The sequence below is a fragment of the Streptomyces sp. NPDC003393 genome, from assembly GCF_053589015.1.
This window is the reverse complement of record NZ_JBSFRB010000018.1, coordinates 1-115343: the sequence shown is the minus strand read 5'-3', so window position 1 is coordinate 115343 and position 115343 is coordinate 1. Positions and strand designations below refer to the sequence as shown.

Annotated in this window: 89 protein-coding genes, 1 tRNA gene, 1 rRNA gene and 1 pseudogene (1 of these 92 running past the window's edge); 31 read left to right on the top strand and 61 right to left on the bottom strand. The window is 71.3% G+C overall.

What is annotated here, in order from left to right; genetic code table 11:
* A protein-coding gene (locus ACWDUZ_RS19485; protein ID WP_451633029.1) for a M16 family metallopeptidase crosses the window boundary here: on the bottom strand, positions 1–370 show its start. Its footprint begins 1010 nt before the window's first position; 370 of the gene's 1380 nt are visible here — the first part of the coding sequence; its start codon is at positions 368–370; the stop codon falls past the left edge of the window.
* Between the two features lie 549 nt (positions 371–919).
* Between ACWDUZ_RS19485 and ACWDUZ_RS19480 the strand changes: the two genes are divergently transcribed.
* The gene (locus ACWDUZ_RS19480; protein WP_451633028.1) at positions 920–3376 is read left to right on the top strand and encodes a DNA gyrase/topoisomerase IV subunit A; all 2457 of its coding nucleotides are present in this window, start codon (positions 920–922) and stop codon (positions 3374–3376) included.
* On the opposite strand, the gene ACWDUZ_RS19475 is transcribed toward ACWDUZ_RS19480, so the two are convergent.
* On the bottom strand, positions 3373–4425 hold the full coding sequence (locus tag ACWDUZ_RS19475) for a CobW family GTP-binding protein (RefSeq protein ID WP_451633053.1): 1053 nt from the start codon (positions 4423–4425) through the stop codon (positions 3373–3375). The two genes, ACWDUZ_RS19480 and ACWDUZ_RS19475, sit on opposite strands and share 4 nt — an antisense overlap.
* 385 nt (positions 4426–4810) lie before the next feature.
* Here ACWDUZ_RS19475 and ACWDUZ_RS19470 point away from each other — a divergent pair, with 385 nt between their 5' ends.
* Both ACWDUZ_RS19470 and ACWDUZ_RS19465 read left to right on the top strand, forming a co-directional pair.
* On the top strand, positions 4811–5368 hold the full coding sequence (locus ACWDUZ_RS19470; RefSeq protein ID WP_451633027.1) for a DUF6082 family protein: 558 nt from the start codon (positions 4811–4813) through the stop codon (positions 5366–5368).
* A gap of 107 nt (positions 5369–5475) precedes the next feature.
* The gene (locus tag ACWDUZ_RS19465) at positions 5476–5712 is read left to right on the top strand and encodes a hypothetical protein (RefSeq protein ID WP_133932844.1); all 237 of its coding nucleotides are present in this window, start codon (positions 5476–5478) and stop codon (positions 5710–5712) included.
* A gap of 170 nt (positions 5713–5882) precedes the next feature.
* On the opposite strand, the gene ACWDUZ_RS19460 is transcribed toward ACWDUZ_RS19465, so the two are convergent.
* The gene (locus ACWDUZ_RS19460; protein ID WP_451633026.1) at positions 5883–7049 is read right to left on the bottom strand and encodes a citrate synthase/methylcitrate synthase; all 1167 of its coding nucleotides are present in this window, start codon (positions 7047–7049) and stop codon (positions 5883–5885) included.
* A gap of 107 nt (positions 7050–7156) precedes the next feature.
* On the opposite strand from ACWDUZ_RS19460, the gene ACWDUZ_RS19455 reads away from it, so the two are divergent.
* The 4 genes from ACWDUZ_RS19455 (at position 7157) to ACWDUZ_RS19440 (ending at position 11962) form a co-directional block, all read left to right on the top strand.
* Positions 7157–8413: a citrate synthase gene (locus ACWDUZ_RS19455; protein WP_451633025.1), complete on the top strand. Its 1257-nt coding sequence runs from the start codon at positions 7157–7159 to the stop codon at positions 8411–8413.
* 55 nt (positions 8414–8468) lie between these two features.
* A complete protein-coding gene (locus tag ACWDUZ_RS19450) occupies positions 8469–9431 on the top strand; it encodes a sucrase ferredoxin (RefSeq protein ID WP_451633024.1) in 963 nt (320 codons plus the stop codon).
* A 141-nt stretch (positions 9432–9572) separates the two neighbouring features.
* Positions 9573–11285 (top strand): ATP-binding protein, encoded by a 1713-nt coding sequence (locus tag ACWDUZ_RS19445; RefSeq protein WP_451633023.1) that lies wholly within the window; start codon positions 9573–9575, stop codon positions 11283–11285.
* The gene (locus ACWDUZ_RS19440) at positions 11282–11962 is read left to right on the top strand and encodes a response regulator (RefSeq protein WP_451633022.1); all 681 of its coding nucleotides are present in this window, start codon (positions 11282–11284) and stop codon (positions 11960–11962) included. The genes ACWDUZ_RS19445 and ACWDUZ_RS19440 overlap by 4 nt, the downstream gene beginning before the upstream one ends.
* Positions 11963–12016: 54 nt before the next feature.
* Here the strand turns inward: ACWDUZ_RS19440 and ACWDUZ_RS19435 are convergent, their stop codons facing one another.
* The 3 genes from ACWDUZ_RS19435 to ACWDUZ_RS19425 form a co-directional block, all read right to left on the bottom strand.
* Positions 12017–13069 (bottom strand): ABC transporter substrate-binding protein, encoded by a 1053-nt coding sequence (locus tag ACWDUZ_RS19435; protein ID WP_451633021.1) that lies wholly within the window; start codon positions 13067–13069, stop codon positions 12017–12019.
* Between the two features lie 113 nt (positions 13070–13182).
* The gene (locus ACWDUZ_RS19430) at positions 13183–14046 is read right to left on the bottom strand and encodes an ABC transporter permease (RefSeq protein WP_451633020.1); all 864 of its coding nucleotides are present in this window, start codon (positions 14044–14046) and stop codon (positions 13183–13185) included.
* A complete protein-coding gene (locus ACWDUZ_RS19425) occupies positions 14036–14851 on the bottom strand; it encodes an ABC transporter ATP-binding protein (protein ID WP_451633019.1) in 816 nt (271 codons plus the stop codon). The genes ACWDUZ_RS19430 and ACWDUZ_RS19425 overlap by 11 nt, the downstream gene beginning before the upstream one ends.
* 160 nt (positions 14852–15011) lie before the next feature.
* Between ACWDUZ_RS19425 and ACWDUZ_RS19420 the strand changes: the two genes are divergently transcribed.
* The gene (locus ACWDUZ_RS19420) at positions 15012–15704 is read left to right on the top strand and encodes a response regulator (protein WP_451633018.1); all 693 of its coding nucleotides are present in this window, start codon (positions 15012–15014) and stop codon (positions 15702–15704) included.
* 80 nt (positions 15705–15784) lie between these two features.
* Here the strand turns inward: ACWDUZ_RS19420 and ACWDUZ_RS19415 are convergent, their stop codons facing one another.
* From ACWDUZ_RS19415 to ACWDUZ_RS19390, 6 genes are all read right to left on the bottom strand, one after another.
* Positions 15785–17377 (bottom strand): solute symporter family protein, encoded by a 1593-nt coding sequence (locus ACWDUZ_RS19415; protein WP_451633017.1) that lies wholly within the window; start codon positions 17375–17377, stop codon positions 15785–15787.
* A complete protein-coding gene (locus tag ACWDUZ_RS19410) occupies positions 17374–17931 on the bottom strand; it encodes a DUF485 domain-containing protein (protein WP_451633016.1) in 558 nt (185 codons plus the stop codon). Before ACWDUZ_RS19410 ends, ACWDUZ_RS19415 begins: the two co-directional genes overlap by 4 nt.
* Before the next feature lie 69 nt (positions 17932–18000).
* Positions 18001–18690, bottom strand: a complete 690-nt coding sequence (locus ACWDUZ_RS19405) for a response regulator transcription factor (RefSeq protein WP_451633015.1) — start codon at positions 18688–18690, stop codon at positions 18001–18003.
* Positions 18687–19838, bottom strand: a complete 1152-nt coding sequence (locus ACWDUZ_RS19400) for a sensor histidine kinase (protein WP_451633014.1) — start codon at positions 19836–19838, stop codon at positions 18687–18689. Before ACWDUZ_RS19400 ends, ACWDUZ_RS19405 begins: the two co-directional genes overlap by 4 nt.
* The gene (locus tag ACWDUZ_RS19395) at positions 19835–20359 is read right to left on the bottom strand and encodes a DUF1453 domain-containing protein (RefSeq protein WP_451633013.1); all 525 of its coding nucleotides are present in this window, start codon (positions 20357–20359) and stop codon (positions 19835–19837) included. The genes ACWDUZ_RS19400 and ACWDUZ_RS19395 overlap by 4 nt, the downstream gene beginning before the upstream one ends.
* 563 nt (positions 20360–20922) lie before the next feature.
* Positions 20923–23046: a DNA gyrase/topoisomerase IV subunit B gene (locus ACWDUZ_RS19390; RefSeq protein WP_451633012.1), complete on the bottom strand. Its 2124-nt coding sequence runs from the start codon at positions 23044–23046 to the stop codon at positions 20923–20925.
* 439 nt (positions 23047–23485) lie between these two features.
* Between ACWDUZ_RS19390 and ACWDUZ_RS19385 the strand changes: the two genes are divergently transcribed.
* On the top strand, positions 23486–23716 hold the full coding sequence (locus ACWDUZ_RS19385) for a DUF7455 domain-containing protein (protein ID WP_451633011.1): 231 nt from the start codon (positions 23486–23488) through the stop codon (positions 23714–23716).
* Between the two features lie 128 nt (positions 23717–23844).
* Here ACWDUZ_RS19385 and ACWDUZ_RS19380 read toward each other — a convergent pair whose 3' ends face one another.
* From ACWDUZ_RS19380 to ACWDUZ_RS19345, 8 genes and pseudogenes are all read right to left on the bottom strand, one after another.
* Entirely contained in the window at positions 23845–24708 is an 864-nt protein-coding gene (locus ACWDUZ_RS19380) for a S1 family peptidase (protein WP_451633010.1), read from the bottom strand.
* A gap of 120 nt (positions 24709–24828) precedes the next feature.
* A complete protein-coding gene (locus ACWDUZ_RS19375) occupies positions 24829–26370 on the bottom strand; it encodes an RNA polymerase sigma factor (RefSeq protein ID WP_451633009.1) in 1542 nt (513 codons plus the stop codon).
* A gap of 479 nt (positions 26371–26849) precedes the next feature.
* A complete protein-coding gene (locus ACWDUZ_RS19370; protein ID WP_451633008.1) occupies positions 26850–27737 on the bottom strand; it encodes a FadR/GntR family transcriptional regulator in 888 nt (295 codons plus the stop codon).
* A 162-nt stretch (positions 27738–27899) separates the two neighbouring features.
* Entirely contained in the window at positions 27900–30665 is a 2766-nt protein-coding gene (locus tag ACWDUZ_RS19365) for an ATP-binding cassette domain-containing protein (RefSeq protein WP_451633007.1), read from the bottom strand.
* Positions 30666–30806: 141 nt separating this feature from the next.
* Positions 30807–31565, bottom strand: coding sequence for an NUDIX hydrolase (locus tag ACWDUZ_RS19360; RefSeq protein ID WP_451633006.1), 759 nt, complete (start codon positions 31563–31565; stop codon positions 30807–30809).
* A gap of 132 nt (positions 31566–31697) precedes the next feature.
* Positions 31698–32084: pseudogene (locus ACWDUZ_RS19355) on the bottom strand (glycogen debranching N-terminal domain-containing protein); the annotation flags it as partial.
* Positions 32085–32186: 102 nt separating this feature from the next.
* Entirely contained in the window at positions 32187–33848 is a 1662-nt protein-coding gene (locus ACWDUZ_RS19350; protein WP_451633005.1) for a DUF4192 domain-containing protein, read from the bottom strand.
* A gap of 114 nt (positions 33849–33962) precedes the next feature.
* Positions 33963–36122, bottom strand: coding sequence for a RecQ family ATP-dependent DNA helicase (locus ACWDUZ_RS19345; RefSeq protein ID WP_451633004.1), 2160 nt, complete (start codon positions 36120–36122; stop codon positions 33963–33965).
* 374 nt (positions 36123–36496) lie between these two features.
* Between ACWDUZ_RS19345 and ACWDUZ_RS19340 the strand changes: the two genes are divergently transcribed.
* A complete protein-coding gene (locus ACWDUZ_RS19340; RefSeq protein WP_451633003.1) occupies positions 36497–37111 on the top strand; it encodes a hypothetical protein in 615 nt (204 codons plus the stop codon).
* Positions 37112–37476: 365 nt separating this feature from the next.
* Here the strand turns inward: ACWDUZ_RS19340 and ACWDUZ_RS19335 are convergent, their stop codons facing one another.
* The 3 genes from ACWDUZ_RS19335 to ACWDUZ_RS19325 form a co-directional block, all read right to left on the bottom strand.
* Positions 37477–38103: a hypothetical protein gene (locus ACWDUZ_RS19335; RefSeq protein WP_451633002.1), complete on the bottom strand. Its 627-nt coding sequence runs from the start codon at positions 38101–38103 to the stop codon at positions 37477–37479.
* A 68-nt stretch (positions 38104–38171) separates the two neighbouring features.
* Entirely contained in the window at positions 38172–38873 is a 702-nt protein-coding gene (locus ACWDUZ_RS19330) for a ribonuclease HII (RefSeq protein ID WP_451633001.1), read from the bottom strand.
* 84 nt (positions 38874–38957) lie between these two features.
* The gene (locus ACWDUZ_RS19325) at positions 38958–39581 is read right to left on the bottom strand and encodes a TetR/AcrR family transcriptional regulator (protein ID WP_451633000.1); all 624 of its coding nucleotides are present in this window, start codon (positions 39579–39581) and stop codon (positions 38958–38960) included.
* 171 nt (positions 39582–39752) lie between these two features.
* Between ACWDUZ_RS19325 and ACWDUZ_RS19320 the strand changes: the two genes are divergently transcribed.
* A complete protein-coding gene (locus ACWDUZ_RS19320; RefSeq protein ID WP_451632999.1) occupies positions 39753–41300 on the top strand; it encodes an MFS transporter in 1548 nt (515 codons plus the stop codon).
* 312 nt (positions 41301–41612) lie between these two features.
* Here ACWDUZ_RS19320 and ACWDUZ_RS19315 read toward each other — a convergent pair whose 3' ends face one another.
* The 3 genes from ACWDUZ_RS19315 to ACWDUZ_RS19305 form a co-directional block, all read right to left on the bottom strand.
* Positions 41613–42521: an ADP-ribosylglycohydrolase family protein gene (locus ACWDUZ_RS19315; protein ID WP_451632998.1), complete on the bottom strand. Its 909-nt coding sequence runs from the start codon at positions 42519–42521 to the stop codon at positions 41613–41615.
* Between the two features lie 3 nt (positions 42522–42524).
* Positions 42525–43193: a histidine phosphatase family protein gene (locus ACWDUZ_RS19310; protein ID WP_451632997.1), complete on the bottom strand. Its 669-nt coding sequence runs from the start codon at positions 43191–43193 to the stop codon at positions 42525–42527.
* 141 nt (positions 43194–43334) lie between these two features.
* Positions 43335–43940 (bottom strand): YdbC family protein, encoded by a 606-nt coding sequence (locus ACWDUZ_RS19305; protein WP_451632996.1) that lies wholly within the window; start codon positions 43938–43940, stop codon positions 43335–43337.
* 156 nt (positions 43941–44096) lie between these two features.
* Between ACWDUZ_RS19305 and ACWDUZ_RS19300 the strand changes: the two genes are divergently transcribed.
* A complete protein-coding gene (locus tag ACWDUZ_RS19300) occupies positions 44097–44630 on the top strand; it encodes a TerD family protein (RefSeq protein ID WP_451632995.1) in 534 nt (177 codons plus the stop codon).
* 113 nt (positions 44631–44743) lie between these two features.
* Here the strand turns inward: ACWDUZ_RS19300 and ACWDUZ_RS19295 are convergent, their stop codons facing one another.
* The gene (locus ACWDUZ_RS19295; RefSeq protein WP_451632994.1) at positions 44744–47632 is read right to left on the bottom strand and encodes a vitamin B12-dependent ribonucleotide reductase; all 2889 of its coding nucleotides are present in this window, start codon (positions 47630–47632) and stop codon (positions 44744–44746) included.
* Between the two features lie 162 nt (positions 47633–47794).
* Entirely contained in the window at positions 47795–48349 is a 555-nt protein-coding gene (nrdR, locus tag ACWDUZ_RS19290; protein WP_451632993.1) for a transcriptional regulator NrdR, read from the bottom strand.
* Positions 48350–48973: 624 nt separating this feature from the next.
* On the opposite strand from nrdR, the gene lexA reads away from it, so the two are divergent.
* The gene (lexA, locus tag ACWDUZ_RS19285) at positions 48974–49753 is read left to right on the top strand and encodes a transcriptional repressor LexA (RefSeq protein WP_451632992.1); all 780 of its coding nucleotides are present in this window, start codon (positions 48974–48976) and stop codon (positions 49751–49753) included.
* An 86-nt stretch (positions 49754–49839) separates the two neighbouring features.
* Here lexA and ACWDUZ_RS19280 read toward each other — a convergent pair whose 3' ends face one another.
* The 4 genes from ACWDUZ_RS19280 to ACWDUZ_RS19265 form a co-directional block, all read right to left on the bottom strand.
* Positions 49840–51831, bottom strand: a complete 1992-nt coding sequence (locus ACWDUZ_RS19280; RefSeq protein ID WP_451632991.1) for an ATP-dependent DNA helicase — start codon at positions 51829–51831, stop codon at positions 49840–49842.
* A 146-nt stretch (positions 51832–51977) separates the two neighbouring features.
* The gene (locus ACWDUZ_RS19275; protein WP_451632990.1) at positions 51978–52793 is read right to left on the bottom strand and encodes a GNAT family N-acetyltransferase; all 816 of its coding nucleotides are present in this window, start codon (positions 52791–52793) and stop codon (positions 51978–51980) included.
* Positions 52794–52821: 28 nt separating this feature from the next.
* Positions 52822–54756 carry an IucA/IucC family protein gene (locus ACWDUZ_RS19270; RefSeq protein WP_451632989.1) on the bottom strand — a complete coding sequence of 645 codons (1935 nt, stop codon included), beginning with the start codon at positions 54754–54756 and terminating at the stop codon, positions 52822–52824.
* A 568-nt stretch (positions 54757–55324) separates the two neighbouring features.
* A complete protein-coding gene (locus ACWDUZ_RS19265; RefSeq protein WP_451632988.1) occupies positions 55325–56848 on the bottom strand; it encodes a diaminobutyrate--2-oxoglutarate transaminase family protein in 1524 nt (507 codons plus the stop codon).
* Between the two features lie 423 nt (positions 56849–57271).
* Between ACWDUZ_RS19265 and ACWDUZ_RS19260 the strand changes: the two genes are divergently transcribed.
* Positions 57272–58507, top strand: a complete 1236-nt coding sequence (locus ACWDUZ_RS19260; protein WP_451632987.1) for a trypsin-like serine peptidase — start codon at positions 57272–57274, stop codon at positions 58505–58507.
* A 270-nt stretch (positions 58508–58777) separates the two neighbouring features.
* A complete protein-coding gene (locus tag ACWDUZ_RS19255) occupies positions 58778–60001 on the top strand; it encodes a trypsin-like serine peptidase (protein WP_451632986.1) in 1224 nt (407 codons plus the stop codon).
* A gap of 105 nt (positions 60002–60106) precedes the next feature.
* Here the strand turns inward: ACWDUZ_RS19255 and hflX are convergent, their stop codons facing one another.
* The 6 genes from hflX to miaA form a co-directional block, all read right to left on the bottom strand.
* A complete protein-coding gene (hflX, locus tag ACWDUZ_RS19250) occupies positions 60107–61435 on the bottom strand; it encodes a GTPase HflX (protein WP_451633052.1) in 1329 nt (442 codons plus the stop codon).
* Positions 61436–61916: 481 nt separating this feature from the next.
* Positions 61917–63407 (bottom strand): M1 family metallopeptidase, encoded by a 1491-nt coding sequence (locus ACWDUZ_RS19245; RefSeq protein WP_451632985.1) that lies wholly within the window; start codon positions 63405–63407, stop codon positions 61917–61919.
* A gap of 149 nt (positions 63408–63556) precedes the next feature.
* Complete coding sequence (locus ACWDUZ_RS19240) at positions 63557–65797, bottom strand: RelA/SpoT family protein (RefSeq protein ID WP_451632984.1); 2241 nt, start codon at positions 65795–65797, stop codon at positions 63557–63559.
* Positions 65798–66096: 299 nt separating this feature from the next.
* Complete coding sequence (gene dapF / locus ACWDUZ_RS19235) at positions 66097–66966, bottom strand: diaminopimelate epimerase (protein WP_451632983.1); 870 nt, start codon at positions 66964–66966, stop codon at positions 66097–66099.
* A gap of 176 nt (positions 66967–67142) precedes the next feature.
* Positions 67143–67664 (bottom strand): hypothetical protein, encoded by a 522-nt coding sequence (locus ACWDUZ_RS19230; protein WP_451633051.1) that lies wholly within the window; start codon positions 67662–67664, stop codon positions 67143–67145.
* Positions 67665–67772: 108 nt separating this feature from the next.
* On the bottom strand, positions 67773–68711 hold the full coding sequence (miaA, locus tag ACWDUZ_RS19225) for a tRNA (adenosine(37)-N6)-dimethylallyltransferase MiaA (RefSeq protein WP_451632982.1): 939 nt from the start codon (positions 68709–68711) through the stop codon (positions 67773–67775).
* 268 nt (positions 68712–68979) lie between these two features.
* Here miaA and ACWDUZ_RS19220 point away from each other — a divergent pair, with 268 nt between their 5' ends.
* The gene (locus tag ACWDUZ_RS19220) at positions 68980–69204 is read left to right on the top strand and encodes a hypothetical protein (protein ID WP_451632981.1); all 225 of its coding nucleotides are present in this window, start codon (positions 68980–68982) and stop codon (positions 69202–69204) included.
* A gap of 22 nt (positions 69205–69226) precedes the next feature.
* Positions 69227–69547: an antitoxin gene (locus tag ACWDUZ_RS19215; protein ID WP_451632980.1), complete on the top strand. Its 321-nt coding sequence runs from the start codon at positions 69227–69229 to the stop codon at positions 69545–69547.
* Between the two features lie 177 nt (positions 69548–69724).
* On the opposite strand, the gene ACWDUZ_RS19210 is transcribed toward ACWDUZ_RS19215, so the two are convergent.
* Both ACWDUZ_RS19210 and miaB read right to left on the bottom strand, forming a co-directional pair.
* Positions 69725–70456 (bottom strand): class III extradiol dioxygenase subunit B-like domain-containing protein, encoded by a 732-nt coding sequence (locus ACWDUZ_RS19210; protein ID WP_451632979.1) that lies wholly within the window; start codon positions 70454–70456, stop codon positions 69725–69727.
* Positions 70457–70502: 46 nt separating this feature from the next.
* A complete protein-coding gene (miaB, locus tag ACWDUZ_RS19205) occupies positions 70503–72023 on the bottom strand; it encodes a tRNA (N6-isopentenyl adenosine(37)-C2)-methylthiotransferase MiaB (RefSeq protein WP_451632978.1) in 1521 nt (506 codons plus the stop codon).
* A gap of 220 nt (positions 72024–72243) precedes the next feature.
* Here miaB and ACWDUZ_RS19200 point away from each other — a divergent pair, with 220 nt between their 5' ends.
* Positions 72244–73485 (top strand): glycosyltransferase family 87 protein, encoded by a 1242-nt coding sequence (locus tag ACWDUZ_RS19200; RefSeq protein ID WP_451632977.1) that lies wholly within the window; start codon positions 72244–72246, stop codon positions 73483–73485.
* Here the strand turns inward: ACWDUZ_RS19200 and ACWDUZ_RS19195 are convergent.
* Positions 73422–73826: a pyrophosphohydrolase domain-containing protein gene (locus tag ACWDUZ_RS19195; RefSeq protein ID WP_451632976.1), complete on the bottom strand. Its 405-nt coding sequence runs from the start codon at positions 73824–73826 to the stop codon at positions 73422–73424. The genes ACWDUZ_RS19200 and ACWDUZ_RS19195 overlap by 64 nt on opposite strands.
* Before the next feature lie 143 nt (positions 73827–73969).
* Here ACWDUZ_RS19195 and ACWDUZ_RS19190 point away from each other — a divergent pair, with 143 nt between their 5' ends.
* Positions 73970–74968 (top strand): TAXI family TRAP transporter solute-binding subunit, encoded by a 999-nt coding sequence (locus ACWDUZ_RS19190; protein ID WP_451632975.1) that lies wholly within the window; start codon positions 73970–73972, stop codon positions 74966–74968.
* A 15-nt stretch (positions 74969–74983) separates the two neighbouring features.
* Here the strand turns inward: ACWDUZ_RS19190 and ACWDUZ_RS19185 are convergent, their stop codons facing one another.
* Positions 74984–76393: a sensor histidine kinase gene (locus ACWDUZ_RS19185; RefSeq protein WP_451632974.1), complete on the bottom strand. Its 1410-nt coding sequence runs from the start codon at positions 76391–76393 to the stop codon at positions 74984–74986.
* Between the two features lie 10 nt (positions 76394–76403).
* Complete coding sequence (locus tag ACWDUZ_RS19180; RefSeq protein ID WP_451632973.1) at positions 76404–77090, bottom strand: response regulator transcription factor; 687 nt, start codon at positions 77088–77090, stop codon at positions 76404–76406.
* A gap of 285 nt (positions 77091–77375) precedes the next feature.
* On the opposite strand from ACWDUZ_RS19180, the gene ACWDUZ_RS19175 reads away from it, so the two are divergent.
* The 8 genes from ACWDUZ_RS19175 to ACWDUZ_RS19140 all read left to right on the top strand — a co-directional run bounded on the left by ACWDUZ_RS19175 (position 77376) and on the right by ACWDUZ_RS19140 (position 83992).
* Entirely contained in the window at positions 77376–78152 is a 777-nt protein-coding gene (locus tag ACWDUZ_RS19175) for an amino acid ABC transporter ATP-binding protein (protein WP_451632972.1), read from the top strand.
* 174 nt (positions 78153–78326) lie between these two features.
* Positions 78327–79166 carry a glutamate ABC transporter substrate-binding protein gene (locus ACWDUZ_RS19170; protein ID WP_451632971.1) on the top strand — a complete coding sequence of 280 codons (840 nt, stop codon included), beginning with the start codon at positions 78327–78329 and terminating at the stop codon, positions 79164–79166.
* 119 nt (positions 79167–79285) lie between these two features.
* A complete protein-coding gene (locus ACWDUZ_RS19165) occupies positions 79286–79951 on the top strand; it encodes an amino acid ABC transporter permease (RefSeq protein WP_451632970.1) in 666 nt (221 codons plus the stop codon).
* A complete protein-coding gene (locus ACWDUZ_RS19160; protein WP_451632969.1) occupies positions 79948–80826 on the top strand; it encodes an amino acid ABC transporter permease in 879 nt (292 codons plus the stop codon). The genes ACWDUZ_RS19165 and ACWDUZ_RS19160 overlap by 4 nt, the downstream gene beginning before the upstream one ends.
* Positions 80827–81001: 175 nt before the next feature.
* Complete coding sequence (locus ACWDUZ_RS19155; protein WP_451632968.1) at positions 81002–82657, top strand: FAD-dependent monooxygenase; 1656 nt, start codon at positions 81002–81004, stop codon at positions 82655–82657.
* A gap of 113 nt (positions 82658–82770) precedes the next feature.
* On the top strand, positions 82771–82881 hold the full coding sequence (locus ACWDUZ_RS19150; RefSeq protein WP_451632967.1) for a putative leader peptide: 111 nt from the start codon (positions 82771–82773) through the stop codon (positions 82879–82881).
* 146 nt (positions 82882–83027) lie between these two features.
* Positions 83028–83561 carry a cysteine dioxygenase gene (locus ACWDUZ_RS19145; RefSeq protein WP_451633050.1) on the top strand — a complete coding sequence of 178 codons (534 nt, stop codon included), beginning with the start codon at positions 83028–83030 and terminating at the stop codon, positions 83559–83561.
* 20 nt (positions 83562–83581) lie between these two features.
* A complete protein-coding gene (locus ACWDUZ_RS19140) occupies positions 83582–83992 on the top strand; it encodes a rhodanese-like domain-containing protein (RefSeq protein ID WP_451632966.1) in 411 nt (136 codons plus the stop codon).
* Between the two features lie 8 nt (positions 83993–84000).
* On the opposite strand, the gene recX is transcribed toward ACWDUZ_RS19140, so the two are convergent.
* Both recX and recA read right to left on the bottom strand, forming a co-directional pair.
* Positions 84001–84813, bottom strand: a complete 813-nt coding sequence (recX, locus tag ACWDUZ_RS19135; RefSeq protein WP_451632965.1) for a recombination regulator RecX — start codon at positions 84811–84813, stop codon at positions 84001–84003.
* A 3-nt stretch (positions 84814–84816) separates the two neighbouring features.
* Complete coding sequence (recA, locus tag ACWDUZ_RS19130; RefSeq protein WP_451632964.1) at positions 84817–85944, bottom strand: recombinase RecA; 1128 nt, start codon at positions 85942–85944, stop codon at positions 84817–84819.
* 313 nt (positions 85945–86257) lie between these two features.
* Here recA and ACWDUZ_RS19125 point away from each other — a divergent pair, with 313 nt between their 5' ends.
* On the top strand, positions 86258–87049 hold the full coding sequence (locus ACWDUZ_RS19125) for a hypothetical protein (RefSeq protein ID WP_451632963.1): 792 nt from the start codon (positions 86258–86260) through the stop codon (positions 87047–87049).
* A 60-nt stretch (positions 87050–87109) separates the two neighbouring features.
* Here ACWDUZ_RS19125 and ACWDUZ_RS19120 read toward each other — a convergent pair whose 3' ends face one another.
* The 5 genes from ACWDUZ_RS19120 to ACWDUZ_RS19100 all read right to left on the bottom strand — a co-directional run bounded on the left by ACWDUZ_RS19120 (position 87110) and on the right by ACWDUZ_RS19100 (position 90722).
* Positions 87110–88438: an AI-2E family transporter gene (locus ACWDUZ_RS19120; RefSeq protein ID WP_451632962.1), complete on the bottom strand. Its 1329-nt coding sequence runs from the start codon at positions 88436–88438 to the stop codon at positions 87110–87112.
* A 60-nt stretch (positions 88439–88498) separates the two neighbouring features.
* A complete protein-coding gene (locus ACWDUZ_RS19115) occupies positions 88499–88693 on the bottom strand; it encodes a DUF3046 domain-containing protein (RefSeq protein WP_358868969.1) in 195 nt (64 codons plus the stop codon).
* 90 nt (positions 88694–88783) lie between these two features.
* Complete coding sequence (locus tag ACWDUZ_RS19110; RefSeq protein WP_451632961.1) at positions 88784–89092, bottom strand: AzlD domain-containing protein; 309 nt, start codon at positions 89090–89092, stop codon at positions 88784–88786.
* Entirely contained in the window at positions 89089–89853 is a 765-nt protein-coding gene (locus ACWDUZ_RS19105) for an AzlC family ABC transporter permease (RefSeq protein WP_451632960.1), read from the bottom strand. The genes ACWDUZ_RS19110 and ACWDUZ_RS19105 overlap by 4 nt, the downstream gene beginning before the upstream one ends.
* Complete coding sequence (locus ACWDUZ_RS19100; RefSeq protein ID WP_451632959.1) at positions 89739–90722, bottom strand: helix-turn-helix domain-containing protein; 984 nt, start codon at positions 90720–90722, stop codon at positions 89739–89741. Before ACWDUZ_RS19100 ends, ACWDUZ_RS19105 begins: the two co-directional genes overlap by 115 nt.
* Before the next feature lie 153 nt (positions 90723–90875).
* Between ACWDUZ_RS19100 and ACWDUZ_RS19095 the strand changes: the two genes are divergently transcribed.
* Both ACWDUZ_RS19095 and ACWDUZ_RS19090 read left to right on the top strand, forming a co-directional pair.
* Entirely contained in the window at positions 90876–95864 is a 4989-nt protein-coding gene (locus tag ACWDUZ_RS19095) for an ATP-dependent helicase (protein WP_451632958.1), read from the top strand.
* A gap of 147 nt (positions 95865–96011) precedes the next feature.
* Positions 96012–96857: an Fpg/Nei family DNA glycosylase gene (locus ACWDUZ_RS19090; RefSeq protein ID WP_451632957.1), complete on the top strand. Its 846-nt coding sequence runs from the start codon at positions 96012–96014 to the stop codon at positions 96855–96857.
* Positions 96858–96866: 9 nt separating this feature from the next.
* Here the strand turns inward: ACWDUZ_RS19090 and ACWDUZ_RS19085 are convergent, their stop codons facing one another.
* From ACWDUZ_RS19085 to ACWDUZ_RS19045, 9 genes are all read right to left on the bottom strand, one after another.
* Positions 96867–97106 carry a hypothetical protein gene (locus ACWDUZ_RS19085; protein ID WP_451633049.1) on the bottom strand — a complete coding sequence of 80 codons (240 nt, stop codon included), beginning with the start codon at positions 97104–97106 and terminating at the stop codon, positions 96867–96869.
* Positions 97107–97376: 270 nt separating this feature from the next.
* Positions 97377–97751, bottom strand: a complete 375-nt coding sequence (locus tag ACWDUZ_RS19080) for a helix-turn-helix domain-containing protein (protein ID WP_030178264.1) — start codon at positions 97749–97751, stop codon at positions 97377–97379.
* Positions 97752–97860: 109 nt separating this feature from the next.
* Positions 97861–98406, bottom strand: coding sequence for a CinA family protein (locus tag ACWDUZ_RS19075; RefSeq protein WP_451632956.1), 546 nt, complete (start codon positions 98404–98406; stop codon positions 97861–97863).
* Positions 98403–99188, bottom strand: a complete 786-nt coding sequence (gene pgsA, locus ACWDUZ_RS19070) for a CDP-diacylglycerol--glycerol-3-phosphate 3-phosphatidyltransferase (RefSeq protein ID WP_451632955.1) — start codon at positions 99186–99188, stop codon at positions 98403–98405. Before pgsA ends, ACWDUZ_RS19075 begins: the two co-directional genes overlap by 4 nt.
* Entirely contained in the window at positions 99185–100657 is a 1473-nt protein-coding gene (gene rimO, locus ACWDUZ_RS19065) for a 30S ribosomal protein S12 methylthiotransferase RimO (protein WP_451632954.1), read from the bottom strand. Before rimO ends, pgsA begins: the two co-directional genes overlap by 4 nt.
* Before the next feature lie 104 nt (positions 100658–100761).
* On the bottom strand, positions 100762–101604 hold the full coding sequence (locus ACWDUZ_RS19060; protein WP_451632953.1) for a helix-turn-helix domain-containing protein: 843 nt from the start codon (positions 101602–101604) through the stop codon (positions 100762–100764).
* A 296-nt stretch (positions 101605–101900) separates the two neighbouring features.
* A complete protein-coding gene (locus ACWDUZ_RS19055) occupies positions 101901–104750 on the bottom strand; it encodes a DNA translocase FtsK (RefSeq protein WP_451632952.1) in 2850 nt (949 codons plus the stop codon).
* Between the two features lie 292 nt (positions 104751–105042).
* Positions 105043–105723 carry a response regulator gene (locus ACWDUZ_RS19050; RefSeq protein WP_451632951.1) on the bottom strand — a complete coding sequence of 227 codons (681 nt, stop codon included), beginning with the start codon at positions 105721–105723 and terminating at the stop codon, positions 105043–105045.
* Positions 105724–106035: 312 nt separating this feature from the next.
* Positions 106036–111591: a HAMP domain-containing protein gene (locus ACWDUZ_RS19045; RefSeq protein WP_451632950.1), complete on the bottom strand. Its 5556-nt coding sequence runs from the start codon at positions 111589–111591 to the stop codon at positions 106036–106038.
* Between the two features lie 404 nt (positions 111592–111995).
* On the opposite strand from ACWDUZ_RS19045, the gene ACWDUZ_RS19040 reads away from it, so the two are divergent.
* On the top strand, positions 111996–114752 hold the full coding sequence (locus ACWDUZ_RS19040; RefSeq protein WP_451632949.1) for a SpoIIE family protein phosphatase: 2757 nt from the start codon (positions 111996–111998) through the stop codon (positions 114750–114752).
* 95 nt (positions 114753–114847) lie between these two features.
* On the opposite strand, the gene ACWDUZ_RS19035 is transcribed toward ACWDUZ_RS19040, so the two are convergent.
* Both ACWDUZ_RS19035 and rrf read right to left on the bottom strand, forming a co-directional pair.
* Positions 114848–114923: transfer RNA gene (locus ACWDUZ_RS19035), tRNA-Thr, on the bottom strand.
* A 334-nt stretch (positions 114924–115257) separates the two neighbouring features.
* Positions 115258–115343: ribosomal RNA gene (rrf, locus tag ACWDUZ_RS19030) — 5S ribosomal RNA — on the bottom strand; the annotation flags it as partial.

The following is a 115343-nucleotide window of genomic DNA, read 5'->3' as shown; positions in this document are numbered from 1 at the left end:
AGCCCATGCGGTCGGCCTCCAGCCAGAGGGCGAGCTCCAGCTGGTGGGTGGGCATGGTCTCGAAGTAGTTGGTGCGCTCGAAGCTGGTGGTGCCGTTGAGCGAGCCGCCGGCACCCTGCACCAGTTCGAAGTGGCCGTTCCCCTTCACCTGGGCGGAGCCCTGGAACATCAGGTGCTCGAAGAGGTGAGCCAGTCCGGTGCGTCCCTTGACCTCGTGGCGGGAGCCGACGTCGTACCAGAGGCACACCGCCGCGACGGGGGTCAGGTGGTCCTCGGAGAGCACCACGCGCAGACCGTTGGCCAGGCGGTGCTCGGTCGCTGTCAGGCCCCCGGAGCCTGCCTCGGCTGTGGCCGTGTGACCCATGGGCATGTGCGTCCCTTCGATCGCGGTGGCGGTCCGCGAACCGCCCTTGTCCTGCCGGTCCTGCCACTGTATGCAAGTGCACGGACCCCTGGCGAAGTTCCCGGATCCCGTACGCCGAGAGCGAGAACGGAAGAAGGCGAATACCTGGTCGACACGGCGTCCGGACGGGGCCTCCGGCGGCGTCGTGGGAGCGGGTGCGGCGAGGGCCGCGGCCGGCTCGGCGCAGGCCGGCGCGGCGCTGCGGGGCCCGCCCGGGCTCCGGGGGGCGGCCGCGTCGCGACCGTCACGGTTCCCTTCGCCGGCCGTCGCGGGTAGGCGTCCGAGGGGGCCCGCCGACGGGGTGGGGCGGGGTCTTGTCCGGGTTGTCAGTGCGGCGCGCCACAATGGTCCGCGTCAGATCCCGTCACACGCTTCAGCAAGAGTGAGCCGAAGTGGCGCGTCGGTGTCGACGGGGCGGGCGTGCACGGCCCGAGAGGGCCGGACGCGGCCGCCCCGCCGAGACCGGCAGAGGCGCCCCGTAGGCGAGCGATCAGAATTCAGGAGGAGCCGGCAGCGATGGCCCGCCGCAGCACGAAGACCCCGCCGCCCGACGAACCGTACGAGGAGAAGATCCTCGACATCGACGTCGTCGACGAGATGCAGGGCTCCTTCCTCGAGTACGCGTACTCGGTCATCTACTCCCGCGCCCTGCCGGACGCCCGGGACGGACTCAAACCGGTGCACCGCCGCATCGTCTACCAGATGAACGAGATGGGAGTGCGCCCCGACCGCGGGTACGTGAAGTGCGCCCGCGTCGTCGGCGAGGTCATGGGCAAGCTCCACCCGCACGGCGACGCGTCGATCTACGATGCCCTGGTGCGCCTGGCGCAGCCGTTCTCTATGCGTGTCCCGCTCGTCGACGGCCACGGCAACTTCGGCTCGCTGGGCAACGACGACCCGCCCGCCGCGATGCGGTACACCGAGTGCCGCATGGCCGAGGCGACGAGCCTGATGACCGAGTCCATCGACGAGGACACGGTCGACTTCGCCCCCAACTACGACGGCCAGGAGCAGGAGCCGGTGGCCCTGCCCGCCGCGTTCCCCAACCTGCTGGTGAACGGCGCCTCGGGCATCGCCGTCGGCATGGCCACGAACATGCCACCGCACAACCTCGGCGAGGTGATCGCGGCCGCCCGCCACCTGATCCGGCATCCGAACGCGGACCTGGACGCCCTGATGAAGCACGTCCCGGGCCCCGACCTGCCCACCGGCGGCCGGATCGTCGGCCTGTCCGGGATCCGCGACGCCTACGAGACCGGGCGCGGCACGTTCAGAATCCGTGCCACGGTGTCCGTGGAGACCGTCACGGCCCGCCGCAAGGGTCTGGTCGTCACCGAGCTGCCGTTCACGGTCGGCCCGGAGAAGGTGATCGCCAAGATCAAGGACCTGGTCGGCTCCAAGAAGATCCAGGGGATCGCCGACGTCAAGGACCTCACCGACCGTGAGCACGGACTGCGTCTGGTCATCGAGATCAAGAACGGCTTCGTGCCGGAGGCGGTCCTGGAACAGTTGTACAAGCTGACCCCGATGGAGGAGTCCTTCGGCATCAACAACGTCGCGCTGGTCGACGGCCAGCCCCTCACGCTGGGCCTGAAGGAGCTTCTGGAGGTCTACCTCGACCACCGCTTCGACGTGGTGCGGCGCCGCAGCGAGTACCGGCGCGGCAAGAAGCGCGACCGGCTGCACCTGGTCGAGGGCCTGCTGACGGCGCTGGTGGACATCGACGAGGTCATCCGGCTGATCCGCTCCAGCGAGAACTCCGCGCAGGCCAAGCAGCGCCTGATGGAGCGCTTCGCGCTGAGCGATGTGCAGACCCAGTACATCCTCGACACGCCGCTGCGCCGCCTGACCAAGTACGACCGCATCGAGCTGGAGGCGGAGAAGGACAGGCTCACGGCGGAGATCGAGGAGCTGACCCGGATCCTGGAGTCCGACGCGGAGCTGCGCAAGCTGGTCTCCGCCGAACTCGCGACGGTCGCCAAGAAGTTCGGCACCCCGCGGCGCACGCTGCTGCTGGAGGCCGGCGCCGTCCCGGCCGCGACGGTGCCGCTGCAGGTGGCGGACGACCCGTGCCGCGTGCTGCTGTCCTCGACGGGCCTGCTCGCCCGCACCGCGGGCGGTGAGCCGTTCCCGCGGGAGGCGGGAGGCAGACGGCAGAAGCACGACGTGATCGTCTCCGCGGTGCCGGCCACCACTCGCGGCGAGGTGGGCGTGGTGACCTCGGCCGGCCGTCTGCTCCGCCTGAACGTGGTCGACCTTCCCCAGCTGCCGGAGACGGATGCGGCGCCGAACCTGTCCGGCGGCGCGCCGCTCGCGGAGTTCGTCTCCCTGGAGGACGACGAGACGGTGGTCTGCCTGACCACGCTCGACGAGTCCTCGCCGGGCCTGGCGCTCGGCACCGAGCAGGGCGTCGTCAAGCGGGTGGTGCCCGACTACCCCTCCAACAAGGAGGAGCTGGAGGTGATCACCCTCAGGGAGGGCGACCGGATCGTCGGCGCCGTCGAGCTGCGCACCGGTGACGAGGACCTGGTCTTCATCACGGACGACGCCCAGCTTCTGCGCTACCAGGCCGGCCAGGTCCGGCCGCAGGGCCGCCCGGCCGGCGGCATGGCCGGCATCAAGCTCACGGAGGGCGCCAAGGTCATCTCCTTCACGGCCGTCGACCCGGCGGCGGACGCGGTGGTCTTCACGGTCGCCGGGTCCCGCGGGACGCTGGACGACTCCGTGCAGACGACGGCGAAGGTGACGCCGTTCGACCAGTTCCCGCGCAAGGGCCGGGCCACCGGCGGCGTGCGCTGCCAGCGCTTCCTGAAGGGCGAGGACTGCCTGTCGTTCGCCTGGGCGGGGCCCGTCCCGGCCCGTGCCGCCCAGAAGAACGGCACTCCGGCCGAGCTCCCGGACATCGACCCGCGCCGCGACGGCTCGGGCGTGTCGCTGAAGAAGACGGTGGCGGCGGTGGCCGGACCGGTCTAGACCGGCGGTTCCCCGTTCGCCCGCTCGTCCTCGGGTTCCCGGACGTAGCGCAGGACGCCCCACATGCCGTGCTCGTCGGCGTGTGGGGCGTCGTTCTCGCACGCCTGGAGTTCCTTGCGGAGGAGCGGTACGTCGATGCCGGAGCCGATGAGCACCAGCTGGGTGAGGCGGGACTGTGCGCCGGCCGGCCAGGGCTCCGGACGGAAGCGCAGGAAGCGCCCCACGGCGTGCACCGCGTAGCGGTTGCGCGGGTCGTGGGGACCGAAGTCGACATATCCCTTGATCCGGTAGAGGCCGTCGGGCCGGCTGTCGAGGAACCGCATCAGCCGGCGGGGGTCGAGCGGCACATCGGAGACGAAGGAGAGGCTGTCGTAGCCGGTGTGCAGGTGCCCGGCGTGAGGGCCGTGGAGTTCGTCCCCGTCGGCCGTTGCCAGATCGTCGAAGGACAGCTGCCCGACGCGCTCCCCGCGCGGCCTGCGGTCGAAGAGGAACGCGGGGTCGACACGGCCGTGGGTCGCCGGCAGGACGGCCGCCCCGTCGACGAGGGACCGCACGGTCCCGAGCACCCGCTCCGCGCTGTCGGCCCGGTCGATCTTGTTGACGACGACGAGGTCCGCGAGCGCCAGGTGCCGGTCGATCTCGGGATGCCTCGCGCGCGTGTCGTCGAACTCGGCGGCGTCCACGACCTCGACGAGCCCGCCGTAGACGACCCTGGGGTTCTCGCTGCCCAGCACCATGCGGACGAGTTCCTGGGGTTCGGCGAGCCCGCTGGCCTCGATGACGATCACGTCGATGCCGACCCCGGGGCGGGTGAGCCGGTCGAGATAGAGATCGAGCTCCCCCGCGTCGACGGCGCAGCACAAGCACCCGTTGCCGAGAGAGACGGTGGAGTCGCCCAGCGCGCCCGCGACCGCCATGGCGTCGATCTCGACGGCGCCGAAGTCGTTGACGATCGCGCCGATCCGGCTGCCGCCGCTGTGGTGCAGGAGGTGGTTGAGCAGGGTGGTCTTCCCGGCGCCGAGAAATCCGGCGAGCACGAGGACCGGGATCCGACCACCGGTCCCGCCCGGGCTCGGACTCGGGTTCGGTTCCGGGCTCCGGCTCGGCTGGCTCACCGCGCGACCTCTCTCACTCCGACGCGTGCACCGGCTCAAGGCCGCGGTGCACCTGGACAACTGAACGCCGAAACAGGATACGAGCCGCGCGAATCACGCCGAAGTGAACGATTGTTAGCGGCACTTGCGGGGCAGACGTTGGACATGGCGCCGGTGTGTGCGACCCTCGCTTCCCTCCGTGCGCCTCCTCTCCGCCTCCCGCCGATCAGAGCCGCTCGGCACCCTGGGAGACGGCAAGCGCCGCCCACCGCTCGCCGGTCCCCGTCACCCGCACCCAGCCCCGACGACCGGCGGACGGCCGCCTGATACGGGGGTTGACATGGTCACTCAGAAGAATGCCGCGGGGAGGTTCGGCTCCGCCGCGGCCGGTCTGCTGCTCGTCACCGCCACCCTGACGGTGGCCGCACGCCGTCGGCGCCTGGAGGCGGAGCGGCTGGAGGCACGGCGCCTGGAACGCGAGGAACTGGACTCCAGGCGCCGCGCCCTGGCGCATCAGCAGCGCATGCACTGGGACCTGCTCGCCAGGGCGATCGACGATCCGTCCCTCGCAGCGGTGATCGACACCTACGACCAGAGCATTCCCGCGGAGAAGCGACGCCAGTTCTTCTACGCCAACGCCTGGTACGTCAACCTCTACTTCCTCTACCGAGCGGGACTGTTGGACCAGAAGGAGCTGTTCGGACGCCTGCGGGAGATCTTCCAGAATCCGCTGATGCGGGACTACTGGGAGGCGTCGAGAGCCCAGCGGGCGACACTGAAGCAGTCGGCGGAGGAGGCGAGGATCGGGCAGATGGTCGACGGTCTCATCAGGGATCTCGAGGAGGCGGACACCGACGAGTGGTGGGTCATCGGGACCCTGCCGCCTCCGTGCGAGTGATGTCCGCGTATCACGGGTAGCGTTTGGGCCGATCCTGTCGCAGGGGCCCCAGCAACCCCAGTAACGTGCTGGCCACAACTGTGCCCAGAACTAAGGACCGGTACCCCTTGAAGATCGTGCGCCGCATCGGTGTGCCCCCGAGCGCCCGTGGCAGTACCTCGGGAGCCAACTGCCCCGACGTCTTCGAACTGAGCGACGGAAACTTCGCCGTCATCGGCACCGAAGCCACCGAGGCGCTGGAGCGGGAACTGCCCGCCGACGCCTCCCGCGCGGACTACGAACGCATCGTGGTCGTCAGTCGGGAAACACTGATCCGCGCCAAGGCGGACATCCCCGACGCCTGACGGCTCATACGAGACCGTATCCATCCCTCAGGCCTCCCGCCCCGCACCGGCCGCACGCACCTCCACCCGCCGAGCCGGACCGCCCCCGGCGAGCAGCCCGGCACCCCGGCCCTGCTCGACCCTCACCGATGAGGCCTGGCGCCCGAACGGCACCAGGCCGCACGTCTCCTTCAGGCCGCCGTCGGCACCTCCACCGGTGGCACCGGACCGACGTAGCGCGCCGCCGGCCTGATGATCTTCGAGTCCTCCGCCTGTTCGAGGATGTTCGCACTCCAGCCCACCACTCGAGCCGCCGCGAAGGTCGGGGTGAACATCTCCCGGGGCACACCGCAGAGTTCCATCACGACGCCGGCATGGAACTCGACGTTCGTGTGCAGTTCGCGGCCGGGTTTGAGCTCGGCGAGAATCGCCTCCACGCGGCGCTCGACCTCGACAGCGAACTCGACCCGCGGCCCGCCGAACTCCTGAGCGATCTCACGCAGCATCCGGGAACGGGGATCCTCGGTGCGGTAGACGGCATGGCCGAAGCCCATGATGCGCTCCCCGGCCAGGACGCGGTCACGGATCCAGGGGTCGATCCGGTCCGGGGTGCCGATGGCGTCCAGCGTGTCCAGCGCCCTGCTGGGCGCGCCTCCGTGGAGCGGCCCCGAGAGGGCGCCCACGGCGCCCACCAGGCAGCCGGCCACATCCGCTCCGGTGGACGCGATCACCCGCGCCGTGAAGGTTGACGCGTTGAATCCGTGATCAATGGTTGAGATCAGATACTGCTCGACGGCTCGGGCGTGCCGGGCGTCCGGTTCCGAACCCGTCAGCATGTAGAGGTAGTTCGCCGCACAGGAGAGGTCCTCTCGCGGCTCCACCGGTTCGAGTCCCCGCCCCAGCCGGTACAGCGCGGTGAGGATCGTCGGCACGGCGGCGCAGGCCACCAGCGTGTCCTCGCGCCGCCGGTCCGCGTCGATGTCGTACACCGGCCGGAAGCCCCCGGCCGCCCCGAGCAGGGACAGCGCCGTGCGCAGGCCGGAGAGCGGGCCGGAGCGGGCGCTCGCCGCCGCGACGGCCGGCAGTGCAGCGCGGACCTCCTCGGGGAGCCGGCGCAGCGCGGCGGTCCGGGCGGCGAAGGCGCCGCTGCGTCGCGCGTCGGGAAGTTCCCCGTGCAGGAACAGGTACCAGACGTCCTCGAAGCGGCGGGTGCGGGCGAGCTCGACGGCCGAGTACTGGCGGTAGTGGTAGAAGCCCTCGAGCCCGCGGACGTCACCGATCCGGGTGTCGGTGACCACGACTCCCGCAAGGCCCCGCGGCGCGTCGACGAGAGTGGCTGCGGCCCTGTTGCTGGTCATGTTTCCTCCCATGCACTTGAGCAGACTGTCCATGCTTGACTCAATCTCTGTCAACATTGATTGAATCAATGCTTTACTCGATGGCTGGGCCGGATACGGTGGGCTCCATGCGCGATCAGGAACCCGCCGTCGGCGCCGCGGAGCGAAGGCTGAGCACCAAGGAGACCGCCGAACTGCTCGGGGTGAAGCCCGAGACCGTGTACGCGTACGTGAGCCGTGGTCAGCTCAGCAGCCGTCGCGATCCGAGCGGCCGGGGCAGCTCCTTCGACGCCAAGGAGGTCGAGGCGCTCGCCCGCCGCAACCGGCGGGACGGCGGCAGCGGTACGGACGTCGGCGGGGAGTTGTCCGTGCGGACCCGCATCACGCTCATCGACAGGGACCGCTACTACTTCCGCGGTGTCGACGCGACGGAGCTGGCCGCCCGGCACACCTACGAGGAGATCGCCGAGTGGCTCTGGACCGGGCGGATGCGCCCTGCGGTCACCTTCACCGCGCCCGAGGCCTCCGTCGCCGTGGCGCGCCGGGCCGTGGAAGCCCTGCCCGAGCACGCGGGGCCCACCGACCGGCTGCGGGTCGCCGCGATCGCCGCCGCCGTCGCTGACCCCCTGCGGTTCGACCTGACGGAGGACGCCGTGCTCGGCACCGCGCGCGTGCTCATCCCGACCCTCGTCGCCGCGCTCCCACCGGTCCGGCCCACATACCGCGACCAGGGCCCGCTCGCACACCGGCTGTGGGGCCGGCTGACCGGTCGTCCCGCCGACGACGCCTCACTGCGCGTCCTGGACACCGCGCTGGGCCTGCTCGTCGACCATGATCTGGCCGCCTCGACGCTCGCGGTGCGCGTGGCCGCCTCCGCCCGCGCACACGCCTACGCCGCCGTCTCCGCCGGGCTCGGCGTGCTCGAAGGCCCGTTGCACGGCGCGGCCGGAGGACTGGCGCACCGGCTCGTCCTGGAGGTGCTGGACCGGGGCGCAGCGGGGCCCGTCATCGCGGACGAACTACGCGAGGGCCGCCGCATCCCGGGGCTCGGCCACCGTCTCTACCCCGGCGAGGATCCACGCGCGCGTGCCCTCTTCGGCCTCCTGGAGGACATCCCGCGCGCCGCCCCCGCCCTCGCCGCCGCCCGGGACATCGTCGCCACGACCGCTCGCCACGCTCCGCTGCACGCCAACGTCGACCTGGCGCTCGCCGTGTTCACCGCCTCGTCCGGCATGCCCTCCAGCGCCAGTGAGACGATCTTCGCCGTGGCCAGGACGGCGGGCTGGATCGCGCACGCTCTGGAGGAGTACGGGGAGCGCCCGCTGCGGATGCGCCCGAGCGGCCGGTACGTCGGCCCGCGGCCCCCGCGACCGCTGCCGGAGTAGATCATTCCGAGCGGCGGATGCGGCTGGTGAGGCAAGTCAGGTTAGGCTCACCTGTGTGAGTACGTGCACGACCGCCTCCCGGCAGCTCCACGAGCCGCTGTCCGCCACCGCGCCCACGGCGACGACGTGGCTGCTGCTGGAGCAGCCCGGACCGTGGGGCCCGAAGGCGCTCACGTCCAGCCACCTCGACCCCGGCCGGGGACGCCTGCTGGAGCGGGCCGCGCAGGGCACCGGCGTCCGCATCGCGCTCATCCGCCGCCCCGGACGGCATGCCGACCGCCACGCGCCGTCCGTGCGGCATGTGTACGCCGCCCACACGGTTCCCGGCGACGGATGGCTGCACAGCGCCTTGACCGTCGACCCCGAGCAACTGTTGGGACTCGACTTCGCCGCCCTGGGCAGGGGCGATCACCGCAGCTTCGACACGGTGCTGGGGGGCCGGCCGCACTCGGGCGACCCGCTCGCCCTGGTCTGCACCAACGGCAGGCGCGACCGGTGCTGCGCCCTGCTCGGCCGGCCGCTCGCGGCCGCGCTCGCCGCCACCGGGGTGCGGGAGGCCTGGGAGGTCACCCACCTCGGCGGCCACCGCTTCTCGCCGACCGTGCTCGTCCTTCCGCACGGATACGCCTACGGCAGGGCCGAGGCGCACACCGTCGTCGACGCCCTGCACGCCGCACGGGAGGGCCGCGTGGTCATGGAGGGCTGCCGGGGCCGTACCGCCTGGGAACGGCCCGCACAGGCGGCGGAACTGGCCGTGCGGGCCGCATCCGGAGAGGACCGGGCTGACGCGCTGACCGTCGCAGGCGCCGAGCCCCTGCACGCCGACGGAGCGGCGCCCCGCTGGGCCGTGACCGTCGCCCACACCGACGGACGCCGGTGGCACGTGACCGTGGAGCAGGGCGCCGCCGTACCGCCCCGTCCGGAGAGCTGCGGCGCCACGATCCTGGGGGCGCCGGCGCGCATGGACGTGACGGCCGTACGCGAACTGACGGTCGCCCGGTCGGCGCCCGCCCGCTGACACCGGACCTGGTGACCGGCCGGGACCAGGTGCACGGGCCGGCCGCCGCGGAAGCCGGCCGCGCCGGGGTCGGCATCCGGTCCCGAGATCCATGCCACACCCCCTGGGGCAGTGGCCGCGTGCCGACGTACGGTCATGGGCATGAGCCCCACTCCACCCGCCCGCCGCCTGCGCCTCGGCCTGCCACGACGGGTGTTCTCGCAGGTGCTGCTGATGCAGTGGGCGGTCGCCGCGGGAGTGGCGGTGCTGGCCACCGGGCTGTTCCTCGCCCCGCTCAGCCATCAGCTGGACGACCAGGCGGAGCGCCGTGCGCTCGTCATCGCCGAGACCACCGCGCAGAATCCCCAGATCGCACACGACCTCCAGCACACCGCGCCGACCGTCGACGGGCCGGTGCAGAGGCAGGCGGAGCGGATCCGGACGGAGACCTCCGCCGAGTACGTCGTGGTGATGGACGTGCGGGGCGTGCGCTGGTCGCACACCGATCCGAAGCGGATCGGCGATCATGTCTCGACGGACCCCGGAGAAGCCCTGGCCGGCAACAAGGTGATGCAGATCGACACCGGCACCCTGGGCCGCTCGGCCCGCGGCAAGGTGCCGCTGTACGACGACCACCACCGCATCATCGGAGCGGTCTCGGTCGGCATCGCCTACGACAGCGTCCGTGCCAGGCTGATCGCCGCCATACCGGGCCTGTTCGCGTACGCGGGCGGCGCGCTGGCGGTCGGCGCGCTGGCCGCCTGGCTGATCTCCCGGAGGGTCCAGCGGCAGACCAGGGATCTGGCCTTCTCGGACATCGCGGCCCTGCTCGCCGAGCGCGAGGCGATGCTGCACGGCATCCGGGAGGGCGTCGTGGCCCTCGACCGCGGCGGTCGTGTCCGGTTGCTCAACGACGAGGCACGCCGCCTTCTCGGCATCGGTGACGAGGCGGTCGGCCTGTCACTGGACGAGGCGCTCGGTGACGGCCGTACGACCGACGTCCTGGCCGGACGGGTCACGGGCACCGACCTGCTCACCGTGCGCGGGCAGCGCGTCCTGGTCGCCAACCGCATGCCCACGGACGACGGGGGCGCCGTCGCCACGTTGCGCGACCGCACCGAGCTGGAGCAGCTGGGCCGGGAACTGGACTCCACCCGCGGTCTGATCGACGCGCTGCGCGCGCAGGACCACGAGCACGCCAACCGCATGCACACCCTGCTCGGGCTGCTGGAGCTGGAGATGTACGACGACGCGGTGGAGTTCGTCGGGGAGGTCGTCGGCGACCACCGGGCCACCGCGGAACAGGTCACCGAGAAGATCGAGGACCCGCTGATCGCCGCCCTTCTGGTCGGCAAGGCGACCGTCGCGGCCGAGCGCGGAGTCGCGCTGTGGGTCTCGGACCGGACCCGGCTGCCGGACCGGCTGGTAGACCCCCGGGGCCTGGTGACGGTCGTCGGCAACCTGGTCGACAACGCGCTCGACGCCGTCGCGGCCACCCCGCACGCGCGCGTGGAGGTCGAACTGCGCGCCGAGGGACGTACTGCCGTGCTCAGGGTGCGCGACACCGGGCCGGGCATCCCGGCGGACCAGCGGGACCTCGTCTTCACGGAAGGCTGGTCCACCAAGCAGCCGCCGGCCCACGGCAAGCGCGGCATCGGGCTCTCGTTGGTGCGCCGGCTCGCCGAGCGACAGGGTGGCCGCGCCACGGTGGGCGAAGCGCCAGGCGGCGGCGCGGAGTTCACGGTCGTGCTCCCGGAGGCGCTCGCGGAGCCGGACCTGGCGCCGGCGGAAAAGGCGTCCACGGGCCCAGCGCCCGCCGGCCCGGAAGTCTCTCTCGCCACCGCCGTCCGGACCGCCGGGGAGGAGTCGGGGTGATCGAGGTGCTGGTCGTGGACGACGACGTCCGGGTGGCGCGGGTCAACGCGGCCTACGTCGAGAAGGTGCCGGGCTTCCGTGTCGCCGGGGTGGCGCACAGCGCCGCCGAGGCGCTGCGGCTGCTTCAGGCACTGCCGCGCACGGACCTGGTGCTCATGGACCACCACCTGCCCGACGAGACGGGTCTGGCCGTTCTGCGGGAGATGCGCCGCCGCGGGCACCACACCGACGTGATCATGGTGACCGCGGCCCGGGACCTGGCGACCGTTCAGGCCGCGATGCGGCACGGCGCGTTGCAGTACCTGGTCAAGCCGTTCGCCTTCGCGGGACTGCGGGCCAAGCTGGAGGCGTACGCGCGGCTGCGCCGCACCCTGGACGGCGGCGGCGAGGCGGAGCAGTCCGAGGTGGACCGGATCTTCGGGGCACTGTCCGCCCCGGCTGATCCCGGGCTGCCCGCGGGGCACTCCCCCACCACCGCCACCCTGGTCCGCCGGTCGTTGATGGCGGCCGAGAACCCCCTGTCGGCCCAGGAGATCGCCGACCGGACCGGAGTGAGCCGGCAGACCGCCCAGCGCTATCTGAAGCTGCTGGAGCGAACCGGGCGGGCCAGGTTGACTTTGAAATACGGCGACGCGGGCCGCCCGGAACACCGTTACGTGTGGGCGACCCGCGTCTGAGGACACGACTCGTGGGGCGGGGGAAGAGTCCGTGTCCCCCTGTGGATACGGATGTCAGCCGGTGGCCTTCTCGACGAACTCGGTGGTGAATGTCTTGCTCAGGTCCACTTCGGCGTTCTTGATGTTGGGGTTGAACGCCTTGAGGACCTTCTCGACGGTCTCCGGGCCGTTCGCCGGCATGACGCCGTCCTTGGTGAACATGGGCAGGGTGCTCTTGATCGCCTCGGCGTAGAGGGTCTTGTCGCCCTGGGAGTAGTCGGCGGGCATCTTGGCGGCGATCTCGGAGGCGCTGTGAGTGGACATCCACTTGAGCGTCTTGACGAACGCATTGACCAGCTTCTGGACGGTCTCCTTGTGGCCGTTGACCCAGTCGGTCTGCATGTACAGGCTCGACGACGGGTACGGGCCGCCGAGCGCTGCCTGCGAACCTTCGGGGGTCCGCATGTCGAGCAGGATCTTGCCGGCCTTCTTGTCCAGGATCGTCGCCACGGTCGGGTCGGTCGTCATACCGGCGTCGATCGAGCCCTTCTGGAGAGCCGAGATGAAGGTCGGTCCGGCCCCCACGGCGACCGGCGAGAACTCGTCGACATCCACACCGTTCTTGACGGCGAGGTACTTGGTGAGGAAGTCGGTCGAGGAGCCGAGGCCGGTGACACCGAGCTTTTTGCCCGTGAAGTCCTTCGGCGAACTGATCGCGCCGGCCGCCTTGCTGGAGACGACCTCCACCTCGCCGGGGGCGTGCGAGAACTGGACGACGGACTCGACCTGCTTGCCCTTGACCTGAAGGTCGAGGGTGTGGTCGTAGAAGCCGACGGCGCCCTGCACCTGGCCGGAGACGAGCGCGGTCTCGGCCTGGACACCGGCGGGCTCGCTCAGCAGTTCGACGTCGAGGCCCTCCGCGGAGAAGTAGCCGAGGCGCTGGGTCAGCATCGCGGGCAGGTAGATGACCTTGTCCAGGCCACCGACCATGATCTTGACGTGCTCGCCCTTGCCGCCGCCTCCACTGTGGGCGGTCGAGCCGGCCGCGTCGTTGGCGCAGGCGGTGAGGGAGGACAGGGCGAGCAGGCCGGCGGCGGCCGACGCGGCGAATCTGACGGACTTGCGCATGGCGGTTTCACGTCCTTGGGAGAGGGCTGTGCGGGAGAAAAGGCGTCGAGAGCACGAGAAGGAGGCTCGAACGACGGACTTCTACGGGGCGGTGGTCGCCGCGAGGGCCGGAATCAGTGCCCGGAGTCCGCGGGCTTCCAGCGGAAGATGCGCCGTTCGGCGAAGGTGAGCAGCCCCTCGGCGACGAGCGCGACCGCGGCCAGGATCACCATCGCGGCGTACACACCGGCGGCGTTGAACGTGCCCTGGGACTGCGCGACGAGCAGGCCGATGCCTCGGGTGGCGCCGATGTACTCACCGACGATGGCACCGATGAGGGCGAACCCGAAGCTGACATGGAGGCTGGTGAAGATCCACGAGGTCGCGGACGGAATGACCACCTGGAAGGTGACCCTGCGGTCGCTCGCGCCCAGGATCCGGGCGTTGGCCACCAGGTTGCGGTCGACCTCGCGGGCGCCCTGGAAGGCGTTGAAGAACACCGGGAAGAAGACGAGGACCACCGCGGAGGCGACCTTGGAGGCCGGCCCGAGCCCGAACCAGATCACGAAGATCGGGGCGAGGACGATCCTCGGGATGGAGTTCAGCACCTTGATGTAGGGGCCGAGCACATCGGCGAGGAACCTGATGCGTCCGAGCGCGATGCCGAGGACCACACCCGTGACGACACCGCACACCCAGCCGAGCAGCGCCTCGTAGAGCGTGTACCAGATCTGCTCGCCGAGCGATCCGAGCGCCGTACCGTGCGTGATCCAGGTCCAGATCTGGTCCCAGATCTGCGAGGGCATCGAGAAGTTGAACGGGTCGATGACCTTCGCGCGGGAGAGCACCTCCCACAGGCCGAGCACGGCTACCAACAGCAGCACGCGCGCGGAGCCGACGACGGCCTTGCGCCTGCGGGCGGCCCGGGCCCGGGAGTGCGCCCGGTCCGGAATCTTCGCCGTGTCGGCGACCGGTGTGCCGAGGACCTCAGGCGACATGGGCGGCACCTCTTTCGCGGGTGATCCGGACCTCTTCGCCGAGGGACTCCCAGATCTCGCGGTAGATCTCGATGAACTGCGTCTGGAGACGCACCTGCTCGACCTTGCGCGGACGAGGCAGGTCGATGTCGAAGATCTGCTTGACGGTCGCGGGACCGGCCGTCATCACGACGACCCTGTCGGCCAGCGCGATGGCCTCCTCCAGGTCATGGGTGACGAAGACGACCGAGGCGCCCGTGCCCTCCCACAGCTCCAGGAGCTCGTCCGACATCAGCGCCCGGGTCTGCACGTCGAGCGCCGAGAACGGCTCGTCCATCAGCAGGATCTCGGGGTCGTTGACGAAGGTGGCGGCGAGGGCGACCCTCTTGCGCTGTCCGCCGGAGAGCTGGTGCGGGTAGCGGTCCTCGAAGGCGGCGAGCCCGACCCGCGCCAGCCACGCGCGTGCCTTCTCCTTCGCCTCCGACTTGGGTGCGCCGCGGAAGCGCGGTCCGGCCATCACATTGGACAGCACCGTCCGCCAGGGAAACGTGGCGTCCTGCTGGAAGACGAAACCGACCTTGCCGCCGACGCCGCGGACCGGTTCACCGGCCACCAGCACCTCGCCCTGCGTGGGCTCCTCGAGGCCGCTGACGAGGGTCAGCGTGGTCGACTTTCCGCAGCCCGTGGGGCCGACCACGGCCACGAACTCGCCCCGCCGCACGGTGAGGTCGAGGTCTCTGACAGCGGTGTGCAGGCCCCCGGACGGGGTCTTGAAGGTTTTGCTCGCGCCCCGTAGCTCGATGGCGGGGCTGATGTCTGCGCTCATGGCCTGGGACGGTAGGTGTGGCTCCGGCCACAGCAGCAGTCTTGTGGGCACAAGCCGTTCTTTTGCTCGCAAGCATCTGTTGTGCTCGTTTTGCTCGCGCTAGAACAACGGAGCCGAACACGCGCTCAACGCTCGCCCGGCCTTGGGAGAAAGAGGCCCGATGATTGACGTCCTGGTGGTCGATGACGACTTCCGTGTCGCCGAGATCAACGCCAAGTACGTGGGAAAGGTTCCCGGCTTCCGGGTGACCGCCCGCGCGCACAGTGCCGCGCAGGCACTGACCAGCGTGCAGCGCGGCGGCATCGATCTGGTCCTGCTCGACCACTACCTGCCCGACCGAACGGGTCTGGAACTCGTCCACCGCATGCGGGAACAGGGTCTGGGCACCGACGTCATCATGATCACGGCGGCGGGGGACGTGGCCACCGTGCAGCAGGCGATGCGCGTCGGAGCGCTGCACTACCTGGTCAAGCCGTTCACGTTCGCGGCGCTGCGCACCCGCCTGGAGTCCTACGCCGCGCTGCGCCGCACCGTCGACCGCGTCGGTGGGCGCGGGGTGACCGGGCAGGAGCAGGTGGACCGGATCTTCGGGGCGCTGCGCACCACGCCGGCGCCCTCGGCCCCCGGGCTGCCCAGCGGCCACTCGGAGCCGACGACGGATCTGATCTGCGGTGTCCTGCACGGCGCTGACCAGCCGCTGTCGGCCCACGAGGTGGCCGTCCGCACCGGCCTGAGCCGCTCCACGGCCCAGCGCTACCTCCGCCACCTGGAACAGGCCGGCCGACTGCGCCTGTCCCTGAAGTACGGGGACACCGGACGTCCGGAACACCGTTACGCCTGGGTGGCACCGTAGGACGCGTGATGGGGTCCGCCGCGCCATGACGGCCGCGGGGCCGGCCGTTTCCGGTGCCCGTCGCTTTCTGGACGAGAGCCCTACACAGCCCCCGCTCCGGTCAGAGACCGCACCTCCGTCTCCGCGTGCTTGGCCTCGTCCGGCGTCTCCGCGGAGGTGACGGTGCCGAGCCAGCCGGCGAGGAACCCCAGCGGGACGGAGACGATGCCCGGGTTCTGCAACGGGAAGTACTGAAAGTCGGCGCCCGGGAACAGCGAGTCGGGGCTGCCGGAGACCACCGGTGAGACCACCACCAGCACCAGGGCCGGGATCAGCCCGCCGTAGACGGCCCACACCGCGCCGCGGGTCGTGAAACCGCGCCAGAAGAGCGAGTAGAGCAGCACCGGCAGGTTCGCGGAGGCGGCGACGGCGAAGGCGAGACCGACCAGGAACGCGACGTTGAGATCACGGGCGAGCAGACCGAGACCGATCGCGACCACGCCGATGCCCACGGCGGCGACCCTCGCCACGGCGACCTCACCGCGCTGCGGTGTGCTTCGGCGCCGCAGCGACGCGTACAGATCGTGGGCCACCGACGCCGAGGAGGCGAGTGTGATCCCGGCGACCACCGCGAGGATGGTGGCGAACGCGACGGCGGCCACGATCGCGAACAGAACCGTGCCGCCCGTGGAGTCCACGCCGCCGCCAAGATCCAGGGCGAGCAGCGGAATCGCCGTGTTCCCGGCCGTGTTCGACCCCCGGACCGCCTCCGGTCCGACGATCGCCGCGGCGCCGAAGCCCAGGACGATCGCCATCAGGTAGAAGGCGCCGATGAGACCGATGGACCAGATCGCCGAACGGCGGGCGGCACGCGCGGTCGGCACGGTGTAGAAGCGGGACAGGATGTGCGGCAGCCCGCCCGTGCCGAGCACCAGCGCGAGGCCGAGACTGATGAAGTCCAGGCGGGCCGTCCAGTCCCCGCCGTACTTGAGCCCAGGTGCCAGGAAGGCACTCCCGTGGCCGCTGTGCTCGGCCGCGGTGAACAGCAGCCGGTCGATGTCGCCGTGGAAGCGGACCATGACGAGCACGGTCAGCACGACGGTGCCCCCCAGCAGCAGGACCGCCTTGACGATCTGGATCCATGTGGTGGCGCGCATCCCTCCCAACGACACATAGATCACCATCAGCGCGCCGACGCCGATGACGGTCCACGCCTGCTCCGCCCCGCCCGTGCGCCCGAGGAGCAGGGCCACCAGGCTGCCCGCGCCCACCATCTGCGCCACCAGGTACAGAACGGACACGGCGACCGACGAGGTTCCCGCCGCGATCCGCACCGGCCGCTCGCTCATCCGTGCCGCCACCACGTCGGCGAGCGTGAACCGGCCGCAGTTGCGCACGAGTTCCGCGACGAGGAACAGCACCACCAGCCAGCCCACGAGGAAGCCCACCACATAGAGCACCCCGTCGTAGCCGAACAAGGCGATCAGTCCGGGCACCCCGAGGAAGGAGGCGGCCGAGGCGTAGTCACCCGCGATGGCAAAACCGTTTTCCATGGGAGAGAACAGTCGGCCGCCCGCGTAGAACTCCTCCGCCGAACCGTGCCGGTGGCGGCTCACCCAGGTGGTGATGGCCAGTGTGATCGCGACGAACACGCTGAACAGCAGCAATGCCAGAGTCTGATGGTCTCGGGTCACGACGCACCGCCCTGGGCGGCGCCCCGCGTGAGTTCCTGGGTGTCCCAGCGCAGTTCCAGCGCGGCCCGGTCCCGGCGCAGCCGGGCGTGCCGTGCGTAGGCCCAGGCGAACAGGAAGGTGGTGAGGAACTGGCCCAGCCCCGCGAGCAACGCCACGTTCACCGCGCCCGCCACCGGCCGCGCCATGAGCCCCGGCGCGGTCGTCGCGGTCACGACGTATGCCACGTACCAGACGAAGAACACCACGACCGCCGGCACCACGAACCTCCGGTAACGGCTGCGGACTTCCTGGAACGCCGCGCTGCGCTGCACCTCCAGATACACCTCGGCCGCCGCGCCGACGCCCGGCGCGGCTTGCTGCGCCCGGCGTGCCGCCGGTGCGGGTGCGACGGGAGCGCCGGTGGCGTCTCCCTCACCCCATCCGGAAGCCAGCGCGTCGTACCAGGGGTCGCGGTACCTCATGTCCTCGGCTGGCGGGTCCTGCCCGTCCTGGTGCCCTGAAGCGTTCTCGGGACCGCCCCCGTCCCCGGGGGACCGGCCATTGCTCGACTGCATGCCCAAGGATGGACAGAACGGGAAGTTCCACGACTTCCCTTCTCCCCGCTCTTCACCCCATCAGGTGACTCACCTGGTCGGCGGCCGTACCAGCCCGTTCGCGTAGGCGTACCGCACCGCTTGGGCACGGTCCTTGAGGGCTGCCTTGGCGAAGAGATTGTTGATGTGGGTCTTCACCGTCGCGGTCGAGACATGCAGCCGGCGGGCGATCTCCTGGTTGGTCAGGCCCTCCGCGATCAGCACCAGAACCTCGCACTCCCGTGCCGTGAGCCCGTCCGGTGCCTCGGCGGCGGGGTCCGGCTCGGGCTCGGGTTCCGGCTCGGACAGCCGTTCCAGCAGCCGCCGCTGGATGCCGGGCGACAGCCCGGCGTCACCGGACAGCACGCTCTGCACCGCCCGGACGATCTCGTCGCCCCCCGCGTCCTTGGTGAGATACCCGCGGGCTCCCGCTCGCAGGGCCGGGAACAAGGACTCGTCGTCGGCGTAGGTCGTCAGGACCACCACTTGTGTCCCCGGGTGCTCCGCCCGGATGCGCCGGGTGGCCTCCACACCGTCGCACCGGGGCATCCGCAGGTCCATCAGGACCACGTCGGGGGCGAGTGCCGCGACGAGTTCCACCGCCTCGTCCCCGTCTCCCGCCGAGCCCACGACCTCGATCCCGGGCAGCAGACCCAGCAGCATCACGATGCCCTCCCGGACAACCGTCTGGTCGTCCGCGACCACCACCCGTGCGGGCTTCCTGCCGGCCTCCTCGCTCACACCGGCACCTTCAACGTCACCGCGAACCCCTCCTCGTGCGGTCCCGCCTCCAGCGAACCGCCCAGCAGCTCCGCACGCTCCCGCATGCCCAGCAGACCGTACCCGCCCCCGGCCGCGGCGAGCTCGCCCGGCCTGCCCCCCGAGTCCCGTACATCGAGCATCACCTGGTGCTCGCCGTAGTCCAGCCGTACCCGCACCTTGGCGCCCGGAGCGTGCTTGCGGACGTTGGTGAGGGCTTCCTGCGCGACCCTGCGCACGGCCTGCGAGGCCTCGGCGGGCAGCGGTCTGCGTTCACCCGAGACGGTGACCTCGGCACCACCGTTCATGCCGACGAGCTCCTTGAGAAAGTCCTCCAGCGGGGTCAGGTCGCCCCGCAGGGCGGACAGAGCCTGGCGGGTCTCGGCAAGACCGTCACGGGCCATGCCCCGCGCCGCCACCACCCGCTCGAGGACCTGCTCCCGGTCCGCCCCACGCTCGATGAGCAGCCGGGCGGCCTCCAGATGCACCAGCTGCGCCGACAGGCTGTGGGCCAGCACGTCGTGGATCTCCCGGGCGATCCTGGCCCGCTCGGCCAGTGCCGCCGACTTCGCCTCCGCCGCACGCGCGGCCCGCTCCTGGGCGAGCAGCCGCTGAGCGTTTCCGCGCGCCTCGGCGTCGAGACGCAGGACATAGCCGGCGAGGACGAGGCCGACGCTCGTGACGACGGTCGTCAGCAACGTGTCGTCGTCCGCCAGGCCGTACGCGGTCAGGGAGACCACGGCCACGGGCACGGCGGCGGCGAGTGGCATTCTCTCCAGTGCGCCTACCGCGCAAGCGCACCAGATGACCAGGGCGGGCACCTTGAAGCCGGTGGCGTCGGCGGCGACCGCCATGCCCAGCTGCGCCGCGATGAAGGCCAGGGAGGGCAGGAGCCGATGCGCGAGCGTCGTTCGGTAGAAGCCCCAGGCGGCGGCAGCGACGACGAGGACACCCAGAGCGGCCGCGACTTCCCCCCAGAGGGGAATCCGTCTGCTGCTGACGGCGCCCCACAGCAGCCCGCCGATCACCAGGACCCGCACGACCCAGCTGAGCAGGCGTCGGGGCTGTGAGACGCCCAAGCGCCCCAGCGCCTCCGGTGAGGGCCAGCGCGTCCAGATGTTCTCCGTCACACGCGCTCCTTCCGCGCGGGTCGGGGCTTGCCGTCACCGTACGCCGCCACCGGGGCCGATACCGGGGTCAGGGCACGCGTCCGCCAGACGAGGACCCCGGAGCGGACCAGCAGGGTGCCGGCCAGGGCGACCATCAGGGCCCCGCTCTCCTGGCGCACGCCGAGCACGGCACCCAACGCGAAGAGGGCAACGCGCAGGGCGATACCGCCGATCCAGACGGCCGCGCTGGCCTTGGTGCTCTTGGTCCACACCGTGCCGTCCGGCTCTGCCCATATGCGGGTGGTCAAGGCCCAGCCGGCCCCCGTGCCCAGGCCTATGAGCAGTTCGGCAGCGAGCAGCGCGATGGACTCGGCCCTGTGGTGGGCATCGATGATGCCGGGTTCGCGAAGGGCGACGAACGTCAATATCGCGGGCAGGACCCACCAACGCCGATCGGCGTCGAGCCGACGTGCCGCGAACTGCCGCACGATCACCAGGGCGGCGACGGCCACGATCACCAGCACGTTGACGAGCCCGGACATCTTCAGCCTCCGTGAGCGGAAAGGAGAAGCCGACGGCGGGTGCCGTCGACGCCTTCGACGCTACGGAAAAGCGCGGCCCGGCTGATCGGAGCCGGGGTGGATCGCGGGTGGAAACCGCACCTTGCCGGTCTCCACCCCCAGGTGGAGAACCACGCTCGTCCGGGGCCGGACGAGCCTGACCGCGAGTCGTGTCGTAGGAGCCGTGTGCAAGCCGGCACCGGACGGCACACGGCGAGGGCGGGAACAGGACGGGATCCAGCAGGGCAGGACCCAACAGGGCGCGGACCGTAAGTGGGCAGGGCTGGTACAGGTCCGGGCCGGCCCGGTACCGGCCAGGACGAACACGAACTTCACGGCAGGATGAGGCACCCGACGGGCGCGGCCGTACGGTCCCTGGCCGCGACCGGGCCCAACCGCGACGGATCCGAACCACGGCCGAATGCGACCGCGGTCGGACGCGGCCAAGACCGAGCAGGCCGAGCCGAGGCACCGACCCCGCGATGTGCCCCCGCACTGGGCCCACCCGGCCCGCGTCGTGCCCGGCCGGGCGGCCGGGCAGGCGGCTACGCGTCGATGCGGGAGCGGTCCAGCGTGGCCGCCGAGCTCGCGATGAACTCCTTGCGGGGCGCCACCTCGTTGCCCATCAGCAGGTCGAAGACACCCTCCGCGGCCTCCAGGTCGGAGAGGTTGATGCGGCGCAGGGTGCGGTGGCGGGGGTCCATGGTGGTCTCGGCCAGTTGGTCGGCGTCCATCTCACCGAGGCCCTTGTACCGCTGGATCGTGTCCTTGTACCGGATGTTCTTGCTCTGGAATTCGAGCAGCTTGTCGCGCAGCTCGCGGTCCGAGTACGTGTAGACGTACTTGTCCTGGCCCTTCTTCGGCTGGATCAACTCGATCCGGTGCAGCGGCGGCACCGCGGCGAAGACCCGGCCGGACTCGACCATCGGCCGCATGTAGCGGTGGAACAGCGTCAGGAGCAAGGTCCGGATGTGAGAGCCGTCCACGTCGGCGTCGGTCATCATGATGATCTTGCCGTAGCGGGCGGCGTCGAGATCGAAGGTGCGGCCCGAGCCCGCTCCTATGACCTGGATGATCGCGCCGCACTCGGCGTTCTTCAGCATGTCCGTGACGGACGACTTCTGGACGTTGAGGATCTTGCCGCGGATGGGCAGCAGCGCCTGGAACTCGGAGTTGCGGGCCAGCTTCGCCGTACCGAGGGCGGAGTCGCCCTCGACGATGAACAGTTCGCTCCGGTCGACGTCGTCGCTGCGGCAGTCGGCCAGCTTGGCCGGCAGCGAGGAGGACTCCAGAGCCGTCTTGCGACGCTGCGCGTCCTTGTGCTGGCGGGCTGCGATCCGTGTACGGGCGGCGGCGACGGCCTTCTCCAGCACCACGCGTGCCTGCTGCGCGGCATCGCGCTTGGTGGAGGTCAGGAACGCCTTGAGTTCCTTGGTCACCACGGTGTTGACGATCCGGCGGGCCGCCGAGGTGCCGAGGACCTCCTTGGTCTGGCCCTCGAACTGGGGCTCTGCGAGGCGGACCGTGACCACTGCGGTGAGGCCCTCCAGCGCGTCGTCCTTGACGATGTCGTCCTCCGCGACACGCAGCAGTTTCTTGGCCCGCAGTACCTCGTTGAGCGTCTTGGCGACGGCCTGCTCGAAGCCGGCGACGTGGGTGCCGCCCTTGGGGGTGGCGATGATGTTGACGAAGGACCGCACCGTCGTGTCGTAGCCGGTCCCCCAGCGCAACGCGACGTCCACGCCGAGCTCGCGGGTGACCTCGGTGGGCGTCATCTGGCCGTGGTCGTCGAGGACGGGGACGGTCTCCTTGAAGGTGCCCTGACCATTGAAGCGGAGGATGTCGCAGACCGGCTTGTCGCTCGCCAGGTACTCGCAGAACTCGCTGATGCCACCGTCGAAGCGGAAGGACTCCTCGCCCTTGCTGCCGCCCTCCCCGAGGCCGTACTCGTCCCGCACGACGATGGTCAGGCCCGGCACCAGGAACGCGGTCTGGCGGGCGCGCTGGTGCAGAGTCTCCAGGGAGAGCTTGGCGTCCTTGAGGAAGATCTGGCGGTCCGCCCAGTAGCGCACGCGCGTGCCGGTGCGGGCCTTGGGGATCTTCTTGGCCTTGCGCAGGCCGCCCTTCGCCTCGAACCTGGCGTCGGGTCCGTTGCCCGTGAACGCTCCGGGCACGCCGCGCCGGAAGCTGATGGCGTGGGTGTGGCCGCCGCGGTCCACCTCGACGTCCAGCCGGGCGGACAGGGCGTTGACGACGGAGGCGCCGACGCCGTGCAGGCCGCCGGAGGCCGCGTACGAGCCGCCGCCGAACTTGCCGCCGGCGTGCAGCTTGGTCATGACGACCTCGACGCCCGACAGACCGGTCCTGGGCTCGACGTCGACCGGGATGCCGCGGCCGTTGTCCCGCACCTCCACCGAGCCGTCGTCGTGCAGGACCACCTCGATGTGGTCGCAGACGCCCGCGAGGGCCTCGTCCACGGAGTTGTCGATGATCTCCCACAGGCAGTGCATCAGGCCACGGCTGTCGGTGGACCCGATGTACATGCCCGGGCGCTTGCGCACGGCTTCGAGGCCCTCGAGGACGAGCAGGTGCCGCGCGGTGTAGTTGGAACCGTCCCGGTCTGCTCCTGCCAGCAGCGCTGTGGACGGCACGGACGTATCGGCGGTCACGCGGTTCGCTCCTCGCTGAATTTCAAGTTGGGCCCTGGTGGGGAAGGGCGCGGCTTCGGTTGCCGCTCAGAGGGTACCGAGGCCTGGTAGAGCCGCTGCAACGCAACCCTCTGCATCGACACAGACTAGTCGAGAGTCGCATGCACGTTCGATACCTCGATGGAGTGAAGCACATATCACGTTCCCTTCGAGGCATGAACCATTTAGGCTCCGGGCACGTCCTCCTGAACAACCGGCAACCCCGCCGGGGAGGATTGACCATGACCGACAGCGCGAACCCGTAAGACATACAGACGTAATACGGCACATTCGCCGCCAAACCGGCAACGGACAGCCACTCGGGAAGATTTTTTCGAGGAAATGCCACGAGCGGGAACGTTTGGGGCTGGTTGGATGTTGACCCTGGTACGACAGCTCGTCGAGCTAGAGAAGAGGCGACGTGACTACTGTTCTGACCCCCGCGAGCCCGCTGACGGCCGCTGATCGCTGCGACCGCTGCGGCGCCCAGGCATATCTGCGCGTCGTCCTGCTGAGCGGCGGAGAACTGCTCTTCTGCGCCCACCACGGTCGCAAGTTCGAGCCGGAACTCAAGAAGATCGCCGCTGAGATACAGGACGAGACCGAGCGTCTGACGTCTGTTCCGGCAAGCGCGTCCGACGACGAGCACTGACCCTCGCGCGACGAGCCACGGCCGGCCAGGCCGGCGAACGGGCGGCCGTTCCCGACGCGGGAGCGGCCGCCCGTTTTCACGCCGCTGGGACCAAAGACAGCGGCCCCAGCCATGGCGGGCGATCCTCGTCAGGCGGTCTCACCGCCCCCCTGGTGCGGCGCCCGGGAGCCACCGGCCCCTGTGAGCGCTCGCACGACAGCGGAGACCCGCGTGTAGACGCCGGGGCTCTCCGCTCGTCCACAGCCGTTCCCCCACGACACCAGTCCGATCAGCCGACCCTTGGCGACCAGCGGACCCCCGCTGTCCCCCTGGCAGGCGTCCCGGCCACCTCCGGTCTCGCCCGCACACAGCATCGTCCCGGGCTTGTACGTGCCCTCGGCGTTGCCCGGATAGGCGCGCTCGCACTGGGCGTCGGGCAGCACATGCACCCGTGCCCCGTGCAGGGTGTGGGCGTAGGCGGCGGCACCTGTGGTGTCCCCCCAGCCGTAGACCACCGCTCTCGTCCCCGGCGTGTATGCCGGGTCACCCGGCCCCGCCATGGGGATGACGGCGCTCGACGACACGGGCTCGGCGAGGGTGAGCACGGCGAAATCACCCGCGTTGGTGGCCGTGTCGTACTGCGGATTGACCCAGATGGCGCGCACCCGGATCTCCTTGCCGCCGCTGGAGAGCAGGTTCGTGCGGCCAGTGATGATCTTCAGATCCCCTGTCGGCGGCGCGCCCACCACATCCCCGCCCAGACAATGGGCCGCGGTGAGCACGGCGGTTCGACTGACGGCCACACCCCCGCAGAACTGCCCCGCGCGCGTACCCCCGAACCGGTCACGGCTGGAGAGCGCCACAGTCCACGGGCTCTGCGACACATCGACGGGGAAGCCGCCGATGACAACGCTGTCAGCGACTGCCGGGGCCGCGTTCACCAGCGGTATCACGGCTCCCGCCGCCGCAAGGACGAGCGGCCGGGCCAGCGCCCGGGCAAGACGGCGTCGCATACGCACTCCTCACTCTGGGATGATCGTTGAACACCCAGAGTCGGGCAGACCGGCGCGAGCCGCAGCACGAAGGCCCGGCCCCGATCGGGGGCCGGGCCTTCGGTGACCTGAGGTCGTGACCTAGTCGAGGTAGTCGCGCAGGACCTGCGAACGCGACGGGTGGCGCAGCTTCGACATGGTCTTGGACTCGATCTGGCGGATCCGCTCACGCGTCACGCCGTACACCTTGCCGATCTCGTCGAGGGTCTTCGGCTGACCGTCGGTGAGGCCGAAGCGCATGGAGACGACGCCGGCCTCGCGCTCGGACAGGGTGTCCAGCACGGAGTGCAGCTGCTCCTGCAGGAGCGTGAAGCTGACGGCATCGGCCGGGACGACGGCCTCGGAGTCTTCGATGAGGTCACCGAACTCACTGTCGCCGTCCTCGCCCAGCGGGGTGTGCAGCGAGATGGGCTCACGGCCGTACTTCTGGACCTCGATGACCTTCTCCGGGGTCATGTCGAGCTCCTTGGCCAGCTCCTCCGGCGTGGGCTCGCGGCCCAGGTCCTGGAGCATCTGGCGCTGGACGCGCGCGAGCTTGTTGATGACCTCGACCATGTGCACCGGGATACGGATGGTGCGGGCCTGGTCGGCCATCGCCCGGGTGATCGCCTGCCGGATCCACCAGGTGGCGTACGTGGAGAACTTGTAGCCCTTGGTGTAGTCGAACTTCTCGACCGCGCGGATCAGACCGAGGTTGCCCTCCTGGATGAGGTCCAGGAAGAGCATGCCGCGGCCGGTGTAGCGCTTGGCCAGCGAGACCACCAGTCGGAGGTTGGCCTCCAGGAGGTGGTTCTTGGCGCGGCGGCCGTCCTCGGCGATGATTTCGAGCTCACGCTTGAGCTTGGGGGCGAGCTTGTCGGAGTTGGCCAGCTTGTCCTCGGCGAAGAGACCCGCCTCGATGCGCTTGGCCAGCTCGACCTCCTGCTCGGCGTTGAGCAGGGGGACCTTGCCGATCTGCTTGAGGTAGTCCTTGACCGGGTCGGCGGTGGCGCCGGCCGCGGCGACCTGCTGGGCGGGGGCGTCGTCCTCGTCCTCGTCGGAGAGTACGAACCCGGCGCTCTCGGCGCCTTCCGGCTCCTCCGCGCCCTTGGGGTCCTCGAGCACCTCTTCCTCGAGAATCTCGGCGTCGTCCTTCTTGGCAGCGGTCTTCTTGGCCGCCGTCTTCTTCGCGGTGGCGGCGGTCGCCTTCTTCGCCACCGCCTTCTTCGCGGCAGGCGCCTTCTTGGCGGCAGCCTTCTTGGGAGCGTCGTCCTCGACGGGCGTGTCGACGGCGGGCGCCGCCGGGGTGGCGGTGGCGGTTGCCTTCCTGGCGGTCACTGTCTTGGCCGCGACCGTCTTGGCGGCGGTGCGCTTGGCCGGACTCTTCGCTGCGACGCTCTTTCGGGTGCGCTTGTTGGGCTCCGCGGCACTGACCATCAGCGTCACACCCTCTTCCTCGAGGATCTGGTTGAGGCTGCGCAGTACGTTCTTCCACTGAGTGGCCGGAATCTGGTCAGCTTCGAAGGCCCGACGCACATCGTCGCCGGCGATCTGCCCCTCAGCCTTTCCCCGCTCGATGAGCGCCATGACAGAGACGGACTCGGCGATCTCCGGCGGGAGCGTACGGGATGTGCTGGCCGACACGAACAACCTCTCGGAACGTTGGAAAACGGCTTCCGGCCCCGTCCACAGTGGACAGGAGCCGACCACCGGCCTGGGGATTGGGCCGACGGTACGGGCGGGAGCCGGGAAGATGCACAGCGCCGTGAACGGCGTCCGTATTCCCTCCGCGGCTGTCACCTCTTAGGTCATCGCGTTGTTCCCACGAGCGTTACGCCCATTCCGCGTGGCCCGAGTCACACCCCGTAAGCACTCATAAGTTGTCATAAGCGGGCATAAGAGTTCACCAGACACCGACAGGCTGCTCCGGCGGGTCTCCCGGGCCCCCACCGAGCCCGGGTCCGCCGACAGGACCTCTCAGGATCTCGCCCGCTCCTCATGCGCGGACCCCGCCGAGTGCGCGGGGATCCGGCGGGGTCCTGCGAGAGGCCGCTCACCGGCCGGGTGAGACCTCGGGAGGACGGCAGAGCCTGCCATGCCGTCCGCGCCGGGGCGCTCGCCGCTCAGTGCTCGCGCGGCGCGGGAACCACCCGCTCGATCTCGGGATGCACCGTGAGCAACTGGCGCATGGCGGCCTCGGCCGCAGCGCCGTCGCCGGCGGCCAGCGCGTCCACGATCCGGGTGTGCTGCGCCAGGGACGTCTCGTTCGGCCGGTCGCAGCCCGTGACCGGGCCGCCGGAGACCTGAAGAGCGGCGGAAACGATCCCGGAGAGGTGTTCCAGCATCCGGTTGCCCGCGATCTGGATCAGCAAGTTGTGGAATTCGGCGTCCGCGCGGGAGAAGGTGAGCGCGTCGCCCTGCCCCAGGGCGTGCCCCATGATCTCGACCATGTCGGAGAGGCGCTGCTGGACGTCCTCGCGCCCGTGCCCGGCGGCGAGCCGCGCCGCGAGCGGTTCGATCGTCCAGCGCAGCTCGCTCAGCTCACGGCGCTGGTCGTCGCGCTGCGGCCCGAAGGCCCGCCACTCGATGATGTCCGGGTCGAGGAGATTCCAGTCGCTGACCGGGCGCACGCGCGTGCCGACGTTCGGCCGGGCGCTGACCAGGCCCTTGGCCTCCAGGACACGGAGTGACTCGCGGACGACGGTGCGGGACACCTCGAAGCGCTGGCCGATCTCCTCGGGCACCAGCGGGCGGTCGGCGCCCAGGTCTCCGGAGACGATCATCTGACCCAGCTGCTGGACGAGTTGGCCGTGCAGTCCGCGACCCCGGCTGCCGGCGGCGCGCCGGCTCACGCGCCCCAGCTCCGGGTCCGCCCCCTCCCACGGGGGGCTTGCGACGCGGTCGGGGACGTGTGCCTCCGCGTACGGGTAGCGGTCGAGTTCGCCCGAGCCGGCCAGACCGGAGTCTGAGTTGCGGGCGGCGGTCATCATGGTGTGCGCAAGGGTACTCACGGATCCTTTGTCGGCGTCGCTTCCAACTCCCTTGAGGTCTTTGGTGAAAAGCACACGAAAGGGTGATCGCTCACTCCGTCGCAATTGACGCCTTATCGGAAAGAAATGTGCTTTCCGTGGGGAGTTGCGCACAATGCGCGACCGAAAGAGCGCGAGCGGTTGTCATCTGACCCTGCTTCGCAGGGTCAGCACCAGATACCCGCCGAGCAGCGCTGCCAGGGACAACGTGAGAGCGCTGCCCACAGGTTGCGCGATCACGCGAGCCGTGGCGGCCAGATAGCGGTCTCCCCCGAAGGGCCACTCCAGCAGGAACGTGCGGCGCAACCGCGCGGGCAGACCGGCCGCGTCCCCGGCCGCGCCACCCAGTGCCTTCTGCACGGCGGGCACGACGACGACCGGAACGGCGAGGACGGCCGCGAGCCCGGCGGTGGTGGAGCGGAACAGTCCCGCGGCCAGTACGCCGGCCCAGGCGCACCCCACCATCAGGCCGGTCCAACTGGCTCCGAGCCAGAGCCAGTCGCCGGGAACCTGGGTGAGCTCCCGTCCGTAGACCAGGTAGAGCGCCTCGGCGTCGCAGCCGATCGTGAGGAAGGACAGGAGCAGCGCGGTGGCGCCGGCGACGAGGAGCTTCGCCGCGAGCAGCCCGAGACGGCGGGGCACGGTTCCGCGGTCCGCAGCCAGCGCGGGGTGGCGGAACTCGTCACCGAAGGAGAACGCGCCGAGCAGCCCGGCCCCCAGCGCCGCGGGCGGTAGAGGGAAGTCCTGCGGCCAGGCCACCAGCAGCCGTGGCTGGGAGGTGTGGCCGAGCCGTCCCATGATCAGGGTCGTGAGGACGGAGACACCGAGGACGACGGCAGCGGTGACGAACCCCGTACCGACGCCGGAGGCGCGACGCAGCTCATAGCGCAGGGGGCGCAGCGGACTGGGCCCGGGACGGACGGAGATGGGAGGAGGGAGCGGGGAGGAGGTGTCGAACGTGACGGCCTCCGCCGGACGCGGGGTGGGGATCGAGGGCTGCGTGGACCACGGGTGACCGACCGCCGACTGAGCCTTCGAGGGCCGGCCGACGCCGGTGGCAGCAGGCGGGGTGCCGCGCCGCGAGCGCGCGGGTCGGGGACTTGTGCGGCCGGGAGTGGCGCGCTGCGGGGGTGATGACCGTGAGTTCGGGTGCTCCGGGTGCTCCGGGTGCTGCGGGGACGAGGAGTGCGGTACGGCCTCGGGAAGCGCCTGGGGGGCCTTCGCGCGACCGGGGGCGTCCGGGGGCTGCGTGGAGGCGGATGCGTCCTTGAGATGGGCGAGGACGGGCGTCTCCGCGGAGTGCGGCAGTGGGAGCGGGGGGTCGCTACGGGCGTCGGCGGAGTCGTCGTGGCCGGTGTCGTCGTGGCCGGCGAAGTCATTGTGGCCTGCGAAGTCATTGTGGCCGGTCGTCGTGGCCGCGACGTCCGCCCCTGTGGTGGGCGACGCCTCTTGGCGGGCTGTGCCGGAGGGCGCCTCGGGGTGAGTGACGGCGGAGAAGGTGCCGGAGCGCCTCCCGGCCGCCGGGTCCGGGGCATCACGGCCCGCACCCTGGACGACCCAGCCGTCGAGCAGGGTGTTGTGGCCGGGAGCACCCCTGGTACGCGCCGCCGGGGACCCCTGGGCGACAAGCGACTCGGTGAGGCTTGCCTGGGCGAGGGGTGCCTGGGCGAGGGGTGCCTGGGCGAGGGATGCCTGGGCGAGGGGTGCCTGGTCGGGGCCCGCGTCGTCGGTGCTCGTCGCATCGGAGGCTCCGTCGCTGCCGCGCATGCTGGGCGAGGCCGCCTTCGAGGTGGTGACGGACGCCTTCTCGGCCGCTCGGTCGGCCGATCCCGCCTCCCGCCGCTCAGGCACGGTCCCGCCCTCCAAGCGCCCGGCGGCGCACGTCTCCTCGTCACGCGTGGCGGAGGAACCGGGATCCGATGCCGAGGACACGCTTGCCGCGCTGACGGCGGCCGCCGCCCGTGACCCCTTGGCAGCCAGTGCCGCGACGGGCTGAGCACCGCTGGCGCCCGCACCGGTATCCGCACCTGCACCTGGGCCCATGTCACCCACCTCGTCGGCGAGTTGGTGAATGGGGATGCCGTGGCGGAACGCGAGCTCGCCGACATCGGCGCATGTGCTGCCGTAGACGCACAGGCGGTTGCCCTCCTCGCGTACGACCTCCACGGAGCGGTGGGCGGTGCGGGCCTCCTTCGCCAGGAGGGCCGCGAGGCGGGTGGCGTGCGGACTGCGGACCGCGACCCGGGGGCGGAGCCGGTTGCGGGCGAAGTCCGCGACCTCCTGGTCGGCGACGAGCGTGCCGCGATCGATCGTGACGACACGGTCCGCCGTCCGGGCCGCCTCCTTGGAGTCGGCGGTGGTGAAGAGGACCGTACCGCCTTGGGTCGCGTGGGCCCGCAGCATGCCGTGCAGCCATCGGCCTTCGCGGGGGGAGAGTCCACCGGCCGGGTTGTCGAGGACCAGCGTGTGCGGATCGGACAGCAGGACGCAGGCCAGGCCCAGGCGGCGGTCCATACCGCGGGACAGAGTGCCCAGGCGTTCGTCCCGAAAGCTGACCAGCCCGACGACCTCGAGGATTTCGTCGGCGCGCCGGGCCGGAAGGCCCGAGGCCGCGCAGAGCATGCGGAGATGACCCCGCACCGTGCGGGACGGATGCCCGGGCACGTCGCCCAGCAGGACACCGACCTCGCGCGACGGATGGGAGATGCGGTGCAGGGGGCGGCCCCTGAAGTAGGTGATGCCTCGGCCCTGTTGGAGTTCGAGCATGAGTCTCAGCGTCGTCGTCTTTCCCGCACCGACCGTCCCGAGGAGCGCGGTGACTCGCCCCGGGTGCGCTTCGAACGTCACGTCGTCGACGGCGGGCGGAAGGTCCTTACGGGAGTCGCTGGTCAGTCCGAAGGCCTGGATCACCCGCAGCAAGATAGCGCGTTATATCCGTTTTTTCGGGTACCGCAGCGCACTTTCGGCATCGCCGCCACGCCCGTCCGACCAGGTGTTCGCCCTTCGCAAACGAAGCCGGTCGCCAGGGCAGCACACAAGAGAGTGGCGGCATCAGACCTCGGGGCGCAGCATCGGCGGGTTGAGCAGGGTGGCGCCGCCCGCCCGGAAAAGCTGGGCCGGCCGTCCGCCCTGGCGGGTGGTCGTGCCCCCGGTGGGCACCAGGAAGCCCGGGGTCCCGGTGACCTTGCGGTGGAAGTTGCGCGGGTCGAGCGCCACACCCCACACCGCCTCGTAGACACGGCGCAGTTCCCCGACGGTGAACTCGGGTGGGCAGAACGCCGTCGCCAGCGACGAGTACTCGATCTTCGAACGGGCGCGCTCCACCCCGTCGGCAAGGATCTGGGCGTGATCGAACGCGAGCGGGGCCAACGCCTCGCCGTCGCGGTCGTAGCCACTGGGCTGCAACAACTCTTCCACCGGTGCCCAGCGGGCGTTGCTGGCATCACCTCCCGCCCGGGGCGCGGGCAGGTCGGGGGCGAGGGCGAGATGAGCGACGCTGACGACGCGCATGCGCGGGTCGCGCTTCGGGTCACCGTAGGTCGCGAGCTGCTCCAGGTGCGCGCCATGGTCCTGGACAGGAGTGGAGGGGTCGTGCACCTGCAGTCCGGCCTCCTCGGCCAACTCGCGCGCCGCCGCCTGCGCCAGGTCCTCGTCAGCCCGCACGAAGCCGCCGGGGAGTGCCCAGCGGCCCTGGAAAGGAGGCTCTCCCCTGCGCACCGCCAGCGCGCACAGGGAATGGCGGCGCACGGTCAGCACGACCAGGTCCACGGTGACGGCGAAGGGCGGAAAGGCTGACGGGTCGTAGGGCATGCGGCGATCATAGTCGTCTGCCTGACGATAAACACTCCTTCCGCCGGGCCGCATCGGTGGCTGGTCCGCTGTGCTCCGCCGTAGTTCTCATGGACCGTCTCCCAGCTCCGTCCGCCGCCGCCTCGTACGAGGTCACACTCCGAGTTGCAGCCCGTCGGCGGCCTCCTCGACCAGGGCGAGTCCGAGTCTGCTGACCCGTACGGAGAAGGGAGCACCGGCGACCCTCAGTCCCGTGAATCCGATCTCGCCGAGGGGTGCGGTGCGCATCGGGCGGAGCGTGACCGTGCGAGCCGGGGCGTCGGGGCGGATGCCCGCGAGTGCGGTCAGCAGCAGGACGACTGCGACCGCCGCCGTGGCCGACGGGCGGCAGGCCGCGGGGTGGAGCACCGGGCTGCCGCCGTCGCTGCGCCGCTCCCCGGCGAACCTCTTCGGCAGCCGGTGATCGATGGCCTCGGCCGCCGCCAGGACACCGCGCAGCAGCGAACCGGCCTCCGTCTCGTAGCCCGCGGCGGCCAGTCCGCGTCCGGGTCACGCCCGTGGCCGGGGAAGCCGACCGAACGGCGGTCGGTCGTACCGTGGGCCACTCGTCCGGCCCTCCGGGCTCCGCCGCCCGCGGTCTGCTCATGTGTCGTGCCGACGGGTTTCGCACCTCGGGTCGGTGGTGCTGCGGCGGGCACCTCGGCGGCGGGTGCCACCCCTCGCCGTGCCCCGCGTGCGGACGCGGCCCGGCTCCCTGGACGGGCCGGGGTGTGCGCTGTCGGTCCGGGCCGTCGCCGGGCGCGTGGGGTCAGAACTCGGACGGGCCGGGTCCGATCCCTCGATGCCGGACCGGAACGGTCGGGACGACGATGCATCCGGCATCGACGGACGACCGGTCCCGGTGCCGGTCGTGGTGTGCCCGGCCACCGGCTCGGCGACGGGTTCCGCACTGTGCCCGTACTCCCCGGCGCCGGCTTCCGCCGCGTCTTCCGTCGTCGCACCGTCCCCCTCCTCGACGCCTCGCGCGCCGGCCGTCTCCGCCCTGTCTCCGCCGTCGTCCGTCTGCCCCGGGTCCCGGCACGGGCGGCCGGCGTCGGCCTCTCCCGCCCCGGAGCGTGCCCGCGCCTCGCGCTCCGCGCGCAGGCAGCGGCGGACCGATTCCGGGTCCAGACCCTCGTTGCAGGCCTGGTGCAGAAGACGCGCGAAGAGATAGTCGGGGTCCGCGCCCAGCGCCATCGCCAGGGCCTCTCGTGCCTCGACGCCGTCCCCGACGGACCAGGCCACCCAGCCCGCGAGGGTCAGCGGCGCGGCGGCGTGTTCGCCGTACGCGCCCACACAGCGTCGGGCCAGGGCCCGCCACAGCCGCAGCGCCGGGTCCGCCTCGTCGCCCTCCATCCACGCGGCCGCGCGGTCACGCGTGGTGCGGTCCTGCAGGCCGAGAATGAGCACGGCTGCTTCCTCGTCCTGAAGCAGGCGGTCGTCGCGGAGGTCGGCGGCAGCCGTCCCGGAGGCGGCGGACGCCTCGGCGAACCGCCGCATCACGGTTTCCGCGAGCCGCAAGGTCTCCTCGGCCACGGCGGCGCGGTCGGCCTCGTCGAGGATCCTGGGCACCAGGGCCGTGCCGGCGGCATCCAGTGCGAGCTCCTGGCTCCGGGCGGCGGAGGTCTCCCAGGGAAGCAGCCTGGCGCGCAACTCCCGCAGGCTGCCCCGCACCTGGACGCCGGCGTAGGCCGCCGCCGCGGCCAGCACGGACGTGCCGGGCAGGCCCATGGGCAGTCCCTCGTCGGGACAGCACCTGTCGTTGGGGCAGCAGTAGGACCAGAAGCGGCCGCCTGAGATGCACAACGCCTCGATCACCGGCACGTCGAGGCGGCCGCACTCCGTGCGCAGTTTCTGGGCCAGCGGCCGCAGCCGCCGCATGACATCGCGCCCCGACTCACCCGCCGAGGGCTCCTGGCACACGAACGCGACCATCTGCTCGGGCTTGGCGCCCCGGCGCTCGCCGCCCGTGATCAGGCCATGGGCCAGTTGGCGGGCCGCCGACGGCCAGTCGTCGCGGTGGGGAGGGATGCCGAGCCTGGCACGGCCGCCGAACCGGCCGCGTCCGCCCTGGTCGTGCAGGGCGACCAGGACGATGCTGTCCTCAGGCCGGTATCCGAGCAGATACGGCAACGCGTCCGCGAGCTCGGCCGGGGTGCGCAGAGTGACCTGGTGCTCCGGGCCGGGGCCCGCACAGGAGCCGGGTCCTTGGTAGGAGACCTCGCCGTTTCCGAAGGATCCGGTCGTTTCGCTGTGATTCGTCATGCGTCGACGATCTCGCGGAATATCGACCTCCGCTTGAGCCTGTGGATAACTTCCATCAGGGGCACATCAAGCACGTCGGCCGTCCCGCAAGGAAGCCCGGTCGAGCAGGCAGGCTCAGGCAGTCGCGGCAAGTACCAGCGGAAGAACGCTTGCACTCCCCGCCCTGCGCAGCAGGCGAGCGGTGACGGCGAGGGTCCAGCCGGAGTCGGTGTAGTCGTCGACCAGCAGGACGGGGCCGGGAGAGTCGCGCAGGGCGTCGGCCAGGTCCCGAGGAACGGTGAGAGCGTCGGACAGCGCCCTGAGACGCTGGGCGGAGTTGCTGCGGTGTGCCGCGTGCGCACCGCTCTGCGCGGTGTACGCCAGGGTGCCCAGGAAGGGCAGGCGACCGATGGACGCGATGCCCTGGGCGAGGGAGCCGACCAGGTGCGGCCGGCTCGACGACGGCACAGCGACGACTCCCACCGGCCGGGCCGAGGCGTCCGGCACGCCGGGCGCCCAGCCGCCCGGAGAGCGCGCCCAGTCGGCGAGGACCGCCACCGCGGCCCGCAGTACGTCGTCGGGGACCGGGCCGTCGGGCGCACCCTCGGCCAGCAGCGGGCGCAGCCGGTTGCCCCAGCCGATGTCCGACAGCCGGCCCAGAGCACGCCCGGTGGCGCACTGCTCAGCGGCCGGGATGCGCCCCTTGAGATCGATGCCCAGTGCGGCCATGCCCGTCGGCCACATCCGGCGCGGCTCGATCTCCACCCCCGGGCGATCCAGCTCCTTCGCCGCCCCCGCCAGGACCTCCGGCGAGACCGAGGAATCGGTCCAGGCCCCCGCGCAGTTGTCGCAACGGCCGCACGGCGCGGCCCCCTCGTCGTCCAGTTGCCGCCGCAGGAACTCCATCCGGCACCCGGTCGAGTTCGCGTAGTCCCGCATGGCCTGCTGCTCGGCCGCCCTCTGGCGCGCCACCCGGGCGTACCGCTCGGAGTCGTAGACCCATGGTTCGCCGGTGGAGATCCAGCCGCCTTTCACCCGCTTGACGGCGCCGTCCACGTCGAGCACCTTGAGCATGGCCTCCAGACGGGTACGCCGGAGATCGACGAGGGCCTCCAGAGCCGGCACGGACAGCGGCCGTCCCGCGTCGGCGAGGGCCGAGAGGGTCTGGCGGACCTGCGACTCGGGCGGGAACGCGGTATCGGCGAAGTAGCGCCAGATGGCCTCGTCCTCCTTTCCCGGCAGCAGCAGCACATCCGCGTGCTCGACACCGCGCCCCGCACGGCCGACCTGCTGGTAGTAGGCGATCGGCGAGGACGGCGAGCCCAGGTGCACCACGAACCCCAGGTCCGGCTTGTCGAATCCCATCCCGAGCGCCGACGTGGCGACCAGCGCCTTGACCCTGTTGTCCAACAGGTCGGCCTCGGCCTGCAGCCGGTCGGCGTTCTCCGTCCGACCGGTGTAGGAGCTGACCTGGAAGCCGCGCTGCCGCAGAAAGGCGGCGGCCTCCTCGGCCGCGGCCACGGTCAGCGCGTAGACGATCCCGGAACCGGGCAGCTCGTCCAGGTGCTCGGCCAGCCACGCCAGACGGTGCGCGGCGTCCGGCAGTCGGACCACGCCGAGCCGCAGGCTCTCCCTGTCCAGTGGGCCGCGCAGCACCAGAGCCTCACCGCCCCCCGTACCCAACTGCTCCGCGACGTCCGCGGTGACCCGCGCGTTGGCCGTCGCCGTCGTGGCGAGTACCGGCACACCGGCCGGCAGCTCCGCCAGCATCGCCCGCAGCCGGCGGTAGTCGGGGCGGAAGTCGTGCCCCCAGTCGGAGATGCAGTGCGCCTCGTCGACCACCAGCAGACCGGTCGTGGCCGCGAGCCGGGGAAGCAGCTGGTCACGGAAGTCCACCGAGTTGAGGCGCTCGGGACTGACGAGGAGGACGTCGGTCTCGCCGCGTTCGACCTCCACGTGGATGGCGTCCCATTCCTCCGGATTCGCCGAGTTGATGGTGCGTGCCCGGATACCGGCCCGCGCCGCCGACTCGACCTGATTGCGCATCAGCGCCAGCAGCGGCGAGACGATCACCGTGGGGCCGGATCCACGCCGGCGCAGGAGCGCGGTGGCCACGAAGTACACCGCGGACTTGCCCCACCCGGTGCGCTGCACCACCAGAGCGCGGCGGCGCTCCCTCACGAGGGCTGCCACCGCCTGCCACTGATCCTCCCGCAGCCGCGCCGACGCCTCGGGGTGACCGACCAGTTCGGCGAGAATGGTGTCGGCTTCGGCGCGGAGCTTCAGATCGTCCATCCCCCCATGCAACCCGACGCCACTGACAATCGGCCACTTCACACCGCGTGACAACCGGCTCACAAGGCAGCATCGGCACGGTTCCGGCGCAGCGGTGCCGCCGGTCCTCGCCGTTCAGGGCCGAGCGCGCACCGAGCGTGGCGGACCGGCTGCTCAGGCGTCGTGCGACGACACACGGGGTAGGGATATAAGACCCGGGTCGCCCGATAACGGTCGGCAGTCCCAATTGCTCGTTGCCGCATCCCCGTTCGACAGGAAGAATTGAAGTCCGCTCCCCGCACGGCTCAGCCGTGGTCCGGTAGGGCTCTGCTGCGGTGTGCGCTCCCCCGAATCCGACCCCGCCCGTGCGTGGGCGCGTAGCCGAAGGGAGGAACGTGACCTTCGGATTCGCTCCTTCATCGGCGGCGGCGTTGTCGACGTCCGCCGCCTCCGCCCATCGCGTGCTCGAGCCCGCGGAGTGGGCCGCCGCGGGCATCCCGCTGCTGCGCAGTCCGCGGGAGGTCGTCAGCGGACTGCATGCCCGGCACCGTCCCGGGCCGGCCACTGCCGTCGTCGCGGTTCTCGATCCCGACGAGCGGCTGCGCGCGAGCGCCTCGTTCGTGCGCCGTCCGGCACCCGCGGACGGGTGGATGTTCCGCAACGCCCTGCTCGCCCAGTTGCGCCGGGTCATCCCGCATGACCTGCGGCGCCGCACTCCGGTGCGGACCGCCGTCCTGCTCTACTGCCGCGACGGCGACGCGCGCTGGACGGAGGAGGACGGCGCGTGGATGTGGGGCCTGCGCGACGCCTGCACCCTGCACGGTCTGCGCTGCGGGGCGTACATCACGCTGACCCGGGAGGGCTGGCAGGTGCTCGGCGAAGGCCGCGGCGGCCGCCGGCCGAACGCCGACTCGGCGCCCGAACCCTTCGCCAGCACCGTGCTGCCGCCCGCGCCGCCCCGCACCGGGGGTGCCGCGTCCGAAGTGCTCCGTCGCGTGGCGGCTCGCTGAACGCACGCGGGAGCGCGTCGGCCCGCGTGTTCCCAGGGCTGCGCGCGGCCCAGCCAGGCCGTACGGCACCCGTACCACCCACGCGGGCCCCCGGAGGCCCTGTCCGAGCACGCTCGCCGGGGTACACCGACGACGCCGGTCACCGTGGCCGACCGTACGAGGCCATGAGGGCAGAGCTCTCGGTGGCGCAGAGCGCTCGTCCGCTCACACCACGGCCTGCGTGTCCGGGCACGCCGTGCCGAGGCGGCCCCCCCCCGCATCGGGGCACGCCGAAGCAGCCGCCGCGCGGTGACCCCGCTGCGACGGCTGTCGCCGTGCACGGCGCCGGACGGGAGACCGGGCAACCCGGCCGTGCCGGAGGCGACTCAGACGCCCGCACCGAGCACCGCGTTGATCTTCTGAGGGTCACCACAGACGATCAACAAGGCGCCGGCCCGGGAGTGTGCCAGTGGCAGGGCCGTGGCGGCCACGGCGTCGCTACCGCCGTTGACGGCGACCACGACCACGGGACGGGAGGCGGCACGGGAGGCCACGGCAGCGTCCGCGTAGAAGACGTCGTCACCGGCATCGTGCTGTGCCCAGTAGGACGCTTCACCGAAGGACAGCTCGTGCGCCGCCCAGGGGTGCGGCTCACCGGTGGTGATCACCAGCACGTCTCCGGGGGCACGACCCGACTCGAGAAGCAGGTCGACTGCTTCATCGGCCGCGTCGAGCGCGCCCTCGACCGAGGCGGGGATCAATTGGATCTGCGGGGTCGCCGCGGCGGCGGGGACAGCCGGACCCGAGGGTCCGGGCTTGGTCGCGGCCACGTCCCGCGGCGTACGTTGCACCGGCGACGCGGGCCGGGGGCCGGGACGTCCGGGGCGCGGCGGGGCCGCTGGGCGGGGGCCGGGTACGGGACGGGGGGTCGGCGCGGTACGGCCGGTGGCCGGAGTGACGCGGGGACCCTGGGCACTCTCGTGAATCTGAGGCTCCTCGGGAATGAGAGGCATGGGCTGATATTTATCAAACGTTGGTGCGGCTCACGCGGGCGGGTGGCCCATCGGGGCAAGCAGAACCGTCAGAAGTCGAAGCCGAGCTGACCCTCGATCTCCGGAACGCCTCCGTCTGCCCAGGCACGGGCCTTCTTGAGATGCCGCCACCGGGGCAGCGCATCAAGATACGCCCACGACAGCCGGTGGTACGGGGTGGGGCCCCGCTCCTCCAGCGCGGCCCGGTGCACGGGCGACGGGTATCCGGCATTGGCCGCAAACCCGAAGTCTGCATGGTCGGCACCCAGTTCGGCCATCATTTTGTCGCGATGAACCTTGGCGATCACCGAAGCCGCCGCCACGGCCACGCACGACCGGTCACCCTTGATGACCGTACGAACCATCCAGGGGGCGCCGAGGTAGTCGTGCTTCCCGTCGAGGATGACCGCGTCCGGACGGACGGGCAGTCCCTCCAGGGCGCGTAGGGCCGCGAGCCGCAGTGCGGCCGTCATCCCCACATCGTCGATCTCCTCCGGCGAGGCATGCCCGAGGGCGTACGCCGTGACCCACTTGCGCAGCTCCGAGTCGAGCTCGGTGCGTCGCTTGACGGTGAGCAGCTTGGAGTCGGTGAGACCCATCGGAGGCCGGCGCAGTCCGGTGACCGCCGCGCAGACGGTGACGGGCCCGGCCCACGCGCCGCGCCCCACCTCGTCGACACCGGCAATGACCTTCGCTCCGGTCGTGGCTCGAAGGGAGCGCTCGACGGTGTGAGTAGGTGGTTCGTACGGCATGGCGCCCTTAGCCTACGCCGCCTGGATCTCGCGGCGACACCCCGGCTTCCCTGCATGGACGCACCGTCCCGCGGGAACCGGCGGTCAGGGTCCGACCGGACGCAGCAGCGGAACCATCAACTGGTCGATCATGTCCTCGAGGTCCTGATCCGTCCATTCACTCGTGCACATCTTTGACCGGTACATCATCATGGCCGGCATGACATCGAAGACGTAGCCGTTCGCAGCGTCGGGCCGCACCTCTCCCCGCTCTATTCCTCGGGTGATCACTTCCTTGAGGAGTTTCATGGTCGGCTCCACGACCCCGTCGAAGATCACCCCATGAAAGCGCTCGACCTGATCCGGGTCGCATTCGTGAATCACAGCGCGAAGCGCCGACCCCGAGCGCGAGAACATGGCGTCACGCGCGTGCCGACAGAGGGCCAGCAGGTCCTCACGCACGCCTCCCAGGTCCGGCGCCTTCTCCACTCGCGGCAGTCCGGCCTCGAGGGCGTCCGCGACGAGGTCTGCCTTGGACGGCCAGCGACGGTAGACGGCGGCCTTTCCGGTCTGGGCGCCGGCGGCCACCCCCTCCATGGTGAGGCCTTTCCATCCGACCGTGCCGAGCTGTTCCAGCGCGGCGTCGAGGATCGCGCGCTCCAGTACGGCGCCGCGCCGACGAGGACCGGCGGCCCGAGCGGGGGCGGCCGTCCAGCGCGAGGTAACCATCTGTCGTCTCCAACGAGCGGTGAGCGGAGTTTTCCGGGGAGTGCGGGGTGGCGGGGGGACACGCCAGGACGGGGGCATTGAGTGAACGCTTGCGTTCACTAGTGGGGACTCACTACCGTTGACGCGGTAGTGAACGGCCTCGTTCACTAATCCTGTTGTGGGGGACCCATAGTGACAACCTCTCAGTTGATTCAGGACCAGAAACCGGGTGCGGCCCGCCGGGAGGGGCATCCCGGCATCGCGCTCACCGTCATCGCGGCCTGCCAACTCATGGTGGTACTCGACGCGACGATTGTGAACATCGCGCTCCCGCACATTCAAGACGCGCTCCGGTTCAGCACGACCGACCTCACCTGGGTGGTCAGCGCGTACACACTCACCTTCGGCGGCCTGCTGCTCCTGGGTGCCCGAGCCGGTGACATCCTCGGACGCCGACGGGTGTTCATGACCGGCATCCTGCTGTTCACCTTCGCCTCCCTGCTGGGCGGGCTCGCCCAGGAGCCGTGGCAGTTGCTGGCCGCACGGGCCCTGCAGGGCGTGGGAGGCGCGATCGCGTCGCCGACGTCGCTGGCACTCATCACGACCACCTTCCCCGAAGGACCGGAACGGAACCGGGCCTTCGGCGTCTTCGCGGCCGTCTCCGCCGGCGGTGGCGCCGTCGGCCTGCTCGCCGGGGGCATGCTCACCGAGTGGCTGGACTGGCGTTGGGTGCTGTTCGTCAACGTGCCCATCGGCGTACTGATCGCCGTGCTCGCGCCCCGGTACATCGCCGAGTCCGAGCGGCACCCGGGCCGCTTCGACATCGCGGGCGCGCTCACCTCGACGACCGGCATGGCCGCTCTCGTCTACGGCTTCATCCGCGCGTCGGAGGACGGCTGGCGGGACAGTCTGACCCTCGGGTCCTTCGCCACCGCCGTGGTCCTGCTGCTGGCCTTCGCGCTCACCGAACGGCGTGCCAAGGAGCCGATCACACCGCTGAGGATGTTCGCCGACCGCAACCGGTCGGGCACCTACGTCATCATGCTCAGTCTTGCCGCGGCGATGTTCGGCATGTTCTTCTACATCGTCCTCTTCGTGCAGAACGTGCTCGGGTACAGCCCCATCAAGGCCGGGCTGGCCTTCCTTCCGGTCACCGCCGCCATCGCGGTGGGTGCGGGTCTGTCGCAGCGGTTCCTTCCGGTGCTCGGCCCCAAGCCGTTCATGCTGACCGGCACGTCGCTGGCGGTGACCGGACTCGCCTGGATGACCTTCATCAGCCCCGACAGCTCCTACCTCGGCGGGGTTCTCGGCCCCATGCTGGTCTTCGGCGCCGGCATGGGCCTGAACTTCGTGACCGTCACGGTCACCGCGGTCTCCGGCGTCGCCCCGCACGAGGCGGGCGCCGCCTCCGGCCTGCTCAACGCGACCCAGCAGGTGGGCGGCTCCCTCGGGCTGTCCATCCTCACCACGGTCTTCGGCTCGGCCAGCACCGACGAGGCCGAGAAGCAGCTGCCGAAATTCCTCGCCGATGGCTCGCCGGAGCAGAAGGCCGAGTTCGCCAAGAGCCATCAGCTGCCCGCTCCGTGGAGCCACGACATCCTCGCCCACGGCATCTCGACCGCCTTCGTTCCGGCGGTGGCGATGGCCGTGCTGGCCCTGCTCACCGCCGGGCTGGTCATACGCGTTCGCAAGAGCGACCTGGCCGCACTGGCCGGAACGGCGGGGCCCGGAGTGGGCTGACGGAAGGACGGCGCGGATCGTACGGGATCGTTCTCCCGCGGACGGCACAGGGGTCCGTCCGAGGCCGCCCGCCCGATCCGCGCGCCGCGTCCGCCCGTAACCGGAAGGGGCGCACCGAACAGCCGGCCACCACCCGGCCGCGGTGGCCGCGACGAACGGCACGACGACGAGAACCCACGACAACGGCCTGCACCCCAAGCACCTCTCCCCTGCCGCCACCACCTGCACGTCCGTGGGACGCGAAACCGATGCCTGTGCAACGGACGGTGGTTACGCAGAGTTCCCGACGGACCCGGAGAGTTCGCACCTGGGTCAGCCCGAGGCCGGCACCCAGCGGGGCAGGGCCTCCGTACGGCGCACCCACTCGGCCGGCGGCGCCCCTGCCTTCGCCGAGGCCAGCACACCGCCCACGATGGCGCACGTGGTGTCCACATCGCCGCCGACCTGGGCAGTCGTCCAGAAGGCGCCCTCGAAGTCCTGGAGGCTCCGCGCGGCCGACCAGAGCGCGAAGGGCACGGTGTCGTGGGCCGTGGTGCGCCGACCGCGGCCGAGGACGGCCGCGACCGTGGCCGCGTCGCCGTAGTCGAGCATGTCGCGGGCGCGGCGCAGGCCCGCGCCGACGGCGCTCCTGGCCGGCACGAGGGCGATGACACCGTCGAGCAGGGCCTCCGGGCTCGGCGGGCCGTCTTCCGCGGCGGCCAGCGCGGCGGCCGCGGCGACGGCCATGGCACCCACGACGGCCTCGCGGTGCTGATGGGTGGGGTAGGCCGAGATCTCGGCCTGATGGGTGGCCTGCTCCGGGTCGTCCGCGTACCAGGCACCCAGCGGGGCGATCCGCATCGCGGCGCCGTTGCCCCAGGACCCCTGGCCCTTGAAGAGTGCGGCAGCGAGCTCCCGCCAGTCCCCGCCCTCCCGGACGAGACGCAGCAGGCGGTTGACCGCGGGGCCGTACCCCCGGTCGAAGTCGTGGTGCCGGGCGAAGGACTGCGCCAGGGCGTCCTGGTCGATGCGGTGGTGGGTGGCCAGGACGGCGACCACGGAGCATGCCATCTCGGTGTCGTCCGTCCACTGCCACGGGCCGGACGGCAGCTCACGGCGCTTGAGCAGCGGATAGTTCGCCGGAACGAAGAACTGCGAGCCCAGCGCGTCCCCCACCGAGAGTCCGCGCAGGCCGGCCAGGGCGCGCTCCAGGCGCCCACCGGGAGAGGAGTCGAAGGTCATTGCTCAGCCGCTCCATCCAGTGATCCCGTACGGTTCCGGATCCCGCCACCGCTCGAACGGACGGTTCAAGGTGTACTTGCCGTCGCCCCCGAGAACGAGCATCCGCATCTCGCCGTTCCCCGGATTGGACAGCGACTCGAATTCGGCGACGGTCCAGTGGAACCACCGCATGCAGAACAGCCTCATCGCGAGGCCGTGGGTCACCAGAAGCACGTTGGGCGGGTGGTCGGGGGCCTCGAAGCTGCGGAAGAGGCTCTCCAGGAAGTTCCCCACCCGGTCATAGACATCCGCCCCGGACTCTCCCTGGGCGAAGCGGTAGAAGAAGTGCCCGTAGGCGTCCCGGTAGGCCTTCTGGAGACGGACGTCGTCGCGGTCCTGCCAGTTGCCCCAGTCCTGCTCGCGCAGCCGCGGCTCCTCCCGCACCCGTATGAGAGCGGGATCGAGGTGGAAGGCACGGAGGGTCTCGTGCGTGCGGCGGTAGGGAGAGACGTACACGCTCACCCGCTCCCGTCCGAACAGCTCGCGCAGCTCCTTGCCCGTCTGCTCGGCCTGCTGCCGGCCCCGCTCGGTCAGGGCCAGCGCGTGGTCCGGCTCGCGCTCGTACACGGTGTCATCAACATTGCCCGTTGACTCGCCGTGCCGGACAAGGACGATGCGCCGTGGTCGTGCCATGCCAGAACACTAGATCGGGCGAGGGCCGATCGAAGACTCCAGCGACCCCCGTACGGCGTACATCACACACATCGTGCACCATCGGTCACATTCGGGCCCGTACGCTCCGGGTACGGCGCTCTACGGTACGCACACGGCACGTCACACGGTCCAGGCGGGCTCCAGGTCCACGATGTCGCCCGTGAGGGCCGCGATGTCGGCCTCGGTCTGGGCGCGCAGCGCGAGGCGTTCCACACGCTCCGTGCGGTACTTGCCGTGCTCGGCGGACGACTGCCACATCGACAGCACCAGGTACTCGCTGCCCGGCGCCTCCCCGAACAGACCACGCACCATGCCGGGCGATCCCGCCATCGCCGGGTTCCAGACCTTCTCCTGCATCAGCGTGAAGTGCTCGGCGCGCTCCTCGTGGACCCGGCACAGCGCCACCCGCAGCAGGTCGGCGTCCGTGAAACGCGGTTGGAACCCGGTCTTCACGTCGAACCGGTGGTCGAACAGCCGGACCTGGGCGTCCTTGAACGTACCGGCCTGGGCAGCCGCCAGGCGGTCGTGGGAGCGGGCCATGAAGGAGTCGTAGAAGGCACGGCTCTCCCAGAAGGCGAAGATATGTGCCACCCCTTGCCGTCCCCGGCTCCAGCCACCCCCCTGCCCCCGAAACCCCGGCTCCCCCAGAAGCCCCGCCCACTTCCGCTGCCCCCGCTCGAAGCCCCGGCGGTCCACCACGGTGCAGCGAATCCACTTGACCAGCACCGCGCCATGGTAAGGCCCAGTGGCGTGGCGTCGGTCACTCTCGTCGGGACAGCACCCGCGCAGACGGACCCGCGCACGTGGCACGATGGACAACGAGCGTCCACGAGCCGGAAGTTGGGGCGGGAAGGGCGCACGGGACCGGGAAGGGGGAGTCCGGTGGGCGGGCTCAGCAAGGGCATCCGCAAAGTCGAGGTCGCGCTCAAGTGGGATCCGAGTCCGGCGGGAGCGCCACCCACCGACCTGGATCTCGTGGCCGCCACCTACGAGGCCGGCGACCCTCACGGCGCTCCGGCGTACCTGGTCCACTTCGACAGCCGCTCCCCGGACGGCACGATCTACCTGGACCGCGACAGCCGGGACGGTCAGGGATTCGGATGGGACGAGGTCATGACACTGGAGCTCCACCGGCTCGCCGAGCGATACGCGCGCGTGGTGGTGGGTGTCGTGATCCAGCAGCGCACCGCGCACCGCACGTTCGTGAACGTGCTGAACCCGGGGCTGCGCATCCGTGAGGGGTACACCGTTCTCGCCCAGGACGACTTCGGTGGTGTCCTCGGCGCGACGGCGGCCACTGTCGCGGAGTTCGTGCGGGACGGGTCCGGCAGCTGGGACATCCGCCCCGGCGTCCACGGCTTCGAGGACGATCCGGCGACGTTCACCCGCCACATGGGCCGCGTGCGTCCGTCATAGCCGATGCGCGCGCCTCGGCCGCGGCCGCGGCCGCACGAGGATGAGCATGGGTAAGGGGCGTCGGCCCTGGCCGACGCCCCTTACTTCTCTACGCTCTGGTCAGATCAGCGGACTCAGCTGCAGCCGCTGGTCGAACCGCAGCCCTCGCAGATGTAACAGGAACCGGCCCGCTGCATCTTGGTGCCGCAGGAGAAGCACAGCGGGGCGTCCGCCTGGATGCCCAGTTGCATCTCCACCAGCTCGGCGCTGGTGTGCGCCTCCTTCGGGGCGGGCTTGACCGCCTCCGCCTCGGTCTTCGGCGCGGCGACGGCCTTCAGGTCGGTCTTCCGCGGTGCCGACTGGGCCAGGCCCTCGACGTCGACGTCCTCGTCGATCGGCTCGTAGGAACCGGTCTCCAGGTGACGCTGGCGCTCCTCGGCGGAGTGGATGCCGAGCGCGGAGCGCGTCTCGAAGGGCAGGAAGTCCAGGGCCAGACGGCGGAAGATGTAGTCGACGATCGACTGCGCCATCCGCACGTCCGGGTCGTCGGTCATGCCGGCCGGCTCGAAGCGCATGTTGGTGAACTTGGAGACGTACGTCTCCAGGGGCACGCCGTACTGAAGGCCGACGGAGACCGCGATGGAGAAGGCGTCCATCATGCCCGCGAGGGTCGATCCCTGCTTGGACATCTTCAGGAAGACCTCGCCCAGACCGTCGTCCGGGTAGGAGTTGGCGGTCATGTAGCCCTCGGCGCCACCGACGGTGAAGGAGGTGGTGATGCCGGGACGGCCCTTGGGAAGGCGCTTGCGGACCGGGCGGTACTCGACGACCTTCTCGACCGTGGCCTGCGCTGCCTCGGCGGCCTCCGCCTTCTCCTCGGAGTCCTTCTTCTTCGCGGACAGCGGCTGGCCGACCTTGCAGTTGTCACGGTAGATGGCCAGCGCCTTGACGCCCAGCTTCCAGGCCTCGAAGTAGATCTCCTCGACCTCCTCGACGGTCGCCGACTCCGGCATGTTGACCGTCTTGGAGATGGCGCCGGAGATCCACGGCTGGATGGCGGCCATCATGCGGACGTGACCCATCGGGGAGATGGCCCGCTCGCCCATGGCACAGTCGAACACCTCGTAGTGCTCGTGCTTGAGGCCGGGGGCGTCGATCACGTTGCCGTGCTCGGCGATGTGGGCGACGATCGCCTCGATCTGCTCCTCCTGGTAGCCCAGGCGGCGCAGGGCCTGCGGCACGGTGCCGTTGACGATCTGCATCGAGCCGCCGCCGACCAGCTTCTTGAACTTGACCAGGGCGAGGTCGGGCTCGACACCGGTGGTGTCGCAGGACATGGCCAGGCCGATGGTGCCGGTGGGCGCGAGGACGGACGCCTGGGAGTTACGGAAACCGTTCTTCTCGCCGAGGCGCAGCACGTCCTGCCAGGCCTCCGTGGCGGCGGCCCACACCGGGGTGTCCAGGTCGTCCATGCGGACGGCGCGGGCGTTGGCGTCGGCGTGCTGCTTCATGACGCGCTGGTGCGGCTGGGCGTTGCGGGCGTAGCCGTCGTAGGGGCCGACGACGGCGGCCAGCTCGGCGGAGCGCTTGTAGGCGGTGCCGGTCATCAGGGAGGTGATGGCACCGGCGAGGGCGCGGCCGCCGTCGGAGTCGTAGGCGTGGCCGGTCGCCATCAGCAGGGCGCCGAGGTTGGCGTAGCCGATCCCCAGCTGGCGGAAGGCGCGGGTGTTCTCGCCGATCTTCTGGGTCGGGAAGTCCGCGAAGCAGATGGAGATGTCCATCGCGGTGATGACCAGCTCGACGACCTGGGAGAAGCGCTCGACGTCGAAGGACTGTTTGCCCTTGCCGTCGTCCTTCAGGAACTTCATCAGGTTCAGCGAGGCGAGGTTGCAGGACGTGTTGTCCAGGTGCATGTACTCGCTGCACGGGTTCGAGCCGTTGATGCGGCCGGACTCCGGGCAGGTGTGCCAGTGGTTGATCGTGTCGTCGTACTGGATGCCCGGGTCGGCGCAGGCCCAGGCGGCCTCGGCCATCTTGCGGAAGAGGGACTTGGCTTCGACCTCCTCGATGACCTCGCCGGTCATGCGGGCACGCAGACCGAACCTGCCGCCCTGCTCGACCGCCTTCATGAACTCGTCGTTCACGCGGACGGAGTTGTTGGCGTTCTGGTACTGGACGGAGGTGATGTCGTCGCCGCCCAGGTCCATGTCGAAGCCCGCGTCGCGCAGGGCGCGGATCTTCTCCTCCTCCTTGACCTTGGTCTCGATGAAGTCCTCCACGTCGGGGTGGTCGACGTCGAGGATGACCATCTTGGCGGCGCGGCGGGTGGCACCACCGGACTTGATGGTGCCGGCGGAGGCGTCGGCGCCGCGCATGAAGGAGACAGGGCCGGAGGCGTTGCCGCCGGAGGAGAGCAGCTCCTTGGAGGAGCGGATGCGGGAGAGGTTCAGGCCGGCGCCCGAGCCGCCCTTGAAGATCATGCCCTCTTCCTTGTACCAGTCGAGGATCGACTCCATGGAGTCGTCGACGGACAGGATGAAGCAGGCGGAGACCTGCTGCGGCTGCGGCGTGCCGACGTTGAACCAGACGGGGCTGTTGAAGCTGAAGATCTGGTGCAGGAGGGCGTAGGCCAGCTCGTGCTCGAAGATCTCGGCGTCGGCGGGCGAGGCGAAGTACTTGTAGTCCTCACCGGCCTTCCGGTACGTCTTCACGATGCGGTCGATCAGCTGCTTGAGGCTGGTCTCGCGCTGCGGGGTGCCGACGGCACCTCGGAAGTACTTGCTGGTGACGATGTTGACCGCGTTCACCGACCAGAAGTCGGGGAACTCGACGCCACGCTGCTCGAAGTTGATCGAGCCGTCGCGCCAGTTGGTCATGACGACGTCACGGCGCTCCCAGGCCACCTCGTCGTACGGGTGCACGCCGGGGGTGGTGTGGATGCGCTCGATGTGCAGTCCCTTGTTCCCCGCCTTGGAGCCCTTGGCTCGGGAACCTCGTGTCGGACCGCTCGCCGTCTCTGTCATGCCGCCTCCCTGTACGGGCGAAAACGCCCTGAAGTGCCCCGTTGTTCCGGAGACACAGTGTTCTGTCTGGTGCTGCGGGCACCTGCGTCGCCGCCGCCCACAGCCGTCTTCCTCATCGCCGCCGAGCCGGACCCGTACCAGCGGTCCCGGCCCTTCCACCGATCAGTCGGCGGCGCGTGCGGACACGGGGGCCTCGGCCGTCCCACCGCGCCCGCGGTCGTCTTCCTGGCTCCCCGCGCCGCCGCCGGCCTCCTGCTCCGCGGCGGGGCGTCGCGTGGCTTCCCTCAGCTCCGCGATGGCGGCCTCGAAGTCCTCGAGCGATTCGAACGCCCGGTACACGGACGCGAACCGCAGATAGGCGACGAGGTCGAGCTCCTGCAAGGGGCCGAGTATGGCCAGTCCCACTTCGTGGGCGGCCACCTCGGCGCATCCGGTCGCGCGCACCGCCTCCTCGACCCGCTGGCCGAGCAGCGCGAGCGCGTCCTCCGTGACAGGCCGTCCCTGGCACGCCTTGCGCACGCCGTTGATGACCTTGGTACGGCTGAACGGCTCGGTGACTCCGGACCGCTTGACCACCATCAGTGAGGCGGTCTCCACGGTCGTGAACCGCCGCGAGCACTCAGGGCACTGGCGGCGCCTGCGGATGGACGTGCCGTCGTCCGTCGTACGGCTGTCGACGACGCGGCTGTCGGGGTGCCTGCAGAAGGGGCAGTGCATGGGACTCCAACCCTCCTCACAGCAGACTCGATAGCCTCACCAGGCCTCATGGGCCCCGCGAAGCAGCCACCAGCATAGGCGATGATCCAGGCTCCGAAGACCCGGGACCACAACTTGTGGGTCGCAGTAGCCATCCAACCACTAGATGTAGGGCCTGTGTCGTTCACCCAGCTCGCCACGCGTGTCGTGTACCGCGCTACGCGTGTCGCACGCGTACGGCCCGGATCGGCGCGGCCGCGCCGATCCGGGCCGCAGTCGCGGAAGTCCCGTCACCACGCCTGGGCACCGGGCACGCCGACGCACACCCGTATCGCCGGCGGGCCCGGGGAGATACCGTGAGCGCCGCGGGGAGGACGCGTGGGACTCCCGGGCAGAAGGGAACCGGCGCTCGGTCGACGAGGCGCCGGATGGCAGACTGGGACGGCGGCCCACAAGGTCTGCACTCCGGCGGTGAAGAGTACAGCAACAGACCTTTTCGCCCGCCGGGCACCGCGTCGGCCATACACCCAGACACGTGATCAAGTCCGGTGATCCACTCTTTTTCACTCGAACGTGTGTTTGGCGCAACCTTTCGAAAGCAACTACCGTTGTGCCGGAGGGAGACCATCGAGAGGGGCCGACGAAGTGACCACCACCGCAGACAGTGCCACCATCACTGCCCAGGACCGCTCCCAGGGCCGACTCGAGCCGGTGCATGCGATGAACGAAGCCGCGAATCCCGAGGGGCCCAAGCGCTCCCTTCCGGGCCGACCTCCAGGCATCCGGGCGGACAGCTCGGGCCTCACCGAACGGCAGCGCCGGGTGATCGAGGTCATCAGGGACTCGGTGCAGCGACGCGGCTATCCGCCGTCCATGCGGGAGATCGGCCAGGCGGTCGGCCTGTCCAGCACCTCCTCGGTGGCACACCAGCTCATGGCCCTCGAGCGCAAGGGCTTCCTGCGCCGTGACCCGCACCGCCCGCGTGCCTACGAGGTCCGCGGCTCGGACCAGGCCGCCCCGCTGCAGCCCACGGACACGGTGGGCAAGCCCGCCGCGTCGTACGTCCCTCTGGTCGGCCGGATCGCCGCCGGTGGCCCGATCCTCGCCGAGGAGTCGGTCGAGGACGTCTTCCCTCTCCCCCGGCAGCTCGTCGGCGACGGTGAACTGTTCGTCCTGAAGGTCGTCGGCGACTCGATGATCGAGGCCGCCATCTGCGACGGCGACTGGGTCACGGTCCGCCGCCAGCAGGTCGCCGAGAACGGCGACATCGTGGCCGCCATGATCGAGGGCGAGGCGACCGTCAAGCGTTTCAAGCGGGAGGACGGCCATGTCTGGCTCCTGCCGCACAACGCGGCGTACGAGCCGATCCCGGGCGACGACGCGACCATCCTCGGCAAGGTGGTGGCGGTCCTGCGACGCGTCTGAGGAGCGCAGCGGCGGGCCTGTCGACCCGCCCCTTGATCGGGCCCCGGAACCTCTGCGCCGGTTCCGGGGCTCTGTGCTGAGCGCACTCAGCCGGCCGCCGGCTGCTCCTCCTCCGCCTGCCGGGCCACGGCATCGATGGCCGCCAGCGACTTGCGCACCTGATTCCGGTCGGTGGTGTGCCAGAAGTCCGGCAGTGAGGCCTTCAGATAGCCGCCGTAACGCGCGGTGGCCAGCCGCGGATCGAGTACGGCGACCACCCCGCGGTCCCCGGAGGCACGGACGAGACGTCCGGCGCCCTGAGCCATCAGCAGGGCCGCATGAGTCGCGGCGACCGCCATGAACCCATTGCCCCCGGCGTCCTCGACCGCCTTCTGGCGGGCGCTCATCAGCGGGTCGTCCGGGCGCGGGAAGGGGATCTTGTCCATGACGACCAGCTGGCAGCTGGAGCCGGGGACGTCGACACCCTGCCAGAGGGACAGCGTGCCGAACAGGCACGTCCTCGCGTCCGCCGCGAAGTTCTTGATCAGCTCGCCCAACGTCTCCTCGCCCTGGAGCAGGATCGGGAACTCGGGGATGCGCGCACGCAGCTCCTCGGCGGCGAGCTGGGCGGCCCGCATCGACGAGAACAGGCCGAGTGTGCGGCCGCCCGCCGCCTGGATCAGTTCCGTCAACTCGTCGAGCATGTCCCCGCGGTCGCCGTCCCGTGCCGGGCGCGACAGGTGCTTGGCGACGTACAGAATGCCCTGTTTGCGATAGTCGAACGGCGATCCGACGTCCACACCCGTCCACTGCGGCACGTCGTCGCCCTCCGTGCCCTCCGGAGCGAGACCGAGGGAGGCGCCGACACCGTTGAAGTCGCCGCCGAGCTTGAGGGTCGCCGAGGTCAGGACCACGGAGCGGTCCGCGAAGAGCTTCTCGCGCAACAGGCCCGAGACGGACATGGGGGCGACACGCAGGGAGGCCCCGAATCGGTCGTGCCGCTCGTACCAGACGACGTCCCACTCCGAGCCGTTCGTGATGCGCTCCGCCACGTCATGCACGTTCTCCACGGAGGCCAGCGCTTGCTTGCGGACCGCGTCCTCGTCCTGGACCGACTTGTCGCGCGTCGCACCGAGCGCCGAGATGACGTTGCGCGCGGCGTCCCGCAGCGCCAGCAGGGCATAGCCGAGGTCCTCGGGGATCTCCTCCAGCCTGCCCGGCAGCGCCAGCTCCATCAGCCGCTCGAAGCCCTCGGCGGCCGTCTGCAACTGATCGGCGGCCTTCTCGTTGACGAGCTTCGCGGCCCGGCGCACCGCACGGTTCACCTGCCCGGGCGTGAGCTCGCCGGTGGCGACGCCGGTCACCCGTGAGACCAGCTCATGAGCCTCGTCGACGATCAGCACCTCGTGCTGCGGAAGGACCGGCGCGCCTTCGATGGCGTCGATCGCGAGCAGCGCGTGGTTGGTGACGACGACCTCGGCGAGCTTGGCGTGCTCGCGGGCCATCTCGGCGAAGCACTCGGCACCGTAGGCGCACTTGGAGGCGCCCAGGCACTCCCGCGACGAGACCGAGACCTGCCCCCAGGCCCGGTCGGACACACCGGGTGTGAGGTCGTCACGGTCACCGGACTCGGTCTCGTCCGCCCAGTCGCGCAGCCGCAGCAGGTCCTGGCCCAGCTTGCTGGTGGGTGCGGCCGCCTCGAACTGGTCGAACAGGCCCTCCTCCTCGTCCTGCGGGACGCCCTCGTGCAGGCGGTGCAGGCACAGGTAGTTCGAGCGGCCCTTGAGCATGGCGAACTCCGGGCGGCGGCGCAGCAAGGGGTGCAACGCGTCGACCGTACGCGGCAGGTCGCGCTCGACGAGCTGGCGCTGCAACGCCAGGGTGGCCGTCGCCACCACGACTCGCTCCCCGTGCGCGAGCGCGGGCACGAGGTAGCCGAGGGACTTGCCGGTACCTGTGCCGGCCTGGACCAGGAGGTGCGAGCCGTCGTCGATCGCGTCCGCGACGGCCTGGGCCATGGTCACCTGGCCGGGGCGCTCCGTACCGCCGACGGCTGCGACGGCGGCATGCAGGAGTTCGGGGAGAGAGGGCTTCGTCATAGCGCGACCACCCTACGGCTCGGGACTGACAAACGGGCGGTCGAGGCGCGGACCAGGGGCTCTGCAGGCCCTCAGCCGGTTCTGCGCGACGGGAACCGAACCGGCACGGCGGACGTTGCTCATTGTGACGACGGTGCGACGGACTGTCACAGCAGCTCTCGCAAGGACCGGTCCCGGATCATGAGGGCGGCCCGCTTGTCGGGCAGGTCGGTCTCGGCCGCGAAGCGGAATCCGGCGGTCAGAAAGGCGGCCAGGGAGGGTGTGTTGCGAAGGTCGGGTTCCGCTACGACGCGGGAACAGCTGAGGCGTTTGTCGAGGATCAGGTCGGCCACGGCTCGGAGCAGAGCGCTGCCGAGTCCTCGGCCTCGGTCGCTGACGCTGCCGATGAGGAGGTGGACACCAGTGTCGTGCGGCCTGGCGGGATAGTGGCGGGCCAGCGGATCGAGATCGGCCCGGTAGATCTCCCAGTAGCTCATCGGTGTGCCCTCGAGGAGGCCGAGGCACGGGACGCTGCGGCCGTCGCCGTCCAGCTGTGCGCGCAGATGGGCCTCGGTCACGCCGTGCGATCCGGCGAGCTGCCAGTACTTCGCGACGGCCGGGTCGTTCATCCACCGGCCGATGACCGGCAGGTCTCGCTCGACGCGGACGGGTACCAGTTGGAAGTCGCCGACGGAGGTGGCGATGGCGCCCCAGTCACCGACGCCGTCGAGGAGGTCGTCCACGGCGGAGCCGATCGCGGTCCTGTCCGCGAAGAGTGAGACGCATTCGTCGGGCAGGTGAAGGTCGAGCGTGTCCTCGCAGTCGGTGCCCGCGTCGGCCGGTCCGGAGCGGAGATCGGCGCCGATGGCCCCCGGGGCGACCACGGCGGCGGCTGCCACGGGGATAGGCCAAGGGCCGAGGTCGGGGTCGCCGGTGGTGGCGGGGGCATGGTCGGTGGCTGCGCCGGCGTCGCCGGGATACATGGCGCGCTCCTCTCGGCGGGGAGGGGTGTCAGGAGTGCAGGGGGTTCGCGATGGTGACGTAGACGGACTGGGTGTCGACCGGGCCGACGAGTTCGTCGAGGCCGTGCAGCCGGGTCAGCAGGTTGGCCTTGCATCGCAGGACCGGCGAGTCGAGCAGACGGGCCGGCAGAGTGGAGCGGGTACGGGCGGGGCCGGAGGCGAGACCGCGGAGGAAACAGCGGAAGGCGGCCAGGAGCAGCCGTTCGTCGGCGAGCCCCTGGGAGCCGAACGCACCGATGAGACCGAAGACGTTGTTGACGGCGACGTAGTAGCCGAAGCGTTCGTCCGTGACCTCGTCCGGGACGAAGGTGTCGCTGTGCTCACCGATGCCGGGCAGCAGGGCGTCGAGTTCCGTGCGCCGGGAGGCGCGGAAGTAGTAGCCCTGGTTGTCGCGGTAGCGGCCGCCCGCGGGCCAGCCGTCGGCGTCCAGCACCACCAGCGCGTTCTGCTGGTGGGCTTCCAGGGCGATCCCTGCCTCGCCGTCGAGCCACACCACCGGACGGATCACCTGTTCGAGATAGCGCAGGAACCACTCGGCGCCGACGGCCTCTCGCGGACGCCCGGTGCGCAGCGCGAGGGACCTGACGAGGCCGGCCAGCCGGGACCGGACGACCGGGCCGGCTCCGGCCTGGTGGAACGGCCTGGGCGCGACGAGACCGGCGACGCAGCAGACGTCGTCCGCCGGGCCGAACGGATTGTGCCGGATCATCACATCCAGCCCTGGTACGGGGGCGCCGTCCTGGTCGTCGACGGCGAGCCAGGCCGGGTCGCGGACGATGTCGAAGCGGGGGTGTGCCGCCCGCCACCGCCGGGACAGGCCGCCGCGCAGAAGGCGGTGTACCTCGACGCCACGGTGCAGTTCCTTACGGAGGTTCTCGCGACGGGAGTTGGTGATACGCAGGCCCAACGACAGTTTGAGCATGGCCGGTGCACCGGTGCGGTGAACGGTCCGTACGGAGGAGGTGGGATGCCAGGCGGGGCCGTGGGGTCCCAGGTCGAGGAGCAGTCCAGCGTCGAGCAGGGCCATGATGCCCGGGCGGTGCCGGACGTCGCGCGCCTGCCACGGATGCAACGGCAGAGCGGCGTATCCGTCGGCCAACGGCAGGCCTGCCCCGGCGAGTCGGGCCATGAGCCGCTCGGCCGGTACGGGCCGGCCGCTCTCGGTCCACGCCGAGTCGCCGGCGAGCACGGAGGGGGCGACCGCCATCCAGTGCAGGGGGAAGGAGCCTCGAAGTTCTGGTGAGTAGGGACGGGCTTCGGCCTCGGACAGACCCTCACGGCTCTTCGGCGCCGGATGCAGCGGGTGTCCGAGCACAAGGGCCTGCTCCGCGGAGAGGAAGCGGTCGGGACCGTCGGCGGGATGGTCGCGGCGGTCGGCGAGAAAGAGGGTGGTGCGCCGGACCGAGTCGGCTACACGGGCGACGAGATCGACGGTTTCGTCACCGACAAGAGCAGCTGTCGGAACACCGTCGGCGGGATCAGCCGGAGGGACACCGGCAGGGACGGGAGGAGGGACCGCGGGTGGAGTCACCGCTTCCCGCGCGAGCAGGGTGGCGACCATGACGGCATCGGCCGGGGTCGCGTCGTCCGGGGCGCCGGCCAGGCGAGGCAGGCCGAAGCGGTGCCAGCCGGTCGGCGACCAGTGGTGGACCGGGACGAGGAGGGCCATACCGCTGGCCGGGAGGGGGACACGCAGGGTGTCGCTGCCGGGGTCGGCGATACCGGTCTCGCGCACCCAGCAGCGGAGGAGGTTCTCCAGGGCTGCGGCCTGGGCGGCGGTGTGCGGTTCGGGGTGGTCCAGTAGGTCCGTGGGCGCGGCGGCCGGATACGGAACGTGGGGTGCGCCGTGGAATTGGCGGGGGACCGTCTCGGTCGAGCCCTGAGAGGCGGAGGGATGACCGTGAGTTGTAGGGGTTGCGTTCAAGACGGTTCCTTGTGGTTCTTTGTGGGGGTTGTTCGGGGCTTCGGGGCGGGGCTTTGGGACTCGGGCTCAGGTTCGGCCGAGTCCTGGGCGGTGTTCGCGGCTCGGGTCCGGGTCGGGTCCGCGGCTCGGGCGGTGAGAAGTTCGGATGCTGCGAAGCTCAGGTGGCGAAGAGTTCGAGCAGTGCGGGGCCGTGGAGCTGAAGCCGTCTCCTCCGGGGGCGGCAGTCCCCCTCCTCCGGATCCTGCCCGTACGGCTGAGATCCGCCCGGCCTTCCGCCGTGCTCCGACCTGCCCTGCCTCCGGATGACCCATGCGCACGGAGGCCGGCCGACAGGCTCACTCGGTGAACGACCGACTGCTTCGGACGACCGGCTGCCGCGACCCGCCAGTCGCTCCGGTCCGTCGACGAGCTCGCAGACCCGCTCCGTTGACCTCCATGCCCGCCACCCTGCTCGCCGACCTGCTGGCCGGCCCGCCACCGCAGTCCGGCTGTCCGTCAGCCCGGCGGGCCCGGCAGTCCGGCAGTCCGGCGGGCCCGGCAGTCCGGCAGTCCGGCGGGCCCGGAGGCGCTATCCCGCTCCCGTCGCGCGTCCGGAGGATCGACGTCGTCGGCCGGGTGGCCCGGTGCGGCGCGCACGGTCGGTGTGCGTCCGGGCCGCCGCTTCGACCGCGTCCGCCAGCCGGTCGAGCACCGCTGCCGACTGCTCGTCGGTGATCGTGAGCGGGGGCAGAAGCCGTACGACGCTGGCATGCCGACCGCCGATTTCGACGATGAGGCCCCGTCGCAGACATTCCCGCTGGACCGCGGCCGCGAGGCCGGGATCCGCCGGCCTGGGCGGGCCGGCCCCGGACGACGGCGGTGTGGCGTCCTCTTCGGCAGCGCTGCCGGCCGGACTCACGAGTTCCAGGCCGATCATCAGGCCCCGCCCCCGCACCTCGCCGACGCACGGGTACTCCTCGGCCAGTGGGACGAGTTGGGAGAGCATGTGGGCGCCCAGGGTGGCGGCGCGCTCGGCGAGGCGGTTCTCGCGGACATGGGCGAGCGTGGCGGTGCCCGCGGCCATGGCGAGTTGGTTGCCGCGGAAGGTTTCGGCGTGATCGCCCGGTTCCCAGACGTCGAGTTCGTCGCGGTAGACCACGACGGCCAGCGGAAGGCTGCCGCCGATGGCCTTGGACAGCACCATCACATCCGGTGTCACCCCGCTGTGTTCGACTCCCCAGAACGCGCCCGTACGGCCGACGCCGGTGTGGATCTCGTCGGCGATCAGCGGCACGGAGCGCTCCGCCGTGAGCCGCCGCATCCGCCGCATCCAGTCGTCGGGCGCGGGAATCACGCCGCCCTCGCCCTGCACCGGCTCGAGGATCATCCCTGCGGGCAGGGGCACACCCGACCTGGGGTCGTCCAGTACGGACTCGGTCCAGCGGGCGGCCAGTTCGGCTCCGTGGGGCCCGCCGACACCGAAGGGGCAGCGGTAGTCCTGCGGGTGGGCCAGCCCTGCGACCCGGACCTCGGAGGCGTGCCCGGAGGCGGCGAGCGCGCCGATGGTCGTCCCGTGGTAGGCGCCCGCGAACGCCATGATCCCGGTGCGGCCGGTGGCCGCCCGGACGAGTTCGAACGCGGCCTCCACCGCGTCCGTCCCGGCCGGGCCGCAGAACTGCACGCGCGCGTGGTCGGCGAGCCCGGCGGGCAGGGTGCGGAACAGTTCGTCGACGAAGGCGTCCTTGACGGGTGTGGCCAGGTCGAGCGCGTGCAGTGGTGCGCCGGAGTCGAGGACCTTGCGAACGGCCTCGAGGACGACGGGATGGTTGTGCCCGAGGGCGAGGGTGCCCGCGCCCGAGAGGCAGTCCAGATAGCGGCGGCCGTCCGCGCCCTCGATGGTCAGCCCGCGCGCCCTGACCGGAACGATCGGCAGGGCGCGCGCGTAGGTGCGCGCCGCCGACTCGCGCGCCGACTGGCGCCGCAGGATCCCCTCGTGCAGGGTGTGCGCCCCTGCGGACGCACACCCTGCCGGCGCACCCTCACCGGAGGCAAGCCCGCCAGGTGCAGACCCCCGTGGCCCGGGTCTCCCGGGCGCAGACTCCGTCACGGTCACGGCTCCCTGTCCTCCCGCTGTCCCGAGGCGTCGGCATCCACCTGTTCCGAGGGGCCGGCCTCCCAACCGCCGGTGAGTGCCGACCGGTTGCCCACTGCGGCCTGCCGGTCGGCACTATCGTCGGCGCAGTGGCCGACGCCGCCGACGGCGAGTCACCCACCGTCGGCACGGGGACCCGGGCGCGGACAGCAAGCCCCTCACCGTTACAACCGCCGATCGCTCGGGGAGTTACGGGTTGCCTCAAGATCCTTGCCGTGACGGAACCGTTGCCGTTCCGTCGGCAGTCCCCCACAGCGACCGCATAGTGTGTGGTGCCGTTCCGCACACGGTGAGCGCGCACGACCCCGGCCCGGGCCGGCTCGGGGTGGCTGCGGCGGCCACGGTGGCACCGGCACGTCTCGTCACATCAGGGGGAGTCAGAGCATGCGACCCATACGCCCGTCCGTCACCGCTCGCCGAAGGGGGAGCGCCCGGCGCACGGGTTCCCCGGCGTTGGCCGCCCTCGCTCTGGTCTCGGCACTGGCGCTCACCGCCACCGGCTGCAACGGGGACGACACCCACGCGGACGGCAGGCCCTCCGCGAGCGCCGACGACGCGGACGGTTCGGCGGGCGACGGCAAGATCAAGATTCCGGACGACCTCCGCGACAAGCTCAAGGAGCACGGGATCGACCTCGACAAGTGGAAGGACGGGGCCTGGAAGAACTGGGACAAGGACGACTGGCTGCGCGAGGCCAACGACTTCGTCAACCCGATCATCCAGGGGCTGTGGGACCCGGACCGGATGCGCCGGGCCGAGGACCCGGACAAGGGCGTCGACGACAACGACATCTCCGGTGACCAGGGTGTCACCGACCCGACCCCGGTGCCGGTGAGGGCACGGGCGGTGGCGCCGCCGTACCACGACAACGCCGCGACGGCGGGCAAGCTCTTCTTCGACTCCCCCGAGGGCACGATGGTCTGCTCGGCGACGGTGGTCCAGGACCCGGCCCGCCCGGGCAAGTCCGACATGGTGTGGACGGCCGGTCACTGCGTGCACGCCGGCAAGAAGGGCGGCTGGTACCGCAACATCGCCTTCGTGCCGTCGTACAACAACGCGCGGATGAGCACGGACCAGTTGAAGAACGCCACCAGGGAGCAGGTCGCTCCGTACGGTGTGTGGTGGGTCGACTGGGCGCAGACCTCCGACCAGTGGATCGAGCAGGGCGGTGCGACCGGCGGACAGGGCGCGCCGTACGACTTCGCCGTCATGCATGTGACGCCGGAGAAGGACGGCGGCGGCAAGTCGCTGGAGGAGACCTTGGGTTCGGCGCTTCCGGTGAACTTCGACGCACCGGCCGTGCCGAAGGTGGAGAGCATCACCGCGACCGGCTACCCGGCCGCGCCGCCGTACGACGGCCGGCTGTTGTACCAGTGCCAGGACAAGCCGGGACGACTGTCGGTCAAGGCCTCCGACCCGACGATGTACCGCATCGGCTGCAGCATGACGGGTGGCTCGTCCGGCGGCGGCTGGGTCGAGAGGGGCGCGGACGGCAAGCCCGCGCTGGTGTCCAACACCTCGATCGGCCCGGTGACCGCAGGCTGGCTGGCCGGTCCGCGGCTCGGTCCGGTGGCCAAGGGCGTCTACGACGCGGTCAGCAAGAAGTTCGCCGGGCAGTGAGAAGCGCCCGGTGAGCGCCGGGATTCGCCGACGGCGGTGGGGCACGGAAACCTTCACCACCCCACCGCCGTTCGCCCTCATCCGCACAGGCATAGTGGGATGTCGCTCCCGCCGGTTCCCGCGCATACCGCACGGGGATCGCCACGGGCGTGATCTGACAAGCGCGTGACACCAATCGGCGCGCGACACCGAGGCCGTTCATCGGCAACCCGCGCGGCCGTCAGCCATGGCGCGCGGCAGGCAGACGAATCAACGGGGGTTCTCCTCACCATGCGATCCATACGTACGCCGTCCGCGCTCCGGCACGGACGCCGGCGCGCCGTCCTCGCCGCCACCGCCCTGGCGGCGACCCTGACGCTCACCGCGACGGCCTGCGACGACTCCGGCAAGGACGACGCGAGCGGCGAGCCGGGCGCCACCGCTTCGCAGGCCGCCGAAGACGGCAGCGGTGGCGGCGACGGCAAGGTCCACCTCCCTGCCGACATCGCGGACAGGCTCAAGGAACACGGGATCGATGTCGACCAGTGGCAGAAGGGCGGCTGGAAGGACTGGGACAAGGACAAGTGGCTCAGCGCCGCCAAGGACTTCGTCAACCCGGTGATCGAGGGGTTGTGGAAGCCGGAGCGGATGAAGTCCGCCAAGGAGGCCAACAAGACGGTCTCCACCAAGGACGCCGCCGCCGACCAGGGCGTCAGCGATCCTGCGCCGCAGCCCGTCCGGGCCCAGGCGGAGAAGACCCCGTACCACGAGCACGCCGCGCCGGTCGGCAAGGTCTTCTTCGACTCGCCCGCAGGTTCGATGGTCTGCTCCGGCACCGTCGTCAAGGACGTCAACCACCCCGGCAGATCCAACCTGGTGTGGACGGCGGGCCACTGTGTGCACGCGGGCCGGGGCGGCGGCTGGTACCGCAACATCGCGTTCGTCCCGGCCTACAACGACCTCGGCAAGTCCGCGTCCGCGCTGAGCGATGCCGACCCGTCCGAGGTCGCCCCGTACGGCGCCTGGTGGGCAGACTGGGCCTCCACCTCGAACCAGTGGATCCAGGGCGGCTCGGAGACGGGCGGCGCGGGTGCCGCGTACGACTACGCCGTGCTGCACGTGAAGCCGGAGTCCGGCTCGAAGTCGCTGGAGGAGACCGTCGGGGCCGCGCTGGACGTGGACTTCTCCACGCCGTCGGCCACCGAGGTCACCACGATGGGCGCCTGGGGCTACCCGGCCGCGCCGCCGTACAACGGTCTGAAGATGTTCCGATGCCTGGACCGGCCGGGCCGGTTCTCGCTCAGCCCGTCCCTGCCGACGATGTACCGGATCGGCTGCACCATGACCGGTGGCTCGTCCGGCGGCGGCTGGTTCCGCGTGGTGGGCGGGAAGACGGAGCTGGTCTCCAACACCTCGATCGGCCCGTCCGACAACACCTGGCTCGCCGGTCCACAGCTGGGCCGGGGCGCCGAGGCGCTGTACGAGAACATGAGCAGGACGTACGGCGGCCGCTGACGCCGACGGCATGACGAGGGCCCGCTCCCTGCGACAGGGGCGGGCCCTCGTACTGCGCGTCCGAAGCAGGACGTACGTGTCGAAGCGCGTCCGGAACCGGACGGCTCAGAGCGCGGCAGCCGGCACGTACGGCGCCAGGTCCGCGGCGAGCTCCTCGTGCACCCGGGCCTTGAGCAGCGTGCCCTCCGCGGTGTGCTCCTCGGAGATCACCTCGCCCTCGGTGTGCGCACGGGCGACCAGCTTGCCGTGGGTGTACGGCACGAGCGCCTCGATCTCCACGGACGGGCGCGGCAGCTCGTTGTCGATCAGGGCGCGCAGCTCGGCGACGCCTCGGCCGGTGCGGGCCGAGACGGCGATCGAGTGCTTCTCGATCCGCAGCAGCCGCTGGAGCACCAGCGGGTCCGCCGCGTCCGCCTTGTTGATCACGACGATCTCGGGTACGTCGGTGGCGTCGACGTCCCTGATCACCTCGCGGACGGCGGCCAGCTGCTCCTCCGGGTTCGGGTGCGAGCCGTCCACGACATGGAGGATCAGGTCGGAGTCGCCGACCTCCTCCATGGTGGAGCGGAACGCCTCGACCAGGTGGTGGGGCAGGTGCCGGACGAATCCGACGGTGTCGGCCAGCGTGTACAGCCGCCCGCTCGGGGTCTCGGCCCGGCGCACGGTCGGGTCCAGGGTCGCGAACAGCGCGTTCTCGACCAGGACGCCCGCGCCGGTGAGGCGGTTGAGCAGGGAGGACTTGCCCGCGTTGGTGTAACCGGCGATCGCCACGGAGGGCACCTTGTGCCGGCGGCGCTCCTGGCGCTTGATCTCACGGCCGGTCTTCATGTCCGCGATCTCCCGGCGCATCTTCGCCATCTTCTCGCGGATCCGGCGCCGGTCCGTTTCGATCTTGGTCTCACCGGGGCCGCGGGTGGCGAGGCCGCCGCTGCCGCCGCCCATCTGGCGGGACAGGGACTGACCCCAACCGCGCAGCCTCGGCAGCATGTACTGCATCTGCGCCAGCGCGACCTGCGCCTTGCCCTCCCGGGACTTGGCGTGCTGCGCGAAGATGTCCAGGATCAGGGCCGTACGGTCGATGACCTTGACCTTGACGATGTCCTCGAGGTGGATCAGCTGGCCGGGGCTGAGCTCACCGTCGCAGATGACGGTGTCCGCGCCGGTCTCCAGGACGATGTCACGCAGCTCGTCGGCCTTGCCGGAACCGATGTAGGTGGCCGCGTCGGGCTTGTCGCGGCGCTGGATCACGCCGTCCAGCACGATCGCGCCTGCGGTCTCGGCGAGGGCCGCGAGCTCAGCCAACGAGTTGTCCGCGTCCTGCACGGTCCCCGAGGTCCAGACGCCGACGAGGACGACCCTCTCAAGGCGGAGCTGACGGTACTCGACCTCGGTGACGTCCTCGAGCTCGGTGGAGAGGCCCGCCACACGGCGCAGGGCCGCGCGGTCGGAGCGGTCGAACTGGTCGCCGTCCCGCTCTCCGTCGATCCCGTGGCTCCAGGCGACGTCCTCTTCCATCAGGGCATCGGCCCGAAGACCCTCGGGGTAGGTGTGCGCGAGGCGCTTGGTGGCCTGGGAAGAGGAAGAAGAGGAGGTCATTGGGTCCTTACGTCGTTGGGAATCCGTGGTGCGGCGACGGATTCGCGGCGGGCCCCGACGGGCTGTCCACGGCGCTTCCGTCACCGCTGTCAACGCACGAGTGCCCCGGGAGATTCCCCGTGCACGGTGCCGTGCCGACCCGACGATGGTCGCACGGGACGGCCCGTCTCGTCACGGTGTTATCGTCCCGCCACGGCGGTCACGTCCTCGCCGCCGTCGGCACGCGCCTTCTCACCGCCCGCGGCGCACCGAGCGGCCCGCCACGGCCGCCTCCTCTCCCTCGGCCCTTCTCCCTTTCCACCGTCACCGCTCACCCCCGTCACCGCTTCAGCGTCGGCGGCAGGTTCCGCTGCCGCGGGTCGGGCTTCCAGTCCGGGTGTCCCGGCATCGGCGGAGTCTTCGCACCGTACAGCCAGGTCTTGAAGAAGCCGCTCAGGTCCCGTCCGGCGACGGCCGAGGCCAGCCGCACGAAGTCGGCGGTGGTCGCCGTGGAGTCCCGGTTGCCCCGCACCCAGGCGCGCTCCAGGCGCTCGAAGGCGGCCTCGCCGATCTGCCGGCGCAACGCGTACAGGACGAGGGCCGCGCCGTCGTAGACGTTCGCGCGGAAGATCCCGGTCTTCCGGCCGGCCCCCGGCGGCTTCGGCAGCGCGGGCGGGCCCCCGGCCGCGCGCCACTGGTCGGCGGCCGCGTAGGCGGCCTTCATCCGTTCCTCCATGGACTTGTGCGCCTTCTCCTCGGCGTACAGGGCCTCGTACCAGGTGGCGTGCCCCTCATTGAGCCACACGTCGGACCAGGCGCGCGGGGTGACGCTGTCGCCGAACCACTGGTGGGCCAGCTCGTGCACCATGACCGACTCCACGTACCACTTCGGGTAGGCGGGGTCGGTGAACAGATCTTTCTCGAAGAGGGAGAGGGTCTGTGTCTCGAGTTCGAAACCGGTCGTGGCCGAGGCCATGAGCAGGCCGTACGTCTCGAGGGGGTAGCGCCCGACCTTGCTCTCCATCCAGGCGATCTGGTCCGAGGTCTTGTCGAGCCACGGTTCGAGCGCCTTGCGGTCCTTGCTGGGGACGACGTCGCGGACGGGCAGACCATGCGGGCCGGTGCGGTGCAGCACGGCGGAGCGGCCGATGGAGACCTGGGCCAGTTCGGTGGCCATGGGGTGCCGTGTGCGGTACGTCCAGGTGGCCTGGCCGCCGGCCCGCGTGACGCCCTCCGGCAGACCGTTGGCGACGGCCGTGTACCCCTCGGGGGCGGTGACCCGGATGGTGAACATCGCCTTGTCGGACGGGTGGTCGTTGCACGGGAACACCAGATGCGCCGCGTCGGCCTGGCCGGCCAGGGCGAGACCGTCCGCGGTGCGCACCCAACCGCCGTCACGGTCCGTCACCGGCGCGGGGTCGCTGGTGTGGTGCACGGTGATCCGGGTCAGGCCGTGCTCGGGCAGCGGGGCCTTCGGGGTGACGAGGAGATCCTCACCGGCGGTGGTGAACGTGGCGGGCCGGCCGTCGACCTCCACGGAGGCTACCTTGCCGTGCCCGAAGTCGAGGTTCACTCTCCGCAGTGCTCGCGTCACCCTGGCGTCGATCGTGGTGACGGCCCGGAGCGGCTTGCCGTTGTCGCCGGAGTAGGCGAAGGAGAGGTCGTACGACACCACGTCGTAGCCGGGGTTGCCCAGGTACGGGAAGAGCCGGTCGCCGATGCCGAGCGGAGCGGGCGGGGCGCCCGCGGCGAGGAGGCAGACGGAGACGGCGGACGCGAGAACGGTCGCCTGCAGGCGACGCGTGGCACGGTGACGGAGAGTGCGCGGCATGCACTCACGGCTATCAGCGCCCGGCGGTGGTGCGGCGACGACGCGCGCCACGGCCCACCCGAACGGGGCCCTCCAGGTTGCGGGCGAGGTGACCCCACCCTGTGCCTGCCCCGGTTCAGCTCCCCGGCACGCGCCCGCCCCGCCCCGGTTCAGCTCCCCGGCGGCTGGGGTTGCGGCCGGGCGCGGCTGACGTCGTAGACGCCCGGGACGTTGCGCATCGCCCGCATCAGGGCGGGCAGGCGGGTGGCGTCGGGAAGTTGCAGCGTGTAGGTGTGGTGCACGCGCTGTTGCGTCGGCGGGGCCACGGTAGCGGAGATGATCTCGACGCCTTCCAGTGCGATGGCCTCGGTCAGGTCCGCGAGCAGACGTGGACGGCCGAACGACTCGGCGAGCAGCGTGACACGGCACTCGGCCGTCTCGCCCCAGCGCACGCCGACCTCGGGGCGCCCCGCACCCGTCATCCGGGTCGCCGTGTCGCACTCGACGCGGTGCACGGTCACCGCTCCCCCGCGGACGGCGAAGGCGGTGATCTCGTCCGGCGGCACCGGCGTGCAGCAGCCGGCGAGCCGCACCGTCGCGCGGGGCCGGTCGACGATGACGGCGCCGGCCGAGGACCGGCCGCCGCGTGCCCCGGGCTGGGGGCCGGCCGCCCCTTCGGGCCTGCCGGAATCCTCCGCCGTGGCCGCGACGGCCGGGGGCGCGCCGTCGACGGCTCCCTGAGCGACCTGCGCGGGCCCGCTCGCGGAGTCAGGGGCGCCCGCCGCGGCTCCCCCGGCGCTGTCGGCCGCGTCCTCGGCGGCCGCCGGATGTGCCGCCAGCCACCGCTGGATGGCGATGCGGGCAGCGGGGGTGTGGGCGTGATCGAGCCACTCCCTGGACGGCTCCGAGGCCGGGTCCTGGCCCATGAGGAGCTGGACGGTGTCGCCGTCCCGCAGGACGGTGCTGAGCGTCGCCAGGCGGCCGTTGACGCGGGCGCCGATGCAGGCATGGGCGTCCTCGCCGTACTGCGCGTAGGCCGCGTCCACGCAGGTCGCCCCCTCGGGCAGGCCCAGCGTGCCGCCGTCGGGCCGGAAGACGGTGATCTCGCGGTCCTGGGCGAGGTCCTCGCGCAGTGTGGACCAGAAGGTGTCGGGGTCGGGTGCCGCCCGCTGCCAGTCGAGGAGGCGGGAGAGCCAGCCGGGGCGGGTGGGGTCGACGCGTTCGCCGTCGCCCGTCGACTGCTCCTCCGACGGAGGAGCGTAGGGATTGCCGAGCGCGACGACGCCGGCCTCGGCGACCTTGTGCATCTGGTGGGTGCGGATGAGGACTTCGACGACCTGGCCGTCCTCCCGGGCGACGGCCGTGTGCAGTGACTGGTAGAGGTTGAACTTGGGTACGGCGATGAAGTCCTTGAACTCGGAGACGACCGGGGTCATACAGGTGTGCAGCTCGCCGAGAACCCCATAGCAGTCGGCGTCCTCGTTCACCAGCACGAGCAGCCGGCCGAAGTCGCAGCCGCGCAGCCGGCCGCGTTTGCGGGCGACGCGGTGCACGGACACGAAGTGCCGGGGTCTGACGAGGACTTCGGCGGAGATGTCGGCCTCGCGCAGCACACCGCGGACCTGCTCGGCGATCTCGGTGAGCGGGTCGCCCGGGCGGACCGCGTTCTCCGCGATCAACTCCCGTGTGCACTCGTACTCCTCCGGGTGCAGGACCGCGAAGACCAGGTCCTCCAGCTCGGTCTTGAGCGCCTGCACACCGAGCCGCTCGGCGAGCGGGATGAGCACGTCCCTGGTCACCTTGGCGATGCGGGCCTGTTTCTCGGGGCGCATGACGCCGAGCGTGCGCATGTTGTGCAGCCGGTCGGCCAGTTTGATCGACATCACGCGGACGTCGTTGCCGGTGGCGACGAGCATCTTGCGGAAGGTCTCGGGCTCGGCCGCGGCGCCGTAGTCGACCTTCTCCAGCTTGGTGACGCCGTCGACGAGGTAGCGGACCTCCTCCCCGAACTGCTCACCGACCTGGTCGAGTGTCACGTCGGTGTCCTCGACGGTGTCGTGCAGGAGCGAGGCCGTCAACGTGGTCGTCTCGGCGCCGAGTTCGGCGAGGATCAGGGTGACGGCGAGCGGATGCGTGATGTACGGCTCGCCGCTCTTGCGCATCTGGCCGCGGTGCGAGGACTCGGCCAGGACGTAGGCGCGGCGCAGCGGTTCGAGGTCCGCGTCGGGAAAGTGGGCGCGGTGCGCCTCGGCGACGTGGCCGATGGCGTCGGGCAGCCGGTCGCGGGCGGCGGGGCCGAGCAGCGCCGCCCGGCCGAGGCGGCGAAGGTCGATCCGCGGGCGGGCTCTCCTGCGGGGCGCCGCGGGCGCCACCGGGCCCGGGGCCGCGGGATTCGTGGCATCCGCACTCATGGGCACCTCCGGCTGCGTGGACCGGCGGACGGGGTGCCCCAGGGCGTACTCGGCTCAGGGGTTGGCGTCGGATCCCCCGTCCGGGCCGGTGCTTGATGCTACCGAGCCCAGCACACCGGGCCGACCGCCTCTCGAAGAGCGTGAAACGGATCACCCATTCGAGCGACGGATCAGAGGTTTACGAATTCCGGCCATCTGATGGCGAGTCAGCCGTGGATTCACTCCCGCGTCCGCGCAGCGGGCATGGATCCTGCGCCGTATCGGGCTCACCGCCCCGGCTGGGCGCGCTCCCCGCGCGCTCAACCCGCCGCTGTTTCCAGCCACTCCGCGTCGATCTCCCCCTCGGCGACGATCACTGCGGGGCCGGTCATCTCGATCTCTCCGTCCGGGCGCTCGGTGATCACCAGCGTTCCGCCGGGCACGTCCACGGTGTAGGTCACCGGGGTGCCGGTGACGGACGGGTCGGCGCCGTCGCGCCGGGCGGCGGCCACGGCGACGGCACAAGCGCCCGTGCCGCACGAGCGGGTCTCGCCGGCGCCGCGCTCGTGCACGCGCATCGCGACGTGCCGGGGGCCGCGGTCGGCCACGAACTCGACGTTCACCCCGTCCGGGTAGGCGGCGGCCGGGCTGAACGGGGGCGGGGAGTACAGGTCGCCGGCGTCCGCGAGGTCGTCGACGAAGGCGACCGCGTGCGGATTGCCCATGTTCACGTTCCGCGCGGGCCAGCTGCGCGGTCCGACGCTCACCGTGACCTCCCCCTCGGGGAGCCGTGCCCGGCCCATGCCGACGGTGACGTCGCCGTCCTTGGCGATGTGCACCGTCTTCACTCCGGCGCGGGTGGCGATCGCCAGGTCGCCCTCGGTCACGTGTCCGGCGTGCTGGAGGTAGCGCGCGAACACCCGTACGCCGTTGCCGCACATCTCGGCGATCGAGCCGTCGCCGTTGCGGTAGTCCATGAACCACTCCGCCTGGGTGGCCATCTGCCGGGCGTCGGGGTGCGCGGCCGACCGGACGACGTGCAGCACCCCGTCGCCGCCGATGCCCGCGCGCCGGTCGCACAGGGCGGCCACCGCGGTCGGGGACAGCTCGACGGCGTTCTCCGGGTCGGGGACGATCACGAAGTCGTTCTCCGTGCCATGACCCTTGAGGAAGGCGATACGGGTGCTCATGCCTCGATCGTACGGGGTGGGTGCGACAACTCGGTGGCCACACCCGGCAGCGCATGATCGAGCCCGACCGGCGTCGGCGAGGCTCGTGATCGGTACAGCTCTGCCCCGGTGATGCGACGGCACCGTCAGGTGCCGTGCCGTGCGTCGCGAGCCGGTGAACCTCTCCGGTCGCAGCACTAGCGAAGCCGGGCGACCCGCCAGACGGCGAGGACCACGACGACGGCGGCGAGCAGCACATAGGCGCCGATCAGCCGCCAGTCGGGGCGTCTGCCGGTACCGCGCGGCGGCAGGCCCGGCCAGGTGTACCCCACGCGCCGGGCGGCCATCATGCCCCAGCCGGCCGCGCACAGGCAGATCAGCAGCCCCAGCATGGCGATCATCGCGCCGCTGTCTCCGTCGAAGGCCAGCGGGAACGCGAACATCAGCGAGCCGACGGCGGCCAGTCCCACGATGGGGGCGAGCTGCCAGATGCGCAGGCGCCGCTGCGGGCGCAGCTCGACCTCGACCTCGGGGCCGGCGTACATCTCCTCGGGCTCCGGGCCGTCCGCGGTCACGCCGTCCTGCGTGTCGGGCCCGTCGGGGCTCAGCGAGTCCTCGTCCGGTTCCGCACCGGCGCGCTCCAAGGTGATGCGCTCGGTGCCGTGCGCGGCTTGTGCGCCGCGTGCGCCTTGTGCGGTGTCGCGAGGGCCGGCCTCCATCGCCACGCGCCCTCCCAACTAGGACTCCACTTGGTCGATCGAAGCTCGATGATGGCACGGTCCCGGAGGCTCGGATGACGGCCTGGGCGTCCCGATGCCATCACGTGATCAGGCTGTAACCGGTCGTTCGACCAACGCCAGCGCGAGCGGCGGAAGTTCCCGGCGGTCCGCGGCGGCCCCGCTCAGCCAGTGCACGCGCGGGTCGCGCCGGAACCAGGTGTCCTGGCGGCGCGCGAAGCGTTTCGTGGCGCGTACGGTCTCCGCACGCGCCTCCTCCAGCGTGCACTCCCCGGCGAGCGCCGCGAGCACCTGCTGGTAGCCGAGTGCCCGGGAGGCCGTACGCCCCTCCCGCAGGCCCTGCGCCTCCAGTGCGCGCACCTCGTCCACGAGCCCTGCCTCCCACATGCGGTCGACCCGGCGCGCGATGCGCTCGTCGAGTTCGGGGCGCGCCACGTCGACCCCGATCTGCACGGTGTCGTAGACGGAGTCGTGTCCCGGGAGGTTGGCCGTGAACGGGCGGCCGGTGATCTCGATCACTTCCAGCGCCCGGACGATTCGGCGGCCGTTGCTGGGCAGGATCGCCCGCGCCGCCTCCGGGTCGGCGGCCGCCAGGCGGGCGTGCAGCGCCCCGGAGCCGCGCAGCGCGAGTTCCTCCTCCAGGCGGGCCCGCACGGCGGGGTCCGTGCCGGGGAACTCCAGGTTGTCCACGGCCCCGCGGACGTAGAGGCCGGAGCCGCCGACCAGGACCGGCCAGCGCCCCTCGGCGAGCAGCGCGTCGATGCGCTCCCGCGCGAGCCGCTGGTACTCGGCGACGGAGGCCGTCACCGTCACCTCCCAGACGTCCAGGAGGTGGTGCGGTACGCCGCCGCGCTCCTCGGGCGTCAGCTTCGCGGTGCCGATGTCCATCCCTCGGTAGAGCTGCATGGAGTCGGCGTTGACGACCTCTCCACCGAGACGCTGGGCCAGGAAGACGCCGAGGTCGGACTTTCCGGCCGCGGTGGGGCCGACGACGGCGATGACGCGGGGGGCGGGGGGTGCGCTGCTCACCGCACCAGTTTCGCAAACCTCCCCCGTGCCCCTCGAACGAGGACGGCACACGCGCGAGGTCGTTGCCCGTTGCGAGGTTCACGCGGCCGGATGCCGGGGGGCGGTGGTTCTGGCGCCACGGACGGACACACCGGGCTACACGGTTTCGCCCGCACGAGTAACGTATGGAGTTGATATGGGCGTTTTTGCGCGACTTTTTCGGAGGTCAAAGGCTGCGGAGTCGAGGACTGCGGAGGAGGCGTCGACCGCGGACGAGCCGGCCGGCGCGGTGACGGCCGGCTCGGAGGCCGCGACGGTCGCTTCCGGGCCGGACGGGACGACAGCGGCGAACGGGCCTGCCGGAGCGGACAGCGGTGCCGGGGGCGGTACGGCGAAGCCCCCGCAGGCCGGGGGCGACGGTGCCGCGGCCGGAGGCGACGGCGTGGACATCCCCAGGCAGCAGTCCACCGACGAGGTGGCCGAGCAGGAGGCCGGCGAGGGCGCCCGCACGTAACCCCCGGCAGGGAAGGTGAACCATGGGTCTGCTGGACAACATGAAGGCCAAACTCGGCCCGGCCAAGGAGAAGGTCGCGGACCTCGCCCAACGGCAGCAGGGCTCGATCGAGCACGGCCTGGACAAGGCCGCGAGGACGGTCGACGAGAAGACCAAGGGCAAGTACAGCGAGAAGATCCACGCGGGCACGGACAAGGCGAAGGGCGCCGTCGACCGTATCGCCCACGGAAGTGAGCGACCGCCGGACACGGGCACGGACACGGGCACGGGCACCGCGCCGGGCGGCACGACCGCCCAGACGCCTCCGCAGACGCCTCCGGAGGGCCCCCCGCCCTCCTCCTGAACGGCGTTGCGAACGCCACGACGGCCGCACAACGGCGGACGGCCGGGAAGCAGGCAGCCCTTCCCGGCCGTCCGCCGCGCCGGTTCCTCTCCCACAGGCCCGGCTTGGGCGCTCCCGTGCCGTACCGGAACCGGACCCCGATCAGACGGCCCGATGCCGAGGCGGCCCGGCGACCTGTCAGGACCAGGCGGCGACGAGGTAGCCGACGCCGTAGGGGGCGGCGTCGTGGAGCAGGGTGCCGGAGAGGCCGGAACCCTCGGCGGCGCCCGCGAGGACCTGCCACGGGGCCCGGCCGGAAGCCTTCAGCTCGTAGGCCAGCTCGGCGTCGAGAGCGGTCAGCGCCGCCAGGTCCGCGGCGCCGAGCGCGCGGGCGACCTCCGCGTCGAAGGGCTCGGCCCGCTCATCGAGGTAGCCGGGCGCCTTGAGTGACCGGCAGGCGCTGGCGTCGCCCATCACCAGCATCGCCACCCGGTCGGCGCGCGCGGCGATGTCCCGTCCGACCGCGACGCACCGCTCGGGCGCCAGCGGCTCGCCCACGCCCAGCCCCTCGATCGGAGCGTCGGACCAGCCGGTCCGCTCCAGCAGCCACGCCGCGACGGCGAGCGAGGGCGGCAGCTCGCGCTCGGACACGGGTCCCGTGCGCGCGCCGGTGTCCGTGGGCCCGCCGAGCCGTACGTCCAGGTCCACGCCGAAGCCGCGGAAGGATCCGCGGGTGCCTTCCGGGTGCGGGCCGCGCCCGGACTTCTCGGCGGGCCCCACCACCATGAGCAGGCCGGGCCGGGCGGCGGCCAGCACACCCAGCGCGTCCGTGCACGCGGCGCGCAGGGTGTCCAGCTCGGGCGCCGCCCCCGCGGCGACGGCGGGCACGAGAAGGGGCGGACAGGGACAGACTGCGGCGGCGACAAGCATGATCGGCAGGGTAACGCGTGCACCGCTGGTCCCCCGCCAGGAGTGGTCAGCCGCAGCCGCAGCCGCTGCCCGCGGCCGCCGGCAGCGGCTCCGGGACGCCGATCTTCGGCAGACCCAGCATGACCCCGGCCGGCTTGGCCGCCTCCGCGGCGGTGCGCTTCTCCCAGGCGTCACCCGCCCGGGTGCGGCGCACGTCCAGCACCGGCCCCTCGGCCAGCAGGTGGTGCGGTGCCGCGTAGGTGACCTCCACCGTGACCACGTCGCCGGGGCGCACCTCCTGCTCCGGCTTGGTGAAGTGGACCAGACGGTTGTCGGGGGCGCGACCGGAGAGGCGGTGGGTGGCGCCGTCCTTGCGGCCCTCGCCCTCCGCGACCATCAGTTCGAGCGTGCGGCCGATCTGCTTCTTGTTCTCCTCCCAGGAGATCTCCTCCTGGAGGGCGACGAGCCGCTCGTACCGGGCCTGGACGACCTCCTTCGGGATCTGGTTCTCCATCTCTGCCGCCGGGGTGCCGGGCCGCTTGGAGTACTGGAAGGTGAACGCCTGAGCGAATCGTGCCTCACGGACGACGTGCAGCGTCTGCTCGAAGTCCTCCTCGGTCTCGCCGGGGAAGCCCACGATGATGTCGGTGGTGATGGCCGCGTGCGGGATGGCGGCGCGCACCTTCTCGATGATCCCGAGGTAGCGCTCCTGCCGGTAGGAGCGGCGCATCGCCTTCAGCACCGGGTCCGAGCCGGACTGCAGCGGCATGTGCAGCTGCGGCATGACGTTCGGGGTCTCGGCCATCGCGGCGATCACGTCGTCGGTGAAGTCGCGCGGGTGCGGGGAGGTGAACCGGACGCGCTCCAGGCCCTCGATGTTCCCGCAGGCGCGCAGCAGCTTGCTGAAGGCCTCACGGTCACCGATGTCGGAGCCGTAGGCGTTGACGTTCTGCCCGAGCAGCGTGATCTCCGAGACGCCCTCGCCCACCAGCGCTTCGACCTCGGCGAGGATGTCGCCCGGGCGACGGTCCTTCTCCTTGCCGCGCAGCGCCGGGACGATGCAGAACGTGCAGGTGTTGTTGCAGCCCACGGAGATGGACACCCAGGCGGCGTACGCGCTCTCGCGGCGCGTGGGCAGCGTGGAGGGGAACGCCTCCAGCGACTCGGCGATCTCGACCTGCGCCTCCTGCTGGACGCGGGCGCGCTCCAGCAGGACCGGCAGTTTGCCGATGTTGTGCGTGCCGAAGACGACGTCCACCCAGGGCGCCTTCTTCACGATGGTGTCCCGGTCCTTCTGCGCCAGGCAGCCGCCGACCGCGATCTGCATGCCGGGCCGTTGCGACTTCTTCGGCGCGAGGTGGCCGAGGTTGCCGTAGAGCCGGTTGTCGGCGTTCTCCCGGACGGCGCAGGTGTTGAAGACGACGACGTCCGCGTCGCCGTCCGACCCCTCGGGCGCCCGTACGTATCCGGCGTCCTCGAGCAGCCCGGCCAATCGCTCGGAGTCATGGACGTTCATCTGGCACCCGTAGGTGCGGATCTCATAGCTGCGAGTGACGCCCACTTCTTGGCTCCGGTCGATGCTGCTCATGCCACAAGGGTAGGCGCTCGCCGGAGTACCCCGGACGGCGCAGTCGGCGGCGCCGGCCCGGTGGCCGTGCCGCCGCGGCGCGGGACCGCTCCCGCGCCCTGCGGGGGCCCTCGCTCGCACGGCGGCCGTGCGGCCCCGTCGTTACGCTCGCAGCAGCCCTCTCGGACAGGCCGCAGCCCCTCTCGGACAGGTCCGCGGCCCTCTCGGACAGGTACGTGTGATGCAGCCTCACGACGCCCTCCCGGCGGCCGCCCCGGACGCGCCCGCGGCCGCCGCACCGCGCTCCTGGCTGCTGCGTCCGGCCGGTCCGGCCGCGGTCGCGCTCCTCGCCGTCGTCCTGCTGGCCCGGGCCGCGCGGGTGGCGGTGGTCTCCGCCCAGGGCGGCATGGACAACGCGTTCCTCGTCCACGCCGGGCAGGTCTGGCTGCACGGCGGTGCCCCGTACGCCGACCGGCGCTTCCTCTATCTGCCGAGCGCCGTGCTGTTCGCGGGCGGCCAGGCGCTGCTGCCGGCGTCGGTGCTGCGGGTGGCCGCGCCCGTGGCGTGCGTCGGGATGGTGGCCGCGGGCTGGTGGTGCGCGATACGGCTGTTCCGGGTGCCGGCGGGGAGCCGGTTCGCGGTGCTCGGGCTGCTGGCTCTGGTGCTGTGCTGGGCACCGGCCGGCCATCTGATGAACCTCGGCAACTGGACCGCCGTGAGCGCCCTCGCACTGCCGTCCGCACTGCTGCTGGCGGACCGCGGCCGCTGGGACGCGGCCGGGGTGGTCCTCGGGGTGTCGCTGGCGGTGAAGCCACTGCTCCTGCCGGTCGCCGTGCTGCTGCTCCTGGCCCGGCAGTGGCGCGCCCTGGCCTGGATGGTGGCGCTGCCGCTGGCCATGTCCGCGGGCGCGGCGCTCGTCGTACCGGATTCGAGCCATTTCTTCACCCGCACCCTGCCCTTCCTCCTCAGCGGTGGGGACGCGTTGATGCGGCCGTTCGACTGTTCTCTGCCCGCGGTGCTGCCGCGCCTGGGGGTGCCGCCGCTTTCGGCCCAGGTGGTGGCGCCGGTCGCGGCGTCGGCCGGCCTGGTGTGCGCCGGGCGGCGGTGGCGGCGCGCCGCGCCCGGTCCGGCGCGGCTCGCGGACACGGCCGCGATGCTCATGCTGGCGTTCTTCCTGGTGTGCCGGCCGTCCTACGAGCACTATCTGGTCGTCGTGGTTCCGCTGCTCGTCGCCGGGGCGCTGGAGGCCGGCTCGGTGACGCGGTCGCCGTGGTTCTGGGCGGCGCTCGTCCCGCAGGTGCCCGAGTTCGCCTTTCCCCACCTGGACGCGTCGACGCGCAGGGCGTTCAAGGACGTGTTCACGTTGTGCGGTCTCGCGTTGGTGCTGGGCGTGCGGTGCGCGCGTGAGGGACGGGTGGGTCAGGCGCCGGCGGGGTCCCAGCCCTGCCGACGGAGCACCGCGGAGACGTCGGGTGCCTCGTAGTGGTCGCCCTTGAGCACCTTGCCGTCGGCGCGACGGGTGACCTGGCCGTCCGGGCCGAGTTTGGTCATGTTGGAACGGTGGATCTCGGCGATCACCTCGTCCAGGTCGATGCCGTGCACCAGGGCGGTGCCGTACGCCACGTAGACCACGTCCGCCAGCTCGTGGGCCAGCCGGTCGAGCGGGCCGCCGGCCGAGACCTCGGCGACCTCGGCCGCCTCCTCCGCCAGCAGCTCGCCCCGGTGCGCGCCGAGCTCCGGCGACACGCGCGTCGGGGTGCTGCGGACGTCGAGCCCGAAGGCGCGGTGGAACTCACGGACCAGATCGGCGGGCGAAGAACTCATGCGGCGACTGTAGCCGCGGCCTGTGACAACCCGTCCGCCCCTCCCGCGGTCGCCCCGCTCGGCGGGCCTGGTCTGCCGGCCCGGTCTGCGGGCCTGGTCAGCGGGCCTGGTCAGCGGGCCGTCCGGCTGGCAGGATCGCGCGCATGTCCACGGTGTTCCCCTCGATCGGCAGGCGCCGCGGTGTGCAGGGCGCGACCGTCGCCGCCGTGGTCCTCGGGCTGCTGCTGTGGTGGCTGCTGCCGCTGGGCGACCGGCCGCCGAGCGGGACGATCACCTTCAGCACCGGGACCCTGCGCGGGGTCTACCAGGAGTACGGCGAACGGCTGCGCACCGCGTTCGCCAAGCGCATGCCGGACCTGAATGTGCGCCTGCTGACCAGCGACGGCTCGCAGGAGAACGTCACGCGGGTGGCGACCGGCAAGGCCGACTTCACGATCGCGGCGGCCGACGCGGTGGAGACGTACAAACTGAACCACGGTTCGGGCGCCGACCGGCTGCGGGGGGTCGCCCGCCTCTACGACGACTACGTGCAGCTCGTCGTCCCGCGCGACTCGGGGATCGACTCGGTCGCTGACCTGCGGGGCAAGCGGGTGGCCGTCGGGCCGCCGGAGTCGGGCGTGCGGCTGATCGCGGAACGGGTGCTCAAGGCGGCCGGGATGGACCCGCGCCAGGACATCCGGCCCGCGGGCGACGGCATAGACACGGCACCGGGCCGGCTGCGGGAGGGCGCGATCGACGCGTTCTTCTGGTCGGGCGGACTGCCGACCGACGGTCTGACGCGACTGGCCTCGAAGTTCGCGTTCCGGTTCGTGCCGATCGACGAAGACCTGGTGGCCGGACTGCACGCCCAGGGTGGCGCCACGCGCTACTACCGCGCCACCGAAATGCCCGAGTGGGCGTACCCGTCCGTCAAGAACGGTTCGACGGTGCCGACGATCGCCGTGTCCAACGTGTTGATGACCCGCAAGGACGTGGATCCGAGACTGACCGAGTGGATCACCCGGATCGTCATCGACAGCCGTGACCGCATCGGCGCCCACGTCCACTCCGCCCAGTTGGTCGATCTGCGCACCGCGATCTACACCGACCCCCTGGCCCTGCACGAGGGCGCGCGCCGCTACTACCGCTCGGTGAAGCCGTAGGGACGCCGCACCCTTCTACGCCCGCTGCGGTCCCGACCTCGGCACCGTCACCGTCACGCGCAGGCCCCGCGGCTCGTGGTGGCCGTAGGCGATCGAGCCGCCACCCGCGGCCAGCAGCGCGCGGGAGATGGACAGGCCGAGCCCGGAGCCCTTGATGTTCTGGTGGCGGCCGCTGCGCCAGAAGCGGTCTCCGATGCGGGCCAGTTCCTCGTCGGTGAGGCCGGGGCCCTGGTCGGCGACCACGACCGTCGAGGTGCCGCCGGCCCCGGAGACGGTCACGTCGACGCTCTCGCCCTCCGGCGTGAACTTCACCGCGTTGTCGATCACCGCGTCCAGTGCGGACGACAGCGCCACCGGGTCGGCCCACGCGGTGGTGGCCGGGCACTGCCCCACCAGCCGCACCCCCTTGGCCTCGGCGGTCGGCGCCCAGGCCGCCACCCGCTCCGCGGTCAGCTCGCCGATGTCGATGAGCTGAAGATTCGCCTCCGCGTGCTCGGCCAGCGCCAGGTCCAGCAGGTCGTCCAGGACCTGCGCCAGGCGCCGGCCCTCGGTGCGGACCGAGGCGATCTCCTCGTTGTCCTCGGGCAGCTCGAGAGCGAGCAGCTCGATGCGCAGCAGCAGCGCCGAGAGCGGGTTGCGCAGTTGGTGCGACGCGTCGGCGACGAAGGCGCGCTGCTGCTCCAGCACGTCCTCGACGTGGTCCGCCATCTCGTTGAAGGACCGGGCCAGCCTGCGCAGCTCCGGCGGTCCGCTCGCCGCCGCCACCCGTGACTTCAGGCGGCCGGTGGCGATGTCGTGGGTGGTGGCGTCCAGGACCCGTACGGGAAGCAGCACCCACCCGGTCAGCCGCAGCGCGGCCCCCACGGCGACCAGCATCGCGATGGTCTCGCCCGCGCCCAGGACCAGCCAGCCGTGCAGCGTGCGGGACCGCATCTGCCCGGTGGGCGAGTCGGTGACGACGACGGCGACGACGTCGCCGTCCCGGATGACCGGCGAGGCGACGACGAGACGGTGCCGCTGCCAGGGCCAGACCTGCTCCGGGTCGTGGCTGCGCCGGCTCAGCAGGGCCTCGCCGAATGCCTCCCGGACCTCGCCCGCTCGGGGCAGGGACCAGGTGCCCGGGGCGACCGCCATGGGCGTGGTGGAGCGGTAGAAGACGCCCGCCCGGATGCCGTAGACCCCGTAGTAGCTGATGAGTTCGCGGCGGAGGGTTTCCAGGCGCTCGTCGGGGACGGTGCGGCGGGAGCCGGTGGGCCGGTCGGTGACGAACTGGGCGAGCGCGGCGAAGCGTGCCGTGTCGTCGATCCGGTCGACGACCACCTTCTGTTGCTGGGCCGCGGCCAGGCTCACGGCGAGCGGGAAGCCCAGGGCCAGCAGGACCGCCGCCATCAGGACGATGAGCAGCGGCAGCAGACGTGTGCGCAACCCGTCCCCGCTACGCCGTCGGGGCGACGAGGCGGTAGCCGACGCCGCGGACGGTCTCGATCAGGGCGGGCAGACGGAGTTTGGACCGCAGGGAGGCGACGTGCACCTCCAGGGTGCGTCCGGTCCCCTCCCAGCTGGTGCGCCACACCTCGCTGATGATCTGCTCCCGGCGGAAGACCACCCCGGGGCGCTGGGCGAGCAGGGCCAGCAGATCGAACTCCTTGCGGGTGAGCTGGACGACCGCGCCGTCCACGCTCACCCGCCGGGTGGGCAGTTCTATGTGCACGGGGCCGAGGAGCAATGTGCTCTCCCCGCCACCGGTCACGTCCTCGTGGAGCGTGCGGCGGCTGACGGCGTGGATCCGGGCGAGCAGTTCCCCGGTGTCGTACGGCTTCACCACGTAGTCGTCGGCGCCGAGGTTGAGCCCGTGGATGCGGGAGCGGACGTCGGAGCGGGCGGTGACCATGATGACCGGGGTGCCGGTGCGCTTGCGGATCTTGCCGCAGACTTCGTAGCCGTCCTGGTCGGGCAGGCCGAGGTCGAGCAGGACCACGCCGAAGCCCTCGGCGTCCGGGACGAGGGCCTGCAGTGCCTCCTCGCCGCTGCGGGCGTGCGTGACGTCGAAACCGTGCCGGGCCAGGACCGCGGACAGTGCGGCCGCGACGTGGTTGTCGTCCTCGACGAGGAGCAGTCTCATCCCGGCCCCCTCCGGTTCATCCGTCGTATCGTCATCCCATGTAGAAAACCATGCACGCGCGCGTGCACCATGGCAGTCACGCCGATGGACGAGGATGGCGTCAAGAGGCTTCCGGTGGCGCGCCACCTGTCGTTACCCAGCCGGTACGCGCGCCACGCGACCCTGCTACGACATGTGTCCGGCCGCTACCGGATCGTAATGCTCAGATCTCCCTCAGATGTGGTGACGCTGGTGGCGAGGGTGGCTACTGTCCACCGAAACCGAGGAGGACGGAGCCTGAGAGCGATGACCGAAGTATCGATGGCCAAGGATGACGTGGCCTCGACCAACGATCTGGTCGTCCTGAAGAGCGTCAACAAGCACTTCGGCGCGTTGCACGTGCTCCAGGACATCGAGCTGACGATCTCCCGCGGCGAGGTCGTCGTGGTCATCGGACCCTCCGGGTCCGGGAAGTCCACTCTGTGCCGCACCATCAACCGCCTGGAGACCATCGACTCGGGCACGATCTCGATCGACGGCCGGCCGCTCCCCCACGAGGGCAAGGAGCTGGCCCGGCTGCGCGCCGACGTCGGCATGGTCTTCCAGTCCTTCAATCTCTTCGCGCACAAGACCGTGCTCGAGAACGTGACCCTGGGGCAGATCAAGGTCCGCCGCACGGACAAGAAGAAGGCCGAGGAGCGGGCTCGCGCGCTGCTCGACCGAGTCGGTGTGGGCGCGCAGGCCGACAAGTACCCCGCGCAGCTCTCCGGCGGCCAACAGCAGCGCGTGGCCATCGCGCGGGCGCTGGCCATGGACCCGAAGGTCATGCTCTTCGACGAGCCGACCTCCGCGCTGGACCCGGAGATGATCAACGAGGTGCTGGAGGTCATGCAGCAGCTCGCCCGGGACGGCATGACGATGATCGTCGTCACCCATGAGATGGGTTTCGCCCGCTCGGCCGCGAACCGGGTGGTCTTCATGGCCGACGGCCGGATCGTCGAGCAGGCTGCGCCCGACCAGTTCTTCAGCAACCCGCGCAGCGACCGCGCCAAGGACTTCCTGTCGAAGATCCTGCACCACTGACAGCCTCGGGCAACCCGCGCCGGCCGGGCTTCCGCCCAGGTCACGCGGGTCCCCCAGGTTCCCGCGGCGGCCTCGGCCGCACTGACGGCCCAGGTCGTCCCCGGTCGCCCGGTCCCTCGGCGCAGCCGAACCCCCAACGGGCCTCGACTCCTCTTTGAGCAAAGGACATCCACCATGAAGCTCCGCAAGGTCACCGCCGCCTCGGCCGTCGTGCTCGCCCTCGCCGTCTCGGCGACGGCGTGCGGTTCGGACAAGAAGGACGGTGACTCCTCCTCCGGCGGAGGCAGCAAGATCAAGATCGGTATCAAGTACGACCAGCCCGGTCTCGGACTGAAGGAGCCGAACGGCACCTTCTCCGGCTTCGACGTGGACGTGGCCACGTACGTCGCCGGAAAGCTCGGCTACAAGCCCTCGCAGATCGAGTGGGTCGAGACCAAGAGCGCCGACCGTGAGAACGCCCTGGCACGCGGCGACGTGAAGTTCATCGTGGCCACGTACTCGATCACGGACGAGCGCAAGCAGAAGGTGGACTTCGCCGGGCCCTACCTGCTGGCCCACCAGGACCTGCTGGTCAAGAAGGACTCCGACATCAACAAGGGCACGGACCTCAACGGCAAGAACCTGTGCTCCGTGACCGGCTCCACCTCGGCGCAGAACGTCCAGAAGACGATCGCTCCCAAGGCCAACCTCAAGGAGAACGGCGGCTACTCGGAGTGCATCGCCAGCCTTCAGAGCGGTGCCGTGGACGCGCTCACCACCGACGACTCGATCCTCGCGGGCTACGCCGCGCAGGACAAGTACAAGGGTCAGTTCAAGCTCGCCGGGCTCAAGCTCAGCAACGAGAACTACGGCATCGGTGTGAAGAAGGGTGACACCGAGACCCTGAACAAGATCAACGATGCTCTGAAGAGCATGGTCAGCGACGGCACCTGGCAGAAGGACGTCGAGAAGAACTTCGGCCCGGCCAACTACAAGTACGAGCCCGCGCCGAAGATCGGCCAGATCGTCAAGTAAGGCAAGGCTCCGGCCCAGGGCCACCGCAGGGTTTCACAGGGGCGCGCCGCTGCCCACCGCGATCAGGGCGGCGCGCCACGCCCTCCTCGTACGCCACCCACCCGGAAGCGCGGGAGATCGTGTTCGACTTTCTTCAAGGTTATGACGTCCTGGGGGCGTTCTGGATGACGGTGAAACTCACCGTCCTCTCCGCTCTTGGCTCCCTGATCTGGGGCACCCTGCTGGCCGCGATGCGGGTCAGCCCCGTCCCGCTCATGCGCGGATTCGGCACCGTCTACGTCAACATCGTCCGGAACATCCCCCTGACGGTCATCATCGTCTTCACCTCGCTCGGCCTCGCCGACATCTTCGGTATGACGCTGGGCGCCTCCGACTTCAAGATCCAGGGCTTCCGGCTGGCGGTGCTCGGCCTCGTCGCCTACCACGCGGCCTTTGTCTGCGAGGCGCTGCGCTCGGGTATCAACACGGTGCCGCTGGGCCAGGCAGAGGCAGCCAGGGCCATCGGACTGAACTTCAGTCAGACGCTCCGCCTCATCGTGCTTCCGCAGGCGTTCCGTGCGGTGATCGGCCCGCTGGCCAACGTTCTGATCGCGCTGACCAAGAACACGACCGTGGCGTCCGCGATCGGCGTGGCGGAGGCCGCGTACCTGATGAAGTCGATGATCGAGAACGAGGCCCAGACACTGCTCATCGGCGCGGTCTTCGCCTTCGGTTTCGTGGTATTGACCCTACCGACCGGGCTGATCCTGGGCTGGCTCGGCAAGCGACTGGCGGTGAAGCGATGAGCTCCGTCCTCTACGACACCCCCGGCCCCCGCGCCAGGCGGCGCAACGTACTCCTTTCGGTGGCCTTCGTCCTCCTGCTCGCCCTTCTGGTGTGGTGGGTGTGGCAGACCATGGACGCCAAGGGCCAGCTGAAGTGGTCCCTGTGGAAGCCGTTCACGACTTCCGAGGCATGGACCACCTATCTCCTGCCCGGCCTCGGCGACACGCTGAAGGCCGCCGGGCTCTCCATGGTCATCGCGCTCCCCCTGGGTGCCTTCTTCGGCATCGCGCGCATGTCCGACCACCGTTGGGTCCGCATACCGGCCGGCGTCGTGGTCGAGTTCTTCCGCTCGATCCCGGTCCTGCTGCTGATGTTGTTCGCCAACGAGTTCTACGCCCGCTCCACCAACGTCGGCACAGAAGACCGGCCGCTGTACGCGGTCGTCACCGGCTTGGTGCTCTACAACGCCTCGGTCCTCGCCGAGATCGTCAGGGCCGGCATCCTCGCACTCCCCAAGGGTCAGACGGAGGCCGCCTACGCGATCGGCCTGCGCAAGGGCCAGACGATGACGAGCATTCTGCTCCCGCAGGCCGTGACCGCCATGCTTCCGGCCATCGTCAGCCAACTCGTGGTCATCGTGAAGGACACAGCGCTGGGTGGCGTGATGATCGGCTACACGGAACTGCTCAACACCCGCAGCACGCTGGCGGCCAACTACGCCAACGTGATCCAGAGCTTCGTCGTGGTGGCGATCATCTACATCGTTCTGAACTTCACCCTGACGTCCTTCGCCGGCTGGCTGGAGCGGCGGCTGCGGCGGGCCAAGAAGTCCACCGGAGCGGTGCTCGCACCGGCGGCGGTGGGAGGCACCGAGTCGGCGGGAACCGCCGCCTGACGAAGAGTCACCCGCACGATGTGACCAGGGGCAGTGGAGTGATCACCACTGCCCCTGGTCACTTGACGCAAGCAGCGGCAATGGGTTGCATACGTTCTGTGATCGTGCACCCTGCTCCTACTGTTTGTTCACGTCTGTCCGTCAGGACACCGCCGCGGGCAGGGGGCGCCGCGCCGTGGACCCGGTGATCGTCGTCGGTGCGGGGCCCGTCGGGCTCACGCTCGCTCTGGCGCTGGCGCGCCAGGAGGTGCCGTCGGTCGTACTCGACGAGACACCGGGCCGAGACGCGCCGCGCGCCGCGCGGACCGTCGTGCTGCGTGAGGACACCGCCGCGCTGGTGGAGCGGCTGGCCGGGGTGCCGCTCGGCCCGGCCGGGTTGCGCTGGGCCGGATGGCGGCTGATGCGGCGCAAGCAGGTGACGGGCGAGGTCGTCTTCGGCGACCTCACGACGGACGGTGCCGCGGGTTCCGCCGGTGCGGCGGGTACGGTCGGCACGGGGCTGCCCGCGCCGCTGCACATCGCCCAGCACGTGCTGACCGGCGCGCTGCGCGCCGCGGTCGCCCGCGAGCCGCTGGTCGAACTGGCGACCGACAGCCGGCTCGACACCGTAGAGCAGGAAGCGGCGGGCGTCACCGTGCACACGCGTGGCCCGGCCGGCACCTGGTGGCGCGGGAGTTACCTGGTCGGCTGCGACGGGCCGCGCTCGACCGTGCGCAAGCTCCAGGACATCCGCTTCCCCGGCCGTACGGCCGTCGAGCGGCATGCCGTCGCCGCGCTCCGGACGGAACTCCCCCGGCCCGAGGAAGCGTTCCTCCACCGGATGCCTCCGTGGCGGACGACCGGCCCCTTCGCCGGGGAGATCACCGCCCGCCCGCTCCGGAACGGCGCGTGGCGGCTGGACTGGCTGCTGCCGCCCGGCAAGGACCTGGTCACGCCGGAACTGCTGGTCGCCCGGATCCGGGAGACCCTGACCGGCTGGACCGGCGAGTCCGCACCCGCGTACGAGTTGCTCGACACCGGAGTGCACACGGTCCACCACCGGCTGGCCCGCCGCTGGCGCGTCGGCCGCGTCTTCGTGGCCGGGGACGCGGCGCACCTGTTGGGCGCGTTCGGCACCCATGGGCTGGACGAGGGACTGCGGGACGCCGACAACCTGGCCTGGAAGCTGGCCACGGTCTGGCACCACGGGCCCCACGAGGCCCTGCTGGACAGCTACCAGACGGAGCGGCGGGCGGTCGTCGCCGCCCGGCTGCGCGCCGCGGACCAGGTACTTCCTGTGCTGCGCGGGGGCGGCGGGCTGCGCTCGTACGTCCCCGGGGCCTCGCGCGGGCACGACGCACTGCTGATGGACGGCCACCTCGGGCGTGGGGCGCTGGGCGCGCCAGGGGCGTACGCCGGCTCGCCGCTCGCGCCCCCGGACTGCGAGGCGGAGGTGCCGGTGGACACGCCGCTCGGCGCACCGGTCGCCGACGTGGTGGTGACGGCGGAGGACGGGTCGTTCGTGCAGTTGCGGGAGCGACTGGGGCGCGGGGCGCTGCTGGTGGTGCTGGTGGCGCCGGGCACCGGGGTGTGGGAGCGCCGGCACTGGGTGGGCGCCGGGATCATGCCGCGGCTGGCGGCCGCGGTGACCGCCCTGCCGCATCACGCCGAACTGCTGGTCGCCGAGAGCTATCCGGGTGCGGCCCCGCACACCGTGCTCCTGGTACGCCCCGACGGGCACCTGGTCACCGCGCTTAGCGGAGTGCGCCCCGCCGATCTGTACGCGGCTGCTGAGGCAGCGCTCGGCGGACCGGCAGACACGGAGACGCGCGCGGAGGCGGGGGCACGCTGACGTCCCGGCGCCTGCCCGTGTTCAGCTACACCCGTACGTCCGGATGCACCTGCCTGACCTTACGTACCGTCACCGTGTTGTCCACATGGATTACGGTGAGTTGACCGGTTTCCGTGCGCCGTGGTGTACTCCGGATCGTGACCGACACCGATGTACGCCTGTGGCGGAGGGTCCATATGGACCTCGTCCGCTATGCGGGCTGCGTCTGTCACCCGTTCTGCTGAACTCGCATCCCCTTTTTCCGCGCGCGCCGCTCACGTGCCTCCCGCGCTCCTCTGCGCCCCGTGCCGTCGCGCGCCTCCCGCGCACGCTCTTCAGGACGGTATACGTGTCTGTCTTCTCCTCCCCCAGCGCATCCGCAGCCGCCACCATCACGACCTCCGCGGCGGCTTCGGCCGCTTCCGCTTCCCGGCAACCCACCCAGGCGGAGCTTTTCGGCTTCGCGCGGCGGGTGGCCGCCGACGCCGAGCTGATCGCCTCCGTGCCGCTCGATCCCGCGGGCCGCACCTGGGTTCGACTGGAGGGACCGGCGGGCAGCGAGGCCTGGCTGATCGGGTGGCCGCCCGGCACCGGCACCGGCTGGCACGACCACGCCGATTCGGTCGGAGCCTTCGTCACCGCCGCCGGTGAACTGACGGAGAACTCCCTCGCCGCCCGGCTGCCCACCGACGGCTGGAAGACCCTGGAACTCACCGACGACGTGGACCGTGAGCGACGACTCCCGGCAGGCACAGGCCGCTCCTTCGGCCGCCACCACGTCCACGAGGTACTCAACGGGTCCACCGAACGGCACGCCATCTCCGTGCACGCCTACTACCCACCGCTGCCGCGGATCCGCCGGTACAGCCGCACCGGCCAGATATTGCGTCTGGAGCAGATCGAGCGCCCGGAGGACTGGCAGTGAACGAGACCGGAGGAACGGCAGTGAACGACGCGCAAGAACAAACGATCGGGATCGACGAGTTGCTGGAGCGGGTGCGCCAGGGCTACGAGCGCATCGAGCCGCGGGAGGCGTACGCCGCCGCCCGGGCCAAAGAGGCCCGGCTGGTGGACATCCGCTACGCCGCGCTGCGCGAGCGGGACGGGCTGATCCCGGGCGCCCTCGTCGTCGAGCGCAACGAACTCGAGTGGCGGCTCGACCCTCGCGGCAGCCACCGCCTCCCCGAGGCCACCGGCCACGATCTGCGCTTCGTGATCGTCTGCAACGAGGGCTACGCGTCGAGTCTGGCGGCCGTGTCCCTGCACCAGTTGGGCCTGTACCGGGCGACCGATCTGATCGGCGGCTTCCAGGCCTGGCGGGCGGCCGGCCTCCCGGTGACGGCGTGGGCTCCGTAGCCGCTGTCTCAGTATTCCTCGTCGGCGAGGAACTCCGAGTCCTCGCCCTCTTCCTCCAGCGCCTGTCGGACCACCCGCAGGGCCAGTCCCTGCGAGTAGCCCTTGCGGGCGAGCATGCCGGCCAGGCGGCGCAGCCGCTTGTCGCGGTCCAGGCCCCGGGTGGAGCGCAGCTTGCGGGCGACGAGTTCGCGGGCGGTGGCCTCCTCCTGCTCGCCGTCGAGCCGGCCGACGGCCTCGTCGATCAGCGCGGCGTCGACGCCCTTGGTGCGCAGTTCCTGGGCGAGCGCCCGGCTGGCCAGACCCCGCCCGTGGTGCCGCGACTCCACCCACGCGTCCGCGAACGCGCTGTCGTCGATCAGCCCGACCTCCTCGAACCGGGACAGCACGTGCTCCGCGGCCTCGTCCGGGATCTCCCGCTTGCGCAGGGCGTCCGCGAGCTGCTTACGGGTGCGTGGGGTCCCGGTGAGCAGGCGCAGACAGATGGCTCGCGCCCGCTCCACCGGGTCCCCCGGAGACTCCCCCTGCTCGGCCCTCGACAAGGAAGAGGTGTCCCCGTCCGCCACGGCCGCCGCCTCGCCGAAGCCCCGCCGGCGACGCCCGCGCCCGCCGCGCGGCCCGCCGTCACGCGAGCCGTCCCGGCGTGAGCCACCACCCGTATGTGAGCCTGCCGTGGCGCCGTGCGGCCGGTACGCGTCGTCGTCCCCGTCCGCACCGGTACCGTCGGCGCCCGTACCGGGCCGGTCCCCGGTGCCCCTCCCCCGTGGGGCACCGGAAGCGGTGTGTCCGTACTCGTACTCGGCCCAGTCGGTTCGTCGTGTCACGGGTCAGCTCTTGGCCGCGGCGGCCTTGGCCTTGGTGGCCTTGGCGGCCGCCGGGGCGGGCACCGTCTTGGCCGCGTCGGCCGGGGCGGCGGAGACCGCCGCGTCCGCGCCCGGCTCGGTGGCCGGCTCCTCCGGCCGCACGCCGACGCCCAGCTTCTCCTTGATCTTCTTCTCGATCTCGTTGGCCAGGTCGGGGTTGTCCTTGAGGAAGTTGCGCGCGTTCTCCTTGCCCTGGCCGAGCTGGTCGCCCTCGTAGGTGTACCAGGCGCCGGCCTTGCGGACGAAGCCGTGCTCGACGCCCATGTCGATCAAGCCGCCCTCGCGGCTGATGCCCTGGCCGTAGAGGATGTCGAACTCGGCCTGCTTGAAGGGCGGAGCGACCTTGTTCTTGACGACCTTGCAGCGGGTGCGGTTGCCGACCGCCTCGGTGCCGTCCTTCAGGGTCTCGATACGGCGGATGTCGATGCGCACGGAGGCGTAGAACTTCAGCGCCCGGCCACCGGTCGTGGTCTCCGGGGAGCCGAACATCACGCCGATCTTCTCGCGCAGCTGGTTGATGAAGATCGCGGTGGTCTTCGACTGGTTGAGCGCGCTGGTGATCTTACGCAGGGCCTGGCTCATGAGACGGGCCTGCAGACCCACGTGCGAGTCGCCCATCTCACCCTCGATCTCCGCCCGCGGGACGAGCGCGGCCACCGAGTCGATGACGATGAGGTCCAGCGCCCCGGAGCGGACCAGCATGTCCACGATCTCCAGCGCCTGCTCGCCGTTGTCCGGCTGGGAGAGGATCAGGTTGTCGATGTCGACACCGAGCTTGCGCGCGTACTCCGGGTCGAGAGCGTGCTCGGCGTCCACGAAGGCGACCTGACCGCCGGCCTTCTGCGCGTTCGCCACGGCGTGCAGGGTCAGGGTCGTCTTGCCGGAGGATTCCGGGCCGTAGATCTCCACGACACGGCCGCGCGGCAGGCCGCCGACGCCGAGGGCCACGTCGAGTGCGGTCGACCCGGTCGGGATGACCTCGATGGGCTCCTTCGACCGCTCGCCCATGCGCATGACCGCGCCCTTGCCGAATTGCCGTTCAATCTGTGCGAGCGCGGCGTCGAGCGCCTTCTCGCGGTCGGTTCCTGCCATGGGTTCCACCCGGTTTGCTTGAGTCGATCGCTTCACGTCAAAGACGCTAACGCCTGCCACTGACAATGCGCCTCGACGCACGTCCGGCCTGTGGATAACCAAGGGACCTTCTACCCCACAACGGGGCGAAATCCCCTCCGTCGAGCGGCGCCGGAGCATCCATAAGAATAGATGTTCGATTTTCGTGTCAAGCTCGCCCGCACCTCGGCACGCCCCGGCCGCCCGCCGGTCTTCCCGCCTACTCCGCGCGCGGTAGACCGGGTGCCTTCGACCGGACGACGACGGTCCACGGCGCCTTCGCGAGGCTTGCGCCATGGCAGTCTCCACGTTCCCGCTTCGCCCGTCCGTCCTGTCCGCGCACGCCCGCGCGCTGCGCCCCGCCGAGCGGCTGTGCCACGCCACCGGCCTGCTCCTGGTGCTGTCCGGCCTGGCACACCTGGTCGTGTTCGCGATCGACGGCGGGCCGTGGGACGGGCCGGTCTCCTGGCGCAAGCCCTTCACGTTCGGGCTGTCCTTCGGAGTGACGCTGATCGCGCTCACCTGGGTCACGTCGTATCTGCGCGTCGGGGAGCGGCTGCGGACGGCGCTCCTCGTCGTCCTCGCCGCCGACTGCGTCCTCGAAGTCGGCGGGATCACCCTGCAGGCGTGGCGGCGGGTGCCCTCGCACCTGAACATGGAGACGCCCTTCGACACGGCGGTGTCGATGACGCTCGCGGTGGGCGGCGGCGTCCTCGTGGTGCTTCTGACCGCGTTCGCGACCGTGTCCTTCCGGCGACGGCCGGCCGGTCCCGCCGGGATGGCGCTCGCGCTGCGCTCGGGCTTCGCGATCCTGCTGATCGCCCTGGCCTCGGGCGCCGCCATGATCGCGCGGGGTGTGGTGCTGACCCGGACCGGTCACCAGCAGGCGGCGTACCACTCGACGGCCCCGCTCAAGCCGCTGCACGGGGTGAGCCTGCACGCGGTACTGGTCCTGCCCGCACTGGCCTGGCTGCTGTCCCGTACGTCCTTGGGCGAGCCGGTCCGCCGGCGGATCCTCACCGCCGCGGTCGCCGCCTACGCGGCCGCCGTCTGCGGAGCCGGGATCTGGGCAGCCCTCGCCCACTGAACTCCGCCGGACTCCCGCACTCGATGAAGCTCACCGGCTGGAAGCCACCGGCCTCGGTCACTACTCACCCGAGGGGCTCTCCCCGGCCACCACCGGCCCCCGCGAGGCGTCCGCCGTCCCGGACACGGCCGGAGCCGTGGAGTCCGGCGTCCCGGCCTCCTCCGCCTCGGCCGGCCGGATCCACAGCCTTCGCGCGCGTGTGAGCAGGCCCGGTGCCGTGACCCGGCTGCGGTGGCCATGGACGCGGGGATCGTCCGTGACGGCGTACCGCTTCACGTACGCCCCCAGGAACGCCTGCAGTGTGGCGACCGCCGGAATCGCGATCAGCGCGCCGACGGCGCCGAGCAGCGCGGTGCCCGCGATCACCGAGCCGAAGGCGACGGCAGGGTGGATGTCGACGGTCTTCGAGGTCAGCTTGGGCTGCAGCACGTAGTTCTCGAACTGCTGGTAGATCACCACGAAACCCAGCACCCACAGCGCGTACCACGGGTCGACCGTGAAAGCGATCAGCATCGGCAGGGCGCCCGCGAGATAGGTGCCGATGGTGGGGATGAACTGCGAGACCAGACCCACCCAGACGCCGAGCACGGGCGCGTACGGCACGCCCAGGGCCTCCAGCAGGATGTAGTGGGCGATGCCCGAGATGAGCGCCATCAGTCCGCGCGAGTACAGGTACCCGCCCGTCTTGTCGACGGCGATCTCCCAGGCGCGCAGCACCTCGGCCTGGCGGGCGGGCGGCAGCACGGAGCATACGGTGCGGCGCAGCCGTGGCCCGTCGGCGGCGAAGTAGAACGAGAACAGCCCGATCGTCAGCAGCCGGAACAGGCCGCCCAGCACCTGTGCGGACACGTCGAGCACCCCCGCCGCGCTGTTCTGCGCGTACTTGCGCAGCCAGTCGGAGTGGAGCAGGCCCTCCTGGACGTCCACCCGTCTGAGGTCGGTGTGGAACGTGGCGTTGACCCAGTTGATGACGGAGTCGAGGTAGTCCGGGAAGCCTTCGACCATCTTGATCATCTGTCCGGCGAGTATGGAGCCGAGCAGGGTGACGAAGCCCGCCGTGGCGATCGCCAGGCCGAGGAAGACCAGGAAGGTCGCGATGCCCCGGCGCATGCCGCGGGCGGCCATGCGGCTCACCGCGGGCTCGATGGCCAGGGCCAGGAAGAACGCGATGAGGATGTTGATCAGCAGGGCGGTGAGCTGGTGGAAGGCCCAGCTGCCGAGCTGGAACGCGGCGATCAGCGCCAGCGCGAGCACCATCGCGCGGGGCAGCCAGTGCGGCATGCGGGCGCCCGGCCCGGCGGCGCCGGCGGCCCGGGGCCGGGAAGGCGGCGTCGTATCGGTCGGGGGTGCGTGCTGGGCCGTCTGCCCGGACTCGTCAGTGGGTGCCACGGTGCAAGTCTCCCGCACGCCACCGACAGCCCGGCACACTCCCGCGACCGGGAGATGCGGTCAGCGCCTCTCCCGCGGCACGTTCATGACCTGACAGACCACGCGCCACACGTCCTTGGCCTCCCAGCCGGCCGCCAGCGCCTCGTGCACCGTGCGCCCGCCGAGCTCGGACATCACGTGATCACGTGCGAAGGTGTCGGCGTATCCGGCACCGAAGTGCTCCGCCATCCGTTCCCAGAAGACCGTCAACCGCATGCCCCCAGTATCCAGCCCCTGGGATGGCCCCTGGCCGGGCCGTCCGCCGGCGGCCACGCCGTGGACGGCGTGGCCGCCGGGGCCCGCGTCTCACCCGCCCATGGCCCGCACCCCGGCCGTCACCAGCACGGCCGCCGCGACGACGAGCAGGAAGGGTGCCCGCAGGACCAGAGCCACAGCGGCGGCCGCGAGCCCGGCCGCCCGGGCGTCCAGGACGAGCGCGCGCCCGTCGGCGAATGTCTGCTGGGCGGTGAGGGCGGCGAGCAGCGCGACGGGAAGCAGTGCGGCGAGCCGCTTCACCAGCGGCCGTTCCAGGGCGTCCGCCGGAACGAGCAGCCCGGCCAGCTTGACGGCGTAGCAGCCGAGGGCGGTCACGGCGACCGCGATCCAGGTGTTCAACGCCCGTCGTCCTCTCCCACGTCGGCACGGGCACCGTCCCTGCGGCGTCCCTCCAGGTACAGCACGGCCGGCGCGGCCAGCGCGGCGACCAGGACCGGCACCCCGGCGGGAAGCACGGTGAACAGACCGAGCCCCAGGAGCACGGCGAGACCGGCGACGGCCCGCTCGGTGCCGGTCTTCAGCATGGGAGCGAGCAGCGCGAGGAACACCGCGGGACCGGCGGCGTCCAGGCCCCAGGCGTCGGTGTCCCCGATGGCCTCGGCGCCCAGCGCGCCGAGCAGCGTGGTGAGGTTCCACAGGACGTACAGGGCGGCCCCGGTGACGGTGAAGCCGATCCGGGCGCTGCGGCGCGTGGGCTGCGCGAGGGTCACCGCGGTGGTCTCGTCGATGACCCATTGCGCGGCCAGCGGCCGCAGCCCGCGCGGGAGGGCCAGCAGCTGGGACAGGCGCAGTCCGTAGAACGCGTTGCGCACGCCCAGGAAGAAGGCGCCGGCGGCCGCCGTGAAGGGGTTGCCCCCGGCCGCGAGGGCTCCGACGAGCGCGAACTGCGAGGCCCCGGTGAACACCAGCAGGCTGAGCACGCAGGTCTGGAGCAGCGTCAGTCCGCCGCCCGCCGAGGTCACCCCGAAGGCGAACCCGGACAGTCCTACGGCGACTCCGACCCCGAGGGCGTCCCGGACGACGTCGGCGTCCGGTTTTCCGCCGTCGTCCTCTCCCGCGCCGCCGGCGCGTATGTCTGCGAGAGCTGTCTCTTCTGCCACACCCCGGACGGTAGGAGCAGCCGGGGCCGCGCGTCTTGTACGTTCTTGCGCTCGCGCTGGTACGCGCCCGGGGGCACGCCGACGATCCGGGAGAAGTGGCGGCTGAGGTGCGACTGGTCGGTGAACCCCACGTCCGCGGCGGCCTGGGCCGGTGCGGTGCCCTCGTCCAGCAGCTGCCTGGCCCGCCGCACCCGGGCGTCGGTCAGCCAGGTGTGCGGGGGCATGCCGTAGGTGTGCCTGAAGGCCCGCAGCAGGGCGAACGGGCTCGTCCCGAGGTCGGCCGCGAGCCTTTCCAGGGTCGGCGGCTCGGCCATGCGCTCCTCGAGCACGGCACGCGCGCGTGCCGCGATGCGGGCGCCCGCAGTGCGCACCTGCCGCTGTGGGAGCGTGCCGCCGTTCAGCCTCAGCAGCCGTGTCACGGCGACCCTCAGCAGGGTGTCGGCGGCCAGCGCGTTGCCCTCGTCGGCGGCGCGCAGCACCTGGTGGACCAGTCCGACGGCGTACGGGTCCTCGAACACCGGGCTGACGAAGCCCGGTGTCCCGCGGATCCCCGTGGTCTCCGCGGCGATCTCGGCCACCAGTTCGGGGGCCGGGTACACCGCCCCGTACCGCCAGCCCTCCGGGACTCCCGCCCGTCCCGTGTGCGGGGTGTCGGGATTGACCAGGGCGAGGGCCCCGGGTCCCGCGTACTGGTCGGCTCCCCGGTGGTGGAAGACCTCCACGCCCTCGGCGATGGCGGCGATCACGAAGTGCTCATGGGTGTGTCGCACGAACTCCTTGCGGACGTACCGGGCCCGCAGGAGATCGACACCGGGCAGCTCCTCGTACCGCCAGTGCCGTGCCCGCTCCTCGCCCGCTCCCGACGCCATGGACCCATTCTCCGCGAGGCACGGGGGGAATTTTCCCGAGACCACCGGTGCCTACGCGCTGCCGACCGGCCGGATCCGCGAGGCGACCCGCCCCGCCGGAGGCGAAGGCCCAGGTCAGCCCCCATTGTCAGTCGCCGGGTGCACGATGGACGCATGGTCAGCGATGCACACCGGGCCCTCGACGGCTTCTCCCCCGCGACCCGCGGCTGGTTCACCGGGGCTTTCTCCGCGCCCACCGCGGCCCAGGCGGGCGCGTGGCAGGCCATCGGCGCGGGCTCGGACGTGCTGGTGGTCGCCCCGACCGGCTCCGGCAAGACCCTGGCCGCCTTCCTCGCCGCCCTGGACCAGCTGGCCTCCGCCCCGCCCCCGGCCGAGCCGAGGAAGCGCTGCCGAGTGCTGTACGTGTCCCCGCTGAAGGCCCTGGCCGTCGACGTGGAACGCAACCTGCGCAGCCCGCTCACCGGCATCCGGCAGGAGTCCGTCCGCCTCGGTCTGCCGGAGCCGGAGGTGAGGGTCGGCATCCGCTCCGGCGACACCCCCGCCGCCGAGCGCCGCGCGCTGTCCACCCGCCCGCCGGACATTTTGATCACCACGCCCGAGTCGCTGTTCCTGATGCTGACGTCGGCCACGCGTGACGCGCTGACCGGTGTCGAGACGGTGATCCTGGACGAGGTGCACGCCGTCGCGGGCACCAAGCGCGGCGCCCACCTCGCCCTGTCCCTGGAGCGGCTGGACGAGCTGCTGCCGAGGCCGGCTCGCCGCATCGGCCTGTCCGCGACCGTCCGCCCGGTCGACGAGATCGCTCGCTATCTGTCCCCGCGTCGCAAGGTGGAGATCGTCCAGCCGGAGTCCGGCAAGGAGTTCGACCTGTCGGTCGTCGTCCCGATCGAGGACATGGGCGAGCTCGGTGGCTCACCTGCCGCCGACGGGGGCGACGGCGCGGAGCGGCCCTCGATCTGGCCGCATGTCGAGGAGCGGATCGCGGACCTGGTCCAGGCCCACCGTTCGACGATCGTGTTCGCCAACTCGCGCCGGCTCGCCGAGCGCCTGTGCAACCGGCTCAACGAGATCGCGTACGAGCGCGCGACCGGCCAGTCCCTGGACGAGCACCACTCACCGGCCGAGCTGATGGGCGGCTCCGGCGCCGCGCACGGCGCGCCCGCGGTCATCGCCCGCGCCCACCACGGCTCGGTTTCCAAGGAGCAGCGGGCGCTCGTCGAGGAGGACCTGAAGGCGGGCCGTCTCCCTGCGGTGGTGGCCACGTCCAGCCTGGAGCTGGGCATCGACATGGGCGCCGTGGACCTCGTCGTGCAGGTGGAGTCGCCGCCGTCCGTCGCCTCCGGTCTCCAGCGCGTCGGCCGCGCGGGACACCAGGTCGGCGCGGTGTCCACCGGAGTGGTCTTCCCGAAGTACCGCGGCGACCTGGTCCAGGCCGCGGTGGTCACCGAGCGGATGCGCTCCGGCGCCATCGAGTCCCTCCGGGTGCCCGCCAATCCCCTGGACGTCCTCGCCCAGCAGCTGGTCGCCATGACGGCCCTGGACACCTGGCAGGTCGACGACCTGCTGGCCCTGGTCCGCAGGGCCGCGCCGTTCGCCTCCCTGCCGGAGTCGGCGTTCACGGCCGTCCTCGACATGCTCGCCGGCCGCTACCCGTCCGACGCGTTCGCGGAGCTGCGCCCGCGCGTGGTGTGGGACCGGGTGGCGGGCACGGTCACCGGCCGTCCCGGCGCGCAGCGCCTCGCCGTCACCTCCGGGGGCACGATCCCCGACCGGGGACTGTTCGGGGTGTTCCTCGCCGGCTCCGATCCGAAGAAGGGCGGCGGCCGGGTCGGCGAGCTGGACGAGGAGATGGTCTACGAGTCCCGGGTCGGCGACGTCTTCACGCTCGGTACCAGCTCGTGGCGCATCGAGGACATCACCCGCGACCGGGTCCTGGTCTCCCCCGCGCCGGGCGTGCCCGGCCGGCTGCCGTTCTGGAAGGGCGACCAGCTGGGCCGCCCGCTGGAACTGGGCCGCGCCGTGGGCGCGTTCCTGCGCGAGGTCGGCTCCCTGCCGGACGAGGACGCGCGGCTCAGGCTGCTCGCCGCCGGCCTCGACGCCTGGGCCGCGGACAACGTCCTCGCGTATCTGAAGGAGCAACGCGAGGCGTGCGGCCATGTCCCCGACGACCGCACGATCGTCGTGGAGCGCTTCCGCGACGAGCTGGGCGACTGGCGGGTGGTGGTGCACTCGCCGTTCGGCGCCCAGGTGCACGCCCCGTGGGCACTGGCCCTCGGCGCCCGCCTGTCCGAGCGGTACGGCATGGACGCACAGGTCATGCACGCCGACGACGGCATCGTGCTGCGCCTTCCCGACGCCGACCTGATGGGCCTGGACCTCCTCGACCAGGAGCCCGTGAAGGCCGGCCTGGAGTACGACACCGAGCAGGCGCCCGTGGGCGCGGCGGACGTCGCGTTCGACAAGGGCGAGGTGGACCAGGTCGTCACCGACCAGGTCGGCGGCTCGGCCCTGTTCGCCTCCCGCTTCCGCGAGTGCGCCGCCCGCGCGCTGCTGCTGCCGCGCCGCAACCCCGGCAAGCGCACCCCGCTCTGGCAGCAGCGCCAGCGCGCGGCCCAACTGCTCCAGGTGGCGAGTGAGTTCGGGTCCTTCCCGATCGTCCTGGAAGCGGTCCGCGAGTGCCTCCAGGACGTCTTCGACGTCCCCGGCCTGGTGGAGCTGATGGGGGACATCGAGTCCCGCAAGGTCCGCCTGGTCGAGGTCACCACGCCCGAGCCCTCCCCCTTCGCGCGCTCGCTGCTCTTCGGATACGTCGCCCAGTTCCTGTACGAGGGCGACTCGCCGCTCGCCGAGCGCCGCGCCGCCGCCCTGTCCCTGGACTCACGGCTGCTGGCCGAGCTGCTGGGCCAGGCGGAGCTGCGCGAACTGCTCGACGCCGAGGTGCTGGTCGAGCTGGAGCGGGAGCTGCAGTGGCTGACCGAGGACCGCCGGGTCAAGGACGTCGAGGGCGTCGCGGACGTCCTGCGGCTGCTCGGCCCGCTCACCGACGAGGAGCTGGCCGAGCGGGGTGCGGAGCCGGGCTGGGCGCGGGGACTGGCCGGTGCCCGCCGGGCCATCCGGGTCCGGATCGCCGGGGCGGACCACTGGGCCGCGATCGAGGACGCGGGCCGACTGCGCGACGCGCTCGGCACCGCCCTGCCGGTGGGGGTACCGGAGGCGTTCACCGAGCCGGTGAAGGACCCGCTGGGCGACCTCCTCGCACGGTACGCCCGCACCCACGGCCCGTTCACCTCGGCCACGGCGGCGGCCCGTTTCGGCCTGGGCGTGGCGGTCACGGAGGGCGCGCTGCAACGGCTCGCCGCGAACGGCCGCGTCGTCCAGGGCGAGTTCCACCCGGCGGGCATCGGCCAGGAGTGGTGCGACGCGGCGGTGCTGCGCCGGCTGCGCCGCCGCTCGCTGGCCGCGCTCCGGCACGAGCTGGAGCCGGTGCCGCCGACCGCACTCGCCCAGTTCCTGCCCCAGTGGCAGCACATCGGCAGGGGACACGGCCTGCGTGGCATCGACGGACTGGTGCGGGCGATCGAGCAGTTGCAGGGCGCCTCCGTGCCGGCCTCGGCGCTGGAGAAGCTGGTCCTGCCCTCACGCGTGGCGGACTACACCCCGTCGATGCTCGACGAACTCACCGCGGCCGGCGAAGTGGTGTGGGCCGGCGCGGGGGCACTGCCCGGCAAGGACGGCTGGGTCTCCTTGTACCTCGCGGACGCGGCCCCGCTCCTCCTGCCGCCCCCGCACCCGCTGGAGTTGACAGCGCTGCACCAATCGGTCCTGGACGCCCTTTCCGGCGGCTACGGCCTGTTCTTCCGTCAGATCGCCGACCGGGTCCGGGCGACCACTCACCCCGAGGCCACGGATCCCGAACTGGCCGACGCCCTCTGGGACCTGGCCTGGTCGGGGCGGCTCACCAACGACACACTGGCGCCGATGCGTTCCCTGCTGGGCTCGGGTCGCACCGCCGGCTCCACCGCCCACCGTGCCAAGCGCGCCGTTCCGCGGGGGCGCTACGGCTCGTTGACGGCCGCCGCCCGTCCCGCCTCGCGTGGCGGCCCGCCGACGGTCGCCGGACGCTGGTCCCTGCTGCCCGCCCGCGACACCGACGCCACCGTGCGCGCCCACGCGCTCGCCCGCACCCTCCTCGACCGGCATGGTGTGGTCACGCGGGGAGCGGTGTCCGCGGAGGGCGTCGAGGGCGGGTTCTCGGCCGTGTACCGGGTCCTGTCCGTCTTCGAGGAGAGCGGCCAGGCCCGACGGGGCTATGTGGTGGAGGGTCTGGGCGCGGCACAGTTCGCCATGGACGGTGCGGTCGACCGGCTCCGCGCGGTGGCCAACGCACGGGAGCGGGGCGAGGGCCTGCCCGGTCCGGCTTTCGCGGGCGGCGCGAGCCCGGACGCTTTCGGCTCCCCCGACGGCTTCCGGCCGCCGGACGTCTCCGGACCGCCCGGCGGCCTCGACTGGGCCCATCCCTTCGAACCGTCCGGCGGCTTCGGCGGCGTCGGTCCCGGCGACATCGGTCCCGGCGCCTCCGGCTTCGGCGGTGACGCCGACTGGCGGGCCACCGGGCGCTCCTCGCCGGACGAGTACGTCTCCCCCAGGGACCTCCCGTCACCGGGCTACGGCGGGCCACGGGGCGGCGGTCAGTCTCTGCCGTACGGCGGCTCCGGTCCCGGCGCCCGGCGTGGCCGTGGCGGCTCCGCGGACTCCCGGACGGTCGTCCTGGCCGCCGCCGACCCCGCGAACGCCTACGGTGCCGCCCTGCCCTGGCCGGAACCGCCGACCGGCGCCGGGCACAAGCCCGGTCGCAAGGCCGGCTCGCTGGTGGTGCTCGTGGACGGCGAGTTGACCCTCTACATGGAGCGCGGTGGCAAGACCCTGCTGGCCTGGCCCGCCGACCCGGAGACCGAGGCCGGCGACGACCCGCGCCTGGGTGCGGCCGCCGAGGCGCTGGCCGCCGCCGCCCGCGCGGGCTCCCTGGGCACGGTCACGGTGGAGCGCGTCAACGGCGCCTCGGCTCTGACCGCGCCCCTCGGCAGTCTCCTGGAGGGTGCGGGCTTCATCGCCACCCCGCGCGGGCTGCGCCTGCGCGCATGACCGGGGCGGATGCGCGGGGAACCACGAGCGGGGCGGACGTGCGCGCAATCACGACCGGACCGCACGTGCCCGGGAACCGGAACGGAGCGGACGTGCGCCGGAACACGACCGGAACGCCCGTGCGCGGGAACGTGTCAGGCTGGACACATGCCCGAAGGTGACACGGTCTGGCAGACCGCGAGGCGACTGCACGACGCCCTGGCGGGTAAGGCGCTGACCAGAAGCGACTTCCGGGTGCCGAAGTACGCGACGGTGGACCTGTCCGGCCGGACCGTCCTGGACACGGTCTCGCGCGGCAAGCATCTGCTCACCCGGATCGAGGGCGGCCTGACCCTGCACTCGCATCTGCTGATGGAGGGCGCCTGGAGGGTCTACGGGGACGGCGAACGCTGGAAGGGCGGCCCCGGCCACCAGATCCGTGCCGTACTCGCCACGCCCGGCCGCACGGCCGTCGGCTACCGCCTCCAGGTGCTCGACCTGATGCGCACCACCGAGGAGGACCGCACCGTCGGCCACCTAGGTCCGGACCTCCTCGGCCCGGACTGGGACGGCGACCTGGCACTGGCCAACCTCCTGGCCGACCCCGCCCGCCCGCTCGGCGAGGCCCTGCTCGACCAGCGCAATCTCGCCGGCATCGGCAACGTCTACAAGAGCGAGATCTGCTTCCTGCTCGGCGTGACCCCATGGCTGGCCGTGGGCGCCCTGCCCACCGAGCGCGCCGCGAAGCTGCCGCCGCTCGCGAAGAGCCTGCTGGAGGCCAACCGCGACCGCCCGGTCCGCCGGACCACGGGCGTGCGCGGCCAGGACCTGTTCGTGTACGGCCGGGCGCCACGGCCCTGTCTGCGCTGCGGCACCTCCGTGCGCGTGGCCGACCAGGGCGACGGCTCGCAGGAGCGCCCGACGTACTGGTGTCCCAGCTGCCAGGGCGGTCCCGCTCCGGCGCCGGGTTCCCCGCAGAGGTGGCGGGAACGTTACCGCCGTACGACCAGGTGACACCCGGATTCAGTGGCCCACCGCGTCGTCCCCGGGGGCAGCTGTCCCGACGGCGGAAGTCCTGGGCACCGACTCCTTGGGCACGCAGTGCACGGGCAGCACGCTCAGCCCCCACCCACCTGCCGCGATCGCGCCCTCCAGCACTCCCGCGCCGTCCGACAGGACCAGCCGCAGCATCGCCCACCACCACACCGCGCCGAGCCCCAGAGCGGCCAGAACAGCCACCCGACGCGCTGCCGGCCCCGCCATCGCACTCACGCACCCACCTCCAGCCGACGCTCCGGCCGACAGCCGACGCTCCGGCCGACAGCCGACGGCGCTCCCGTCAGGTTCCAGCACGGGTCGAGCCGAGCACTGCCCGGCCTCAACCATCGCCCCGCACGGGCGGAGGCACAAACGAACGGCGGCATGGGCGAAGGCCCCGGCCGAGCTCTCCGGGTTTCCCGGAAGAGCCCTGGCCAGGGCCTCACGACGTGTGTGTCAGCTCGTGTGTCAGTCAGCTCGGGCGCGCGTGAACGATCACGCGGCGACCACGTCCACCGCTTCCGCGGGCGCCTTGATGGTCACCCGTTCCGGTGGCACACCGGTCACCGACACGGAACCCAGCATCGGGCGAACCGGCGTGGGCACGGGCTCGGTGGCCGCAGCAGACTGGGCCAGCTCGGCGAGGGCGAGCTCGTCGCTCACTTCCCGCATGAGCTCGGACATCCGTACGTCCAGCGCGTCGCAGATGGCGGAGAGCAGCTCGGAGGAAGCCTCCTTCTGCCCCCGCTCCACCTCGGAGAGATAGCCGAGCGAGACTCGGGCGGACGAGGAGACTTCGCGCAGAGTACGGCCCTGGCGTTGGCGCTGCCGACGCAGCACGTCACCCAGCAGGCGACGGAGCAGAATCATCGGTGGCTCCCTCCTCGGACCGCGTAGCCGCATCCTTCACGCCCCACCGTACCGCCTCGCGCCGCGGCCGTGCGGGGAGCGATGTCGTGTTCACTCAGGGCTGCAAACATCAGAACCCCCCGTTCCGTTCCGTATCCTGTGCCCGCTGATTCCCGGTCTGTTCACCCGCAATCCGCTGCAGAAGCAGTGCGAGTACGCTGCGTACACTCTCCATACGAATTTCCGCCCGACCGCCGTTCAACCGCAGGGCGGCCGTTTTCTCGCCGAGGGCCGTGCCGTTCTCCGTTTCACCGGGCCCGTCCACGGCCACGAAGACCGTGCCGACGGGCTGTCCGTCCTGGGGGTCGGGGCCCGCGACCCCGGTGGTCGCGATGCCCCAGTCGGCTCCCAGGGCCTTGCGCACACCGGCCGCCATCTGGGCCGCGACCTGCGGATCCACCGCACCGCGTTCCGCCAGCAGAGTGGCGTCGACGCCCAGCAGCTCGTGCTTGAGCCTCGTGGCGTATGCGGTGACCGAACCCCGGAAGACCTTGGAGGCCCCGGGGACGGACGTGATCTCCGCCGCGACCAGGCCGCCGGTCAGCGACTCGGCGACGGCGATCGTCTCGCCCCTCACCGTGAGTAGTCCCACGACTTCGGCGGCCGGCGAATTCACGTTTCCGACTCCTCCAACGCGGCCCTGCGCTCGGCGATTCCCCGCCTGCGCAGCACAATGGCCTGTCTCACATAGTCCAGTCCGGTCACCACGGTCAGCACGACGGCCGCGGCCATCACCCAGAACCTGAGGCTGGCCAGCCAACCGGTCAGCGCCAGCACATACATCCCGACGGCCACGCCCTGAGTGAGCGTCTTCAGCTTGCCGCCGCGGCTCGCGGGGATGACTCCGTAGCGGATGACGAGGAAACGCAGCAGGGTGATCCCGAGTTCCCGGCCGAGGATCACGCCGGTCACCCACCAGGGCAGGTCGCCGAGCCCGGAGAGACAGATCAACGCCGCCCCCATGATCGCCTTGTCGGCGATGGGGTCGGCGATCTTCCCGAAGTCGGTGACCAGGTTGTACGTCCGTGCCAGGTGGCCGTCGAACAGGTCGGTGATCATGGCGATGGCGAAAGCCGCCCAGGCGAAGGAACGCCACGCCGGGTCGTACCCGCCGTTCTCCAGCATCAGGAACACGAAGGCGGGCACCAGCAGCAGCCGCAGCATGGTCAGCAGGTTGGCGACGTTCCAGACGCTGGCCTGGTTCACGGCGGCCGCCGCGATCTTCCCACCGCGCGCGGGTTTGCCGTCGGCCGGTTCCTGCGCCTCCCGGTCGGCCGCGCCGGGCCCCCGACCGGAGGTGCCGGCATCGACGGGGGCCCCGTCCGCACCGGTACGGCCCGACGCGGCCCCCCGCGCGCCGGAGGAGCCGCCCGCCGCGGATGCCGGGACTCCCGTCATCTGCCCGCCTCCTCGTCGCACGTGACCGCGCCCGCCAGCGGCTCGGCCACCAGATCGACACCCTCCGTGCCGACCACCTTGGCCTCTACCACACGGCCGACGCTCAGGCCCTCGCCGCTGGTGAGCAGCACCTGCCCGTCCGTCTCCGGCGCCTGGTGGGCCGCGCGTCCGTACACCCCCTCCTCGGGGTCCACGGACTCCACGAGTACCCGCACCGTCTCACCGACGCGCTCCTCGGCCCGCTGCGAGACGAGCTCCTCCGCGAGCCGGGAGACACGTGCCAGTCGCTCGGCGACGATCTCCTCGTCCAGCTTGCCGTCGTAGGTCGCCGCCTCCGTGCCCTCCTCGTCGGAGTAGCCGAAGACGCCGATGGCGTCCAGCCGCGCACCGTTCAGGAAGCGCTCCAGTTCGGCCAGATCGGCCTCGGACTCGCCGGGGAAGCCGACGATGAAGTTGGAGCGCACTCCGGCCTCGGGGGCCTTGGAGCGGATGGTGTCGAGCAGCTCCAGGAAGCGGTCGGTGTCGCCGAAGCGGCGCATGGCGCGCAGCACGCCGGGCGCGGAGTGCTGGAAGGACAGGTCGAAGTAGGGGGCGACCTTCGGAGTGGAGGTCAGGACGTCGATGAGCCCGGGGCGCATCTCGGCCGGCTGGAGGTAGCTGACCCGCACCCGCTCGATGCCGGCGACCTCGGCCAGCTCGGGCAGCAGGGACTCCAGCAGGCGGATGTCGCCGAGGTCCTTGCCGTAGGAGGTGTTGTTCTCGGAGACCAGCATGATCTCCTTGACGCCCTGCTCGGCAAGCCACCGCGTCTCGTTCAGCACGTCGCTCGGGCGGCGGGAGATGAAGGAGCCCCGGAAGGACGGAATGGCGCAGAAGGAGCAGCGCCGGTCGCAGCCGGAGGCGAGCTTGACGGAGGCGACCGGGGCGCCGTCCAGCCGGCGGCGCAAGGGCGCGCGCGGGCCGGAGGCGGGCGCGAGGCCCTCGGGGAGGTCCGCGGGAGCGTGCCCCGGCAGCGCGACCGAGGCCCCCGCCTCCTGCCGCTCCGCCGGGCTGATCGGCAGCAGCTTGCGGCGGTCGCGTGGGGTGTGCGCGGCATGGATGCCGCCGTTCAGGATCGTCTGGAGGCGGTCGGAGATGTTCACGTAGTCGTCGAAGCCGAGCACGCCGTCGGCCTCGGGGAGGGCCTCGGCGAGTTCCTTGCCGTATCGCTCGGCCATGCAGCCGACCGCGACGACGGCCTGCGTTCTGCCGTGGTCCTTGAGGTCATTGGCCTCCAGGAGGGCGTCGACGGAGTCCTTCTTGGCGGCTTCCACGAAGCCACAGGTGTTGACCACGGCGACGTCCGCGTCCGCGGCGTCCTCCACGAGCTGCCAGCCGTCCGCCTCCAAACGGCCTGCGAGCTCCTCCGAGTCCACCTCGTTACGGGCGCAGCCGAGAGTGACGAGTGCGACGGTACGGCGTTCAGGCATGGGCTCAAGACTACTTCGTCCCACCGACAGCCCACGTCGAAGGGGTTTGGCCGATCTTGGCCAACCCCTTCGCCGTACGTCCGCTTCCCTCGCCGGTGAGGGGGCTATCCGACCTGCGGGTCGCCCTTGGTGTACGTGAGGCGTTCCACCGCGCCCGGCTGGAACTGGTCCTCGATCTTCTTGCCGTTCACGTAGAGCTGGATGGCGCCGGCGTCGCCCAGGATGAGGTTGATCTTGGTGCTGTCCTGGAAGGTCTTGGACTCGCCCTTGTTGAGGAGCCCGTCGAAGAGCATGCGGCCGTTGTGGTCCTTGGCCGAGATCCAGCTGCGCCCGTTGGCCGCGCTGACCTGGACGGTCACCTTGTCCTGGGGCGCGGCCGCGATGGCGCTGTCGGAGGGGGCCGGCTTCTGGTCGGAGGACTTGCTGCTCTTCGGCTTGGGCGAGGCGGGCTTGCCGGTGCTCGGGGTGGAGCCCTCGGCGACCTGCGACTTGGCACTGCTGTCGCCGTCGCCGCCCTTGAAGGCGGTGAAGCCGACGAAACCGACGACGACAACGATGGCGGCGACCATCGCCGCGGTCCAGTTCGGGCCGCGCCGCTCGGGGCGGATACGTTCCGCCTCGAACAGTGGGGCGGCCGGGGTCGGGGCGGGGCGGCCGCCGTGCTCGGTGTCGTACCGCGCGAGCAGCGGGGCCGGGTCGAGGTGGACGGCTCGGGCCAGGGTCCGGATGTGCCCACGGGCGTAGACGTCGCCGCCGCAGGGGGCGAAGTCGTCGGCCTCGATGGCGTGCAGGATCGCGATGCGGACGCGGGTGGCGGCGCTGACCTCGTCGACGGTCAGCCCGGCGGCGAGCCGCGCGTCCTTCAGGACACGGCCGACGGAGGGGCGGGCTTCCTCGGATACGTCTTCGAACGGACGCTCGTCTTCAGGGGAGTTGCCGATGGACACGGGGGCGCCTTTCGAGCGTGTAGCCGCCTGTGCTGGACGTTCAGTCTAGGGGGGTGCCAAAGGGTGGAGCGACCCGGCGGTAAGACTTTGTACGCCATCGGAATGGCCGGACAATCCGATGGTGGGACAGATGCGGAAACCATGGCGGTGCCCCGCACCGGTCCTCTCGCTCAACTTGACGTACGCCCAAGGGAAACGGTTGCTCACCGCTGTCTAACGGGTGGATCACGGTGCGGCCGCCCTTCCACCCGCCCTCGGCTTCGGGCCGCCTCCACCGGACGGACGTCCCTTCGTTGCTACCCCTCGGTCTCGCCCCGAATCACGGCCAGCACACCGTCCAGGTCGTCGGGCTTCACGAGCACGTCACGCGCCTTGGACCCCTCGCTGGGTCCGACGATGTTCCGGGACTCCATGAGGTCCATCAGCCGCCCGGCCTTGGCGAAGCCGACGCGCAGCTTGCGCTGCAGCATGGACGTCGAACCGAACTGGGTGGAGACGACCAGTTCGGCCGCCTGGCACAGCAGGTCGAGGTCGTCGCCGATGTCCTCGTCGATCTCCCTCTTCTGTTTGGTGCCGACGGTGACGTCGTCCCGGAAGACCGGCGCCATCTGGTCCTTGCAGTGCCGGACGACGGCCGCGACCTCGTCCTCGGTGACGAAGGCGCCCTGCATACGGGTCGGCTTGCTCGCTCCCATCGGCAGGAAGAGCCCGTCGCCCTTGCCGATCAGCTTCTCGGCGCCCGGCTGGTCGAGGATGACGCGGCTGTCGGCGAGCGAGGAGGTGGCGAACGCGAGCCGGGAGGGCACGTTCGCCTTGATCAGACCGGTGACGACGTCGACCGAGGGCCGCTGGGTGGCGAGCACCAGGTGGATGCCGGCCGCGCGCGCCAGCTGGGTGATGCGCACGATCGCGTCCTCGACGTCGCGCGGCGCGACCATCATCAGGTCGGCGAGCTCGTCCACGATCACCAGCAGGTACGGGTACGGCTGCAGCTCGCGCTCGCTGCCCTCGGGCGCCTGCACCTTGCCGTTGCGCACGGCCGCGTTGAAGTCGTCGATGTGCCGGAAGCCGTAGGCCGCCAGGTCGTCGTAGCGCAGGTCCATCTCGCGCACCACCCACTGGAGCGCCTCGGCGGCCCGCTTGGGGTTGGTGATGATCGGCGTGATCAGGTGCGGGATGCCCTCGTACGCGGTCAGCTCGACGCGCTTGGGGTCCACGAGGACCATACGGACGTCCTCGGGGGTGGCCCGCATCATGATCGAGGTGATCAGACAGTTGATGCAGGACGACTTGCCGGAACCGGTCGCGCCGGCGACCAGGACGTGCGGCATCTTCGCGATGTTGGCCATCACATAGCCGCCCTCGACGTCCTTGCCGAGCGCGACCAGCATCGGATGGTCGTCCTCGGCCGCCTCCGCCAGGCGGAGCACGTCACCGAGGTTGACCATCTCCCGGTCGGTGTTCGGGATCTCGATGCCGACCGCGGACTTGCCGGGGATCGGGCTGATGATCCGCACGTCGGGGCTGGCCACCGCGTACGCGATGTTCTTGGTCAGCGCGGTGATCCGCTCGACCTTCACGGCGGGGCCGAGCTCGACCTCGTAGCGGGTGACCGTCGGCCCCCGGGTGAAGCCGGTGACGCGGGCGTCGACCTTGAACTCGGTGAAGACGGTGGTGAGCGAGGCGACGATGGCGTCGTTGGCGGCGCTGCGCGCCTTGCCCGGGCCGCCTCGCTCCAGCAGGTCGAGCACGGGCAGGGAGTAGGTGATGTCGCCGGACAGCTGGAGCTGCTCGGCGCGCGGCGGCAGATCACGGGTCTGGGCGGGCGCGGTCTTGGTGAGGTCGGGGACTCCCGCGGCGGGCTTCCCCGGCTGCTGTCCCTCCCGAACGGGCCGGCCGGTCGCAGTGTCCGCCCCGGGAAGCGACGCCGACGGGTCCGCCGTCGGCCCGGTGGCGGGCGAGTCCGCGGTGGGCCCGGTGACCGGTCCGTCCGGTTCCGGGCGCGCGGCCGGCACCGGGGTCGGGGTCGGTGTCTCGGCCCGGTCGCCGACGGTGACGCCCTGGGTCAGGTCCGCGACCAGCGGCGACGGGGGCATGCCGTGCAGCACGGCGCCGTCGAGCGCGGCGGCGGCAGCGGCGGCGACGTCCACGGCATCCATCTGCCGTTCCATGTCCGGCTGCGGCACGGCGGAACGTCGGGGCCGGCCCCGACGCTTGGAGAGCGCCTCCTGCTCGGCGGCGTCGGGGTCGTAGGCCTGGGGGGCGCTCTGGCGCCGGCGGGGGCGCACGGGCAGCGCTTCGCGCCACTGCTCGTCGTAGCGAGCGTCGTCCTCGGTGTACTCGCCGAGTTCGTCGTCCTCCGGATCGGGCAGGAGGCCGAGCTTGATGCCGAGCAGCCGCAGCCGCTGAGGGATGGCGTTGACCGGGGTGGCGGTGACGACGAGCAGCCCGAACGCGGTGAGCAGCACCAGCAGCGGTACGGCGAGCACCTCGCCCATCGAGTACGTCAGGGGCGTCGCTGCGCCCCAGCCGATGAGGCCGCCGGCGTCCCTTATGGCCTGCATGCCGTCGCTGCGGGCGGGCGAGCCGCAGGCGATGTGGACCTGGCCGAGCACCCCCAGGACGAGCGCGGACAGACCGATGACGATACGGCCGTTGGCCTCGGGCTTCTCCGGGTGCCGGACGAAACGTACGCCGATGATTCCGAGCAGGATGGGCACCAGCAGGTCGAGCCGGCCGAAGGCACCGGTGATCAGGATCTCGACCAGGTCACCCACGGGCCCGCGCAGATCGGCCCAGGTACCGGCGGCGACGATCAGGGCGGCGGCGAGCAGCAGCAGCGCGACGCCGTCCTTGCGGTGCGCGGGGTCCAGATTCCTGGCACCCCGCCCCACCCCCCGGAGCACGGCGCCGACGGCGTGCGCCAACCCGAGCCACAGGGCGCGCACGAGCCGGTACACGCCCCCGGTGGGGTTCGGTGCGGGTCTGGGCGCGGCCTTCTTGGCCGCCGACTTCTTGGCGGGTGCCTTGGCCGGAGCCTTCTTGGCGGGCGCCTTCTTCGCCGCGGCCTTCTTCGCCGGAGCCTTCGCGGGAGCGGCCGCCTTCTTGGCGGGCTGCTTCTTGGCTGCGGAGGAACGTGAGGCCATAGGTGTGAGGTTACCGTCGGAGACGACAGCGGACACGTGTGCCCACTGCTTCACCCGTTCGTGTCGTCCCCGCGGATCCGGTCGCCTGACATGTCGTCATGGGCGGCGGTGACGGGCGGATTTGTGCCCCACCCCGCCCCCGGCACCGCGCATGTCGCTCCCGAACCCCGCCCCGGCGTGCGCTCCGTGCCCGGTCAGGTCTCGCGTCCGACCGGCACCCAAGCCCGCGCCGCACCGCCCGGTCCGCGGCCCGAGGCGCACCTCGAAAGGCCGCCGGCCCCGAAGGGCGACGTCACCCCTGCGAGGTGACCGACGGCGTGTTCCCGGTCCCCGGCTCCAGCGCGTCCAGCGCACGCCGCAGGCCCGTGAGTTTGCGCTCCAGGTGGGCCGCCGTGGCGACCGCCGCGGCGTCCGCGGACTCGTCGTCCAGCTGTTTCGAGAGGGCCTCCGCCTGCTCCTCCACGGCCGCCAGGCGCGCCGACAGCTCCGCGAGGAGGCCCGCCGACTCCTTGCCCTCGCCGGCCCCGCCCTTCGCGCCGCCCTCCAACTGGATGCGGAGCAGCGCCGCCTGCTCCTTCAGCTGGCAGTTCTTCATGTACAGGTCGACGAAGACCGAGACCTTCGCGCGCAGCACCCACGGGTCGAACGGCTTGGAGATGTAGTCCACCGCGCCCGCCGCGTAGCCGCGGAAGGTGTGGTGCGGGCCGTGGTTGATCGCGGTGAGGAAGATGATCGGGATATCTCGGGTCCTCTCCCGCCGCTTGATGTGCGCCGCCGTCTCGAAACCGTCCATGCCCGGCATCTGGACGTCCAGCAGAATCACCGCGAAGTCGTCCGTGAGCAGTGCTTTGAGCGCTTCCTCCCCGGACGATGCCCGTACCAGCGTCTGATCGAGCGCAGAGAGGATGGCCTCCAGCGCCAACAGATTCTCCGGCCGGTCATCGACCAGGAGGATCTTGGCCTTCTGCACCATGGCCCGCCCTCCTCGCCCCGGCTTGGGGCCGCCCCTGTCCGCAGGAACCGGGGAGGCACCGACGGGTGCCTCCCCAGGGGACGACTCCCTTGCGCCGCCCGTCCTTGTGCCGGTCATCGTAGCCGCACCCCGCTCGTCGCCACACCCTGTCACCGCGATGTCACTGTGCACGTAGCAGAAACGCGCTGGGAGAGCAGAAGGTTCCCCGAACCCCGCACTTCCACACGACTTCGCGCATCCTCAGTCAACAGCTTCGCGCGCAACCCGAAGGCACCCGTCACCGGGTCCCCGTGCTTTCCCCCTGGTTCCGACTCAATCCTCCCGCATCCACTGCTCCATCACGCCCAGCAGGTGATCGGGGTCGACCGGCTTGGTCACGTAGTCGGAGGCACCCGACTCGATCGCCTTCTCCCGGTCGCCCTTCATCGCCTTCGCGGTCAGCGCGACGATCGGCAGCCCGGCGAACTGCGGCATCCGCCGGATCGCCGTGGTGGTCGCGTAGCCGTCCATCTCGGGCATCATGATGTCCATCAGGACGACCGCCACATCGTCGTGCTGCTCCAGCACCTCGATGCCCTCACGGCCGTTCTCGGCGTAGAGCACGGACAGCCCGTGCTGCTCCAGGACACTGGTCAGCGCGAAGACGTTGCGGATGTCGTCGTCGACGATCAACACCTTCTCACCGCCGAACCGGACGTCCCGGCGCCCGTTCGGCGCCCCCTCCGTCCGCCCGGCGGCGCCGGCGGTCCCGGCCGCCCCCGCCGGTGACTCCTCCGGCGTCTGCTGGTCCTGACGCCCCGCCGGCTGATCGCTCGCGGGCAGTGCCCTGCGGCGGCGCCGGAACAGCGCAGCCGCCCCGTTCTGGGTCTCCTGGTACGACCTCACCTCGGCCGGCGTCTCCACCTCCGCGGCCGACAACTCGGACAGACTGGACAGGCTGGAGATCTCGGCCAGATGCGGCTCGGCGGCGGCGACCAACTCGTCGGCCTCGAGCACGGAGCCCGGCTGCTGGTAACCGTGCGGCGGCAGCTCGCCCGGGTGCAGCGGCAGATACAGGGTGAACGTCGAGCCGCGGCCCGGCTCGCTCTGGGCGTGGATCTCGCCGCCGAGCAGCTGCGCGATCTCCCGCGAGATGGACAGCCCGAGGCCCGTACCGCCGTACTTGCGGCTCGTGGTGCCGTCGGCCTGCTTGAACGCCTCGAAGATCACCCGCATCTTGCTGGCGGCGATGCCGATGCCGGTGTCGGTGACCGAGAACGCGATCAGCTCCGCGTCCGGATCGGTCAGCGAGCCCGTCTCCAGCAACTGCTCCCTGATCGCCTGCGGAACGTCGGTCCGCGCCGGACGGATGACGAGCTCCACGGACCCCGAGTCGGTGAACTTCACCGCGTTGGACAGCAGGTTGCGCAGCACCTGCAGCAGCCGCTGCTCGTCGGTGTGCAGCGTCGCGGGCAGTTCCGGCGACACCCGCACCGACAGGTCCAGGCCCTTCTCGGCGGTCAGCGGCCGGAAAGTGGCCTCCACGTAGTCGATGAGCTGGACCAGCGCGATACGCGTCGGAGAGACGTCCATCTTGCCGGCCTCGACCTTCGACAGGTCCAGGATGTCGTTGATCAGCTGCAGCAGGTCCGAGCCGGCGCCGTGGATGGTCTCGGCGAACTCCACCTGCTTCGGGGAGAGGTTGCCCTCGGCGTTGTCGGCGAGCAACTTGGCCAGAATCAGCAGGGAGTTCAGCGGCGTACGCAGCTCGTGCGACATGTTGGCGAGGAACTCGCTGCGGTAGCGCATGGAGACGGCGAGCTGCTCGGCACGCTCCTCCAGGACCTGCCGCGCCTCCTCGATCTCGGAGTTCTTCGCCTCGATGTCCCGGTTCTGCTGAGCCAGCAGTTCGGCCTTCTCCTCCAGTTCGGCGTTGGACGCCTGGAGGGCCTTCTGCCGCTGCTCCAGCTCCTCCGAACGCAGCCGCAGCTGCTCGGTCAGCTCCTGGGACTGCTTGAGCAACTGCTCGGTCTTGGTGTTGACGGAGATGGTGTTGACGCTGGTGGCGATCATCTCCGCGATCTGGTTCAGGAAGTCCTTCTGGATCTGCGTGAACGGCGTGAAGGAGGCCAGCTCGATCACGCCGAGCACCTTGCCCTCGAACAGCACCGGCAGCACGATCACCTGTGCGGGCGGCGCCTCGCCGAGCCCGGAGGAGATCTTCAGATAGCCGCTCGGCGCGTTCTCCACCAGGATCGCGCGCTTCTCCTCGGCGGCCGTCCCGATCAGCGCCTCACCCGGCCGGAACGACGTCGGCATGGAGCCCATGGAGTACCCGTAGGAGCCCAGCATGCGCAGCTCGTAGGCGTCCTCCGCGTCGCCGCCGAGGTCCTTGTCGTCGACCAGCGGCATCGCCACGAAGAAGGCGCCGTGCTGGGCGGAGACCACCGGCGTCAGCTCGCTCATGATCAGCGAGGCCACGTCCTCCAGGTCCCGGCGTCCCTGCATCAGGGCCGAGATGCGGGCCAGGTTGCCCTTGAGCCAGTCCTGCTCCTTGTTGGCGATCGTGGTGTCGCGCAGGTTGGCGATCATCTTGTTGATGTAGTCCTGGAGCTCCTGGATCTCGCCGGAGGCGTCGACGTCGATCTTCAGGTTCAGGTCGCCGCGGGTCACGGCGGTCGCCACGCGCGCGATGGCCCGCACCTGCCGGGTCAGGTTCCCGGCCATCTCGTTCACGGACTCGGTCAGGTCCCGCCAGGTGCCGTCGACGTCCCGCACCCGCGCCTGACCGCCGAGCTGGCCCTCGGTGCCCACCTCGCGGGCGACCCGGGTGACCTCCTCGGCGAAGGACGACAGCTGGTCCACCATCGTGTTGATGGTCGTCTTCAGCTCGAGGATCTCCCCGCGCGCGTCGATGTCGATCTTCTTGGTCAGGTCGCCCTTGGCGATGGCCGTCGTGACCATGGCGATGTTGCGCACCTGGCCCGTCAGGTTGGACGCCATCTGGTTCACCGACTCGGTGAGGTCCTTCCAGGTGCCGGCCACGCCGGGGACGTAGGCCTGCCCGCCCAGGATGCCGTCCGTACCCACCTCGCGGGCCACCTTGGTGACCTGGTCGGCGAACGAACTCAGCGTCTTGACCATGGTGTTGAAGGTGTCGGCGAGCTGCGCGACCTCGCCCCGCGCTTCGATCGTCACCGTCCGCGTCAGGTCGCCGTTGGCGACCGCGGCGGCCACCTGGGAGATGTTCCGCACCTGCATGGTCAGGTTGTTGGCCATCAGGTTGACGTTGTCGCTGAGGTCCTTCCAGATGCCGACCACGCCCGGCACGTGCGCCTGACCGCCGAGGATCCCCTCGGTGCCCACCTCGCGGGCGACCCGGGTCACCTGCTCGGCGAACGACGACAGCTGGTCCACCATCGTGTTGACGGTGGTGACGAGCTCCAGGATCTCGCCCTTGGCGTCGACGGTGATCTTCTTCGACAGGTCGCCCTTGGCGACGGCGGTGGTGACCTCGGCGATGTTGCGGACCTGGATGGTCAGGTTGTTCGCCATGAAGTTCACGGACTGGGTGAGGTCCTTCCAGGTGCCGGCCACGCCCTGCACCTCGGCCTGACCACCCAGGATGCCCTCCGTGCCCACCTCGCGGGCCACGCGGGTGACCTCCTGGGCGAACGACGACAGCTGGTCCACCATCGTGTTCAGGGTGTTCTTCAGCTCGAGGATCTCCCCGCGCGCGTCCACGGTGATCTTCTGGGAGAGGTCGCCGCGGGCCACGGCGGTGGCGACCTGCGCGATGTTGCGCACCTGGGCGGTGAGGTTGCCGGCCATGCCGTTCACCGAGTCGGTGAGGTCCCGCCACACGCCGGCGACGCCCGGCACCTGCGCCTGACCGCCCAGCCGGCCGTCCGTGCCCACCTCGCGGGCCACCTTGGTCACCTGGTCGGCGAAGGCGGAGAGCTGGTCGACCATCGTGTTGATGGTGTTCTTCAGCTCCAGGATTTCGCCGCGCGCGTCCACGTCGATCTTCTGGGACAGGTCACCGCGGGCCACCGCCGTCGTCACCTGGGCGATCTGCCGCACCTGCGAGGTGAGGTTGCCGGCCATGAAGTTGACGGAGTCCGTCAGCTCCTTCCACGTGCCCGACACACCGTCCACGCGGGCCTGGCCGCCCAGCCGGCCCTCCGTGCCCACGTCCCTGGCCATCCGGGTCACCTGGTCGGCGAACGACGACAGCTGGTCCACCATCGTGTTCACGGTGTTCTTCAGCTGGAGCATCTCGCCGGAGACGTCCACGGTGACCTTCTGCGACAGATCGCCGTTGGCCACGGCCGTCGTCACCTGGGCGATGTTCCTCACCTGACCGGTGAGGTTGCGGAACGCGGTGTTGACGGAGTCCGTCAGGTCCTTCCACGTACCCGCGGCGCCCGGCACCTGCGCCTGACCGCCCAGCTCACCCTCGACACCGACCTCCCGCGCCACGCGCGTGACCTCGGCACCGAACGCGGAGAGCTGGTCGACCATGCCGTTGACGGTGTTCTTCAGCTCCAGCATCTCGCCGGCCACGTCCACGGTGACCTTCTGCGACAGATCACCGCTGGCCACGGCCGTCGTCACCGCCGCGATGTCCCTCACCTGAGTGGTGAGGTTGCGGAACACCGTGTTGACGGAGTCCGTCAGGTCCTTCCACGTCCCGGCGACGCCCGGCACGTTCGCCTGACCGCCCAGCCGGCCCTCCGCGCCGACCTCGTTGGCCACCCGGGTGACCTCGTCGGCGAAGATCCGCAGCGTCTCGGTCATCTGGTTGATCGTCTCCGCCAGCCGCGCCACCTCGCCGCGCGCCGGGACGGTCACCTTCTGCGACAGATCACCGTTGGCCACGGCCGTGGTGACCTGCGCGATACCGCGCACCTGGGCCGTCAGATTGCCGGCCATCAGGTTCACCGAGTCGGTGAGCTCCTTCCACGTGCCGTCCACCCCGGGCACATGCGCCTGGCCGCCGAGGATGCCGTCCGTGCCCACCTCGCGGGCCACCCGCGTCACCTCGGAGGAGAACGCCGAGAGCTGGTCGACCATCGTGTTGACGGTGTTCTTCAGCTCCAGCATCTCGCCGGCGACGTGCACGGTCACCTTGCGCGACAGATCGCCCTTGGCGACCGCCGTGGTCACCAGCGCGATGTCCCGCACCTGCGCGGTCAGCCGGGACGCCATCGTGTTGACGGAGTCCGTGAGGTCCTTCCAGGAGCCGGACAGGCCGCGCACCCGCGCCTGCCCGCCCAGCTTGCCCTCGGTGCCCACCTCGCTGGCCACGCGGGTGACCTCGTCGGTGAACGTCGACAACTGGTCGACCAGGTTGTTGACCGTCCGCCCGACCTTCAGGAACTCGCCGCGCAGCGGATGCCCGACCCCCTCCGGCACCGGAGTGCGCAGCTCCATCCGCGGCGACAGATCACCCTCGGCGACCGCGGACAGGACCCTGCCCACCTCGGAGACGGGCCGCACCAGATCGTCGACGAGCGCGTTGCAGTTCTCGACCGCCACCGCCCAGGAGCCCTCGCAGGCCCCCGTCTCCAGCCGTTCGGTGAGTTTTCCCTCACGTCCGACCATGCGCCGCACCCGCGACAGCTCCCCGGTCAGATGCATGTTGCGGTCGGCGACCTCGTTGAAGACCGCCGCGATCTCCGACATCACGCCGTCCCCGGACACCGTGAGCCGCTTGCGGAAGTTGCCGTCCCGCATCCCCACCAGAGCGGCCAGCAGCCGGTTCAGGGCCGCCGTGTCCACCGCGGTGGTCCCACCGCGCGGTGGGCGCCGACTGTTCAGGGACTGTCCGGACTGTCCGCCTTTCGCGCGCGTCTTCGTGCCCCGCGTCGCTGCGCCAGACTCCACTGTGTCCCTCCCGCAGGGATCGACCACTACTGCTGTGCTCCGGCACCACCGCCAGGCGTACCGGTTGCTGCTCGGTAACTCTGCTCGATGCTTACTGCTGTGTCACTCTGCCCGAAGCGGCCGGGCAGCACGAGGGGCTGCTGCCCAGCGCACGCAGAACCCACTCCGCCTGCCCGCCTCGTCAACAGAAGCCTGCCCAGTGTTTCACCCTCGCCGAACCAGGCCATAACAGTTCGGCAGCTTCGCACACCGTCCGCACACCCTCCGGGCGAAAACACCGAAGACCGGCATCCGCAGCGACCGCGAAGGTAAGTAACCTTGCATGCGGCTGTCCAGCCACGCCGGTCCGTCCGGCCTGGGCGGTGGCACGGGAACGAGCGGGCATCGGAGGGCGGCCGCACACAATGACCACCGGAGTGATCCCCGGGGGACAGCCCCCGGAGCCACGGCCCCAGCGGCCGCAGCTGCCGGAGCAGCGCCGCGAGCCGGACGGCCCGCAAGGCCTGCATGTCGACAACCGGACGAGGAGTTCTGTGATCACCGCGCGCGCGGCCGCCAGCTTCGAGCCCCTCGGGCGATCGGTCGCGACCGCCCGGTCCTTCGTCCGCGACACCCTCCAGGGGTGGGGCTTCGGAGACGTCGTCGACGACGCCGTGGTGCTCACCAGCGAACTGGTCACCAACGCCGTCGTCCACGCCGGCACGGCCGCCGACGTGCTGTGCCTGCGCAGCGACGACGGCGTACGGATCGAGGTCGCCGACCGCTATCCCGAGCGCGAGGTCCCCCTCCAGAGCACGGCCGTCAACATGGGCAGCCCCGACCGGGAAGGCGGCCGCGGCCTCCAACTGTGCGCGGCCCTCGCCGCCCGCTGGGGCGTGGAGTACACGCCCACGCACAAGAATGTCTGGTTCCAGCTCGACCTTCCCGAGCGTCCGGTCGGCACCCGCGCCGCCGGGCCCGTGGTGCCGGCCGAACTCCTCCCGCTCGCCGACGGCCGCATCCGTGTCGCCGTCGTCCAGATCGACCGCGGCGGCTCCATCACCGCCTGGAACGAGGACGCCGAGGACCTCTTCGGCTACGCCGCCGAACAGGTCGTCGGCAAGCCGCTGACCGACCTCGCCGCCTGGCCGCACACGCCCGGCACCGGCACCGGCATCGCCGAGGCGCTCCAACTGTCCCGCTGGGAGGGCAGTTACGGCATCCGCGGCGCCCACGGCCGGGTCATCCCCGTCTACGCCTCCCACCTCCGCGTCCGCGACACCGGCGGCGAACCGTCCACCGTCTGCCTGCTCGTACGGGACCACGAACGCGCCGTGTTGCAGAGCCCGTTGCGGGTGCCCGCCTCGGGCGACAGCGGTGCCGCGGCCGACAGCGCCGGTACCGACCCCTTCGAGGTCTTCATCGGCTCCCCGGCCCCCGACGACCTCGACGGCCTCCTGCAGCGCACCGTGGAACGCGCCCGCGACATGCTCGACGGCGACGCCGCCTTCCTGCTCCTGGCGACCGACGACGAGACCGAGTTGGAGGTCCGCGCCTCCACCGGCCTGCCGTCCGCCCGCCAGCGCTTCGCCCGCGTCCCCGTCGAGGCCGGTCCCGGCCGCTACGGCTCGGCCCGCATGCCCGCCGTCCATGACGACCTCACCGCCGCACCCGGCGCCGTGCCCCTCCTGGGCGGCACCGGCATGCGCTCCGTCGTCACGGTCCCGCTCAAGGTCGAGGGCCGCCTCACCGGCTCCCTCGGCGTCGCCGCCGAGGCGTCCGGCAGATACTCCAACGAGGAGGCCCTGCGCCTGCAGTTCGCCGCCGACCGCATCGCCCTGGCCGTGGAGTCGGCCCGCCTGGGCGAGCTGGAACGGCTGCGCCGCGGCTCCCTCAGCTTCCTCGTCGAGGCCTCCGACCTGCTGGCCGGCACCCTGGACCGCGACCAGACCCTGGCCCTGATGGCTCAGATGACGGTCCCCACCCTGGCCACCTGGTGCGCCGTCTACACCATCGCCGACCAGGCCTCCGAGCCCTATCTCTCCTACGTCCTGCACGAGGACGAGGACCTGATCGACGGCATCAAGTCCCTGCTGGCAAAGATTCCGCCGCCGGATCCGGTACCCACTCCCGGGGCTCGAGTCTGGTCGGCGCCCGGCGAGGCCGCCCACCAGGCGGCCCTGCGCACCTCCATGCGCAGCCTCAGCCTGGGCGACTCCCACCACCGGATCGGCACCACCATCGGCCCCACCCTCGCTACGGCGTCCGCCGTCGGCGGTGAGACCGTCGTCCTGCCGCTGGTGGCCCGCAACCGCGTCATCGGCATGCTCACCCTCGGCAAACCCACGGACGAGCACTTCCGCCAGGAGATCCTGGAACTGGCCGAGGACCTCAGCCGCCGCGCCGCCCTCGCGCTGGACAACGCCCGGCTGTACTCGGAACGCACGGCCATCAGCCAGTCCCTCCAGCGCAGCCTTCTGCCGCCCGGCCTGCCGCAGATCGACGGCGTGGAGGTCGAGGTCATCTACCGCGCGGCCGGCGAGGGCAACGAGGTGGGCGGCGACTTCTACGACCTCTTCCCCATCCGCGACGGCGCCTACGGCTTCGCCATCGGCGACGTCTGCGGTACGGGCCCGGAGGCGGCGGCCGTCACGGGTCTGGCCCGCCACGCGCTGCGGCTCCTCGCCCGCGAGGGCTACGACGGCCCGGCGGTGCTCGAGCGCCTGAACTCCGCGATCCTCGACGAGGGCGCTCGCAGCCGCTTCCTGACGCTCCTGTACGGCGAACTGCGACCGCAGGAGGACGGCAGTGCCGAGTTGAAGGTGGTGTGCGCCGGCCATCCGCTGCCGCTGCGCCTGCGCCAGGACGGCACGGTGGAATCGGCCGCCGAGCCGCAGCCGCTCCTCGGCGTCATGGAGGACCTGGACCTGTACGAGCAGACGGTCGTCCTCAACCCGGGCGACGTCCTGCTCTGCGTCACGGACGGTGTCACCGAGCGCCGTGAGGGCCCGCGCATGCTGGGCGACGACGGCCTGGCGGACGTTCTGACCACGTGCACGGGCCTGACGGCCGGGGCGGTCGCGGCACGCATCATGCGCGCGGTGGAGCGCTTCGCGTCCGACGCGCCGTCCGACGACATGGCGATCCTGGCGATGCGGGTCCCTGAGGTGGGCCGGCACTGAGGCCGACCCCGATGGTTTCGGGGCCGGTCCGGGCATGGCCCGGTAGGCCTGCCCGGACATGAGAAAACCCCGCCCGGAAGGGCGGGGTTTTTCGGTGGAGCCCCCAAACGGAATCGAACCGTTGACCTTCTCCTTACCATGGAGACGCTCTGCCGACTGAGCTATAGGGGCCTGTGGCCTTTTCGAGGTTTCCCTCGCGGCGACGGAATAGATCATACCCCGAACACAGCCGTGCTCCCAACCGCGCTCGCGCCCCCAGTGCCTGACGCACCGAGATGAGCCGCCGCGTCTCCGTCCGCCGGCCAACACACCCGGCGCGTACGGTTCGTGCGGAGGCGCTTTGGTCCGGTCGGCTGTTTTGTCGTACGACGCCTGGGACTTGACGTGCTGCGTCACCAACAACTCGTGCCGCGGCAGGTGGCCGGATACGTGACCGTCAAGTGGCGGACAGCAGAAAAGGGTTGGGCCCGGAACCGAAGTTCCGGGCCCAACCCTTTGAAGAGTTGTTCGGCGGTGTCCTACTCTCCCACAGGGTCCCCCCTGCAGTACCATCGGCGCTGTAAGGCTTAGCTTCCGGGTTCGAAATGTAAC

Bases quoted from the DNA above. Each gene is read 5' to 3' on its own strand.
- ACWDUZ_RS19480 (WP_451633028.1), top strand. From the start codon at position 920: ATGGCCCGCCGCAGCACGAAGACCCCGCCGCCCGACGAACCGTACGAG.
- ACWDUZ_RS19470 (WP_451633027.1), top strand. From the start codon at position 4,811: ATGGTCACTCAGAAGAATGCCGCGGGGAGGTTCGGCTCCGCCGCGGCC.
- ACWDUZ_RS19460 (WP_451633026.1), bottom strand. From the start codon at position 7,049: ATGACCAGCAACAGGGCCGCAGCCACTCTCGTCGACGCGCCGCGGGGC.
- ACWDUZ_RS19455 (WP_451633025.1), top strand. From the start codon at position 7,157: ATGCGCGATCAGGAACCCGCCGTCGGCGCCGCGGAGCGAAGGCTGAGC.
- ACWDUZ_RS19445 (WP_451633023.1), top strand. From the start codon at position 9,573: ATGAGCCCCACTCCACCCGCCCGCCGCCTGCGCCTCGGCCTGCCACGA.
- ACWDUZ_RS19435 (WP_451633021.1), bottom strand. From the start codon at position 13,069: ATGCGCAAGTCCGTCAGATTCGCCGCGTCGGCCGCCGCCGGCCTGCTC.
- ACWDUZ_RS19430 (WP_451633020.1), bottom strand. From the start codon at position 14,046: ATGTCGCCTGAGGTCCTCGGCACACCGGTCGCCGACACGGCGAAGATT.
- ACWDUZ_RS19425 (WP_451633019.1), bottom strand. From the start codon at position 14,851: ATGAGCGCAGACATCAGCCCCGCCATCGAGCTACGGGGCGCGAGCAAA.
- ACWDUZ_RS19420 (WP_451633018.1), top strand. From the start codon at position 15,012: ATGATTGACGTCCTGGTGGTCGATGACGACTTCCGTGTCGCCGAGATC.
- ACWDUZ_RS19410 (WP_451633016.1), bottom strand. From the start codon at position 17,931: ATGCAGTCGAGCAATGGCCGGTCCCCCGGGGACGGGGGCGGTCCCGAG.
- ACWDUZ_RS19395 (WP_451633013.1), bottom strand. From the start codon at position 20,359: ATGTCCGGGCTCGTCAACGTGCTGGTGATCGTGGCCGTCGCCGCCCTG.
- ACWDUZ_RS19380 (WP_451633010.1), bottom strand. From the start codon at position 24,708: ATGCGACGCCGTCTTGCCCGGGCGCTGGCCCGGCCGCTCGTCCTTGCG.
- ACWDUZ_RS19360 (WP_451633006.1), bottom strand. From the start codon at position 31,565: ATGCCCTACGACCCGTCAGCCTTTCCGCCCTTCGCCGTCACCGTGGAC.
- ACWDUZ_RS19350 (WP_451633005.1), bottom strand. From the start codon at position 33,848: ATGACGAATCACAGCGAAACGACCGGATCCTTCGGAAACGGCGAGGTC.
- ACWDUZ_RS19345 (WP_451633004.1), bottom strand. From the start codon at position 36,122: ATGGACGATCTGAAGCTCCGCGCCGAAGCCGACACCATTCTCGCCGAA.
- ACWDUZ_RS19335 (WP_451633002.1), bottom strand. From the start codon at position 38,103: ATGCCTCTCATTCCCGAGGAGCCTCAGATTCACGAGAGTGCCCAGGGT.
- ACWDUZ_RS19330 (WP_451633001.1), bottom strand. From the start codon at position 38,873: ATGCCGTACGAACCACCTACTCACACCGTCGAGCGCTCCCTTCGAGCC.
- ACWDUZ_RS19325 (WP_451633000.1), bottom strand. From the start codon at position 39,581: ATGGTTACCTCGCGCTGGACGGCCGCCCCCGCTCGGGCCGCCGGTCCT.
- ACWDUZ_RS19315 (WP_451632998.1), bottom strand. From the start codon at position 42,521: ATGACCTTCGACTCCTCTCCCGGTGGGCGCCTGGAGCGCGCCCTGGCC.
- ACWDUZ_RS19310 (WP_451632997.1), bottom strand. From the start codon at position 43,193: ATGGCACGACCACGGCGCATCGTCCTTGTCCGGCACGGCGAGTCAACG.
- ACWDUZ_RS19295 (WP_451632994.1), bottom strand. From the start codon at position 47,632: ATGACAGAGACGGCGAGCGGTCCGACACGAGGTTCCCGAGCCAAGGGC.
- nrdR (WP_451632993.1), bottom strand. From the start codon at position 48,349: ATGCACTGCCCCTTCTGCAGGCACCCCGACAGCCGCGTCGTCGACAGC.
- ACWDUZ_RS19280 (WP_451632991.1), bottom strand. From the start codon at position 51,831: ATGACGAAGCCCTCTCTCCCCGAACTCCTGCATGCCGCCGTCGCAGCC.
- ACWDUZ_RS19275 (WP_451632990.1), bottom strand. From the start codon at position 52,793: ATGTATCCCGGCGACGCCGGCGCAGCCACCGACCATGCCCCCGCCACC.
- ACWDUZ_RS19260 (WP_451632987.1), top strand. From the start codon at position 57,272: ATGCGACCCATACGCCCGTCCGTCACCGCTCGCCGAAGGGGGAGCGCC.
- ACWDUZ_RS19255 (WP_451632986.1), top strand. From the start codon at position 58,778: ATGCGATCCATACGTACGCCGTCCGCGCTCCGGCACGGACGCCGGCGC.
- ACWDUZ_RS19245 (WP_451632985.1), bottom strand. From the start codon at position 63,407: ATGCCGCGCACTCTCCGTCACCGTGCCACGCGTCGCCTGCAGGCGACC.
- ACWDUZ_RS19240 (WP_451632984.1), bottom strand. From the start codon at position 65,797: ATGAGTGCGGATGCCACGAATCCCGCGGCCCCGGGCCCGGTGGCGCCC.
- dapF (WP_451632983.1), bottom strand. From the start codon at position 66,966: ATGAGCACCCGTATCGCCTTCCTCAAGGGTCATGGCACGGAGAACGAC.
- ACWDUZ_RS19230 (WP_451633051.1), bottom strand. From the start codon at position 67,664: ATGGAGGCCGGCCCTCGCGACACCGCACAAGGCGCACGCGGCGCACAA.
- ACWDUZ_RS19215 (WP_451632980.1), top strand. From the start codon at position 69,227: ATGGGTCTGCTGGACAACATGAAGGCCAAACTCGGCCCGGCCAAGGAG.
- ACWDUZ_RS19210 (WP_451632979.1), bottom strand. From the start codon at position 70,456: ATGCTTGTCGCCGCCGCAGTCTGTCCCTGTCCGCCCCTTCTCGTGCCC.
- miaB (WP_451632978.1), bottom strand. From the start codon at position 72,023: ATGAGCAGCATCGACCGGAGCCAAGAAGTGGGCGTCACTCGCAGCTAT.
- ACWDUZ_RS19200 (WP_451632977.1), top strand. From the start codon at position 72,244: ATGCAGCCTCACGACGCCCTCCCGGCGGCCGCCCCGGACGCGCCCGCG.
- ACWDUZ_RS19195 (WP_451632976.1), bottom strand. From the start codon at position 73,826: ATGAGTTCTTCGCCCGCCGATCTGGTCCGTGAGTTCCACCGCGCCTTC.
- ACWDUZ_RS19190 (WP_451632975.1), top strand. From the start codon at position 73,970: ATGTCCACGGTGTTCCCCTCGATCGGCAGGCGCCGCGGTGTGCAGGGC.
- ACWDUZ_RS19180 (WP_451632973.1), bottom strand. From the start codon at position 77,090: ATGAGACTGCTCCTCGTCGAGGACGACAACCACGTCGCGGCCGCACTG.
- ACWDUZ_RS19175 (WP_451632972.1), top strand. From the start codon at position 77,376: ATGACCGAAGTATCGATGGCCAAGGATGACGTGGCCTCGACCAACGAT.
- ACWDUZ_RS19170 (WP_451632971.1), top strand. From the start codon at position 78,327: ATGAAGCTCCGCAAGGTCACCGCCGCCTCGGCCGTCGTGCTCGCCCTC.
- ACWDUZ_RS19160 (WP_451632969.1), top strand. From the start codon at position 79,948: ATGAGCTCCGTCCTCTACGACACCCCCGGCCCCCGCGCCAGGCGGCGC.
- recA (WP_451632964.1), bottom strand. From the start codon at position 85,944: ATGGCAGGAACCGACCGCGAGAAGGCGCTCGACGCCGCGCTCGCACAG.
- ACWDUZ_RS19125 (WP_451632963.1), top strand. From the start codon at position 86,258: ATGGCAGTCTCCACGTTCCCGCTTCGCCCGTCCGTCCTGTCCGCGCAC.
- ACWDUZ_RS19115 (WP_358868969.1), bottom strand. From the start codon at position 88,693: ATGCGGTTGACGGTCTTCTGGGAACGGATGGCGGAGCACTTCGGTGCC.
- ACWDUZ_RS19100 (WP_451632959.1), bottom strand. From the start codon at position 90,722: ATGGCGTCGGGAGCGGGCGAGGAGCGGGCACGGCACTGGCGGTACGAG.
- ACWDUZ_RS19095 (WP_451632958.1), top strand. From the start codon at position 90,876: ATGGTCAGCGATGCACACCGGGCCCTCGACGGCTTCTCCCCCGCGACC.
- ACWDUZ_RS19090 (WP_451632957.1), top strand. From the start codon at position 96,012: ATGCCCGAAGGTGACACGGTCTGGCAGACCGCGAGGCGACTGCACGAC.
- ACWDUZ_RS19085 (WP_451633049.1), bottom strand. From the start codon at position 97,106: ATGGCGGGGCCGGCAGCGCGTCGGGTGGCTGTTCTGGCCGCTCTGGGG.
- ACWDUZ_RS19080 (WP_030178264.1), bottom strand. From the start codon at position 97,751: ATGATTCTGCTCCGTCGCCTGCTGGGTGACGTGCTGCGTCGGCAGCGC.
- pgsA (WP_451632955.1), bottom strand. From the start codon at position 99,188: ATGACGGGAGTCCCGGCATCCGCGGCGGGCGGCTCCTCCGGCGCGCGG.
- rimO (WP_451632954.1), bottom strand. From the start codon at position 100,657: ATGCCTGAACGCCGTACCGTCGCACTCGTCACTCTCGGCTGCGCCCGT.
- ACWDUZ_RS19055 (WP_451632952.1), bottom strand. From the start codon at position 104,750: ATGGCCTCACGTTCCTCCGCAGCCAAGAAGCAGCCCGCCAAGAAGGCG.
- ACWDUZ_RS19050 (WP_451632951.1), bottom strand. From the start codon at position 105,723: ATGGTGCAGAAGGCCAAGATCCTCCTGGTCGATGACCGGCCGGAGAAT.
- ACWDUZ_RS19040 (WP_451632949.1), top strand. From the start codon at position 111,996: ATGACCACCGGAGTGATCCCCGGGGGACAGCCCCCGGAGCCACGGCCC.